Origin of the sequence: Tardiphaga sp. (assembly GCF_041424195.1) — a bacterium.
GTDB lineage: Bacteria > Pseudomonadota > Alphaproteobacteria > Rhizobiales > Xanthobacteraceae > Tardiphaga.
This window is the reverse complement of sequence record NZ_JBGMOE010000026.1, coordinates 1-113849: the sequence shown is the minus strand read 5'-3', so window position 1 is coordinate 113849 and position 113849 is coordinate 1. Positions and strand designations below refer to the sequence as shown.

111 protein-coding genes and 2 pseudogenes (1 of these 113 running past the window's edge) are annotated in these 113849 nt (G+C 60.9%); 72 read left to right on the top strand and 41 right to left on the bottom strand.

Translation table 11 applies throughout. From position 1 onward, the window contains the following. From ACEK02_RS03435 to murJ, 10 genes are all read right to left on the bottom strand, one after another. Window positions 1-935, bottom strand: partial view of a PhoH family protein gene (locus tag ACEK02_RS03435; RefSeq protein WP_371420395.1) — the 5' portion only. It extends 121 nt beyond the left edge of the window; 935 of the gene's 1056 nt are visible here — the first part of the coding sequence; the start codon lies at window positions 933-935; its stop codon lies beyond the left edge, outside the window. 4 nt (window positions 936-939) lie between these two features. Then, a complete protein-coding gene (gene miaB / locus ACEK02_RS03430) occupies window positions 940-2373 on the bottom strand; it encodes a tRNA (N6-isopentenyl adenosine(37)-C2)-methylthiotransferase MiaB (RefSeq protein ID WP_371420394.1) in 1434 nt (477 codons plus the stop codon). A 121-nt stretch (window positions 2374-2494) separates the two neighbouring features. Then, window positions 2495-3184 carry an HAD family hydrolase gene (locus ACEK02_RS03425; protein ID WP_371420393.1) on the bottom strand — a complete coding sequence of 230 codons (690 nt, stop codon included), beginning with the start codon at window positions 3182-3184 and terminating at the stop codon, window positions 2495-2497. 132 nt (window positions 3185-3316) lie between these two features. Continuing rightward, complete coding sequence (locus tag ACEK02_RS03420; RefSeq protein WP_371420392.1) at window positions 3317-3766, bottom strand: Fur family transcriptional regulator; 450 nt, start codon at window positions 3764-3766, stop codon at window positions 3317-3319. Between the two features lie 42 nt (window positions 3767-3808). After that, complete coding sequence (rimI, locus tag ACEK02_RS03415) at window positions 3809-4294, bottom strand: ribosomal protein S18-alanine N-acetyltransferase (RefSeq protein WP_371420420.1); 486 nt, start codon at window positions 4292-4294, stop codon at window positions 3809-3811. Next, complete coding sequence (gene tsaB / locus ACEK02_RS03410; protein ID WP_371420391.1) at window positions 4294-4989, bottom strand: tRNA (adenosine(37)-N6)-threonylcarbamoyltransferase complex dimerization subunit type 1 TsaB; 696 nt, start codon at window positions 4987-4989, stop codon at window positions 4294-4296. The genes rimI and tsaB overlap by 1 nt, the downstream gene beginning before the upstream one ends. 226 nt (window positions 4990-5215) lie before the next feature. After that, the gene (locus tag ACEK02_RS03405; protein WP_371420390.1) at window positions 5216-5785 is read right to left on the bottom strand and encodes a NifU family protein; all 570 of its coding nucleotides are present in this window, start codon (window positions 5783-5785) and stop codon (window positions 5216-5218) included. Between the two features lie 254 nt (window positions 5786-6039). Continuing rightward, on the bottom strand, window positions 6040-6534 hold the full coding sequence (locus tag ACEK02_RS03400; RefSeq protein WP_371420389.1) for a universal stress protein: 495 nt from the start codon (window positions 6532-6534) through the stop codon (window positions 6040-6042). A gap of 157 nt (window positions 6535-6691) precedes the next feature. After that, window positions 6692-7744: a tryptophan--tRNA ligase gene (trpS, locus tag ACEK02_RS03395; protein ID WP_371420388.1), complete on the bottom strand. Its 1053-nt coding sequence runs from the start codon at window positions 7742-7744 to the stop codon at window positions 6692-6694. Window positions 7745-7831: 87 nt separating this feature from the next. Next, window positions 7832-9385, bottom strand: a complete 1554-nt coding sequence (gene murJ, locus ACEK02_RS03390) for a murein biosynthesis integral membrane protein MurJ (RefSeq protein ID WP_371420387.1) — start codon at window positions 9383-9385, stop codon at window positions 7832-7834. A 160-nt stretch (window positions 9386-9545) separates the two neighbouring features. On the opposite strand from murJ, the gene ACEK02_RS03385 reads away from it, so the two are divergent. Continuing rightward, entirely contained in the window at window positions 9546-10547 is a 1002-nt protein-coding gene (locus tag ACEK02_RS03385) for an adenosine kinase (RefSeq protein WP_371420386.1), read from the top strand. A gap of 42 nt (window positions 10548-10589) precedes the next feature. On the opposite strand, the gene ACEK02_RS03380 is transcribed toward ACEK02_RS03385, so the two are convergent. Then, entirely contained in the window at window positions 10590-11774 is a 1185-nt protein-coding gene (locus ACEK02_RS03380; protein WP_371420385.1) for a serine hydrolase domain-containing protein, read from the bottom strand. A 260-nt stretch (window positions 11775-12034) separates the two neighbouring features. Between ACEK02_RS03380 and ACEK02_RS03375 the strand changes: the two genes are divergently transcribed. Together ACEK02_RS03375 and ACEK02_RS03370 are read left to right on the top strand one after the other, a co-directional pair. Beyond that, on the top strand, window positions 12035-12364 hold the full coding sequence (locus ACEK02_RS03375) for a hypothetical protein (RefSeq protein ID WP_371420384.1): 330 nt from the start codon (window positions 12035-12037) through the stop codon (window positions 12362-12364). 154 nt (window positions 12365-12518) lie between these two features. Continuing rightward, window positions 12519-14009 carry an NAD-dependent succinate-semialdehyde dehydrogenase gene (locus ACEK02_RS03370; protein ID WP_371420383.1) on the top strand — a complete coding sequence of 497 codons (1491 nt, stop codon included), beginning with the start codon at window positions 12519-12521 and terminating at the stop codon, window positions 14007-14009. A gap of 212 nt (window positions 14010-14221) precedes the next feature. Here ACEK02_RS03370 and ACEK02_RS03365 read toward each other — a convergent pair whose 3' ends face one another. Then, window positions 14222-14431, bottom strand: coding sequence for a hypothetical protein (locus tag ACEK02_RS03365; RefSeq protein WP_371420382.1), 210 nt, complete (start codon window positions 14429-14431; stop codon window positions 14222-14224). 143 nt (window positions 14432-14574) lie between these two features. Here ACEK02_RS03365 and ACEK02_RS03360 point away from each other — a divergent pair, with 143 nt between their 5' ends. The 4 genes from ACEK02_RS03360 to ACEK02_RS03345 all read left to right on the top strand — a co-directional run bounded on the left by ACEK02_RS03360 (window position 14575) and on the right by ACEK02_RS03345 (window position 20334). Continuing rightward, window positions 14575-15066 carry a hypothetical protein gene (locus tag ACEK02_RS03360; protein WP_371420381.1) on the top strand — a complete coding sequence of 164 codons (492 nt, stop codon included), beginning with the start codon at window positions 14575-14577 and terminating at the stop codon, window positions 15064-15066. A 158-nt stretch (window positions 15067-15224) separates the two neighbouring features. Beyond that, a complete protein-coding gene (locus tag ACEK02_RS03355; RefSeq protein WP_371420380.1) occupies window positions 15225-15545 on the top strand; it encodes a hypothetical protein in 321 nt (106 codons plus the stop codon). Between the two features lie 481 nt (window positions 15546-16026). After that, window positions 16027-17157 carry an efflux RND transporter periplasmic adaptor subunit gene (locus ACEK02_RS03350; protein ID WP_371420379.1) on the top strand — a complete coding sequence of 377 codons (1131 nt, stop codon included), beginning with the start codon at window positions 16027-16029 and terminating at the stop codon, window positions 17155-17157. Window positions 17158-17166: 9 nt separating this feature from the next. After that, window positions 17167-20334: an efflux RND transporter permease subunit gene (locus ACEK02_RS03345; protein ID WP_371420378.1), complete on the top strand. Its 3168-nt coding sequence runs from the start codon at window positions 17167-17169 to the stop codon at window positions 20332-20334. A 37-nt stretch (window positions 20335-20371) separates the two neighbouring features. On the opposite strand, the gene ACEK02_RS03340 is transcribed toward ACEK02_RS03345, so the two are convergent. The 5 genes from ACEK02_RS03340 to ACEK02_RS03320 all read right to left on the bottom strand — a co-directional run bounded on the left by ACEK02_RS03340 (window position 20372) and on the right by ACEK02_RS03320 (window position 26845). After that, entirely contained in the window at window positions 20372-22564 is a 2193-nt protein-coding gene (locus tag ACEK02_RS03340) for an SLC26A/SulP transporter family protein (protein ID WP_371420377.1), read from the bottom strand. Window positions 22565-22738: 174 nt separating this feature from the next. Then, a complete protein-coding gene (locus ACEK02_RS03335; protein WP_371420376.1) occupies window positions 22739-23656 on the bottom strand; it encodes a phosphoribosylaminoimidazolesuccinocarboxamide synthase in 918 nt (305 codons plus the stop codon). Window positions 23657-23722: 66 nt separating this feature from the next. Further along, window positions 23723-24640 carry a pirin family protein gene (locus ACEK02_RS03330; RefSeq protein WP_371420375.1) on the bottom strand — a complete coding sequence of 306 codons (918 nt, stop codon included), beginning with the start codon at window positions 24638-24640 and terminating at the stop codon, window positions 23723-23725. Window positions 24641-24745: 105 nt separating this feature from the next. After that, on the bottom strand, window positions 24746-25294 hold the full coding sequence (locus ACEK02_RS03325; protein WP_371420419.1) for a DUF1080 domain-containing protein: 549 nt from the start codon (window positions 25292-25294) through the stop codon (window positions 24746-24748). 186 nt (window positions 25295-25480) lie between these two features. Further along, the gene (locus tag ACEK02_RS03320; protein WP_371420374.1) at window positions 25481-26845 is read right to left on the bottom strand and encodes an MmgE/PrpD family protein; all 1365 of its coding nucleotides are present in this window, start codon (window positions 26843-26845) and stop codon (window positions 25481-25483) included. Between the two features lie 129 nt (window positions 26846-26974). Here ACEK02_RS03320 and ACEK02_RS03315 point away from each other — a divergent pair, with 129 nt between their 5' ends. Then, the gene (locus ACEK02_RS03315; RefSeq protein WP_371420373.1) at window positions 26975-28120 is read left to right on the top strand and encodes an FUSC family protein; all 1146 of its coding nucleotides are present in this window, start codon (window positions 26975-26977) and stop codon (window positions 28118-28120) included. On the opposite strand, the gene ACEK02_RS03310 is transcribed toward ACEK02_RS03315, so the two are convergent. Beyond that, on the bottom strand, window positions 28104-28601 hold the full coding sequence (locus ACEK02_RS03310) for a hypothetical protein (protein ID WP_371420372.1): 498 nt from the start codon (window positions 28599-28601) through the stop codon (window positions 28104-28106). The two genes, ACEK02_RS03315 and ACEK02_RS03310, sit on opposite strands and share 17 nt — an antisense overlap. A gap of 51 nt (window positions 28602-28652) precedes the next feature. Next, window positions 28653-29126, bottom strand: a complete 474-nt coding sequence (locus ACEK02_RS03305) for a DUF2867 domain-containing protein (RefSeq protein WP_371420371.1) — start codon at window positions 29124-29126, stop codon at window positions 28653-28655. A gap of 143 nt (window positions 29127-29269) precedes the next feature. Here ACEK02_RS03305 and ACEK02_RS03300 point away from each other — a divergent pair, with 143 nt between their 5' ends. The 5 genes and pseudogenes from ACEK02_RS03300 (at window position 29270) to ccoS (ending at window position 33712) form a co-directional block, all read left to right on the top strand. Beyond that, entirely contained in the window at window positions 29270-30229 is a 960-nt protein-coding gene (locus tag ACEK02_RS03300; protein WP_371420370.1) for a tripartite tricarboxylate transporter substrate-binding protein, read from the top strand. A gap of 90 nt (window positions 30230-30319) precedes the next feature. Continuing rightward, the gene (locus ACEK02_RS03295; protein ID WP_371420369.1) at window positions 30320-30694 is read left to right on the top strand and encodes a nuclear transport factor 2 family protein; all 375 of its coding nucleotides are present in this window, start codon (window positions 30320-30322) and stop codon (window positions 30692-30694) included. 168 nt (window positions 30695-30862) lie between these two features. After that, window positions 30863-31213, top strand: a complete 351-nt coding sequence (locus tag ACEK02_RS03290; protein ID WP_371420368.1) for a hypothetical protein — start codon at window positions 30863-30865, stop codon at window positions 31211-31213. A 71-nt stretch (window positions 31214-31284) separates the two neighbouring features. Continuing rightward, the gene (locus tag ACEK02_RS03285) at window positions 31285-33549 is read left to right on the top strand and encodes a cation-translocating P-type ATPase (protein ID WP_371420367.1); all 2265 of its coding nucleotides are present in this window, start codon (window positions 31285-31287) and stop codon (window positions 33547-33549) included. Then, a pseudogene (gene ccoS, locus ACEK02_RS03280) lies at window positions 33546-33712 on the top strand (cbb3-type cytochrome oxidase assembly protein CcoS). Before ACEK02_RS03285 ends, ccoS begins: the two are co-directional and overlap by 4 nt. A 60-nt stretch (window positions 33713-33772) precedes the next feature. On the opposite strand, the gene ACEK02_RS03275 reads toward ccoS, so the two are convergent. Beyond that, on the bottom strand, window positions 33773-35107 hold the full coding sequence (locus ACEK02_RS03275) for an MFS transporter (protein WP_371420366.1): 1335 nt from the start codon (window positions 35105-35107) through the stop codon (window positions 33773-33775). A gap of 178 nt (window positions 35108-35285) precedes the next feature. On the opposite strand from ACEK02_RS03275, the gene cyoA reads away from it, so the two are divergent. The 7 genes from cyoA to ACEK02_RS03240 are packed head-to-tail and all read left to right on the top strand — an operon-like array spanning window position 35286 to window position 42299. Next, window positions 35286-36449: a ubiquinol oxidase subunit II gene (cyoA, locus tag ACEK02_RS03270; RefSeq protein ID WP_371420418.1), complete on the top strand. Its 1164-nt coding sequence runs from the start codon at window positions 35286-35288 to the stop codon at window positions 36447-36449. A 14-nt stretch (window positions 36450-36463) separates the two neighbouring features. After that, the gene (cyoB, locus tag ACEK02_RS03265) at window positions 36464-38488 is read left to right on the top strand and encodes a cytochrome o ubiquinol oxidase subunit I (protein ID WP_371420365.1); all 2025 of its coding nucleotides are present in this window, start codon (window positions 36464-36466) and stop codon (window positions 38486-38488) included. Then, window positions 38485-39117 (top strand): cytochrome o ubiquinol oxidase subunit III, encoded by a 633-nt coding sequence (cyoC, locus tag ACEK02_RS03260; protein ID WP_371420364.1) that lies wholly within the window; start codon window positions 38485-38487, stop codon window positions 39115-39117. The genes cyoB and cyoC overlap by 4 nt, the downstream gene beginning before the upstream one ends. Then, the gene (gene cyoD, locus ACEK02_RS03255; RefSeq protein ID WP_371420363.1) at window positions 39114-39503 is read left to right on the top strand and encodes a cytochrome o ubiquinol oxidase subunit IV; all 390 of its coding nucleotides are present in this window, start codon (window positions 39114-39116) and stop codon (window positions 39501-39503) included. Before cyoC ends, cyoD begins: the two co-directional genes overlap by 4 nt. Next, complete coding sequence (locus ACEK02_RS03250; RefSeq protein WP_371420362.1) at window positions 39503-40324, top strand: SURF1 family protein; 822 nt, start codon at window positions 39503-39505, stop codon at window positions 40322-40324. The genes cyoD and ACEK02_RS03250 overlap by 1 nt, the downstream gene beginning before the upstream one ends. Before the next feature lie 57 nt (window positions 40325-40381). Further along, entirely contained in the window at window positions 40382-41776 is a 1395-nt protein-coding gene (locus ACEK02_RS03245; protein ID WP_371420361.1) for an ATP-binding protein, read from the top strand. Next, window positions 41766-42299 carry a response regulator transcription factor gene (locus ACEK02_RS03240; protein WP_184512409.1) on the top strand — a complete coding sequence of 178 codons (534 nt, stop codon included), beginning with the start codon at window positions 41766-41768 and terminating at the stop codon, window positions 42297-42299. Before ACEK02_RS03245 ends, ACEK02_RS03240 begins: the two co-directional genes overlap by 11 nt. Before the next feature lie 21 nt (window positions 42300-42320). Here ACEK02_RS03240 and ACEK02_RS03235 read toward each other — a convergent pair whose 3' ends face one another. From ACEK02_RS03235 to ACEK02_RS03220, 4 genes are read right to left on the bottom strand one after another with little or no spacing between them, the layout of a single operon-like run. Continuing rightward, entirely contained in the window at window positions 42321-43760 is a 1440-nt protein-coding gene (locus tag ACEK02_RS03235) for an amidohydrolase family protein (RefSeq protein WP_371420360.1), read from the bottom strand. A gap of 12 nt (window positions 43761-43772) precedes the next feature. After that, window positions 43773-44798, bottom strand: a complete 1026-nt coding sequence (locus ACEK02_RS03230; protein WP_371420359.1) for an ABC transporter substrate-binding protein — start codon at window positions 44796-44798, stop codon at window positions 43773-43775. Between the two features lie 27 nt (window positions 44799-44825). After that, the gene (locus ACEK02_RS03225; RefSeq protein WP_371420358.1) at window positions 44826-45599 is read right to left on the bottom strand and encodes an ABC transporter permease; all 774 of its coding nucleotides are present in this window, start codon (window positions 45597-45599) and stop codon (window positions 44826-44828) included. Beyond that, window positions 45600-46445 (bottom strand): ABC transporter ATP-binding protein, encoded by an 846-nt coding sequence (locus ACEK02_RS03220; RefSeq protein ID WP_371420357.1) that lies wholly within the window; start codon window positions 46443-46445, stop codon window positions 45600-45602. A gap of 173 nt (window positions 46446-46618) precedes the next feature. On the opposite strand from ACEK02_RS03220, the gene ACEK02_RS03215 reads away from it, so the two are divergent. Next, window positions 46619-47320 (top strand): GntR family transcriptional regulator, encoded by a 702-nt coding sequence (locus ACEK02_RS03215; protein WP_371420356.1) that lies wholly within the window; start codon window positions 46619-46621, stop codon window positions 47318-47320. Window positions 47321-47334: 14 nt separating this feature from the next. On the opposite strand, the gene ACEK02_RS03210 is transcribed toward ACEK02_RS03215, so the two are convergent. Then, complete coding sequence (locus tag ACEK02_RS03210) at window positions 47335-48729, bottom strand: PLP-dependent aminotransferase family protein (RefSeq protein WP_371420355.1); 1395 nt, start codon at window positions 48727-48729, stop codon at window positions 47335-47337. A 276-nt stretch (window positions 48730-49005) separates the two neighbouring features. Between ACEK02_RS03210 and ACEK02_RS03205 the strand changes: the two genes are divergently transcribed. The 4 genes from ACEK02_RS03205 to ACEK02_RS03190 all read left to right on the top strand — a co-directional run bounded on the left by ACEK02_RS03205 (window position 49006) and on the right by ACEK02_RS03190 (window position 53763). Further along, window positions 49006-50316, top strand: a complete 1311-nt coding sequence (locus tag ACEK02_RS03205; protein ID WP_371420354.1) for a hydroxymethylglutaryl-CoA reductase, degradative — start codon at window positions 49006-49008, stop codon at window positions 50314-50316. Between the two features lie 162 nt (window positions 50317-50478). Then, the gene (locus tag ACEK02_RS03200; RefSeq protein WP_371420353.1) at window positions 50479-51717 is read left to right on the top strand and encodes a CaiB/BaiF CoA transferase family protein; all 1239 of its coding nucleotides are present in this window, start codon (window positions 50479-50481) and stop codon (window positions 51715-51717) included. Continuing rightward, window positions 51717-52472, top strand: coding sequence for an enoyl-CoA hydratase/isomerase family protein (locus tag ACEK02_RS03195; protein ID WP_371420352.1), 756 nt, complete (start codon window positions 51717-51719; stop codon window positions 52470-52472). Before ACEK02_RS03200 ends, ACEK02_RS03195 begins: the two co-directional genes overlap by 1 nt. A 58-nt stretch (window positions 52473-52530) precedes the next feature. Next, window positions 52531-53763, top strand: a complete 1233-nt coding sequence (locus ACEK02_RS03190) for an ABC transporter substrate-binding protein (protein WP_371420351.1) — start codon at window positions 52531-52533, stop codon at window positions 53761-53763. A 66-nt stretch (window positions 53764-53829) separates the two neighbouring features. Here ACEK02_RS03190 and gyrB read toward each other — a convergent pair whose 3' ends face one another. From gyrB to rpsT, 6 genes are all read right to left on the bottom strand, one after another. Continuing rightward, a complete protein-coding gene (gyrB, locus tag ACEK02_RS03185) occupies window positions 53830-56271 on the bottom strand; it encodes a DNA topoisomerase (ATP-hydrolyzing) subunit B (protein ID WP_371420350.1) in 2442 nt (813 codons plus the stop codon). A gap of 227 nt (window positions 56272-56498) precedes the next feature. Further along, window positions 56499-57650: an FUSC family protein gene (locus tag ACEK02_RS03180; protein WP_371420349.1), complete on the bottom strand. Its 1152-nt coding sequence runs from the start codon at window positions 57648-57650 to the stop codon at window positions 56499-56501. 103 nt (window positions 57651-57753) lie between these two features. Further along, a complete protein-coding gene (gene recF, locus ACEK02_RS03175; RefSeq protein WP_371420348.1) occupies window positions 57754-58890 on the bottom strand; it encodes a DNA replication/repair protein RecF in 1137 nt (378 codons plus the stop codon). Between the two features lie 199 nt (window positions 58891-59089). Then, the gene (dnaN, locus tag ACEK02_RS03170) at window positions 59090-60208 is read right to left on the bottom strand and encodes a DNA polymerase III subunit beta (protein ID WP_371420347.1); all 1119 of its coding nucleotides are present in this window, start codon (window positions 60206-60208) and stop codon (window positions 59090-59092) included. A gap of 242 nt (window positions 60209-60450) precedes the next feature. After that, the gene (dnaA, locus tag ACEK02_RS03165) at window positions 60451-61884 is read right to left on the bottom strand and encodes a chromosomal replication initiator protein DnaA (RefSeq protein WP_371420346.1); all 1434 of its coding nucleotides are present in this window, start codon (window positions 61882-61884) and stop codon (window positions 60451-60453) included. Between the two features lie 1238 nt (window positions 61885-63122). Next, window positions 63123-63389, bottom strand: a complete 267-nt coding sequence (rpsT, locus tag ACEK02_RS03160; protein WP_068729934.1) for a 30S ribosomal protein S20 — start codon at window positions 63387-63389, stop codon at window positions 63123-63125. 355 nt (window positions 63390-63744) lie between these two features. On the opposite strand from rpsT, the gene ACEK02_RS03155 reads away from it, so the two are divergent. The 4 genes from ACEK02_RS03155 (at window position 63745) to ACEK02_RS03140 (ending at window position 66932) form a co-directional block, all read left to right on the top strand. Then, complete coding sequence (locus tag ACEK02_RS03155) at window positions 63745-64059, top strand: hypothetical protein (RefSeq protein ID WP_371420345.1); 315 nt, start codon at window positions 63745-63747, stop codon at window positions 64057-64059. 183 nt (window positions 64060-64242) lie between these two features. Then, window positions 64243-64914, top strand: coding sequence for a peptide-methionine (S)-S-oxide reductase MsrA (gene msrA / locus ACEK02_RS03150; protein WP_371420344.1), 672 nt, complete (start codon window positions 64243-64245; stop codon window positions 64912-64914). A gap of 137 nt (window positions 64915-65051) precedes the next feature. Then, complete coding sequence (locus tag ACEK02_RS03145; protein ID WP_371420343.1) at window positions 65052-65708, top strand: polysaccharide biosynthesis/export family protein; 657 nt, start codon at window positions 65052-65054, stop codon at window positions 65706-65708. Window positions 65709-65930: 222 nt separating this feature from the next. Further along, window positions 65931-66932 carry a Bug family tripartite tricarboxylate transporter substrate binding protein gene (locus tag ACEK02_RS03140; protein WP_371420342.1) on the top strand — a complete coding sequence of 334 codons (1002 nt, stop codon included), beginning with the start codon at window positions 65931-65933 and terminating at the stop codon, window positions 66930-66932. Window positions 66933-67064: 132 nt separating this feature from the next. Here ACEK02_RS03140 and ACEK02_RS03135 read toward each other — a convergent pair whose 3' ends face one another. Then, window positions 67065-67739 carry a dienelactone hydrolase family protein gene (locus ACEK02_RS03135; protein WP_371420341.1) on the bottom strand — a complete coding sequence of 225 codons (675 nt, stop codon included), beginning with the start codon at window positions 67737-67739 and terminating at the stop codon, window positions 67065-67067. A gap of 74 nt (window positions 67740-67813) precedes the next feature. Beyond that, the gene (locus tag ACEK02_RS03130; protein WP_371420340.1) at window positions 67814-68155 is read right to left on the bottom strand and encodes a hypothetical protein; all 342 of its coding nucleotides are present in this window, start codon (window positions 68153-68155) and stop codon (window positions 67814-67816) included. A gap of 215 nt (window positions 68156-68370) precedes the next feature. On the opposite strand from ACEK02_RS03130, the gene ACEK02_RS03125 reads away from it, so the two are divergent. Continuing rightward, window positions 68371-69465 (top strand): HD-GYP domain-containing protein, encoded by a 1095-nt coding sequence (locus ACEK02_RS03125; protein ID WP_371420339.1) that lies wholly within the window; start codon window positions 68371-68373, stop codon window positions 69463-69465. A 12-nt stretch (window positions 69466-69477) separates the two neighbouring features. Here ACEK02_RS03125 and ACEK02_RS03120 read toward each other — a convergent pair whose 3' ends face one another. Both ACEK02_RS03120 and ACEK02_RS03115 read right to left on the bottom strand, forming a co-directional pair. After that, window positions 69478-71073, bottom strand: a complete 1596-nt coding sequence (locus tag ACEK02_RS03120) for an AMP-binding protein (RefSeq protein WP_371420338.1) — start codon at window positions 71071-71073, stop codon at window positions 69478-69480. A gap of 122 nt (window positions 71074-71195) precedes the next feature. Then, a pseudogene (locus ACEK02_RS03115) lies at window positions 71196-71398 on the bottom strand (VOC family protein). Window positions 71399-71553: 155 nt separating this feature from the next. On the opposite strand from ACEK02_RS03115, the gene ACEK02_RS03110 reads away from it, so the two are divergent. Both ACEK02_RS03110 and ACEK02_RS03105 read left to right on the top strand, forming a co-directional pair. Beyond that, window positions 71554-72543 (top strand): Bug family tripartite tricarboxylate transporter substrate binding protein, encoded by a 990-nt coding sequence (locus tag ACEK02_RS03110; RefSeq protein WP_371420337.1) that lies wholly within the window; start codon window positions 71554-71556, stop codon window positions 72541-72543. A gap of 150 nt (window positions 72544-72693) precedes the next feature. Next, window positions 72694-72954: a DUF3551 domain-containing protein gene (locus ACEK02_RS03105; RefSeq protein ID WP_371420336.1), complete on the top strand. Its 261-nt coding sequence runs from the start codon at window positions 72694-72696 to the stop codon at window positions 72952-72954. A 19-nt stretch (window positions 72955-72973) separates the two neighbouring features. On the opposite strand, the gene ACEK02_RS03100 is transcribed toward ACEK02_RS03105, so the two are convergent. After that, a complete protein-coding gene (locus ACEK02_RS03100; RefSeq protein WP_371420335.1) occupies window positions 72974-73654 on the bottom strand; it encodes a spermidine synthase in 681 nt (226 codons plus the stop codon). A gap of 446 nt (window positions 73655-74100) precedes the next feature. Between ACEK02_RS03100 and ACEK02_RS03095 the strand changes: the two genes are divergently transcribed. Continuing rightward, complete coding sequence (locus ACEK02_RS03095; protein WP_371420417.1) at window positions 74101-74352, top strand: GCG_CRPN prefix-to-repeats domain-containing protein; 252 nt, start codon at window positions 74101-74103, stop codon at window positions 74350-74352. Window positions 74353-74513: 161 nt separating this feature from the next. Beyond that, entirely contained in the window at window positions 74514-76040 is a 1527-nt protein-coding gene (gene hutH / locus ACEK02_RS03090; protein WP_371420334.1) for a histidine ammonia-lyase, read from the top strand. A gap of 15 nt (window positions 76041-76055) precedes the next feature. Here hutH and fliI read toward each other — a convergent pair whose 3' ends face one another. From fliI to ACEK02_RS03075, 3 genes are read right to left on the bottom strand one after another with little or no spacing between them, the layout of a single operon-like run. After that, complete coding sequence (gene fliI, locus ACEK02_RS03085; protein ID WP_371420333.1) at window positions 76056-77387, bottom strand: flagellar protein export ATPase FliI; 1332 nt, start codon at window positions 77385-77387, stop codon at window positions 76056-76058. A 28-nt stretch (window positions 77388-77415) separates the two neighbouring features. Beyond that, window positions 77416-78186 (bottom strand): flagellar basal-body rod protein FlgF, encoded by a 771-nt coding sequence (gene flgF / locus ACEK02_RS03080; RefSeq protein ID WP_371420332.1) that lies wholly within the window; start codon window positions 78184-78186, stop codon window positions 77416-77418. 1 nt (window position 78187) lies between these two features. Then, window positions 78188-78970, bottom strand: a complete 783-nt coding sequence (locus tag ACEK02_RS03075) for a DUF1217 domain-containing protein (protein ID WP_371420331.1) — start codon at window positions 78968-78970, stop codon at window positions 78188-78190. 154 nt (window positions 78971-79124) lie between these two features. Between ACEK02_RS03075 and motA the strand changes: the two genes are divergently transcribed. The 36 genes from motA to ACEK02_RS02895 all read left to right on the top strand — a co-directional run bounded on the left by motA (window position 79125) and on the right by ACEK02_RS02895 (window position 108450). Beyond that, complete coding sequence (motA, locus tag ACEK02_RS03070; protein ID WP_371420416.1) at window positions 79125-80030, top strand: flagellar motor stator protein MotA; 906 nt, start codon at window positions 79125-79127, stop codon at window positions 80028-80030. Next, a complete protein-coding gene (locus ACEK02_RS03065; RefSeq protein ID WP_371420330.1) occupies window positions 80030-80965 on the top strand; it encodes a FliM/FliN family flagellar motor switch protein in 936 nt (311 codons plus the stop codon). Before motA ends, ACEK02_RS03065 begins: the two co-directional genes overlap by 1 nt. Then, window positions 80946-81230: a hypothetical protein gene (locus ACEK02_RS03060; protein ID WP_371420329.1), complete on the top strand. Its 285-nt coding sequence runs from the start codon at window positions 80946-80948 to the stop codon at window positions 81228-81230. The genes ACEK02_RS03065 and ACEK02_RS03060 overlap by 20 nt, the downstream gene beginning before the upstream one ends. 33 nt (window positions 81231-81263) lie before the next feature. After that, window positions 81264-81656 (top strand): flagellar motor switch protein FliN, encoded by a 393-nt coding sequence (gene fliN, locus ACEK02_RS03055; RefSeq protein WP_371420328.1) that lies wholly within the window; start codon window positions 81264-81266, stop codon window positions 81654-81656. Window positions 81657-81683: 27 nt separating this feature from the next. Then, complete coding sequence (locus ACEK02_RS03050) at window positions 81684-82721, top strand: flagellar motor switch protein FliG (RefSeq protein WP_371420327.1); 1038 nt, start codon at window positions 81684-81686, stop codon at window positions 82719-82721. Window positions 82722-82733: 12 nt separating this feature from the next. Further along, window positions 82734-83810, top strand: a complete 1077-nt coding sequence (gene flhB, locus ACEK02_RS03045; RefSeq protein ID WP_371420326.1) for a flagellar biosynthesis protein FlhB — start codon at window positions 82734-82736, stop codon at window positions 83808-83810. 91 nt (window positions 83811-83901) lie between these two features. Next, a complete protein-coding gene (gene flgB / locus ACEK02_RS03040; protein ID WP_371420325.1) occupies window positions 83902-84279 on the top strand; it encodes a flagellar basal body rod protein FlgB in 378 nt (125 codons plus the stop codon). 11 nt (window positions 84280-84290) lie between these two features. Continuing rightward, window positions 84291-84707, top strand: coding sequence for a flagellar basal body rod protein FlgC (gene flgC, locus ACEK02_RS03035; RefSeq protein WP_371420324.1), 417 nt, complete (start codon window positions 84291-84293; stop codon window positions 84705-84707). A 2-nt stretch (window positions 84708-84709) separates the two neighbouring features. Beyond that, window positions 84710-85030 (top strand): flagellar hook-basal body complex protein FliE, encoded by a 321-nt coding sequence (locus ACEK02_RS03030; RefSeq protein ID WP_371420323.1) that lies wholly within the window; start codon window positions 84710-84712, stop codon window positions 85028-85030. 9 nt (window positions 85031-85039) lie between these two features. Beyond that, complete coding sequence (flgG, locus tag ACEK02_RS03025) at window positions 85040-85828, top strand: flagellar basal-body rod protein FlgG (RefSeq protein ID WP_371420322.1); 789 nt, start codon at window positions 85040-85042, stop codon at window positions 85826-85828. A gap of 25 nt (window positions 85829-85853) precedes the next feature. After that, window positions 85854-86330 carry a flagellar basal body P-ring formation chaperone FlgA gene (gene flgA / locus ACEK02_RS03020; protein WP_371420321.1) on the top strand — a complete coding sequence of 159 codons (477 nt, stop codon included), beginning with the start codon at window positions 85854-85856 and terminating at the stop codon, window positions 86328-86330. After that, window positions 86330-87430, top strand: coding sequence for a flagellar basal body P-ring protein FlgI (gene flgI / locus ACEK02_RS03015; protein WP_371420415.1), 1101 nt, complete (start codon window positions 86330-86332; stop codon window positions 87428-87430). The genes flgA and flgI overlap by 1 nt, the downstream gene beginning before the upstream one ends. A gap of 65 nt (window positions 87431-87495) precedes the next feature. Then, the gene (locus ACEK02_RS03010; RefSeq protein ID WP_371420320.1) at window positions 87496-88152 is read left to right on the top strand and encodes a MotE family protein; all 657 of its coding nucleotides are present in this window, start codon (window positions 87496-87498) and stop codon (window positions 88150-88152) included. After that, the gene (gene flgH / locus ACEK02_RS03005; RefSeq protein WP_371420319.1) at window positions 88149-88853 is read left to right on the top strand and encodes a flagellar basal body L-ring protein FlgH; all 705 of its coding nucleotides are present in this window, start codon (window positions 88149-88151) and stop codon (window positions 88851-88853) included. Before ACEK02_RS03010 ends, flgH begins: the two co-directional genes overlap by 4 nt. 12 nt (window positions 88854-88865) lie before the next feature. Then, window positions 88866-89351, top strand: a complete 486-nt coding sequence (locus ACEK02_RS03000; RefSeq protein WP_371420318.1) for a flagellar basal body-associated FliL family protein — start codon at window positions 88866-88868, stop codon at window positions 89349-89351. After that, window positions 89348-90082, top strand: coding sequence for a flagellar type III secretion system pore protein FliP (fliP, locus tag ACEK02_RS02995; RefSeq protein ID WP_371420317.1), 735 nt, complete (start codon window positions 89348-89350; stop codon window positions 90080-90082). The genes ACEK02_RS03000 and fliP overlap by 4 nt, the downstream gene beginning before the upstream one ends. Before the next feature lie 221 nt (window positions 90083-90303). Beyond that, on the top strand, window positions 90304-91557 hold the full coding sequence (locus tag ACEK02_RS02990; RefSeq protein ID WP_371420316.1) for a flagellin: 1254 nt from the start codon (window positions 90304-90306) through the stop codon (window positions 91555-91557). 128 nt (window positions 91558-91685) lie between these two features. Next, on the top strand, window positions 91686-93329 hold the full coding sequence (fliF, locus tag ACEK02_RS02985; protein ID WP_371420315.1) for a flagellar basal-body MS-ring/collar protein FliF: 1644 nt from the start codon (window positions 91686-91688) through the stop codon (window positions 93327-93329). Further along, window positions 93326-94021, top strand: a complete 696-nt coding sequence (locus tag ACEK02_RS02980; protein ID WP_371420314.1) for a hypothetical protein — start codon at window positions 93326-93328, stop codon at window positions 94019-94021. The genes fliF and ACEK02_RS02980 overlap by 4 nt, the downstream gene beginning before the upstream one ends. A gap of 1 nt (window position 94022) precedes the next feature. Continuing rightward, window positions 94023-95360: a MotB family protein gene (locus tag ACEK02_RS02975; RefSeq protein ID WP_371420313.1), complete on the top strand. Its 1338-nt coding sequence runs from the start codon at window positions 94023-94025 to the stop codon at window positions 95358-95360. Beyond that, window positions 95357-96544 carry a chemotaxis protein gene (locus ACEK02_RS02970; protein WP_371420312.1) on the top strand — a complete coding sequence of 396 codons (1188 nt, stop codon included), beginning with the start codon at window positions 95357-95359 and terminating at the stop codon, window positions 96542-96544. Before ACEK02_RS02975 ends, ACEK02_RS02970 begins: the two co-directional genes overlap by 4 nt. Continuing rightward, window positions 96541-97764, top strand: a complete 1224-nt coding sequence (locus ACEK02_RS02965; protein ID WP_371420311.1) for a flagellar hook-length control protein FliK — start codon at window positions 96541-96543, stop codon at window positions 97762-97764. The genes ACEK02_RS02970 and ACEK02_RS02965 overlap by 4 nt, the downstream gene beginning before the upstream one ends. A 43-nt stretch (window positions 97765-97807) precedes the next feature. Continuing rightward, complete coding sequence (locus tag ACEK02_RS02960; protein WP_371420310.1) at window positions 97808-98293, top strand: transglycosylase SLT domain-containing protein; 486 nt, start codon at window positions 97808-97810, stop codon at window positions 98291-98293. Between the two features lie 74 nt (window positions 98294-98367). Then, window positions 98368-99612: a flagellar hook protein FlgE gene (locus tag ACEK02_RS02955; RefSeq protein WP_371420309.1), complete on the top strand. Its 1245-nt coding sequence runs from the start codon at window positions 98368-98370 to the stop codon at window positions 99610-99612. Window positions 99613-99644: 32 nt separating this feature from the next. Beyond that, complete coding sequence (gene flgK / locus ACEK02_RS02950) at window positions 99645-101114, top strand: flagellar hook-associated protein FlgK (protein WP_371420308.1); 1470 nt, start codon at window positions 99645-99647, stop codon at window positions 101112-101114. 5 nt (window positions 101115-101119) lie between these two features. Next, entirely contained in the window at window positions 101120-102163 is a 1044-nt protein-coding gene (locus tag ACEK02_RS02945) for a flagellar hook-associated family protein (protein WP_371420307.1), read from the top strand. A gap of 40 nt (window positions 102164-102203) precedes the next feature. Beyond that, window positions 102204-102551: a flagellar biosynthesis regulator FlaF gene (gene flaF, locus ACEK02_RS02940; RefSeq protein WP_371420306.1), complete on the top strand. Its 348-nt coding sequence runs from the start codon at window positions 102204-102206 to the stop codon at window positions 102549-102551. Between the two features lie 8 nt (window positions 102552-102559). After that, on the top strand, window positions 102560-102967 hold the full coding sequence (flbT, locus tag ACEK02_RS02935) for a flagellar biosynthesis repressor FlbT (protein WP_371420414.1): 408 nt from the start codon (window positions 102560-102562) through the stop codon (window positions 102965-102967). A gap of 16 nt (window positions 102968-102983) precedes the next feature. Then, window positions 102984-103397, top strand: a complete 414-nt coding sequence (gene flgD, locus ACEK02_RS02930; protein WP_371420305.1) for a flagellar hook assembly protein FlgD — start codon at window positions 102984-102986, stop codon at window positions 103395-103397. Window positions 103398-103400: 3 nt separating this feature from the next. Next, complete coding sequence (fliQ, locus tag ACEK02_RS02925) at window positions 103401-103667, top strand: flagellar biosynthesis protein FliQ (protein WP_068729862.1); 267 nt, start codon at window positions 103401-103403, stop codon at window positions 103665-103667. Between the two features lie 75 nt (window positions 103668-103742). Beyond that, on the top strand, window positions 103743-105830 hold the full coding sequence (gene flhA, locus ACEK02_RS02920; protein ID WP_371420304.1) for a flagellar biosynthesis protein FlhA: 2088 nt from the start codon (window positions 103743-103745) through the stop codon (window positions 105828-105830). Next, window positions 105827-106573 carry a flagellar biosynthesis protein FliR gene (fliR, locus tag ACEK02_RS02915; protein ID WP_371420303.1) on the top strand — a complete coding sequence of 249 codons (747 nt, stop codon included), beginning with the start codon at window positions 105827-105829 and terminating at the stop codon, window positions 106571-106573. Before flhA ends, fliR begins: the two co-directional genes overlap by 4 nt. 6 nt (window positions 106574-106579) lie before the next feature. Beyond that, window positions 106580-106975 carry a hypothetical protein gene (locus ACEK02_RS02910; protein ID WP_371420302.1) on the top strand — a complete coding sequence of 132 codons (396 nt, stop codon included), beginning with the start codon at window positions 106580-106582 and terminating at the stop codon, window positions 106973-106975. Between the two features lie 36 nt (window positions 106976-107011). Continuing rightward, the gene (locus ACEK02_RS02905) at window positions 107012-107476 is read left to right on the top strand and encodes a rod-binding protein (RefSeq protein ID WP_371420301.1); all 465 of its coding nucleotides are present in this window, start codon (window positions 107012-107014) and stop codon (window positions 107474-107476) included. A 33-nt stretch (window positions 107477-107509) separates the two neighbouring features. Next, entirely contained in the window at window positions 107510-108001 is a 492-nt protein-coding gene (locus ACEK02_RS02900) for a hypothetical protein (protein ID WP_371420300.1), read from the top strand. After that, window positions 107998-108450 carry a hypothetical protein gene (locus tag ACEK02_RS02895; RefSeq protein ID WP_371420299.1) on the top strand — a complete coding sequence of 151 codons (453 nt, stop codon included), beginning with the start codon at window positions 107998-108000 and terminating at the stop codon, window positions 108448-108450. The genes ACEK02_RS02900 and ACEK02_RS02895 overlap by 4 nt, the downstream gene beginning before the upstream one ends. A 169-nt stretch (window positions 108451-108619) precedes the next feature. Here the strand turns inward: ACEK02_RS02895 and ACEK02_RS02890 are convergent, their stop codons facing one another. Further along, complete coding sequence (locus ACEK02_RS02890; protein ID WP_371420298.1) at window positions 108620-109333, bottom strand: response regulator transcription factor; 714 nt, start codon at window positions 109331-109333, stop codon at window positions 108620-108622. 888 nt (window positions 109334-110221) lie between these two features. Then, window positions 110222-111106, bottom strand: a complete 885-nt coding sequence (locus tag ACEK02_RS02885; protein ID WP_371420297.1) for a hypothetical protein — start codon at window positions 111104-111106, stop codon at window positions 110222-110224. A gap of 534 nt (window positions 111107-111640) precedes the next feature. Between ACEK02_RS02885 and ACEK02_RS02880 the strand changes: the two genes are divergently transcribed. Then, window positions 111641-111994, top strand: coding sequence for a hypothetical protein (locus tag ACEK02_RS02880; protein ID WP_371420296.1), 354 nt, complete (start codon window positions 111641-111643; stop codon window positions 111992-111994). Window positions 111995-112439: 445 nt separating this feature from the next. Continuing rightward, window positions 112440-113345 carry a glycosyltransferase family 1 protein gene (locus ACEK02_RS02875; RefSeq protein WP_371420295.1) on the top strand — a complete coding sequence of 302 codons (906 nt, stop codon included), beginning with the start codon at window positions 112440-112442 and terminating at the stop codon, window positions 113343-113345. The last annotated feature ends 504 nt before the right edge of the window (window positions 113346-113849 follow it).

Below are 113849 nucleotides of genomic sequence, written 5' to 3'. Positions count from 1 at the left end.
CCGTCGAGCAGACGCGCGGCTTCGGCAAGACCCGAGGTCTGGCCGTTGGGCAAATCGACCTGCGAGGGATCGCCGGTGATGATCATGCGGCTGTTTTCGCCGAGGCGCGTCAGAAACATCTTCATCTGCATCGATGTGGTGTTCTGCGCTTCGTCGAGGATGATCGCGGCATTGGTCAGCGTGCGGCCGCGCATGAAGGCGAGCGGTGCGATTTCGATTTCGCCGGTCTGCAACGCGCGCTCGACAATGCGCCCGTCCATCAGGTCATACAGCGCGTCGTAGATCGGGCGCAGATAGGGATCCACCTTCTCGCGCATGTCGCCGGGTAGAAAGCCGAGACGTTCGCCGGCTTCCACTGCGGGGCGCGACAGGATGATGCGATCGACTTCCTTGCGTTCGAACAGCATCGCGGCCTGCGCGACCGCGAGCCAGGTCTTGCCGGTGCCGGCGGGCCCGATGCCGAAAACCAACTCGTTGCTTCTCAGCGCGCGAATATAGGCGTCCTGCGTCGCGGTGCGGGCACGCACCGGACGCTTGCGCAGATTGATGGTGTCGAAATTCGAGGCGGCTGTCTTCGAGCCCTTGGGGTCGAACGGGAACAGCGTGCCCTGTGCCAGCGTAGCGCGGATCGTGCCCTCGACATCGCCGGGGGCAAGATCCTGGCCCTGCACGGCCTGCGCATAGAGTGTTTCGAGCACACGCCGGGCTGCATCGCAGGCGTCGCGGGTACCGGTGAGGGTGATGTGGTTGCCACGGGAGTCGACGACGACATTCAGTCGGCGTTCGATGATCGCGAGGTTCTGCCCGTAGGGGCCGACCAGCGAGGAGGCCGCCCGGTTGTCATCAAAGTCGATGACGACCTGCGTCTCGGCCTGCGGTGGAGTATCGAGTTTACGAACAGCGAGCGTAGACGAATCCGATGCGCTTTTGGCCAAGAATTCAAGCTCCTGTGACGGTGTGAGAACGGACTGGCTGCAACACTGGTGGTACTGGAGAATGAGCAACTGGAGGTGATGCGAGCGGATCGCTCGCAAGCGAGCCGAGCAGGCTGTAGCGCTCGAGGCTTTCAATCGTGACCGGAAGCACCTGGCCGATGATGTCGTCAGAGGCCATCACATGGGCCGGCTGCAGGTAAGCGGTGCGGCCGACGATCTGGCCGGGATTGCGCGCCTTGCGTTCGAACAGCACATCCACAGTGCGTCCAATCGTGGCCGCGTTGAAGGCCGATTGCTGGCTGTCGATCAGGTTCTGAAGCCTCACCAATCGCTCGTCCATGTCAGCCTGTGACACCGTCTCCTGCAAATCCGCGGCCGGCGTTCCCGGACGCGGCGAATACTTGAACGAATATGCGCCAGCGTATCCGATTTGTGTGACGAGCGCGAGCGTGGCCGCAAAATCTTCCTCGGTCTCGCCCGGGAAGCCCACGATGAAATCGGAAGTAAAAGCAATGTCTTGCCGCGCGTCGCGAAAACGGTCGATGACGCGGCGATAATCTTCGGCTGTATGTTTCCGGTTCATGGCCGCCAGAATGCGGTCCGAGCCCGACTGCACGGGGAGATGCACGAAGGGCATCAGCTCCGGCAAATCGCGATGCGCTGCTATCAGCGTATCCTCGACGTCGCGGGGATGGCTGGTCGAATAGCGCAGCCGGTCGATGCCGGAAATCTCGGCGAGGCGATAGAGCAGCGTGCCCAGCGCCCACGGGCGGCCGTCGGGACCCTCGCCATGATAGCCGTTGACGTTCTGGCCGATCAGCGTGATCTCGCGCACGCCGTTGTCGGCAAGCCGCTGCACGTCGTCGATGATTTTCGCCACCGGGCGCGAGACCTCGGAGCCGCGGGTGTAGGGCACCACGCAGAAGGTGCAGAACTTGTCGCAGCCTTCCTGCACGGTGACGAAGGAGGAAATGCCACGGGCGCGAATCGCTGCCGGCTTCGGCGGCGGCAGGAAGCTGAACTTGTCCTCGACGGGAAATTCAGTGTCCAGCGCACGGCCGCCGGCTTTCGCTTGTTTCAGCAGCGCGGGCAGGTTGTGATAGCTCTGCGGCCCGACCACGACATCAACCACCGGCGCGCGGCGAATGATCTCGTTCCCCTCGGCCTGCGCAACGCAGCCGGCGACGACCACGTTCATCGTGCGTCCGGCCTGCGCGGCATCGGCCTTGGCGACGCGCAGCTTGCCGAGCTCCGAATAGACCTTCTCGGAGGCCTTCTCGCGGATGTGGCAAGTGTTGAGAATCACCAGATCCGCGTCGTCGGCGCTGGCCGTCTCGACGAAGCCTTCCGGCGCCAGCGTGTCCACCATGCGCTGGGCATCGTAGACGTTCATCTGGCAGCCGTAGGATTTGATATGCAGCTTACGCGGCGCGGTCATGGAACCTACAAGGTTTGGGAACCTGAATGGGCTGGAAAATGCGCTTGCTGCGCAGCGCTCAATTATAGACTAACGCCCGGAAAATCCAGCGTTTCTGCAAAATATAAGTGCTTGCAATGGCTTAGGTCAGGCTGACTGGTTCGCCAGCCCGTGCGCCCAAGGTCACCAGGCCCGGGAGCTGCCGCATATCGTCGAAGACGAGATGGGCGCCAGCGGCCGTCAGGGCTGCTGCGGTGGCCGGGCTGCAGTGGCCGCCGCCGTGATAGCCGAACACGGTCATGCCGGCGGCGATGCCCGCCGTAACGCCGGGAATGCTGTCCTCGATCACCACGCAGCGCTCCGGCACGACATTCATCTGCGCGGCAGCAAACAGGAAGAGATCGGGCTGCGGCTTGCCGCGCTCGACCTGCAGGGCTGAAAACAGATGCGGATCGAAACGGTCGAGCAGCCCGGTGGTTGTGAGGCTGCTGCGAATGCGCGTCGGCGTGCCCGAGGATGCCACGCAAATCGGGTGTGACAATATCGCGAGCGTCTCGGCGATATGCGGAATCGGCTGCAGCTTCGCGCCAAACACTTCGTCGATCGTGGCTTTCAGCGTCGTGGTATAGTCATCGGGCAGAACGCGGCCGAGCTCGGTCTCGACTTCCCGGCGGGCTTCGCGTGCGGACCGGCCGAGGAAACGCTCATGCACCTGAGCGGCGGTGATGGGATAACCGAATTGCGTCAGCACATCCGCGTGGACGACGCAGGCGAGGGACTCGCTGTCGACGAGCACACCGTCACAATCAAAGATGACGAGATCGAAACTCATAGTTTACCGAAAACTCTTCCGTCATTGCGAGGAGCACTTGCGACAAAGCAATCCGGACTTTCCTTGCTGAAACAAAGAACTGGATTGTCGCGTCGCTCCCCGCAATGCCGGGGAGGGAGCGGCGGCAGGCGTTCAGGACTTGTTGTCCTCATCGAGCGGCACGCAGTACAGCTCCAGCCGGTGGTCGACCAGCTTGTAACCGAGCTTCGCTGCGACTTCAGCCTGCAATTTCTCGATTTCTTCAGACGTGAATTCGATGACGGTGCCGTCACGCAAGTTGATCAGATGGTCGTGATGGCTGTCGCGCATCGTCTCGTAACGCGCGCGACCTTCGCGAAAATCGTGACGCTCGATGATGCCGGCGTCTTCGAACAGTTTCACTGTGCGATATACCGTCGAGATCGAGATCTTGTCATCCACCGCAACGCAGCGGCGATACAGTTCTTCGACATCGGGATGATCGTCGGCTTCCGCCAGAACGCGCGCAATCACGCGGCGCTGTTCCGTCATGCGCATGCCGGTCGCGGCGCAGCGCGCCTCGATACCAGCAGACTTCATCGCAGATGATTTCAGTGCAGTCATGATCCGGGTCCCATCGTGGCTTCTTTTGCCACTCCGCAGGCGTCAGGACAAGTCGCGCCGCATCACCAGCGCATTCAATTCCACTCCATCCGCTTCCTTGTAGTAGCGTTCCCGGCGCCCCGCGACTGCGAAGCCGGTTCTGTCATAGAGTCGCCGCGCCGGTTGATTGTTTTCCTCAACTTCGAGGAAAACCGTACGGACGCCGCGACCGGCCAGATGGCCGAGATGGGTGAGGAACAGATCGCGTGACAGGCCGCGGCCGCGATAAGCGGGCGATACGGCGATGGACAGAATCTCGGCCTCGTCGGCTGCGATTCGCGAGACGGCGAAACCGATGAAGTGGCCGCGCAGTTTCAGCCGATGCACGAGGGTGTTTTGTTCGCGCAGCATCTGTTCGAACTCCCCGGCACCCCAGCCGCGATGGAAGGACGCGGCATGCAACTGCGCGAGTTGTCGCGCGTCGCGCAACGTCGCGGGCTCGACCACAGCATCACCGCGTCCGAACAGGCGCGACCACCAGGTCGGCATCATGATGCGGCTAGTGCGGCCTGCTGCATCAGGCTGCTTTGCGGCTTGGCGTCGGGCGCGCGCAGATAATAGGGACGCGCCAGTGCGGTCTCCGGATTCACAGCCGCACCGAGCCATGCCACCCATGAGATTTCGGGAGCAGGTTGCATATCGACGCGCAGCGGCGCCGGCGCATCGGACGGCCAGCGCGCCGCCAGGATCTCTGCGGCATTGCCGACCAGATGCGGTGCGCCGAACTGCGCGGCCTCAAGGGCCTCCTCGATGGGAATGACGCCCGGCCGCACCAGCGAGGTGCCGTTACCACTGACGACCTGGAAATAGACATGGTCATGCCGGGCGTCGATGGCGGCAATGACCGGTGCGTCCATGTTCTCACTGACGACAGGCGCTGCATAGGCCGTCAGCGTGGTGATGCCGACCACCGGCTTGCTCGCAGCCAGGCCAATACCGCGCGCCGCCGACAGGCCGACGCGCAGGCCGGTGAAGCTGCCAGGGCCAGTGGTGACGGCAATGCGGTCGAGGTCGGCGAAGGCGATGCCAGAGCCCGCCATGACGCGCCCGAGCAACGGCATCAGCGCCTCGGCATGACCGCGCTTCATCGGAATGGACTCATGCGCGATGAGCTTGCTGGTGCGGGTATCGAGGATGCCTGCGGCGCAGGCGTCGAGGGCGGTATCAATGGCAAGGATCAGCATAAAGGAGACGTTACCACGGCTTGCGAGGCGGAGACCAGCGGCGCGACCGCTGAGTGTAGTTCATTCGTAGTTATAAAACGCATCATACCGACCAACGCGCGAGGCGCGGCTCCGCGAGGTGTGCGGGCAGCTACGTCTTGACTGCAGTAAAAACGTAGATGGCCGGGACAAGCCCGGCCATGACGAGTTCTAACGATTGATTGCGCTCGTTCCTGTGGGACAACCCTTACATCGGACGGACTTCGACCACTTCCGGCACGAAGTGCTTCAGCAGGTTCTGGATGCCGTGCTGCAGGGTTGCCGTCGATGACGGGCAGCCCGCGCACGAACCCTTCATGTTGAGATAGACGATGCCGTCCTTGAAGCCGCGGAAGGTGATGTCGCCGCCGTCATTGGCCACGGCTGGGCGCACGCGGGTCTCGATTAGGTCCTTGATGGTATCGACGGTCTCGGCATCGGCCTCATTGAAGAATTCGGCTTTGTCGTCGGAGATCACGTCGCCCTTCACGCTGCCGTCGGCCATTAATGGCGCACCGGACATGTAGTGCTCCATGATGGCGCCGAGGATTGCCGGCTTGAGGTGCTGCCAGTCGCTGTCGTCCTTGGTCACGGTGACGAAATCGGAGCCGTAGAACACGCTGGTGACGCCCTTCACGGCGAACAGCTTTTCGGCCAGCGGCGAGCGCGTGGCGGCCTCCGGAGAGGTAAATTCCATGGTGCCGCTGTCCAGCACGTCGCGGCCGGGAATGAACTTCAGGGTGGCGGGATTGGGGGTAGCTTCGGTCTGGATGAACATCGGTCTCTCCTGCGTCGCCGGTTCAAGGCCGGCGCGTGGGTGTTCCCTAGCAGATGGCGACGGAAAACGCACGGTCAAGGGATGGAATAGGGCTGAAGTCTCATTCCTGGCTCAGACCTCATCCAGCCTGAACGCAGTTGCGTTCAGGCGAGAGGAGCGGCCTCCTGGTCGCGTCTCGAAGGATGTGCCCCGCAATCGTGGTTCGAGACGGCGCCAAGCGGCGCCTCCTCACCATCAGATTCGACATTGTGGCCCTAGGACAACGCGTCGATATCCAGGTCGGTCATGGCGCCGGATACGATCGTCACCGGCACCGGGAACGAGCCGACCAGCTTGGCCATCATGGTGACGATCGGACCGGGGCCCTCCGCACCGGCGGATGCGGCCAGCACCAGCATGGCGATGTCGACGTCCTTGTCGATCACGTCGAGAATCTGCTCGGTGGGGTCGCCTTCGCGGATCACCCGCTCCGGCGTGATCGCGGCGATGCCGTTGGCACGGCCCGCCGCGCGGTCCAGTGCGGCATTGGCGCCTTCTTCGGCTTCCGCTTTCATGACGTCGGCTACGCCCAGCCATTGCTGGTTACGGTCTTCGGTGTCGATGATGCGCAGCATCACCACGCCGCCACCGACACGGACGGCCCAGCGGCTCGCATAGTACACAGCGCGGTCCCACTCCTCGCTGTCATCGACGACAACAAGGCATTTCGGCTTGTGGCCGCTCTCGTAGCTTCGTCGTTGGGTGCTCATGCATGTCCCGATGCTGTGGCGCGTCTGAGGCGCCAGAATGTGAGCGGCTTGGCAATCGCGGCATGCTGCCACGGCGCAACCGCGTTCGACAAGCCGCGACGCAAGGAGCACTTGCGTCGCGTCGATTGTGGCAGAGACAAGGAATATGAAAGCGAAATTACCGCTTGTGGATGAAGCCGATGATGTCCTTCACGGACTTGATGGTTTCGGCGGCAATAACGCCGGCGCGTTCACCGCCATCGGCCAGAACCTGATCGACATAGGTCAGATCGGATGTCGTCAGCCGCTTCATCTCGCCGGCGATAGGTGACAGTTTTTCGACAGCGAGATCGACGAGGCTCGATTTGAAGCCCGAAAACTGCGCGCCGCCGAATTCTGTGAGAATGTCAGCCTTCGACCGGTTGGACAGTGCAGCGTAGATGCCGACGAGATTGTCGGCTTCCGGACGCGGCTCCAGGCCCTTCTCTTCCGATGGCAACGGTTCCGGATCGGTCTTCGCCTTGCGGATCTTCTGCGCGATGGTGTCCGCATCGTCGGTGAGGTTGATGCGCGAATTATCCGACGCGTCCGACTTCGACATCTTCTTGGTACCGTCGCGCAGGCTCATCACCCGCGTCGCCGGGCCGGTGATGACAGGCTCCGGCATCGGGAAGTAGGGGCCCTCGTGGCCCTGTGCGGCAATGGACTCGGAGAAATCGTTGTTGAACTTCTGCGAGATGTCGCGGCACAGTTCGAGATGCTGCTTCTGGTCCTCGCCGACCGGCACATGCGTGGCGCGATACAGCAGGATGTCCGCGGCCATCAGCACCGGATAGTCGTAGAGACCCACGGACGCGTTTTCGCGGTCCTTGCCGGCCTTCTCCTTGAACTGGGTCATGCGATTCAACCAGCCGAGGCGGGCGACGCAGTTGAAGATCCAGGCCAGTTCGGCGTGGCCGGAGACCTGGCTCTGGTTGAAGATGATTTGCTTCTTCGGATCGATGCCCGAGGCGATAAAGGCCGCAGTCACTTCGCGGGTGTTGCGACGCAGTTCATCCGGGCCGCCCCAGACGGAGATCGGTACGGTGACGGCATGCATATCAACCACGCAGTAGATGCAGTTATGCGTCTCCTGCAGTTTGACGAAATTCACGATCGCGCCGAGATAGTTGCCGAGGTGCAGATTGCCCGTCGGCTGGACGCCCGAAAAGACCCGTTGGGTAAAAGCCATAACCAAGTTCCTGTGCGCCCGTGGTGGAATGCGGGCAAGGGGCGTGACTTGCCATAGGCGCCGGGCGGCGTCCATTGCCAATCTGCCCTAGCCGGCCGCCGGCGATCGCTTGAGGGCGCTGCGGATCTCGGCCCAGCGTACGGTGCCGGTCAGGGTGAGCAGCGCTCCGTAGATGGCAAGTCCGCAAGCGATCAGCAGGGCGAGTAGCGCCAGCCGGGCGAGGCCATGCGCTTGCGCGATCCAGGGCAAGGCGAGCTGCGCGGCCAGCCACAGCAGCCCGCCCATGGCCAGCGACGACACGACAATGATCGGCAGCCGGCGTCTTGCATCATGGTCGAGTGAGAAGCCGAACGCTGCTGCGCTTCGGGCCGTCAGGAAGATTGCACTGCTCCATGCCGCCAGAGCGATCGCGGCGGCGATGCCGCTCGCACCGAATGACGTATTCAGAACCAGCGCGGAGATGATCGCGACGACCAGACCGATGAGCGTCGCCAGCAGCGGTGTCATCGTGTCCTCGCGGGCGAAAAAGGCGGGCGACAAGGCTTTCACAAGCACATGAGCGGGCAAGCCCAACGCAAGCCATATCAATGCACTCGCCGTGGAGATCGTATCGGTCGAACTGAACGCGCCATGTTGAAACAGAAACTGCACGATGAGATGGCTCAGCACCATCAGTCCAAGTGTTGCAGGTAGTGCAAGGCCGACTGCGAGTTCAAGCCCGCGCGATTCCGCCTGCGCGATCGCCGCGTGATCGTCTGATCGCACGGCACGCGTCAATGCGGGTATCAGCACCATGCCCATGGCCGTGCCGACGATGCCGAGCGGAAGCTCGATCAGGCGGTTCGCGAAATACAGCCACGACACCGCGGCCGGCGTTGTCGATGCTATGATGGCGCCGGTGACGACGAGAAGCTGTGGCGCGGAACTCGCGAGCATGCCAGGCAGCGCCTTTCGGAAAAAGCCGCGCATCTCACCGTCGAGCGACAATCGCAAGGGCGTCGCAAGATTGCCGCTGGACTGCCGCAAGATCAGCATCAGCAACTGCAGCAGCCCGGCGATGCCAACGGCGGCCGATATGGCCATAGCGGCAGTGTCTGGCTCCTGCCGCCACACCAGCAGTAGTGCCATCACGGCGATCAGAGCAATGTTGAACAGCAGCGGTGAAAACGCGGTCAATGCGAAGCGCTGTTGCGCATTTAGAAGTCCCATCATGACAGTGACGGGGCCAGCGAAGGCCAGATAGGGCAGCATCAAGCGCGCATTGTTGACGGCGAGCTGCAGCGTCGGCTGACCGACGAAACCGGGAGCCAGCAATGCGATCACGGCCGGCATCGCAAAGCCGATCAGGATCGTTGCGACGATCAGGGCTGCGCTGATGGTGCCGAGCACGCGTCCCGCAAAGGCCGCGGCTGCGATGGCGCCCTGCGTTGTCTGGATACGCAGCCAGGCCGGGACCAGGGCGGCATTCAGTGCGCCTTCGGTGAGCAGGCGCCGGATCACATTGACCAGCTGAAACGCGACCAGAAAAGCATCCGCGATCGGACCCGCGCCGAGCAGCGCGGCCACCATAGCGTCGCGGGCAAAACCCAGCAGCCGCGACGCCAAAGTGCCCGTGGAAATGGTCAGGATGGAACGGATCATAGAACCATCGTAAGGGGCTGTCCTTGCTGGCGCGGGGCAGAACGTGATAGTCGCTGCAGCCATCACACCGGCCTTCACCGACGGCTTAATCTGGGCGACAGCGAGACGAGTTGAAACGGATTTTCATCGTCATCGCAATTGCCGCAACGGGATATTCTTAATGACCTCAGCAAAATATGACGTGCTCGGAATCGGCAATGCGATCTTCGACGTGCTGGTGCAGGCCGATGACAAGTTTCTCGCCGCGCATGAGATGACCAAGGGCGGCATGGCGCTGATCGACGAAGCCCGCGCCGCGGCGATCTACAAGGCGATGGGCCCTGCCACTGAAATGTCCGGCGGTTCGGCCGCCAATACCATCGTTGGCCTCGCCAGTCTCGGCGCCCGCACGGCCTATGTCGGCAAGGTCAAGGATGATCAGATCGGCGCGCTCTATACCCACGACATCCGTGCCGCCGGCGTCGCATTCGACACCAAGGCGGCCACCGGCGGTCCGGCCACCGGCTGTTCCTACATCCTGGTGACGCCCGATGGTGAGCGCACCATGAACACCTATCTCGGTGCTGCGCAGGATCTGACGCCAGATGATATCGACGCCGCTGCGGTTGCAGCGTCTTCGATCGTCTATCTCGAAGGCTATCTGTGGGATCCCGCCAGCGCCAAGGAAGCGTTCGTGAAGGCCTCGAAGATCGCGCATGACGCCAAGCGCCAGGTCGCGCTGACGCTATCGGATGCATTCTGCGTCGGCCGTTATCGTGCCGAGTTTCTCGACCTGATGCGGTCCGGCACTGTCGATCTGATCTTCGCGAACGAGGCCGAATTGACCTCGCTCTACGAGACCGCGGATTTCGATGCGGCGCTCAAGCAGCTCGGCAAGGACGTCAAGCTCGGCATTGTGACGCGCAGCGAGAAAGGGTGTGTGGTGACATCCGGCGATGGCGTCGTTGCGGTGCCGGCCCACAAGATTGAGAAGCTCGTCGATACCACAGGCGCTGGCGATCTGTTCGCGGCGGGCTTCCTGTTCGGTCTGGTGCGCAATGCCGGCTATGAGAATGCCGGCAAGCTCGGCGCCATGGCCGCCGCCGAAGTCATCCAGCATATCGGCGCGCGTCCGCAGGTGTCGCTGAAGGACCTGGCTGGCAAGAACGGGTTGCCGGTTTAAGGGTGTTATTCCCTCCCCTCGCGGGGAGGGAAAGGCGCCGTCTCACGCCGCCTTCTTCGCGCCCAGCTCCGCATAAATCGCGCGCTCAAAGTCTGAAAACACCTTCAAACAAGTCGGATCCGCGAATGGCAGCACCTGCATCATGATGACGCCGGTGATGTCGCGTGCCGGATCGATCCAGTAATAGGTGTTGGCGAGGCCGGCCCAGGCAAGGCTGCCGGCGCTGCGGCCTTCAGCGGTTTGCGCCGTGTTGATCATGAAGCTAAGGCCGTATTTCTTGTCGATGCCCGGCAGGAAGTCGACATTGTTACTGGCGGTCGGCACCGCCGCGGCCATCGGCGTCATGCTGAGCTCGCCAATATGATTCTGGCTCATCAGCGTGATGGTCTCCGGCTCTAATACCCGATTGCCGTTGCCGGTCCCGCTGTTCAGGATCATTTGCGTAAACTTGATATAGTCGGGTGCGGTGCCGTAGAGTCCGCCGCCGCCGGCGAAGAATTCCGGATCTTGCCTGATCTCGAAAGGGATCGGAGTCAGTGCGCCGTCGGTGCTGCGGCTGTGCATGGCGACGAGGCGCTTGCGCTGGTCGTCGCCGATCACGAAGGCGGTGTCGGTCATTCCGAGCGGCGCCAGCAGATGGTTCCGGAAATAGGCGTCGAGGCGTTCGCCGCTGACGGTCTCGACGACCTTGCCCACGAAGTCGATATTGGTGCCGTATTCCCAGCGCGTGCCGGGATCGCGCATGATTGGTACTTTCATGGCGGCGTTCAGCCCGGTGCGGAACGGCGGAATGCCGGTCTTTTCCAGATAGTTCACCATGTCGCCGTTCCACATGTCGTAGCAGAACCCGGCCGTATGGGTCAGCAGATGCCGCAAGGTGATCGGTTGGCGCGGCGGACGCAGCTTTGGGGTGCCGCCGACGTCAAAGCCATCCAGCACCTGTGTTTCCGCAAGATCCGGCAGTACTGTCGTAAGCGGCGCATCCAGCGTCAATTTGTCCCGCTCCACCAGCTGCATCGCTGCGGCAGCGGTAATCGCCTTGGTCATGGAGGCGATCCAGAACACGCTGTCCGGGGTCATGGTGGTATCCTTGGATACGTCGCGCTTGCCGAACGCACCCCGATAGATGATCTCACCCCGCGTCGCAGCCATCGCAACCGCACCGGGAATCGCGCCGGTCTCGCTGGCCTTCTTCAGAATCTGGTCGATCTCGACTTGGGCAGACATCCGTTTCCCTCCAGTTTTTTCTTATCATACCGCGTTTCAACTTGAGCGCGAGGCCGCCGATCTCGCGGATGTGATTACACTTGCGCTGGTTTTAACCCCTCGGCGGAACTATTTCCGGTTTAGCCAGCAAACTTCATAGCGGCCCGGAACGAAATTGGCGCAGCTGTGTTCAAAAAATGACGTGAACGTCAAAGCGCTTTCCGACACTAACCCTAAGACCATGAGTAACAGGTGCAGCGTGTCAGCTGCGGAGACCGACGATGATCGCGAACTGGACCGACTGGAAACATTATCCCCGCGCTTCCCGTGGCGAGAGCATCGAGGCGCCGATCGGTCCAGGAATTTTCGAGGTCCGGGTTGCCCAGACCGGCGCCCTGTTCGCTTTCGATGCAGCTGAAAATCTGGCGCAGGCGCTGGCCAAGATCTCGGCCCCGCCGAAATCTTTCATCTCCTGGTTTGGTCGCCGTGACGTGGCGATGCTGCCGGAGCTGGAATACCGCACCTTCTCGACGACGACCCGCGCCAATGCCCGGATCGCTTTCGAGCGGATGATCGACCGGCGCGAGACCTATATGCGCGGCGCGGCCTGATCCGGCTTGCGGCGTTCTGCGACTGTTGAATTCGGGCGTTAAATGCCCGAGCGAGCGATAGCTGCCATTCGCTGCCGAGGGGCGCTTTCGGGTCTATACTCCTCTACAAGTCCGCGGCTATACGTTCGCGACACTTTCCGCAGGAGAACCGCCCATGTCACCGACCGCCGCCGCACGCCAGTCATCTGCCCCTTCGCTGCGCGACCGCCTCAAGGACCCCTCACTGCTGCGCGACAAGTGCTACATCGATGGCGCCTGGGTCGGCACCGGAGAGACCTCGGTTACCAATCCGGTCAATGAAATTGAAATCGCCAAGGTGCCCAATATGGGTGCCAAGGAAACGACGCAGGCCGTCGAGGCCGCCGAAAAGGCGTTTCCGGTCTGGGCCAAGTTCACCGCCAAGCAGCGCTCCAACATCCTGCGCAAGTGGTTCGAGCTGATCATTGCCAATCGTGAAGACCTGGCGCTGATCCTCACCACCGAGCAGGGCAAGCCGCTGGCCGAAGCGCTGGGCGAGGTCGATATCGGTGCCGCCTATATCGAGTTCTTCGCCGAGGAAGCCCGCCGCGTCTATGGCGAGACCATCCCGACCCAGCGCGCCGATGCGCGCCTGCTGGCCATCAAGCAGCCGATCGGTGTTTGCGGCGCCATCACGCCGTGGAATTTCCCGAACTCCATGATCACCCGCAAGGTGTCGCCCGCGCTGGCCGCCGGTTGCACCGTGGTGATCAAGCCCGCCAACGAGACGCCGCTGTCGGCGCTGGCGCTGGCTGAACTGGCCGAGCGCGCAGGCGTGCCGAAGGGCGTGCTGAACATCATCACCGGCGATGCATCGGCCATCGGCCTCGTGTTGTGCGAGCATCCTGCCGTGCGCTTCGTCGGCTTCACCGGCTCCACCAATGTCGGCAAGATCCTCTACAGGCAGGCTTCGGTCGGCGTGAAGAAGCTAGGCCTCGAGCTCGGCGGTAACGCACCTTTCGTGGTGTTCGACGACGCCGATATCGATGCCGCCGTCGAGGGCGCGATCGTGTCGAAGTATCGCAATATGGGCCAGACCTGTGTCTGCGCCAATCGCCTCTATGCGCAGGACGCGATCTACGATCAGTTCGTCGAAAAGCTGGCGAAGAAGGTTGCGGCCATGAAGGTCGGTGACGGCACCGAGCAGGGCATTACCCAGGGTCCGCTGATTAACGAAAAGGCGATCGAGAAGGTTGAGCGTCACATCGCGGATGCCGTGAAGGGCGGCGCCAAGATCGTCACCGGCGGCAAGCGCCACGCACTCGGCGGCACGTTCTTCGAACCGACGGTGCTCGCCAACGTGAACCCGAATGCGCTGGTGTCGCAGGAAGAAACCTTCGGCCCGCTGGCGCCGGTGTTCCGCTTCAAGGATGAAGCCGACGTCATCGCCATGTGCAACGCGTCGCCGTTCGGTTTGGCATCCTACTTCTATTCGCGCGATCTCGGTCGCGTCTGGCGTGTCGCAGAGGCGCTGGAGTCAGGCATGGTCGGCGTCAACACCGGTCTGATCACCACCGAAGTGGCCCCGTTCGGCGGCGTGAAGGAGTCAGGTCTCGGCCGCGAAGGTTCGCATCACGGCATGGAAGAATACGTCGAGATCAAATACATCATGATGTCGGGGATCTGAGGCGTCGCGCCTTTCCGAATTTTGAATCAGTCACTCGTCATGCCCGGCCCGCGCGAAGCAAGCTTCGTGCGATGTGCCGGGCATTCGCGTTTTGGCAGGCATGGCCAATGGCTCTGCCATAGCCAGCACAAATCAATGTCTGTCTCTCGGTTATTCGCCGGCGAGTCCGACGGGCCTTCTGAATTAGTTGACCCAGCCGAACCCGCCCTCGGTCAGTAGCAGCGACGGACGCGCACGCCATTGACCCAGACGGTGCGGCACGCCGCCGCCGGGCGGCGTACCACAACGGCGCCGCGGTAGCCGGCGCAGCCGGCACGGTAAACGCCACGTGCGCAGACGACGGCGTTGGCGTCGGTGGCTTCAAACGTCATCGTCGTGCCGAATGCGAAAACGGCTGCAACCATCATCAAGAAAGAACGCATGGTGATCTCCCGTTTTGGTTGGTTGGAAAAGGACGCGCGAAAAGGGTCGTGGGCTTCAGTGGCGGCGTGAGCGGAATACGAACAGGAGTTTTGAAAGCTGCTTCAATTGCAAAGAGTAGTTCGCAGGAATACGCAAAAATCTCGTGAACGATCAGGAATCCTGTAACGGCGCCTTGTATCCTGATGCGGCAAAACGTCTATTAAGTATCGCAGATACTTGCCGACTTGAAACTTGCAGCGGGCCTGTTTCGCCCGATGCTGCCTCAGCAGGAGAAAGCATGTCGGATTTCAGAACCAGGTGGTTTAACTTTCACAATCGACTTATCGAGCCTGCCTCAAAGGAAATATTCAGTCACGTCGAAAAGATGGTGATCGGCACCTTGATTATATCGGCCGGGGCACATGTATCGAGCGATGAGCCCTCTATCGTTCTGTTCGGATACCTGCGCCACAGTCTCGTCGGTGGTGGTGTCGAACTGTTCGGAATCGCTCTGTTGCTGCTGAATTTCATCGATGGCCTCTACAAGCTTGCAAAGCTGGAGTGGCACGTCGCGTTTCAGATCGCGATGTCACTCTGTTACATCGTCCTGTCTGCCCGGTTGATACAGCTGATCCTTGCCTTTCGTGGGGAGTGATGGACGCAATCGGCGAATCGTTATCGTGCAGCCTCGATCATCGTTGAGCGAATGGCGCGAGGACGCCGGTACAAGCCGGTGAAAGCGATGCGCTGTTGCTGGCCAGGCACCGCACGATGCGGCCCCCACCGGGCGGAATGCCGCCGCAGAGCGATCTGATGTCGCCACCGCATGCTGATCTCATCACCAACAATTCTTCGCGTGGTCGCATCGGCCGCAGCACGATGGCTGCGGGAGCGGTTGCGGGTGCAACGGTCGCGGTTGCCGCAGCCGGAGCCGCAGTCGTGCCTTTCGCAGCGGGCGTCGCTGCTGCCTTCGGTGCGGCCGTTGCCGTTGCCGGCTTGGCAACCGGTGGCGTGGATTCGGTCTTGGGCGTTGTTGCGGGTGCCGGCTCAGCGGCCTTTGGTGCAGCCGCCGGCGCTTCGACGGCCCGAACCGCGCCCGCGCATGCCGACGAAAGGCTCGACATGTTCTTCTGAAGGCACTGCAACGAGGCTTCTCCACCAGGAGGAATGTTCGAGCAATGCGCGATGTAATCCGAGCGACACTGCGTCTTGATCGCGTCACGCTGCGCCTGGCTCGGCGCCTGCGCAAAGGCAGGGCTCGCGATTGCAAATAGAATGACAGTGGCCATCGACGTGCGATATCGCGCGGCGGAACCGAACATGAAATTCATCGCTGAAATCCTCGTTGCTACCGCCCGGTCATTCAGGGCAATTGCGTAAAATCTTCAAGAAACGTGAGTTCTGAAAGGCATTCGCAAAACAACTTCGGTCCGGCATCATTTTACGGTTTCGTTTCCACTACAAGTGTATTGTTGCTATTAATGCGTGTGGCTGTCACTTTCTTGGCCAAGGGGTTTTCAGAGAGTCATTTGATTGAGGCAGGATAATGCGGTTTGTGCGCGCCTGTTCATCTGGACGAAAAGCTCGCATTGAGCAGCTGCAGCAGGTCACGGCCATGCGCGCTGCGGGTATCGTGCTGACGAGCCTTTTTTTAAGTGCCTGCGAGCAAAACACTTTTGTGCCGCCGCCGCCGCCGAAAGTTGAGGTAGCGGTCCCTGTGCAGCGCGGTATCACGCGCTTTTTCGAAGCGACGGGCAATACAGCACCGGTCAAGAACGTTGATCTCGTGGCGCGCGTTCAGGGCGTTCTGCAGTCAATCAACTATCAGGATGGCTCCTTCGTCAAGCAAGGCACAACGCTGTTCACGATCGAACCTGAGACATACCTCTTGAAGCTGGAGCAGGCGCAGGCTGCGGAAGCGGGGGCGCAGGCCACTGCAAAGCAGGCCGAAGCTGACTTCAAGCGCCAGTCAGATCTCGTTGCCCGGCAAGCCGTCTCGCAAGCCACACTCGACCAGTCGACATCGGCGCGCGAAAACGCCCAAGCCAATCTGCAGCAGGCGCAAGTCAACACCAAGATCGCGGCCGTCAACTACGGCTATACGAATGTCGTTGCGCCGTTTGACGGTATCGTCAGCGCACATCTGGTGTCGGTCGGCGAACTGGTCGGTGTCGCGTCGCCGACGCAGCTTGCGACGATCGTGCAACTCGACCCGATTTATGTGAATTTCAACGTCAATGAACAGGATGTGTTGCATATCCGGGACGAAGCCCGACGGCGCGGGCTGACGGTGAGCGATATCAGGCAGTTGCCCGTCGAGGTCGGACTGCAGACCGAGACCGGCTTTCCGCACAAGGGCAAGATCGACTACATCTCGCCGACCATCAACCAGTCGACGGGTACGCTACCGGTGCGTGGTGTGCTGCCAAATCCGGATCGCATCCTGTTGCCGGGTTCTTATGTCCGCGTTCGCGTGCCTATCGACCAGCAAGGTGACGCCCTGCTGGTGCCCGATGTATCGCTCGGGAGCGATCAGGCTGGGCGCTATGTGCTGGTCGTGAATGGCGACAATGTCATTGAGCAGCGCAAGGTCGTCGTCGGCCCGCTGGAAGCCGACCTTCGCGTGATCGAAAGCGGTCTGAAGCCGGATGATCGCGTCGTCATCGCAGGCCTGCTGCGTGCCATTCCGGGGCAGAAGGTCGATCCGCAGGTGAGAAAGATCGAAGCGCCGACGCCGACCAAGTAGGGACAGGCCATGATTTCGAAGTTCTTCATCGAGCGGCCGGTCTTGTCCAATGTCATCGCGTTGCTGATGATCCTGATCGGCGGCGTCTCGCTCTATGGCCTCGCTGTGGCACAATATCCCGACGTGGTGCCGCCGACCGTCCAGGTCACGACGCGCTATCCCGGCGCCAGCGCCAAGACCATTGTCGACACGGTGGCATTGCCGATCGAGCAACAAGTCAATGGCGTCGAGGATATGCTCTATATGCAGTCCTACAGCGCTGCCGACGGCACCTATTCACTCACGGTCACGTTCAAGATCGGCACCGATCTGAATTTTGCGCAGGTGCTTGTGCAGAACCGCGTATCGAGCGCGCTGTCGTCGCTGCCGACCGCCGTGCAGAATCAGGGCGTGACCGTTCAGAAGAAGTCGACGGCAATCTTGTTGTTCGTCACACTGACGTCGCCGAAGTCGACCTATGACAGCCTGTTTCTGAGCAATTACGCCACGATCAACATCCGGGACGAATTGTCGCGTCTGCCCGGCGTCGGCAATGTGACGGTGTTCGGCGCCGGCCAGTATTCGATGCGAATATGGCTCGATCCGAACCAGCTGCAAGCGCGCGGGCTGATGCCGCAGGACGTCATCCAGTCCATCCAGCAGCAGAGCCAACAGGTTGCTGCGGGCCAGATCGGCATGCCGCCGACGCCCGCGGGGCAGGCGTTTCAGTACACGCTGAACATCAACGGGCGGCTGGACGATCCCGCCGAGTTCGAGGACATCATCGTCAAGACCGGCGATAGTGGCGACGTCACGCGGGTCCGTGACGTTGGGCGCGTCGAATTGGGCGCGCAGACCTACAGCCAGATATTCTCGCTCAACCAGAAGCCGGCTGTCGGCATCGGCGTATTCCAGTCGCCGGGCGCCAACGCGCTCGAGGTCGAAAAGGCCGTCGAGAAGAAGATGGTCGCGCTGGCTGCGCAGTTTCCCGACGACATCAAATACGACACCCCCTTCGACACCACGAAATTCGTCCAGGCATCGATCGACGAGGTCTACAAGACGCTTCTCGAGGCTGGTCTTCTGGTTCTGGTGGTCATCCTGATCTTCCTGCAGGACTGGCGTGCGATGCTGGTGCCGGCAACGACAGTTCCGGTGACGATCATCGGCGCCTTTGCGGCGATGGCCGCGCTGGGCTTTACGATCAATCTGTCGACCCTGTTCGCCATCGTGCTGGCGATCGGCATCGTGGTGGACGACGCCATCGTGGTTGTCGAAGGTGCCGCCTACAATATCGAGCAGGGCATGTCCGGCCACGACGCTGCGATCAGTGCGATGGACAAGCTGTTTGCCCCGATCATCGGCATCACGCTGGTGCTGATCTCGGTGTTCCTGCCGGCGGCATTCCTGCCTGGATTGACCGGGCGCATGTATGCGCAATTCGCGTTGGTGATTGCCGCGACGGCTCTGCTCAGCGCCATCAATGCGGCCACGCTGAAGCCGACGCAATGCGCATTGTGGTTGCGCCGCCCGGTGCCGCCGGAGAAGCGCAATTTCTTCTATCGTGGGTTCAACAAGGTCTACGACCGGGTTGAGCGGGGCTATGCTGCCCTGATCACTCGCATGGTCGCACACAGCAATCTTTCGGTTTTCATCGCATTGATTCTGATCGGTATCGGCGGCTATGGGCTGTCCCGGATTCCCACCGGCTTCATCCCGATCGAGGATCAAGGCTATCTGCTGGTAGCCGTCCAGTTGCCCGATGGTGCCGCGCTGGACCGGACGCAGCATGTGCTCGATCGGGTCAGCGAATTGGCCGCGAAGACGCCGGCGGTGGAACAGGTGCTTACCATTTCAGGCATCTCCGCGCTCGACAACAGCTCAAGCCTGGCCAATGCCGGTGTTGCCTATCTGATCCTCAAGGAATGGAGCGAGCGCGGACCGGGTCAGGACCTTCGTTCGCTGTTCGTCGGACTGAACGAGCGTCTCTCGGTGATCGAGGAAGCCCGCATTCTGGTGGTTCCTCCGCCGCCGATTCAGGGCATCGGCAATGCTGCGGGCTTCGCCATGCAGGTGGAATTGCGCGACGGTAACGCCGACTACGCCAAGCTGCAGGCGATCACCGGCGCGATCGTTGCCAATGCAGAGACACAGAGTGCTTTACAGCGCGTCAGTTCGCCGTTCCGCTCGATGGTGCCGCAGTTTGATATCGAGATCGACCGTATCAAGACTCAGACCCTGCATGTGACGACGGATCAGGTGTTTTCGACCCTGTCGTCCTATCTCGGCTCGTCCTTCGTCAACCAGTTCAACAAGTTCGGCCGCACCTTTCAGGTCTATACACAGGCAGATGCCAAGTTCCGGCTGACCGCCCGGGACATCGAGAACCTGATGGTCCGCAACCAGCAGGGCAGCATGATCCCGCTTGGCACCGTGGCGAAGATTACGCCCGCCGTGGGGCCGTCGCTGATCAGTCTTTACAATCTCTATCCGACGGCGGCGGTGATCGGCCTGCCGGCACAGGGCTACAGTTCAGGGCAGTCGATGGCATTGATGGAGCAGATCGCGGCCAAGACTTTGCCGCCGGGAACGGGCTTCGAGTGGACGGCGATGTCGTATCAGGAAAAGGTCGTCGGCAATCAATTGTATTATGTGTTCGGCCTTGCGCTGCTGCTCGTCTATCTTGTGCTCGCAGGGCAATATGAAAGCTGGTATGCGCCGATTTCGGTGATCCTGGCCGTGCCGCTGTCGCTACTTGGCCCGATGACGGTGCTCACCGCGCTACGAATCGAGAATAATCTCTACACGCAGATCGGCATTATCCTTTTGATCGCGCTGTCGGCGAAGAACGCGATCCTGATCGTCGAGGTGGCGATCGAGCTGCATGTGCACGATCGCAAGCCGCTGCTCGAGTCTGCAGTCGCAGCCGCGCGTGCGCGCTTTCGGCCGATCCTGATGACGTCCTTCGCCTTCATTCTCGGCGTGCTGCCGCTGGTGCTGGCGACCGGCGCCGGCGCCAGCGCCCGCAAGTCGATCGGCATCACCGTGTTCTCGGGCATGCTCGCTTCGACCTGCCTTGCCGTCTTGTTCGTTCCCACCTTTTTTGTCGTCATCCAGAGGTGGGAGAACTGGCGCGCCAGCCGCAAGGCAACGATACCTGAAAATTCGACCGTCGGTGCCGGCGGCTCCAACTCGTAGCCGGCCGTCCGTTTCGCATGCGTCGTGTGGACTCTTCTTACCTTCGCAACACCGCGATCATCCGGCTCGCAAAAGCCAGCCGCTCCGCCATGACCGACACGAAGTATGTCAGCAGCTTCTGGCTCAATGCCGGATGGTTTTGCTTGATGTCCTCGAAGGCGTCGGCGCGCAGTAGATACAGCACGCTCGCGATTTCTGCCTGGATCGTGGCGCTGCGCGGTGCATAGGCGACAAGGCCCATTTCGCCCACTGTCGTGTAACGCCCGAGGCTGCGCACCCGCGTCAGCCTGCCATCGCCCGCCGGCACCATGATGCCAAGTCGGCCGTCCAGAATGAAGTGCATGGAATCGGCAGCGTCGCCAGCCTGAACGACGATTTCGCCGGCGCTGACCTCGACGCGTTGGCAGCGGCGCATCAGTTCTTCGGAATCGTCCGCGGTGCGCAGGATCTTGGTGAACCAGTCGCGCAAGTTGGCTTCTTCTTCGGCGAGTCCGCGATGCCTGACGATCACCTCGTTCTCGCACCACTCCAGCGCGTGATCGAGTTCGCCCATGACCTTGACGGCGTCGTCGATGAACAGGCTGGCGCGCAAATTGCGATTGGCCGAGGGATGAAGATTGGCGAGCACCAGCGTGGTGCCGTGGCCTTCAGCGATGCGCTTGATCTGGGCGAAGCTGTGGGCGGCCGACGAGTCGATGCCCGTCACCAGCTTGAAGTCGAACACCAGATAACGGCATTCGGGATGCCGGCGCAGCAGCGCCTTGACATGCAGATACAGTCGGTTGGCCGAGCCGAAGAACAGATAGCTCTGCAGATTGAGGCCCTGAATTTCGCGGCCATGGGTCGCCAGCGTGCGCTGGTCTTCCAGCGAGCGGTCGAGCGAACTGCGATATTCCGAGCCGTCGAAACCGTATTTGATCGAGGAGACCCGTGACACGCTGAGCGCAAAGGTGGCGCAGCCGATGACGATGCCGATCAGCACGCCGGCCACGAAACCCCAGGTGAGAATAATGACGATGATCGCCAGCAGCGACAGGTAGTCGAGCAGCGAGAGCCGCTTGCGGGAGTCGACGATCCAGCGATGAAGTTGCTCTAGGCCGAGATACAGCAGCAGGCCGCCGAGCACGAAGCGCGGCATATAGGCAAGTAATGAGGGATCGACGACGAGCATCAGCGCGGCTACCGCGGCGACGGTCAGGCCGGACAAACGACCGGTAGCGCCACTGCTGCGGTTCAGGACTGAACGGCTGATCGAGATGCAGCCAGCATAGCCGCCAAGTGCGCCGGCCAGGATATTGGCGGCTCCGGTGACATTGAGTTCGCGCTCGATATCGGCTTCCTGATGCGCGGCGACTTCGAGGCCCGTTGTATTGAACAGCGTGCTCACTGCCGTCACGAAGATCACAGCGATGAAATTGCCCACAAGTCCGGGCAGCGCCTGCCACGGGTAGCCATCGCTGAAGAATCCCCAGGGCAAGGTCAGGCTGGCTTTCGGGGGCGATGCGAAGGTCCAGCCGATGGCCTGTGCTTCGATCACGGATATGCCGGCGATCCGGAACGCGAGATGCGCCGCTACGACGCTCCCGATGAGGATCGTGGGCAGTGCCAGCGGCTTGCGGGAGCGATGCCAGATAATGTAGATCGTCAGTGCCACGGCAGCCGCAGCCAGCAGCTCGTAGAGCGTCATCGGATTGGAGAGTCTGATGAGGTTCGCCCATTGCAGCTTGTGGCCGGTAATCACCTGAATGGCGCCGGCGACGATCAGGCAGGCGGTAGCTCCGAGAAACCCGCCGATCACCGGATAGGGCACATAGCGGATAGCCCGCCCCATGCGCGTGATACCGAAACCGCACAGCACGATGCCCGTGACAATCGTGGCCGAGGACAATGTGATGAGCACTGGACCCAGCAAAGTGGGCGATGCATCGGCCGTGGCGATGTGTTCGACCAGGGCTGCCGACAGGATCGCGGTGACGGCTGCGGTGGAGCTCTCCGGGCCGGCCACGGCGAAGGGAAATGAGCTGCCGAGGGCGACGACGGCGGCGATGACACTCGCTGAGATGAAGGTTGCTGCGATTCCGTAGGGCATCAGCGCCGCCAGCGGCCCCGTAAAGATCAGCACCGAATAGGACAGGCCGAAGCTGATGGTCAGAACGCTGGCGATCAGGCCGCCGGTGATGTCGTTGCGCCAGACGCGCAACGCGTCCGGGCTGACGAGGGAGTCAGCCATGGGCGGCTACCTTCAAGGTGGAGGGGATGGTGGAGGCGGGCAAGAAGTATGTCACACGCGAACCTGTCGGAGCGCTGCGCGACAGGCGCAACCGCCGCCGTCTCTGGTAGACGACGGAGAGATGGACGGACAAGAATATTTTTATGACAGTCCACGTGAAGGACCGTCGGCGGCTTAGCTGACCACAAGCTCCGCGCCGGTCAGGCGACGATAGGCTTCCAGATAGCGTTTGCTGGTGGCGTCGATGACCTCAGGGGGGAGTGTCGGCGGAGGCGCCTCACCGTTCCAGCGGCCGGCGCGTCGCTCGATGTCGAGATAGTCGCGCAGTGGCTGCTTGTCGAAGCTCGGCTGTGGCTGGCCCGGTTTATAAACATCGGCGGCCCAGAAACGGGAGCTGTCGGGGGTCATCACCTCGTCGATCAGGATGATGCGTCCATCGGCTTCCCTGCCGAATTCGAACTTGGTGTCGCCGATGATGATACCGGCTTCGCGGGCGATCTCTTCGCCCTGGGTATAGATCGCGCGGGTCATGCTCTCGAGGGTGAAGGCATCCTCCTCGCCGATGATCTCGCGCATCCGGGCAATGGTGATGTTCTCGTCATGGCCGGTCTCGGCCTTGGTGGCCGGGCTGAACACCGGCTCGGGGAATTTCTGGCTCTCAAGCAGTCCGGCATCGAGCTTCTCGCCGGCCAGCGTGCCTGACGCAGCATATTCCTTCCAGGCCGAGCCCGAGATATAGCCGCGGATCACGCATTCGATCGGGAAGACCGTGGTGCGGCGGCACAGCATGGCGCGACCGGCCAGCGCGGCGCGGTGACCTGCGAGCGCCGGCACTTGCTTGATGATGTCGTCAGCATCGGCCGAGATCATGTGATGCGGGACCACGCCGCCGAGCTGGTTGAACCACCAGGCGCTGATCTGGGTGAGCACCGCACCCTTCATCGGGATGGTTTCATTCATGACCACGTCGAAGGCGCTGATGCGATCGGTGGTCAGCAGCAGCACGCGGTCGTCGCCGACGGAATAGATATCGCGCACCTTGCCGCGACCGATCTTGGGCAGGGGCAGGTCGCTGGTGGCCATCGTGGTCATGTCAGGGGGTCTTTCGAAAGCAGAACCGTCCGGCGTCAGGCCGGCGGCGTCGTGATGAAGGGGGGCCTATTCCGGCAGCGGGATGAATTCGTGCTCGTTGGGCACATGGGCGAAGCGGCCGGTCTTCCAGTCTTCTTTCGCCTGCTCGATGCGTTCCTTGCTGGAGGACACGAAATTCCACCACAGGTGCCGCGGCCCTTCCAGTGCGTCGCCGCCGAGGAACATCATGCGGGTATTGCTGATGGCCTTGATGGTGATGGCATCGCCGGGCCGGAAGATCAGCAGTTGCGGCGCCTCATGGCGGTCGCTGGCGATCTCGATTTCTCCATCGACGATATAAACCGCGCGTTCCTCGTGATCGGGATCGAGCGGCACGCTGGTGCCGGCCTCGACCGCAACTTCGGCATAGAACCACGGCGACACCATCGACACCGGCGACGCTTTACCAAATGCCTTGCCGGCGATCACGCGCGCGGTGAAGCCGGTGTCTGTGATGGTCGGCAGGCTCTCGGCAGCATAATGCTGGAACGACGGCGCGATTTCCTCGGAGTCCTTGGGCAGCGCGATCCAGCTTTGCAGGCCTAGCATCTTCTGGCCGTCGCGGCGCTGGACGTCGGGTGTACGCTCGGAATGCGCGATGCCCTTTCCGGCGGTCATCAAGTTCATGGCGCCCGGCTGGATCTCGCGGACATTGCCCTCGCTGTCGCGATGCATGATGGCGCCGTCGAACAGATAGGTGACGGTGGCTAGGCCGATATGTGGATGCGGCCGCACATCCATGCCCTTGCCGGAAATGAACTGCATCGGGCCGAAATGATCGAAGAAGATGAACGGGCCAACCATCTGCCGCTTGCCGTGGGGCAGCGCGCGGCGGACCAGGAAGCCGTCGCCGAGATCGCGGGTGCGCGGCACGATGACCAGCTCCAGCGCGTCGCAGGTCTTGGGATCACCGAGAATCGGATCTTCTGATGGTTGCCAGCTCATGAGGGGCTCCGTGGGGTTGAAGCCATCATAGCAGCATTTGGCGGGGCGGGTAAAAGGGGCTCAGCCCGGATGGATCGCTCCATCCGGGCTGAGGAATGGCTGTGCTTACAGCGGCTTGATCTGGACCTTGCGGAATTTCACCACGCCGGAGCCGTATTGTAGGGCGATCGGGCCGGCGGCGTGCTTGGTATCTTCCACGTCGACGGTCTTTTCGCCGTTCAGGACGACCGTGAGCTTCGGACCTTTCGCCGTGATCTCATAGGTGTTCCACTTGTCCGCCGCCTTGGGCATCGGATTGACCTTGGCCACATCGACAATGGCACCGGTGCCATAGGACGGGTCGGGTCGCTTGTCGAAGATGTTGACCTCGTAGCAGGTCTTGCCGTCGATCACCTTCGGGTTATCGCAGCGGATGAAGATGCCGCTATTGGCTTCGGCATCGGTCCAGAACTCGGCCCTGATCTGGAAATCCTTGTAGGGCGTCTTGCTGACGAGATAAGCGAGATCCTTGCCGGAGAGCAGCTTGTCGGCGGCGAGCGCGCCGTCCTTCATCGCCCAATTGGCGTCGCCGACCTTGTCCCAGTCGCCCATCCTGGTGCTATCGACCAGCGTGACCCAGCCACTTTCCGACTGGCTCGATGCCGATCTGACCATGTTGGATGCAGAAAGGCCGATCGCGACGCAAGCCGTGATCGCGGTGATGCGATTCATAAAGGTCTCCTCCCGTTTGCTTTTTGTTGCCGCGACGATAGCAACGGGAGGAAGAGCGTGTAAACGGCTGCGCGTCGTTATTTATAGTTGCAGTGCGGTGTAACTGCAGCGACGTTGATCGTGAGGTCGTCAGCGCCCCAGCGCGGTCGCGGTCGCAACGTGGTCGAAATTCTCGAGCGAGAGAATGGCGTCGGCAAATTTCTCGGCGCGATTGTTCAGAACCGGACGTGCGAGCTGCAGGAATTTCTGCTGCATGGCGGCAGCATCGGGAAACGATGTCGGCTCACCCGACGGATCGGCATAGATGCGCTCGTGCACGCCGTCCTCGGTGTGGATGCTGACACGTGCGCCGAACGGATGGCGCTTGCCTTCAAGGCGCGCGTCCTGAACCACGTCGAAACGGTCGGCCAGCGTATTGATCGCGCTGTCGCCGAGACGCTTGTAGTCGTCCCAGCCGAAGCTGCCCTGATCGAGCGCCAGCGCGCCGGTGAAGAACATCGAGAACTGGCCGCCGACGATGGAGCTCGGATGGCGCTTGGTGGCGGCGTCGCCGGTCAGCGTGATGCCGTTGCGATGCAGGCCGATCTCGACGCGCTTGACCTGTTCGGGCGTCAGATTGTGTTCGCGGCGCATTGCGAGCAGAGCGTCGATGGCGGCGTGGGTGTAGCGGCAGCTCGGATAGGGCTTGATACCGATCTTCATGGTCTCATAGACCGAGCCGAGATCGGCCACGGCCTTTTCGGGATGCGCATCGTCGCTGTAGCCAACCAGCAAGCCGTGCTTGCCTTCGACTGATTCGGTCGCACCGACGAAGTCGTTGCGCGCCAGCGTTGCGGCGATCACGCCGTTCATGGCTGCAGCCCCGACCTGGTAGCGTTTGTTCCAGGCGCCGTTGACAAGGAATTGCAGCGAACCCGCCGCCTGGCTGCCCGACACGCCGAAAGCCGAAATCAGCTGATCCTTCGAGAGTCCGAACAGTTTGCCGGCTGCAGCGGCGGCGCCATAGGTGCCGGCGGTGGCGGTGGGATGGAAGCCCTTGGCATAATGGGAGGTCGGGTCGAGGGCGTTGCCGAGCCGGCAGCAGACCTCATAGCCGGCGACGATCGCGGTCAGCACATCCTTGCCGGAGGCGCCGACCATTTCCCCGACGGCAAAGGCGGCGGGCACCACGGGCGCGCTCGGATGCAGCGAGGAATCTGCATGGGTATCGTCGAAATCGAGCGAGTGGCCGAGCGCGCCGTTGAGCAGGGCGGCTACGGCCGGTGTCCAGGTCTTGCTGTCGCCGAACACGGTGGCTTCGCCCTTGCCGTCCAGCGACAGGGCTTCCAGCATCTTCAGCAAGGATGGGGTGGATTCGGCCTCGCTGCGGGCACGGATGGTGCTGCCGAGATAATCGAGGGTGAGGACCTTGGCTCGTTCCAGCACGTCCTGCGGAATGTCGTCGAATTTCAGGTCAGCGACATAGGCGGCAAGCGTTGCAGTCTCGTTAGCCATTGTGTTTCCTCACTCTTGTTGAAATAGCCTTAGGCGGACCAAATGGGCGTTTCAAGCCGGCATGGCGACGCGTGGATCAGCCATGCTGAAACCAGTTCGTCAAAATCCGTTTCAGGGATCAATCTGGACATGTCCGCATCGAAGCGAATTCTCGGCTTCCTGAAACGGGTGGTTGCCTTCTTTCGGGCGCGCAAGGTCGAACTCGGCCTCGGCGTCCGGGTGACGGCCGCCGCGCTTGCCGCGCTGATCGTGGCCCTGACCGTCGGGCTCAAACTGCCGCTCTGGGCGGTGCTGACCGCGATCATCGTGACGCAAATGAGCGTCGGACGGTCGTTGAAGGCGACGCGCGATTATCTGGTCGGGACCATCGGCGGCGCCATTTATGGCGGCGCAGTGGCGATTCTGATCCCGCATTCCAATGAAGGTGCGCTGTTGGCGGTCCTGGTGCTGGCGGTGGCCCCGCTGGCCTTCATCGCGGCCATCAATCCGAGCCTGAACGTCGCGACCGTGACGGCGATCATCGTGCTGCTGCTGCCGATGATGAACCACAACACGCCGCTGGAATCCGCCATCGATCGTGTGCTCGAAGTGACAGTTGGTGCCGTCACAGGTCTGCTGGTGTCGTTCCTTGTGCTGCCGTCGCGGGCGCATAGTCAGGTCCGCGCCAGCTCGGCCGAGGCGCTCGATCTGATCGCCACAGCGCTCACCGAACTGCTCGCGTCGCTGACGCGCGGTCGCGACAACGAGGCGCTGCACCGATTGCAGGATGGCATCGGTCATGCGCTCACCAATCTGAATGCGATCGGTGCAGAAGCAGAGCGCGAGCGCGCTGCGCATCTGTCGAGCGGTCCCGATACCGGCCCGTTGCTGCGTACGACGCTGCGGCTACGGCATGATCTGGTGATGATTGGGCGCTCGACGGTGGTGCCTTTGCCATCTGCGCTACAGATTCGTCTCGCCGGGCCGCTGTCTCGCGTGAGCGATGCTATGGCGACATTTCTGCATTCGACCGCCGTGGCGTTGCGCAGCGGCACCGGATCGCCGGCGATCTGGCCGGTGCAGACCGCATTGCAGGCCTATGCCGGGGAAGTTGCCGCGCTTCGGCAGGAAGGACTGACGCGCGGATTGCCCGGCGATGTCGCCGAACGCTTTTTCGCGATCGGTTTCTCGCTGGAGCAGATGCGGCAGAATTTGAAGGATCTCGAACGTTGCGTCGCCGAATGGGCCGAGACGGACCCGGAACCGGTGAGCAAGGAGCTTACTGACGGGACTTGAGCGTAGCCAAAGCGTGGAGGTGCAGCTTTTCGGGATCGCGCTCGCCGCGCGACGCTTCGTCGAGGATGCTGCTGGAGAGCAATTGAACCGCATCCGACGAAATCCGCAGCGGCAGCTCGTCAAGACAGCGATCCAGTGCGGTGGACATGGCCGCGACGATCTCCGGGCCGAACGATTGGGTTCGCTGATCGTTCGCCAGGGGCGCAAGACCGGGAGATGATACTTCGCGGATACGAACCGACAGTCGCGCGGCTTCGGCAATCACGCGCAGGTAAATCAGGCCTGCTTCGCCGAGCGTTTTCTCATCGATCTGTCCGGATCGCGCCACGGCAACAATCCGGGCTGCAAGGCGGCGGCGATTCTCTGGCGTGTCTGCGGCCGCGCCTTCATGTGCCACAAAGGGCTGCCATGCGGCGTCAAACGCGCGCGCCAGCGTGACTTTCAGCTCGTCGTTCGGCGGATCAATCCCGGTAAATGGCATATGGGCTAACGGGCTGCGATGACCCAGGTTCCCCACGGCGCCACGGCGAAATCAACGCGCGACCTGTTGCAGCATGGAACGGACAACCATCCGGTGAAACGGCTTGATGACCGTCAGGTAGATACGTCCGAACCAGTTGTGCATCAGCACCACTGTCGTAGCGGTGACGCGCTGACCGGCGCCATCTGGCGCGACATCGACCACGACGCGAAAATCGAGATGATTGTCGTTGAAGCCGGCGACCAGACGCTGCGGCGTCTCGGTGAGCACCGGAAAAAGGCCGATCTTGTCGATATCGGCGCGACGCGCGGAGTGCGCCGTCTTCAGCCCAAAGGGCGCAACGATCAGATCCCGCAGCCGCGTGAGGGCGACCACCCAAGGTGCAGAGTGGCTGAGCATACGGGTGGCGGCGTCGCGGGCGGTCAGGTCCGTCGTCTCGGTGGAAATGCTAAAGGCATCGGCGAATTGGGCGCCGGTCAGCAGGCTCTTGGTGTCGATCGTTGGGTGAACCATGGAGATGGTCATCAGGACCTCCGTAGACGTCAAGGAGTGGCGCAACACGCCGTCGGCTACGCCGCTTTGCAGCATAACATGTCTTTGCCTCCGGCGCCGGATACTCCCTAAGATCACGGAAAAATCAGGGATGACCTGGTCAGGGAGGATTTGGGATGGCTTGGTTCAGGCTTGCTCCGCTCTGTCTGGTGCTGATCGCGCCGCTGTATGCGTCCGCGCAGGACTATCCCACCCGTTCCATCACGCTGATTGTGCCATTCGCTGCGGGCGGCAGTTCCGACGTCAATGCACGGCTGATTGCCGAACAGATGAGCCGGCATCTCGGTCAGCCCATCGTGATCGAAAATATCGGCGGCGCGGGTGGGGCCGTAGCGCTGGCCCGCGTCGCGCAGGCTCCACCGGATGGCTACACCATCGTGCAGGGCAATAGCGGCACCAACACAGCAGTCTATCTGTTCACGCCCGATGTGAAATTTGCGCCGTCGGATTTCACAGGAATCGGCATGTTCAACAAGAGTTCCGCCATGGTCGCCATCCGGCGCAATTTTCCAGCCGACAATCTCGCGCAATTCATCGCTCATGCGAAACAGAATCCCGGCCGCCTCAACATCGGGCACTCTGGCGTAGGCTCGCAGAACTATCTGTTCTGCAAGGCTTTCGTTCAGGCTGCGGGCATCGATGTCACGCTGGTCGGCTATCGCGGCGGCGGGCCGGCATTGAATGATCTGATCGGCGGACAGATTGACGGCATCTGCGATTCCTCGGCGTCAGTAACGCCGGCCATTCAGAGTGGTCTCATCCGGGCCATCGCGCTGGCGTCCCGCACGCGGTTGCCGCATTTGCCTGATGTTCCGACCGCCCGCGAGGCCGGGTTGCCGCAGTTTGAAATATCCGGCTGGTACGCGTTGTTTGCGCCGAAGGGCACACCTGCGCCGATCATCGGGAAGCTCAATGCCGCGATGCGCGCTGCCGTTGCCAATCCCGATTATCAGAAACGGCTCGATGATCTCGGCTCCATGCCCGCCAGCGATGCCGAAATGGCACCGGCCTATCTCGCGGCCTTCGTGCCGCAGGAGATCGAGCGCTTCCGAAAGATGCTCGGCGACGGCAAGTGATCTAAAGCCGGACCACCCATGCAGCAGTATAGCATGCCGTCATCGCTTTCATGTTATAAGGGTCAATCTGATTGTGGGTGGGGGAATAAGTTGGCTTACGATCGTTCGACCGTCGAGGCGGTGATTCAGCATTATTTCGACGGTCTCTATGAGGCCGATGCCGACAAGCTTGGCGCGATCTTTCATCCGACCGCTGACCTGCGCTGGGTCGAGAATGGTGCGCTGAAAGTGCTGGCTATGCCGGACTGGATGGCGATGGTTCGCACGCGGACCTCGGGCAAGGTCGATGGCAAGACCCGCGATGATCTCATCGTCACCATCGATCGATCCGACGACAAAACAGCCTTCATCAAGGTGCGCTGTCAGCTGCCGCCGCGTTACTTCACCGATTACCTGATCGCGATGAAGCTGGCCGATGGCTGGCAGATCGTCTCGAAATCCTATCGATACGACGTGAAGGACTAACAGGCGCATGCATCTGCCTGCACCTGTAGAAGAGGCATGCCGGATCCGGCTGCGCGACATTGGCTATAAATGCCAGAAATGGCGATTGATCCCGGTCGGAATTCGTTCGCGGGCTTGACCTATGTCAATGGGAGCGGCGGCGGAGTGAGCTCGTCGTGATGGTGTGGGATGCTCTGTGCCGATCGGGCGCTGCGCGTTCCGCCTGACGAGCCGCCGCGAGACGAGCAGGGGATTCCCGGCTGGCACCGCTCGATCGCAAGATTGGTGGTCGGTCCTGGGTGCGCCGTTCCGATGCTGCTCAACGAGCGTGTCGATGCGTTGACTGCCATGGGCACCCGTATGGGGATGGTCCGGGCCAATCTGCCGGTCATGCTGACCTGGGCGGGAATCGCGCTGGCTTTGTTCTTGATCAATGTCATGACCGGGCTGCTCGGTATGATCGTCGTGTTTCCCGTGCCCGGTCACGGGACGTGGCGCGCCAATATGGCGATGAAGCGGGGTGTCGAGGTGCCCGGCTAGAGCATGATCCGGAAAAGTGGAAACCGGTTTTCCGAAAAGGATCATGCGCAACATGAGAAACGAGGTCGCCGATGAGTTGCTGTGGCTCAGGAGCAGAATTGGCCGTGCTGGCGACGCCGGATCCCCGCGAGGTGGTGCTGGCCAGCCGGACCATTGCCGGCGGTTTGAGGCAAACCGACCTCTCGGTCCCGGATGTTCATTGCGGGGCCTGTATTCGCACGGTCGAACAAGCGCTGGGTGCGCTCAATGGCGTGACCTGGGCGCGGGTCAATCTCTCCACTAAGCGCGTCACCATCAAATGGCACGTCGATGCCGCGCCGCCGCCTTTCATCGAGACGCTGCGCAATGTCGGTTATGAGGCGCATCTGTTCGAAGTCGATGGCGATGCCAAGGACACGACGCTGTCGGAATTGATCCGGGCGCTGGCGGTGGCGGGCTTTGCGGCCGGCAATATCATGCTGTTGTCGGTGTCGGTATGGTCAGGCGCAGAGCCCGCGACGCGCGATCTGTTCCACGGCATTTCCGCGCTGATTGCGCTGCCGACGTTGATCTATTCGGGCCGGGTGTTCTTTCGTTCGGCGTGGCAGGCGCTACGCCACGGTCGCACCAATATGGATGTGCCGATCTCGCTCGGTGTGCTGCTGGCCTTCGGCATGAGCCTGTATGAGACCGCAACGCATGGGCCGCACGCTTATTTCGATGCGTCGGTGACGCTGCTGTTCTTCCTGCTGATCGGCCGTACCCTCGATCACATGATGCGCGAGCGTGCGCGTGTCGCGGTGAAGGGACTGGCACGTCTGGCGGCACGCGGTGCGTTGGTACTGCAGAATGACGGTTCGCAGACCTATCTGCCGGTGGGCGAAATCACTGTGGGTATGACCATCATGCTCGCTGCCGGCGAACGGGTGCCGGTCGACTCAACGGTGACCAAGGGTCTGTCAGAACTCGATGTCTCGCTGGTCACCGGCGAAAGCGTGCCGCAGCCGGCGCTCCCGGGTTCGGTGCTGCGCGCAGGCACGCTGAATCTCACGGGGCCTCTGATCATCACGGCGACAGCCTCCGCCAGCGATTCGTTCCTCGCGGAAATGCTGCGGATGATGGAAGCCGCAGAGCAGGGCCGCTCGGTCTATCGTCGCATCGCCGATCGTGCGGCCGGGTTTTATGCGCCGGTGGTACATCTCACCGCCGCCATCACGCTGGTAGGTTGGCTCATCGCGTCGGGCGACGTGCATCGCGCAATCACCATTGCAGTGGCGGTGCTGATTATCACCTGTCCCTGCGCGCTCGGTCTTGCCGTGCCGATGGTCCAGGTGGTTGCGGCGCGACGGCTGTTCGAGAGCGGCATCATGATCAAGGATGGCGGTGCGCTGGAGCGCCTTGCCGAGGTCGATACGGTGGTGTTCGACAAGACGGGAACGTTGACGCTCGGCAATCCCCGCGTCGTCAATGCAGAAGCGATCGATCCGGCGACGCTTGCACTGGCCGGTGCGGTCGCCGCGCATTCGCGACATCCCTATTCGCGTGCGCTCGCAACTGCCGTTGCGGCGGCGCAGGCTCCGATTGCACTCGATGATGTCTCCGAACATCCGGGCTGCGGCATGGAAGCGCGTCTCGGTGGCAGCGTGCTTCGCCTCGGGCGGCCGGAATGGGCCCTCGCCGATATCAGCGGGATGGATCTCGATGGCTCCTCCGTGGTGCTGTCGCGCGACGGGCGATGCCTGGCGGATTTCCGCTTCGAGGATCGTTTGCGCGCGGGTGCGACTGAGACGGTCTTCGCATTGAAACGCGATGGTCTTGCTGTGGAGGTCGTGTCGGGCGATCGAGAGATGCCGGTGCGCACACTCGCGATCGGCATGGGCGTGCCGTATTTCGCCGGCGTGTTGCCGGGCGGCAAGGCGGCGCATGTGGCAGAGCTGGCATCCGCCGGCAAGAAAGTGCTGATGGTCGGCGACGGACTCAATGACACGCCGGCGCTGATGGCCGCGCATGCGTCGATGGCGCCGGCCTCGGCTGCCGATGTCGGGCGCAACGCTGCCGATCTCGTCTTCCTGCGCGAGGATCTGTCGGCGGTGTCGCAGGCAATCGCAGTGTCTCGCGAGGCCGGGCATCTGGTGCGCCAGAATCTCGCGCTGGCGGTCGGCTACAATTTCATCGCGGTGCCGATCGCGATCATGGGCCATGTCACACCGCTGGTCGCAGCCATCGTGATGTCCGGCTCGTCCATCGTGGTGGTCGCCAATGCGCTGCGGCTCCGTGGCCGCAGCAGGTCCGACAAGTCTCAGGGGGTCAACGTATCAACGCTGCGGATGTCGGTCAGAATGGAGCCGGCGGAATGACGGATTATTTCTCTTTGATCCCGATTGCCATCGGGCTCGGCTTGGCCTCGTGGCATTCCTGTGGTCGCTGAAGTCAGGCCGGTATGACGATCTGCAAGGCGCTGCCGAACGCATCCTAAGCGAAGCGGATGCAGGTTCGCGTCAGGGAATCAATTCAAAATAAACAGAAAGAGCCTCGGTTCTGATCAGAACCGAGGCTCTTTCTGTTTAGCGTCAATGTTGTTTACGGCTCGATTGCCGAAGCGTCGCGGCTGGCGAACTGCCGGTTGATCGAGATCGCAAGCAGGGTCATGACTGCGCCCGACAGCAGATAGACGCCCGACGAGGACAGGCCGAAGCGGCTCGACATCACCAGCGCCACGAATGGCGCGAAGCCGGCGCCGAACAGCCAGGCAAGGTCTGTGGTGAGCGCCGAACCGGTGTAGCGGAAGCGCTTCGAGAAGCTCGATGCGACCGAGCCTGACGACTGACCGAGCGACAGGCCGAGCAGGATGAAGCCGGTCACCATGAAGGCCAGTTCGCCGACGATGCCGCCGTCCAGCATCTGCGGGGCGAAGCCGCTGAACACGGCGATGGCAATCGCCGAACCGGTCAGCAACGTGCGGCGGCCGACCTTGTCGGCGACATAGCCCGATACGATCATGGCGATGATACCGAACACGGCGCCGATACATTCGACGAGCAGGAAGCGGCTGGGTGCTTCGCGGGTGAACAGGAATACCCAGGAGAGCGGGAACACTGTGACCATGTGGAACAGTGCGAAGCTCGCCAGCGGGGCGAAAGCGCCGATCACCACGGTGCGGCCCTGCGAGGCGATCGTCTCGGTGATCGAGGACGGTTCGAGCTCGCGGGCTTCGAACAGCTCGGTGTAGCCGGGCGTTACCACCATGCGCAGACGGGCGAATAGGGCGACGACGTTGATGGCGAAAGCGACGAAGAACGGATAGCGCCAGCCCCAGTCGAGGAAGTCCTCAGCGGACAGGGTGTCGACGAAGAAGGCGAACAGCGCGCTGGCCACCAGCAAACCGATCGGCGCGCCGAGCTGCGGGATCATGGCGTACCAGCCTTTCTTGCCCTCCGGCGCATTCAGCGCCAGCAGCGAAGCAAGGCCGTCCCATGTGCCGCCCCAGGAAATGCCCTGGCCGATACGTGCGGCCGCCAGCAGCCAGGCCGACGCGACGCCGATCGATTCGTAACCGGGCAGGAAGGCGATGGCGACGGTGGCGACGCCGAGCAGGAATAGCGCGATCGTCAGCTTGGCGCCCTTGCCCTGGCTGCGGTCGATGGCCGTGAAGATCATCGTGCCGATCGGACGGGCGATGAAGGCCAGCGAAAAGATCGCAAAGGAATAAAGGGTGCCGGTCAGCGGGTCGAGATAGGGGAAGACGAGCTTCGGAAACACCAGCACCGAGGCGATCGCATAGACGAAGAAGTCGAAGAACTCGGAGGTTCGGCCGATGATCACGCCGATGGCGATCTCGCCCGGGTTGACCTTGCCGTGGCCATCCGCGTGCAGAAGGCGTGCGTCCCGTTCCATCGTCGATGACGTCTGCGCCATTTTTTCTATCCGTCGGTGGTGTGTTGAAGGTCATGCAATCGACGCCCAAGGGGCGACGCGAGGTTGACGATTTGTCGCGAACGGCGTCTTCGGACCATTGGACAAATTGTCCAATGTTGCCCTGCAGCAAATGCGCTTAACCGTGCGTGCAAACGGACATTATCGAATGGGTAACACCTTGAGCCGCCTACGGATACTCCTTTTGCTGCCCTTGGTTGCCTTGCTGGGCGGATGCAATTTCGTCGTCATGAATCCTGCGGGTGACATCGCAGTGCAGCAACGCGATCTCGTGGTCATTTCCACCGTGCTGATGCTGCTGATCATCGTGCCGGTGATGGCGCTCATTGTGTTCTTCGCCTGGAAGTACCGACAGTCGAATGCCGCTGCCAAATACGAACCGGACTGGGATCACTCGACCCATCTCGAGCTGGTCATCTGGTCGATGCCCCTCCTTATCATCATCTGTCTCGGCGCCGTGACCTGGTCCAGCACGCATCTGCTCGACCCCTATCGCCGGCTTGACCGGATTGCGCCCGGCAACGCGGCAAGCCTGAACGAGCCACTGCAGGTCGAAGTCGTCGCGCTCGACTGGAAGTGGCTGTTCTTCTACCCGGAATACGGCATTGCTACGGTCAATGAACTGGCTGCCCCGGTCGATCGCCCGGTGCGCTTCAAGATCACTGCCTCGTCGGTGATGAACTCCTTCTATATCCCCGCGCTCGCCGGTCAAATTTATGCGATGCCCGGAATGGAAACGAAGCTGCACGGGGTCATCAACAAGGCCGGCATCTATGACGGCTTCTCGGCGAACTACAGTGGCGCAGGCTTCTCCGGCATGCGCTTCAAGTTCCATGGCGTCGATCAGGCTGGCTTCGATGCCTGGATCGCCAAGGCCAAGGCAAGCAGCGAGACGCTGAGCCGCGAGGCCTATCTGGAGCTCGAAAAACCCAGCGAGAACGTGCCGGTTCGTCTCTACAAGGAAGTCGCGCCTGACCTCTATAAAGCGATCCTCAACATGTGCGCCCAGCCCGGCAAAATGTGCATGAGCGAGATGATGGCGATCGACGCGAAGGGCGGGCTCGGCCTCGCCAGCGCCCGCAACATCCTGCCGCTGAAGTACAATATCTCGATGCTCGACGGATCCAGTTCGACGAAGAACTACGTCGCCAGCGTCTGCACCCTCGCCGAGGCTGCACGCGAAGCGTCTGATCGCCTTTCGACGACCCCGCTCGACCCGACACCGGTCACCGGTGCTGGTCTCTCGCGCCCGGGTACCGCCCCCGCGCCGTTCAATTTCACGCCTGCGCCGTCGCTTGCCGAGCGGCGCGCTTCCAACACCTGATCGGGTTGATCTGAATGTCTGATACAGCCGCACTGGCAAATACCGGGCTCGCGAAGTTCATCTTCGGCCGCCTGACATTGGAGTCGCTGCCGCTCCATGAACCGATTCTGGTCGCCACCTTCGCCATGGTCGCGCTCGGCGGCATCGTGCTGCTTGGCGCGCTGACCTATTTCAAGCTCTGGGGTTATCTCTGGAAGGAGTGGTTCACCAGCGTGGACCACAAGAAGATCGGCATCATGTATATGGTGCTGGGCATCGTCATGCTGCTGCGCGGTTTCGCTGACGCGATCATGATGCGCGCCCAGCAGGCCATGGCTTTCAATGGTTCGGACGGCTTCCTCCCTGCTCATCACTACGATCAGGTATTCACGGCCCATGGCGTGATCATGATCTTCTTCGTGGCGATGCCGTTAGTCACCGGCCTGATGAACTATATCGTGCCGCTGCAGATCGGTGCGCGCGACGTGTCGTTCCCGTTCCTCAACAATTTCAGCTTCTGGATGACGACCGGTGGCGCCATCCTCGTCATGATGTCGCTGTTCGTCGGTGAATTCGCCAAGACCGGCTGGCTGGCTTATCCGCCGCTATCGAATATCGGCTACAGTCCTGATGTCGGCGTCGACTATTATATCTGGGCGCTGCAGGTGGCCGGCGTCGGCACGACGCTATCGGGCATCAACCTGATCGCGACCATCGTGAAGATGCGCGCGCCGGGCATGACCATGATGAAGATGCCGATCTTCACCTGGACTTCGCTCTGCACCAACGTCCTGATCGTCGCGTCCTTCCCGATCCTAACGGCCGTGCTCGCGCTGCTGTCGCTGGATCGTTACGTCGGCACCAACTTCTTCACGAACGATCTCGGCGGCAACCCGATGATGTATGTGAACCTGATCTGGATTTGGGGCCACCCGGAGGTTTACATCCTGATTCTGCCGCTGTTCGGCGTGTTCTCGGAAGTGACCTCGACATTTTCGGGCAAGAAGCTGTTCGGCTACACCTCGATGGTCTACGCCACGCTGGTCATCACCATCCTATCCTATCTCGTCTGGTTGCATCACTTCTTCACCATGGGCTCGGGCGCCAGCGTGAATTCCTTCTTCGGCATCACGACGATGATCATCTCGATCCCGACGGGGGCCAAGATATTCAACTGGCTGTTCACGATGTATCGCGGCCGCATCCGGTTCGAATTGCCGATGATGTGGACGATCGCCTTCATGCTGACCTTCGTGATCGGCGGCATGACCGGCGTGCTGCTCGCGGTGCCGCCGGCTGACTTCGTGCTGCATAACAGCCTGTTCCTGATCGCCCACTTCCATAACGTCATTATCGGCGGCGTGGTGTTCGGTATCTTCGCGGCGATCAACTTCTGGTTCCCGAAGGCGTTCGGCTTCAGGCTCGATCCGTTCTGGGGCAAAGTGTCGTTCTGGGGCTGGGTTGTCGGCTTCTACTTCGCCTTCATGCCGCTTTATGTGCTCGGCCTGATGGGCGTCACCCGTCGCCTGCGTACCTTCGACGATCCGTCTCTGCAGATCTGGTTCATCATCGCGGCTTTCGGCGCCGTCTTGATCGCCATCGGCATTGGCGCCTTTCTGGTCCAGATCGCGGTTAGCATCTGGAATCGCGAGAAACTGCGCGATACCACCGGCGATCCGTGGAACGCCCGTACGCTGGAATGGGCAACGTCGTCGCCGCCGCCGGACTATAACTTCGCCTTCACCCCGGTCATTCACGACAACGACTCGTGGTGGGACATGAAGCGCCGCGGCTATGTCCGTCCACTGGAAGGTTTCAAGCCGATCCACATGCCGAAGAACACCGGTACTGGCGTGATCCTCTCGGTGCTCGCTACAGCAATGGGCTTCGCTCTGATTTGGTACATGTGGTGGCTCGCGGCTCTGAGCTTCGTCGCTCTCGTCGCCGTCGCGATCTTCCATACCTTCAACTACAACCGTGACTTCCATATCCCGGTGGAGGACGTCATCCGTACCGAGGGTGACCGTACGAAACTTCTCGCAGCGCAGGCCGCGTCATGAATATTACGACCCAGACGATAAACGGCACTGAAGTTCCGGTCTTCTACGTCGTCGACGAGCACGATCATCCGGCCGGCTCCAGCACCATGCTGGGGTTCTGGCTCTACCTGATGAGCGACTGCCTTATCTTCGCGATGCTGTTCGCAACCTTCGGCGTACTCGGCGGCAGCTATGCCGCAGGACCGGGACCGAAGGATCTGTTCGACCTCAAGCTCGTCGCGCTCAACACCGCGATGCTGCTGTTCTCGTCGATCACCTATGGCTTCGCAATGCTGGAGATGATGAAGGGCAGAGTGAAGTCGACCCAGATGTGGCTCGGCATCACCGGCCTGTTCGGCCTGGCCTTCCTGTGCATCGAACTCTACGAGTTCCACCACATGATCCATGAAGGTGCAGGACCCTGGCGCAGCGCCTTCCTGTCGTCCTTCTTCACGCTGGTCGGTACCCACGGTCTGCACGTCACCTTCGGCATCATCTGGCTGGTTACGCTGATGGTGCAGGTCGCCCGGTTCGGTCTGATCGAGGCGAATCAGCGCCGTCTGATGTGCCTGAGCATGTTCTGGCACTTCCTCGATGTCGTCTGGATCGGCGTCTTCACCTTTGTTTATCTGCTGGGAGTGCTGCGATGAGCGCCGATGCACATGCCGCGCACGGACATGGTCACGATGACCACGGTCATGATGACGGCCGCGACCACGGTTCGATGAAGTCCTATCTGATCGGCTTCTTCCTGTCGGTCGTCCTCACCGCCATTCCGTTCTGGCTGGTGATGACCAATGCGATTGAGAACAAGAACTGGACTATCGCGATCGTCGTTGCGTTCGCTGTGGTGCAGATCGTGGTTCACATGGTCTACTTCCTGCACATGAACACGACGTCGGATGCCGGCTGGACCATGATGGCGCTGATCTTCACGATCATCGTCGTGGTTATTGCGCTGAGCGGCTCGCTCTGGGTGATGTATCACCTCAACGTCAACATGATGCCGGTTCACGACATGAGGAATATGCCCTGATGGCCATGGCGCGCGCCAACGACGGGGTCGTCGTGGGCCGCCCGGCCAGACAGGACTCCTCTGAATCGAAAATCGAATCCGGGCGGTCGCCACGTCGCGCGACGACGCTCGCGGTGCTGGGTCTGCTGGCGCTGCTCGGCATTGCGGGATTGACCGCGCTGGGCATCTGGCAGGTCGAACGCCGCGCCTGGAAACTGGATCTGATCGCACGCGTCGATCAGCGCAGCCACGCCGCGCCCGAAGCTGCACCCGGGCCCGCGGCGTGGCTTGCGATCAATCGCAGTGACGATGAATATCGTCGCATCAGCGTCACCGGCCGGTTCGTGCCGGGTGCCGATACTCTGGTTCAGGCCGTCTCGGATCTCGGCGCCGGCTTCTGGGTGCTGACCCCATTGCGCGCCGAGGCCGGCTACACCGTTTTGGTGAACCGGGGCTTTGTCAGCCCGGATGAGCGTAAGGCTGGCGCATTCGGGGCGCCCGCGACGCCGGTGTCGGTGACGGGCCTCCTGCGCATCACCGAGCCGAAGGGCGGGTTCCTGCGCAGCAACGATCCGGTCGCCCAGCGCTGGTATTCCCGCGACGTCGAGGCCATTGCGGCCAGCCAGAAGCTCGGTGTCGTCGCGCCTTATTTCATCGATGCCAATGCCGCGCTGGACGCGCCGGGTCAGCCTCATGGCGGGCTGACCGTGATCGCGTTCCCGAATAATCACGTAGTCTATGCCATCACCTGGTTCGGCCTGGCTTTGATGCTGGCCGGTGGCGCCTTGTTCGTCGCCCGTGACGAGTGGCGGATTCGGAAAAAATCACTACCTCGCGTATGACGTCATGGACGACGCGCCGGTTCGATTGAGACCGGCCGATCAGGCCGACGGGGCGAGATGCCGGGTTTGGGAGCAGAGAGCAACGTGGAGACACCAGACGTCAGTGGCGTCAGTGCGGTGACCGCGTCGCCTAGCGCGGGAGCTGCCACACGTGTCGCGCTCGCGGCTTCACCGCTCGACGAGACCACCAATATCAAGAACATCAATCTGCTGATCCAGTTGCGCTGGATCGCAGTGGTCGGGCAGGTCCTGACCATCGGCTTCGTGCATCTGGTGATGGGGATCGCACTACCGTTGATGGCCATGGTCATGGTGCTGTGTGGCTCGGTATTCCTGAATGTCATCAGCCAGGAATGGCTGCGCCAGCAGACCGACGCGCGTGACCGCGAACTGCTGCTGCTCTTGCTGCTCGACGTGGCGGCGCTGACCGGGCAGCTCTATCTGAGCGGTGGGGCGACAAATCCATTCGTGTCGCTCTATCTTCTGCAAGTGACGCTCGGGGCGATGCTGCTGAATGGCCGCTCGACCTGGGTCGTGGTTGTCGTTGCCTGTCTATGTTTCGCCGGGCTGATTGTGTTTCATCGCCCGCTGGAGCTGCCGGACGCGCTGCGCGACGACCTGTTCCAGTTGCACATTATCGGCATGCTGATCTGCTTCGTGCTGGACGCGGCGCTGATCGTCGTTTTCATGGCGCGCATCGCGCAAAACTTGCGCGAACGGGACGAGGGTCTCGCAGCGCTGCGCCAGCAAGCCGCGGAGGAAGATCATATCGTGCGCATGGGCCTGCTCGCCTCGGGCGCCGCGCATGAACTCGGCACACCGCTGGCATCACTGTCTGTTATCCTCAGCGACTGGCGCCGAATGCCGGCGCTTGCGGGTAATTCCGAGCTGATGGAAGAGATCAGCGAGATGCAGGCCGATGTGCAGCGCTGCAAATCGATCGTCACCGGCATTCTGATGTCGGCCGGCGACATGCGCGGCGAGGCTCCGGTCGTGACCACAGTCAATGGCTTCTTCGGCGAGTTGGTCGAGGACTGGCGCGGCGCCCGCTCGATCAACACGCTGGTCTATGAGAACCGGTTTGGCGAGGATATGCCGATTGTGTCGGACTCGGCATTGAAGCAGATGATCTTCAACGTGCTCGACAATGCGAATGAAGTATCTCCACTCTGGGTCCGGCTGGCCATCGAGCGCGATGGCCAATTTCTGGTACTGAAGGTCAGCGACATGGGGCCGGGTTTCCCCAAAGAGATGCTGGCGAATCTTGGAAGACCCTACAATTCAAGCAAAGGCCAGTCCGGGCGCGGGCTCGGTCTGTTTCTGGTGGTCAATGCCGTCCGCAAACTGGGCGGCACCGTGGTGGCAGAGAATCGGCCCGTGGGCGGCGCCCTGGTGACGTTGTCGCTGCCGTTGTCCGCCCTCGCGATTGGAGCGCGCAAACATGTCGGATGAACGTCTGCTGATCATTGTCGAGGATGACGAAGGTTTCGCGCGCACCTTGAAGCGTTCGTTTGAGCGTCGCGGTTACACTGTGCTGCATTCCGAGGGCTTCGAGACCTTGACCGAGGTGCTCGGCGACAAGGTGCCGGGCTATGCGGTGGTCGATCTCAAGCTTGCGGGCGCCTCGGGCCTGGCCTGTGTTGAAGCGCTGCACGCGCTGAGCCCTGAGATGCTGATCGTGGTGCTCACCGGCTATGCCAGCATCGCCACGGCGGTGGAGGCGATCAAGCTTGGCGCGTGTCATTACCTTGCGAAGCCCTCGAACACCGACGATATCGAGGAAGCATTCCAGAAAGCGACAGGCGACGTTCAGGTGGCGCTCACGGAACGTCCGACTTCGATCAAGACGCTGGAATGGGAGCGCATCCATCAGACGCTGGTGGAAAGCGATTTCAACATTTCGGAGACCGCGCGCCGTCTCGGCATGCATCGCCGCACGCTGGCCCGAAAGCTGGAAAAACGTCAGGTGAACTAAGGCTGCTTGAGGTTGGATGAGCTAGCAGCACCCCTGCTGCCGGAACCAGTGCGCCACGGCGCTTTCGAACGGCGCCCAGGTGCGTTCGAACGCCTTGAACTGCGGCACGCTCTTCCGGTAGAGCCCGCGCAACTCTATCTCCATGGCCTCCAGGTCTACACCGGTCGGTTTTCCATCGCGGCTGATGGTGCGGCCGTTGACGATCACATCGCGGATGCAGCTGCTGTTGCCGCGGGCAAACAGCATGTCGATCGGGTCGACAGGCATGATGGCATCGCGGTCGAGCTGGCCGATATCGAGTGTCACGAAATCCGCGGCTTCTCCGGCTGCGAGTATGCCCGTCCCCGGTGCGCCGATCGACTTGCGGCCGTTGCGGATGGCGACCACGAGAAACTCTGCCCGGCTCCACGTGCGGTCGAAGCCGAGGCCGTCATGCGCCATCTGCACCAGGCGCATTTCGCGGATCGCATCATCGTCCTCGTCGAGAGCGATGCCGTCGATGCCCACGGCGATCGGACAGCCGCGGCGATGTGCATCAGCAATCGGCGCAAGACCGGAATGCAGATGCAAATTGGAGCTGAAATTCGTTACGATGGTCGCGCCGGATTCGGCGATCATGTCGAGTTCGCCCGGGCGGGCATGAATGCAATGGGCCAGCGTCAGTCGGCTCGATAGCAGGCCGATCTCTTTCAGAAAGCGCACAACGCCGCCGGGAAAAGCGCGGTCGGCCCATTGCCGCTGATAAATGGTTTCGAGCAGGTGCATGTGGACGCGCCGGCCGGTGATCGCGGAGCGCTCTGCGATGGTTTCGAGCAAAGCGGGCGAGCACCACTGGACGCCGGCGGGGCCGAACTGCACGTCGACCATCGGTCCGGCGATGGCGGCATGAATGGCCTCCACGCGGTCGAGATATTCTGACGGTGTCGGGCTCGGCCGAATGAACATGTCCTGGATCGTGCTGCGGTCATCTTCAGGCAATGCGGCAAGCACGTCGGCGCTGTCGCCATAGACGATCGGGTTCTGGTCGCGCACGGCCAGCGCGAAGGCCAGCCGGATGCCGACATCGCTCGCGGCCTTTGCAATGGCGATCGACTCATCGAGGATCGGCATCTTCCCGCTCGGGCGGGTGTAATGAATCATAGCGCCGCCGCAGCCTGCACGCGCCGAGCGGGCGAGCGAGACAGCGGCGACGAGATAGGGATCGGGCGGCGTACCGAAGGCCGAACGAACGATCCAGGATTCCAGCGGCATGTTCGATGCGCCGAAGGATGTCATGGACGGCCGGGCATGGTCGTGGGCATTGATCAGCGCGGGAATGGTCAGATGGTTCGTCTGCGGCGAAAGGCTTGCGCCGGTCGAGACGCTCGTGATCAGGCCATCCGTATAATGGAGGCTGGCCCGAGGAACGAGGCCCCGATCTGTGCCGGTGAAGATATTCGTCGCAGACGCAACCTCGGTCATGCCGCGTGTCACTCAGTTCGCGGTATAGACCAGTTCGCGATCCCCACGCGCCGGCAGGAATTCGCGGGAAAATACTTCCTTCGGAGTCGGGGTGCGCTTCAGGTCGTAACCTTCGACGACCATGCCGATGGCGCGGGCCATGCGGTCATCCTTGATGTCGCCGACGCCGATTTCCTTCATCTCGGGCGAGACCATCAGCTTGTCGAAGGAATATTGCAGGCGGCGCTTCTCGACGGGAACATCCACCAGATTATCGAAGGCGACGACCGACGCCATACCTGCGTTCTGATCCTTTGCTACGGCGATGTTGGCCTTGTTGATCGCGCGGACCAGGCCGGCAACGGCCTTTGGATTCGACGCCAACAGCTTCTGCGACACCATCACGCCATTTGAATACAGGTCGAGGCCGAATTCACCGAAGGAGAACCACTTGTAATCCTTTTCGGGATCCTGGCGATTCAGGACGAGGTTGAAATAGCTGGTGATGTTGAACACGAGGGCAGCGTCGATATCGCCCTTGATCAGCATCGGCTCCTGAAGATTGGGCGCCATGTTGGTAACCTTGATCTTGTCGGCCGCGAGGCCGTTCTTCTGGATGAAGACCGGCAGCAGGCGGGTCGTCGGCGTGCCTTGCGCGCCGCCCAGCGTGCGTCCTTCGAAATCCTTTATCGTCTTGATGCCGCTGGTGTTCTTGGTGACGATCGAGAAAGGCGGCTGGTTCCACATCATATAGACCATCACTGGCGCGTCCTGCGGGCGTGTCGATGCGTTCTGGATGATGGCATTGACGTCGCCGAAGCCGGCATCCCAGGCGCCGGACATGATGCGGGTCACCGTCGCGCCCGAGCCTTCGCCTTGATCAATCACGACGTTCAGGCCCTCTTCCTTGAAGTAGCCTTTGTCCTTCGCGTAGAAGAACGCCGCGTCACTGCCCTGGGTTTTCCAGCCCAATGTGAACTTGATGGTCGTCTCCTGAGCAAAGGCAGAGCCTGTGAGCAGGACGCTGCCGATTGCGAGGGCGGTCAATCTTTTCAACATGACGTTCTCCTGGTTGATGTGGGTTGATTAGGTCGCAACGAGATCGTTCTTGCGCGTGGCCCAGCCGGTCACGCGCGCCTCGATCAGAGAGAAAATGACGTAAAGCGCCACGCCGAGGATCGCGAGAATGAACAGGCAGGCAAAGACCAGCGGGACATTGAAGTTCGATGATGCGCTCATCATCACATTGCCGATGCCGCGGTTGGACGCGACGGTTTCCGCCAGTACCGCGCCGACAAACGCGTAGCTGACCGCAACTTTCAGCGAAGCGAAGAAGAACGGCATGGTGCGCGGCAGGCCGACATTCCAGAGAATGTCCATCTTGCTGGCGCCGAGGGCCTTCAGCACGTCTTCCAGCTCGGGCTCTGTGGTGGCGAGGCCGGTCGCGATATTGACGACGATGGGGAAGAAGCAGATCGACAGCGCGGTGAGGATCGCAGGTACGGAGCCGGAGCCGAACCACAACACGAAGATCGGCACGACGGCGACTTTCGGGATCGACGAGAAGCCGACGAGCAGCGGATAGGCGGTGTCATAGGCAACTTTCGAGACGCCAATGACCGCGCCCAGCACCACGCCGAGGCCGACACCAAGGGCAAAACCGGCCATGGTCGTGCTTAGGGTCTGGGTGATATGCGGCCACAGCACCGGGAAGCGCGCGATCAGTGTCGCGAGAACATCGGTTGGGCGCGGCAAGATCAAATCGGACATGCCCGAGACGACGCAGAACAGTTGCCACGCCGCGAAGAAGGCGACGATTAGTCCGAATGACCAGAGTTTTTGACGCAGGCCGAGATTCATTTATGCCTCCTGCGTGGCGGACGCATTGCTCCGCGCATTGACGATCAGATCGCGCAGACGCTGGTTCAGCGCGACGAAGTCCGGCTCGAAAGTCATCGGAATGGTGCGTGGGCGGGCGAAGTCCACACGGCTGTCGTCGAGGATACGGCCCGGCCGGGCGCTCATCACGCAGATGCGGCTGGCCAGGAAGCCGGCTTCGCGGAGATCGTGCGTGACGAGCAGCACCGTAGGTTTGTGCTGCAGCCAGAGGCTCTGCAGGATCGACCAGAGTTCCTCCTTGGTGAACTGGTCGAGCGCGCCGAAGGGCTCGTCGAGCAGCAACATGCGCGGTTCATGGATCAGTGCGCGGCACAGATTGGCTCGCTGCAGCATGCCGCCGGAGAGTTGCCAGGGATACCTGTTGCCGAAATCCTTGAGGCCGACCTGCGCCAGCAGCGCATGGGCCTTGTCGCGAAATTCGCCTTTGCGCTTCTGTCGATACTCGGACCGGAACGGCTCCACGATCTTGAGCGGCAACATGATGTTCCGCTCGATGGTCAGCCAGGGCAGCATGGTCGGATTCTGGAACGCCATGCCGATCCGTAGCGCCTTGGCAGCGACCTCGCGGCCGCCGACGATCACGACGCCGGTGGTGGGGTGAAGCAGATTGCTGACGAGCTTGAGGATCGTCGACTTGCCGCAGCCGGAGGGGCCGACAAGGGCGAGGAATTCGCCGTCGGGAATGCTAAGGTTGGTCTCGGCGAGTGCCGGCGTGGCGGTCGGGCCGCGGCCGAAGGTCACCGAGGTGGCCGACAATTCGATCGCGGTCGGCCTGCGCTGGGCTCCGGTGGCCCTCGTGTCTTGCATACTTGTCATAGCTACAAGTGCATGCAATTGGAGTGCCACTTGAGTCCGGGGCGAAACGTTGTCATTTTACGTTCGCTCTCCATTCCCTGAGGAATTATTGGGCAACCATTCTTCTCGACTGCATGCACTTCGGGCACGGCCCCGAACGCTCAAATCGCGACAGGTCTGACTGAATGCCAGAAGCGCCGAACTCAAAAGACAAGGTTGGGGTCATCTGCCGCGCGCTGCGGCGGGCGATCATCGAGCAGGCTCTGGAGCCCGGCGCCAAGCTTCCCGAGGACTCCCTGGGTGAGCGCTTCGGCGTCAGTCGGACCATTGCGCGCTATGCACTCGGGCAACTGGCGTCCGAGGGGCTTGTGGAGCTTCGCCGTAATCGCATTGCAGTGGTTGTGACTCCGAGCTGGCAGGATGCCCGGGACATTTTCGACATCCGGATGGATCTCGAACGGCTGATCGTCCGCAAGATCGCCGGCAAGCTCAGCAGCAGCCAGATCGCGCGCCTCAAAGCGCATGTCGAGGCGGAGCGCGAGGCGCATGATGGGCCGAACGCCGTGTCCATCCGCCTAGCGACGGAATTTCACATCATGTTGGCGTCGATGACCAACAGCCCGGTGCTGGTCCGCTATGTGAGCGAGATCGCCTATCGCTGCTGTCTGACGCTGTCGCTGTTCAGTCGGCCGCATTCGTCGGAATGCGGCATCAGCGAGCATATTGCGATCATCGAAGCGCTGCAGGACGGCGACGCCAACAAGGCGATGTCGCTGATGCATTCGCATCTCGACTCGGTCGCCAACCGCGCCCTGGTGGAGCCGACCCCGGCGCGCGGTCGGGATCTGCTGGATGTGCTGGCGCCCTATGCCGAAGAAGCGACCTGAAGGCGTCGCTGCGTCTATTGCAGTCGGCGGAGCAGAAATTCGTAGAACCTCGGATTGTCCGCCCGCGACACATTGATCCTGATCGCCCGCGCCAGCGGACTATTCTTGTCGAGGCAGAACAGGCTTCCCGGCGCGATGAAGATGCTGTCTTTCGCGCCTTCGCGCGCCAGCGCCATGTCGTTGATTCCGTCCGGCAGCAGCAGATACAGGTAATAGCCCGTGCGTGCGTCGGCATAGATCTGATGGCCGCTGCGAACGAGATTGGCGCGCACCTGGCCTATGGCGGCGTCACTCCGCTGTCCCAGCCGCTTCAGGTGCCGGTCATAGTGGCCGTCGGCGAGCAGCCGGTGCAACAGCCGCTCCACATGGCCGGAACTGTTGACGGTGGTGAGCATCTTCAGTTCGGCCAGCGTCGCGATGCGGTCGCTGCGGGCGGCGATGAAGCCCGATCGCAGGCTCGCCGACAGCGTCTTTGAGAAGGTCCCGATCGAGATCACATTGTTCAGCTGATCGAGCGTCGCCAGCCGGCCGTTCGCCGCCATCGGCAGATCGGCAAACGGGTCGTCCTCGACGATCACGAGATTAGATCGCATCGCCGTCTGAAGCACCGCATGCGCTACGGGCAGCGTGATCGATCCTCCGGTCGGATTGTGGCCGAGCGACTGCGTGAAGAACAGCTTCGGCCGCTCCGACCGGATCTTTGCGGCGAGGTCATCCACATCCGGTCCATCTGCCAGGCGGCGAACGCCGACGATGCGAATCTGGGCCAGCGTGAGCTTTGCGAACAAAGGATAGTAGCCGGGCTCGTCCACCAGCACCGTATCGCCAGGCGACAGCATCGCGCGGATGATCAGGTCGAGCGCGTGATTGGCTCCGAATGTGAGCAGAAGCCCGTCTTCCCTCACCGCAATTTGCTGGGCTTGCTGCCGCAACGCGATCTGTTGTCGGAGCGGCAGGAATCCGAGCGCAGAGCCATAGGCGTCAGCCGCGGCCGGCAGGATCCGTCCGGTCCCGCTCAGATGGCGCTTGATCTCCGATTGTTCCGTCCACGAAGCCGGCGGCCGTCCGTCGCCGACGCGAATCTCGAAATTCTGCGAGAGCTGGGCGCTCAGCAGAGATGCAATGTCGACGGCTTCGCTGACGTGTTTCGGTCGCCCGCCATCATCGCCGCGATAGATGACAACGAAACCGGAGCCTGCCTTGGCCGCAACGAATTTGCCAAGCACCAGCCGGTCATAGGCGTCGACCACGGTGTTCTTCGACACGCCAAATTCCACGGCGGCCTTTCTGATTGAAGGCAGGCGGTTGCCTTCCGACAACGCGCCGGAGAGGATTTGCGCACGCAACCGACTGGCTAAAGTCTGGGCCAGCGTTGCTCTGTGGTCGGACGGTTCACGAGAAGCGGTCAAGCAATGTCTCCGGGTGCAGTGCTGGACGATCCATCAGAACCGTACCTTTTTCCAAGAGCGACAAGATTGAATTCAATAGTCCAGTCTCATGTCTCCGCGCAGACGGATCTTGGGTCGCGCGCCATTTGCAGGGAAAAATGCTGCATCCGTGACCAGAGAAGTCATTTCGTCATGGGTACAGTCTAGGACAATATTTCAAAACTGTCTCTTTCGGAGATCATCCACGGGTGCCTAACGTGCGGCCAACAAAAGACCCTGTGTGTGGGAGGCGCCGCAATGGCCGGTTCGAAGTCGGGCGAACAACCCGGAAAGATCAATTCGCGTTTGGAGAATCTGCGCAATCTCGCGCCTGCCGAAAGGCTGGGCCGTGTGATCGACGCGACCTCGCTCGGTGACACCGAGCGCGCGGCCTTCGGCCCCGGTACGCTGCCGCTCGAACTTGCCAACGGCATGATCGAGAATGTCATCGGCACGTTCGAACTGCCGGTCGGTATCGCTACCAATTTCACCGTGAACGGCCGTGACTACCTGATTCCGATGGCGGTCGAGGAGCCGTCAGTGGTGGCTGCGGCGTCCTATATGGCTCGCATCGTTCGCAAATGCGGTGGCTTCCAGACCTCGAGCTCCGCGCCGATCATGCGTGCGCAGGTGCAGGTGCTGGGCGTGACCGACGTGCACGGTGCCCGTGCGCGCGTGCTGCGCGCGCGCGATGCCATCCTTGAAGCGGCCAATGCCAAAGACAAAGTGCTGATCTCGCTCGGCGGCGGCTGCCGCGACGTCGAGGTGCATGTGTTCGAAGACACGCCGGTGGGGCCGATGATGGCCGTGCATCTCATCGTCGACGTACGCGATGCCATGGGCGCCAACACCGTCAACACGATGGCGGAGACGGTCGCGCCACTGATCGAGAAGATTACCGGCGGCACCGTGCGTCTGCGCATCCTGTCGAACTATGCCGATCTGCGCATCGCCCGCGCCACGGTGTCAGTGACGCCGGAGGCGCTGAAGACCGAGGAATATGCTGGCGAGCGCATTGCCCGTGGTATCGTCGAGGCCTGCGCATTTGCGATCGTCGATCCCTACCGCGCTGCGACCCACAACAAGGGCATCATGAACGGTATCGATCCCATCGTGGTCGCCACCGGCAATGACTGGCGCGCCATCGAAGCCGGCGCTCATGTCTGGGCCTCGCGCTCCGGCCGCTACACCTCGCTGACCAATTGGGAAATCGATGGCAGGGGCAATCTCGTCGGCACCATTGAGATGCCGATGGCGCTTGGCCTCGTCGGCGGCGCCACCAAGACCCATCCCGCCGCGCGAGCGGCCCTGAAGATACTTGGCGTGCAGAGTGCGCAGGAACTGGCGGAAGTCGCTGTTGCCGTCGGCCTGGCCCAGAACATGGGAGCACTTCGCGCGCTCGCGACGGAAGGCATCCAGAAGGGCCATATGGCACTTCACGCCAGAAATATCGCGATCGTTGCCGGCGCTGCTGGCGACGAGATCGAGAAGGTCGCCGCCGCCCTCGCAGCCGATCACGATGTGCGTGTCGATCGCGCCAAGGAAGTTCTTGAGAAGCTGCGTTCGTAAAAAGCGAAGTTTTTCCAACGCCAGTTTTTGCGACGCAAATTCGTGCAAGCGCTGCCGGCACAGTCGGCGAATATGAAATGTATCCTCGATGCTCATGCTCTTGTACGAAAACCATGCGCGCCGATGTTGTTGGCGTCCATTCGCATGGACTGGGAGGATGATGTGAACACGGAAGAAAAGATGGGTGGGTTGAAGGAACGTAATGGTCCTCTCAAGGGCGTGACGGTGCTCGACATCACGCGGGTCGTCGCAGGTCCATTCTGCTCGATGTTGTTCGCAGACCTGGGTGCCACCGTGATCAAGGTGGAGCATCCCTGCGAGCCGGATTACGCGCGAACATTTCCGCCTTTCGTTGGTGAAAGCGATGAGCAGCTCAGCGCCTTCTTCACGCAATTCAACCGCAACAAGCGGGGCATCACGCTCAATCTCAAATCCCACGACGGCAAGGCCCTGCTGAAGAAGCTGGTGCAGAAGGCCGACATCCTTGTCGAGAATTTCCGGCCCGGCACGATGGACAAGCTTGGCCTCAGCTACGAGGTACTGCGCGAGCTCAATCCGAAGCTGGTCTACACCGCCATCAGCGGTTTCGGCCGCACAGGCCCCAATTCCTCCAAGCCGGCCTATGACAATACGGGGCAGGCGGCCGGCGGGCTGTGGTCCATGAACGGTTATGCCGACATGCCGCCGGTCCGCGTCGGCACGATCATAGGCGATCTCGCTGCGTCCCTCTATGCGGCCATCGGAACGCTCGCAGCATTGCGAGAGGCAGAAAAGACCGGTGCCGGTCAGGTGGTCGACGTGTCTCAGCAAGACTCCGTGCTGACACTGACCGAGAATGCGGTGGTCCGCTACACCGCGCAGAAAGAAGTCGCTTCGCCACTGGGCAACGATCACCCGTTCGTTCGACCTTATGGCCAGTTTCCCTGCAAGGACGGCTACGTCTTCTTCGGTGGCTACACCGACAAGTTCTGGGCGATCACCTGCACGCTGTTCGGCGAACCGGAGCAGGCCAGGGATCCTGCCATCGATACGATGGAGAAACGGTTCGATCACACTGTGGCGGAAACCAGGGTGAAGCCGCTGCTGGAGCGCTGGTTCAGCAATTACACCAAGGCCGAGCTCGAAGAGATGGCGGGCGACAAGATCCCGCTCAGCGCCATCAAGAACATCGCCGAAGTGGTGGAAGACCCGCACATCGCTGCGCGAAACATGATCGTCAATGTGCCGGTCGCCGGCCAGCTGATTGGTATGTTCGGCCTTCCGATCAAACTGTCCGGTGCAGATCAGACGTCGTTCGAGAAGGCGCCGATGCCCGGCGAACATAATGCGGATGTGCTTGCCCGCCTGGCTGGCGTAACGCCGGACGAGCTGGCGCGTCTCAAGGCGTCGGGAGCGATCTGATGTCGATCGATGTCACCAGAGACGGCCATGTCGCCACTGTCCGCATCAACCGGCCGCACAAGATGAATGCGCTGACGCTCGCGATGTATGACGATCTTGGCCGCGCCTTTCACGCGATCAAGGATGACGACGCCGTGCGCGTCGTTGTGCTGGCCGGCACGGGCGACCGTGCTTTCTGCGTCGGTGCGGATCTGATGGAGTCGATCCCGGCGCTGGCCGCCGATACCATCGACATTTCCGCCTGGGATCCCGCACATATCAAGTTTCCGGGCTTCTACAAGCCGGTCATCAGCGCCATCCGCGGCATGTGCATGGGCGGTGGTTTCGAGATCATGCTGGCGACCGACATTCGCATCGCCGCGCGCGATGCCATCTTCCAGTTGCCTGAGCCGAAACATGGTTTCGTGCCGGCCGGCGGCACGCTGGTGCGTCTGGTCCGGCAGATCGGCTACGCCCATGCCATGGAGATCATGCTGACGGCGGAACGCTTTTCCGCCAATGACCTCTTTACCAGGGGCGTCGTCAATCGCGTCGTCGATGCGGAACAGGTCGAGTCGGTCGCGTTCGAATTCGCCGAAAAGATCGCCGCGCTGAGCCCGATTGCGATCCAGACCATCAAGGAAGCCGCGCTGACGCTGCAGGACCTCCCGCTCGCGGACGCCTTTCACAAGGAGGCCGCCCTCGGCCAGCGCACCTTTACGAGTGTAGACGCCAAGCGCGGTCTCGCCGCCTTCGCGAACAGAAGCGGGAAGTAACGACAAGACCACATCGCAACAGGCGTATTGAGCCAATCAATACGCGGAAGGGGGAAACATGAGACAGATCGACTTCGGTGCAGGTTACTTCGCGACCGCGCTTGCGAGCCTATTCTTTTGCACGGCTTCGGCCCATGCACAAACCGCACAGATCTCGGACGGCGTCGTTCGCGTCGGCGTCATTGAGGACATGTCGGGTGTCTATGCCGACATCACCGGCAAAGGCGCCGTGACGGCGGCGCAGATGGCGGCCGAGGATTTTGGTGGCAAGGTTCTCGGCATGCCGATCGAAGTCGTGTTCGCGGATCACCAGAACAAACCTGACATTGCCGCCAACGCTGCGCGCAAATGGTTCGATACCGACAAGGTCGATGCCATTCTCGACGTTGCGTCGTCGTCGCCTGCGCTGGCGGTGCTTGAGATCGCCAAAGAGAAAAAGAAGATCATCACCCTCAGCTCGCCCGGATCGACCCGGATCACGAATGAGGTGTGTGGGCCCTATGTGGTTCACTGGGCCTATGACACATTCGCGATCGCGAACAGCACGGGCAAGGCGCTTGTGAGCCAAGGCTTCGACACCTGGTATTTCGTGACGGCCGACTATGCGTTCGGTCAAGGCCTCGAGAAGGACACCGGCGATGTCGTCAAGGCGTCGGGCGGCAAGGTCGCGGGTGCGACCAAGCACCCGGTCGGAACCGCGGACTTCGCTTCCGTCCTGCTGCAGGCGCAGTCGTCCAAGGCCAAGGTTGTGGCTCTCGCCAATGCCGGCGGCGACACCATTAATTCGATCAAGCAGGCGGCGGAGTTCGGTTTGACGGCAGGCGGCCAGAAGCTGTCGGCGCTGGCCGGGTTTATCAACGACGTTCACGGTCTCGGATTGAAGGAGGCCCAGGGGCTGACGATCACGGAGGCGTCGTATTGGGACATGAACGACGAGACGCGGAAGTGGTCGAAGCGCTTCTACGGGAAGGTCAACGCCATGCCGAACATGCTGCAGACCGGCACATACTCATCGGTGCTGCATTATCTGAAAGCCGTTCAGGCCGCCGGCACCGACAGCACCGAAGAGGTGATGAAGAAGATGCGTGAACTGCCGGTGGATGACGTGTTCTACAGGAACGGCAAGATCCGCGAAGATGGTCGTATGGTCCACGATATGTATCTGTTCGAGGTGAAGAAGCCGGCTGAGTCCACGGCGCCGTGGGATTACTACAAGCTGCTTGCCACAATTCCGGCAGATCAAGCCTTCCAGCCATTGGCGCAGTCGCGCTGCCCGTTGGTAAAGAAATAGGGTAGACGTAAAAAGGCCCACCAGAATGGCGGGCCTTTTCAGTTTTATCTCCGGGGTGCGATCCGCTTAGACGTCGACATTCGCGCTGAGCGAATTGTCCTGGATGAATTCGCGGCGCGGTTCGACGACGTCGCCCATCAACTTGGTGAAGATGTCGTCGGCCTCGTCGACCTCCTTGACCCTGACTTGCAGCAGCGAGCGCTCATTGGTGTCCAGCGTGGTTTCCCAGAGCTGGCCGGGATTCATCTCGCCCAGACCTTTGTAGCGCTGCAGGGCAACGCCCTTGCGGCCGGCGTCGGTGACGGCCTCGAACAGGCTGACAGGACCGTGGATCGGGAATTCGATGTCCTTGCGGCGCAGGACGCCGGATTTCGGATAGGCTTCCTGCAGGCTGCCGGCATATTCGTCGAGCTTGCGGGCGTCGGCCGAGCCGAGCAGGGCATCGTCAATGAAGGAGACGTCCTTCACGCCGCGAATCGTGCGTTCGAAGAAGAAGCCCTGGCCTTCGCGGAATTCACCGATCCAGCCGCGCTCGACTTCGTCGGCCAGGGCATCCAGACGCTTGGCGATGTAGTCGGCGGCGGCATTGGCGGTTGCGAGATCGGCTGTGACCCGCGGATTGAGCACTCCGGCGATTGCAGCCTGCTCGACGACTTTGCGATTATAGCGCGAATGCAGATTGTTGAGTGTGCCGCGGATGACGCGGGCATCCTCCACCAGCGCCAGCAGATCACGGCCCGTGCGATCCTCGCCCGAAGCGAGCTTGAAGATGCAGTCGTCGAGACCGGTCTCGATCAGGTAGTCTTCCAGCGCCCGCTCGTCCTTGAGATACTGCTCGGACTTGCCGCGCGTCACTTTGTAGAGCGGCGGTTGCGCGATGTAGAGATAGCCGCCTTCGATCAGCGTCGGCATCTGGCGGAAGAAGAATGTCAGCAGCAGCGTGCGGATATGCGCGCCGTCGACGTCGGCGTCCGTCATCAGGATGATCTTGTGATAACGCAGTTTCGACAGGTCGAAGTCGTCGCGGCCGATGCCAGTGCCGAGCGCCGTGATCAGCGTGCCGATCTGTTCGGAGCCGAGCATCTTGTCGAAGCGCGCGCGTTCGACATTGAGGATCTTGCCGCGCAGCGGCAGTACGGCCTGGAATTCCCGGTTGCGGCCCTGTTTCGCAGAGCCGCCTGCCGAGTCACCCTCGACGATGAACAGTTCGGACTTGGCGGGATCGCGCTCCTGGCAGTCAGCGAGCTTGCCGGGCAGGGAGGCGATGTCCAGGGCCCCCTTGCGGCGGGTCAGTTCGCGCGCCTTGCGCGCGGCTTCGCGGGCGGCGCCGGCCTCGATCACCTTGCTGACGATGATCTTGGCTTCGGTCGGATGTTCCTCGAACCATGAGGCGAGGGCTTCGTTGAGAACGTTCTCGACCACCGGACGCACTTCCGAGGACACCAGCTTGTCCTTGGTCTGCGACGAGAATTTCGGATCGGGCACTTTCACTGACAGCACGGCCGTGAGGCCTTCGCGGCAATCGTCGCCGGTCAGCGCGATCTTTTCCTTCTTGGCGACAACTTCGGCATAGCCGTTGACCTGGCGCGTCAGCGCGCCACGGAAACCGGCCAGATGGGTACCACCGTCGCGCTGCGGGATGTTGTTGGTAAAACACAGCACGTTCTCGTGGTAGCTGTCGTTCCACCACATCGCGACTTCAACTGATATGCCGCCTTGTTCGGCGCGCATCACGATCGGCGTCGGCACCATCGCCTTCTTGTTGCGGTCGAGATATTTGACGAATTCCTCGACGCCGCCCTCATACATCATGTTCTCGGTCTTCTCGACCGGATGACGCAGATCCGACAATCTGATGTTGACGCCGGAATTCAGGAAGGCGAGTTCGCGCAGACGATGTTCGAGCGTCGCGAAATCATATTCGAGCGTCGTGAAGGTTTCCGCCGAGGCATAGAATGTCACCTCGGTGCCGCGCCTGCCATTGGCATCGCCGACCACCGAGAGTGGCGCCACCGCGTCGCCATGGGCGAATTCGATGCGATGCTCTTTGTCGTTGCGCCAGACGCGCAGGATGAGCTTGCTCGACAGCGCGTTGACCACGGATACGCCGACGCCATGCAGACCGCCGGACACCTTGTAGGAGTTCTGGTCGAACTTTCCGCCGGCATGGAGCTGGGTCATGATGACCTCGGCTGCCGATATGCCTTCGCCCTTATGGATGTCGACAGGAATGCCGCGACCATCGTCGCGCACCGTGACCGAACCATCGGCGTTCAGAATAACTTCGACGGCGCTGGCGTGACCTGCAAGCGCTTCGTCGATCGCGTTGTCGACGACCTCGTAGACCATGTGATGCAGGCCCGAACCGTCATCCGTATCGCCGATATACATGCCCGGCCGCTTGCGGACGGCATCGAGTCCCTTCAGAACCCGGATCGATTCCGCGCCATATTCAATGGGAATGGCATGCTCAGTGTCGGCGATGGGTTGCCGGGCTGGTTCAGTCATGTAGGGGCCTTCGAAGGTGTGCCGAATCAGCGCGGAAAACGGCGCCTGAATCACTCTATTTGTGCCATGAAAGGCGCATTGCGCCTAGCGCAAAGTAACGCGTGGCAAGTTATTGAATAAATAGGATTTTTTCGCGCCGTTTCAAGCCTGTTTCAGGCCGTTTTTACGGCCTGATTGAGCGTCTGTTTCGGGCGTCGAAAATGCCCGGCTTGCGTGCATTCCGGAGACTATTTGTCAGCTAGTTCCGCGGCCGGTTTGTCGGCACTCGTCTTGAGACCGCGCGGGGCGATCAGATGCGCAGCCAGCACGACCGGTTCAAGCAACACCATCCCGAACAGAATGCCGAACAGACGGTCATAGCCGGGCTCCAGGGCGGCATTGGCGTAGTTGTCGGGCACCAGCACCACGAGGAAAGCGAGCGTGAACTGCAGGCCCGCATAGCTCATGGAGGGCGGCCCGTTTTCGATGTGACGGCCGATCATGACGCCGAGCGCGAGCCCGATGGTCATCACGACCGGCGAATGGTGGCTCACCAGCAGGATCGCGCTGGCGAGCAGGCCGCCGGCGAGACAGCCTATCAGACGGTTCATCATGCGCGAGGAAACCGGACTGAGCATGCCTTCTGCCAGCGACGCGGCCGGCACCAGCATGACCGCGAAGATGGTGATGCTGGATTGGCTGAGCGACGGGATGCCGAGCCATAGCCAGGCCCAGGGGATCAGCGCCAATGCAATGCCGCCGACCAGAGCGTGACGTGCCACTGTGGCGTGCCATTGCCGCGCCGGCTGGTCGACCGGCTTGGCGCGCAGATTGAGATCGGGATTGGGCAGTGCGCGGCGGATCGTGAAGGTCGAAATCGCGCTGACGATGACGCAAGCGGTGGTGCCGGCCAGCACTTCGAGCACGCGCGTTGAAGCAAAGCGCAGGATCGGCTCCCGCGCATGTTCCATGCCTTCGATCAGTACCATCAGGAAGGTGAGGCCGGTGAACAGCCAGGCATAGGCGCGGCGGCCGACGATGGCGAAATACAGCGTGCCGCCGCCGCCGATCAGCAGACCGAGGCTCAGCAACAGGGGCTGCCGGAGCAGTAAAGGCGCAGCGGCAAGCGCGAGCGCTGCACCTACGAGCGTGCCGATGACGCGAAGGATGCCGCGCGTAAAGCTTTCAGTGACATGCGAGCGCATCACCATGTAGCCGGAGAATGCGGCCCAGCCGACATTTTCGGCGCCGATGGCATGCGACAAGACGATGGCCAGCAGCACCGAACAGATGCATTCGGCCTCATCGATCATGCGCGGGCCAGGCACCGGCAGCGCGCGCATCTCGCCCCACAGGGCGCGTCCGAAGCTGGTCAGGTGGATAGCTAAAAAGGTCAACATCACCAGATGTTTGCAGGTGTTCTAGCAGATCTTCAAGGGGCGATCGGTCATGGCGCGATCCGCGATCATCATCGTGCGATGAAAGCATTATTCATGCCGGGGTTTATCGGCGTGTGACGTGACCATTGGCGACGTCGAAGATTTCGCCCGCGGGACCGATATCGGCGAAGGCCGCGGGATCGGCGCCCGTCATCCAGACCTGTGCGCCCAGTTTCGACAGTTCGCCGAACAGTGATCTGCGCCGGTCGGGGTCGAGATGGGCGACGACTTCGTCGAGCAGCAACAGCGGCGTGATGCCGGTCATCTCGGCGACCAGCGTGGCATGGGCCAGCACCAGGCCGATCAGCAATGCTTTCTGTTCGCCGGTGGAGGCATCGCGCGCCGGCATGTTTTTGGGGGCGTAGATCACCTGCAGGTCTGTGAGATGCGGGCCGTCGAGCGTGCGGCCGGCGGCGGCATCGCGCGGGCGGCCATCGCGCAGGATCTGGCGATAGCGATCTTCGACTGTTGTCGCCGGTTCATTGACCAGCGCATTCTCCATCCATCCGTCGAGCATGATGAGCGCCGACGGAAAGGCCGAGGCTTCGCCGCGCACGCGCAGCATCCCTGCGAGCCGTATCGCTGTCTGACCGCGCGTCGCGGCGACGGCAACCGCGAGTTCGGCGGTCTCGCGCTCGATCGCATCGAGCCAGTGGGCGTCGCTGTTCCGGTCTTCGAGCAAGCGGTTACGCGAACGCAGGCTACGCTCGAGTGCGGAGACGCGACCGGAGTGGTCCTTGTCGATGGCCAGCACGAGGCGGTCGAAGAAGCGTCGGCGTTCCGATGCCGCGCCCATGAAAAGCTGGTCCATGGCGGGCGTCAGCCACACCATGCGCAGGTGATCGCCGAATGCTGCCGCAGAGCCGACAGGCTCGCGGTCGATGCGGCATCGTCGGCTGGTCGATGCGCCTTCCGCGGAGGGTGCATCAATGCCGGTGCCGAGTGTGGCCAGGCCGACCTCGCCCTCGACGGTGGCCGACACGGCCCAGGAACCGTCGCCTTCGTTACTCGCAACGTCTTCGAGTGTCGCGCGGCGCAGACCGCGGCCCGGCGACAGAAACGAGATCGCTTCGATGCAATTTGTCTTGCCGGCACCGTTCGGGCCGACGAGGGCGATCATGTCCGCCGACGTCTCCAGTGATGCCGCGCGATAGCTGCGGAAATTGGTGAGCGACAGACGATGGATGCGGGAGGCGGTCATTCACTGGCGTCCACGACGGCGCGCTCTTCTTCCTTCTCCCCTTGTGGGAAAAGGTGGCGCGGCCGAAGGCCGTGCCGGATGAGGGGTAGTGCGGGGGCTCGGAGCTTGTGGCACCCTCACCCGTCTCGACCGCTTTGGTCGATTCACCCTCTCCCACCTGGCGAAGCTTCGCTTCGCACGGGGAAGAGAGGGAGGAAGACTACACCCGCATCGGCATCAGCACATATAAGGCGCCCTTGGCATCCTTGTCCTGCACCAGCGTCGGCGAGCCGGGATCGGCGAGGCGCAGTACGGCGACTTCGCCTTCGATCTGGGCGGCGATGTCGAGCAGATAGCGCGAGTTGAAGCCGATATCGAGCGCGTCGGACGCGTATTCGACTTCGAGTTCTTCGGTGGCGCTGCCCGAGTCCGGATTGGTCACTGACAGAACCAGCTTGCCAGCCGACAAAGCCAGTTTCACGGCACGGCCGCGTTCGCTGGAGATTGTCGAGACGCGATCGACTGCGTTCTCGAAATCCTTCTTGTCGATGATCAGTTCCTTGTCGTTGTTCTGCGGGATCACACGGCCATAGTCGGGGAAGGTACCGTCGATCAGCTTCGAGGTGAGAACCACATTGCCGAGCGTGAAGCGGATCTTGCCCTGTGACAGTTCGATGGTGATCTCGGCTTCCAGGTCCTCGATCAGGCGCTGCACCTCACCGACCGTCTTGCGTGGCACGATGACGCCCGGCATGCCGTCGGCGCCCTTGGGCAGCTTGAGGTCGATCTGTGCCAGACGGTGACCGTCGGTGGCGACGGCGCGCAAGGTTGCGGCGGTCGCGGTGCCGGCGGCGTGGAGATAAATGCCGTTGAGATAATAGCGGGTTTCTTCGGTGGAGATCGCAAACTGCGTGCGGTCGATCAGGCGCTTGACGTCGGAGGCCGGCAGCGCAAACGCATGGGTCATGTCGCCGGCCGCGAGGTCCGGGAAATCGTTCTCCGGCAGGGTCTGCAGGGTAAAGCGCGAGCGACCGGCGCGAATTGCCATGACCGAGCGATCGCCATCGGCTTCGAGCACGATCTGCGACCCATCCGGCAGTTTGCGGACGATGTCGTAGAACATATGCGCGGGCACAGTGGTGGAACCGGCGGTACCGACTTCGGCGGCCAGGGTTTCAGTCACTTCCAGATCGAGATCGGTGGCCTTCAGCGACAGCCGGGCGTTTTCGGCGCGGATCAGCACGTTGCCGAGGATCGGAATCGTGTTACGGCGCTCGACCACGCGATGCACGTGGCTCAGCGACTTCAGGAGTTGCGCGCGTTCGACGGTGACCTTCATAACAAAACCCGCCCGATTCAATCCGGTATCGTGTGGAGGTGCCTGGCAGCCCGAACGGGCGCCGCGGCGATGACACCCGCAAGCTCGATCAGTGGATTTTGCTCAATCCCGCGGGGGACCGCAAGGTGGCGTGGATGGCCGGGAAGCGCAAGAGAGATGCACTTCCGGCCCCCAATGTTTTGAGGGTTAAGACGCGGATCCTGCCCCGGTGCACGCTTCGGCGCACCGGGATCGGGAGCGCCTTACTCCTGCAGCTGACGCTTCAGCGTTTCGACCTCGTCCTGCAGGGCCACGTCCTTGCCGACCAGTGCCTCGATCTTGCGCACGGCATGCAGAACCGTGGTGTGATCGCGGCCACCGAAGCGGCGGCCGATTTCCGGCAGCGAGCGCAGCGTCAGGGTCTTGGCCAGATACATCGCAACCTGGCGGGGGCGCACGACATTGGCGGTGCGACGCGAGGACAGGAGGTCGGAGCGGCTGACATTGTACTGACGTGCGACGACACGTTGGATGTCCTCGATCTTGATGCGCTTCGGTTCCTGCGGGCGGATCAGGTCGCGCACTTCGCGCTCGGCCATTTCCAGCGTCACCGGCGTGGCATTGAGCTTCGAATGCGCCAGCAGGCGGTTGATCGCGCCTTCGAGGTCGCGGCCGTTATGGGTGATGGTGCGGGCCAGATAATCCAGCACCGGCTCCGGCACTTCGAATGAGGCGTGGTGCGCGCGGGCTGCGGCAACGCGTGACTTCAGGATGCCCAGGCGCAGTTCTTCACCGAGCGAGCTCATCTCGACGACGAGGCCGCCGGCGAGGCGCGAACGTACGCGTTCGTCGAGGCTTTCCAGATCCGATGGCGGACGATCGGCGGCGATCACGACCTGGCGGCCTGCATCGATCAGCGCATTCAGCGTGTGACAGAATTCGGCCTGGGTGGTCTTGCCCTGCAGGAACTGCATGTCATCGATGACCAGCACGTCGATGCCGCGCAGCGCTTCCTTGAAGGCGAGCGCCGTCTGCGTCTTCAGCGCAGCGACAAAGCCGTACATGAACTTCTCGGCGGTGAGATAGAGCACCTTGCGGTCGGGGCCGGAATTGCCGGCCCAGGTCACGGCCTGCAAAAGATGGGTTTTACCCAAGCCAACGCCGGCATGGATATAAAGCGGGTTGAACATCACCGGATCGCCGCGGCGGCCTTCGGCGACCTGACGCGCCGCAGCATGGGCCAGCGTGTTGGCGCGGCCGAGCACGAAGCTCGCAAAGGTCAGGCGCGGATCGAGCGGCGAGCCGCCGAGCGCTTCATGACTTGCGGACACCGGTGCGGTGGCCGTCGCGCGGAGCTCGGGCGCGGGGCGGTTGTTGGACGTCTCGGTGCGGCGCGCTTCGGTCGGCGCTGAGGCTTCCTTGTTCGCGGGCGCAACGTTGCGCATTGCAGAGCGCACAGTGAGGTCGACGCGGTGAACCTGTGGCATCTCGGCCTGCCAGGCGTTCAGCACGCGCTCGGCATAGTGGGCCTGGATCCAGCTCTTCAGGAATCGGGTGGGTACCGAAAGATGGACGCTGTCGTCCTGCACGCTTTCGAGATCCATCCGCGCGAACCAGCTGGAATAGACGTCTTCGCCAACCGTCGACCGCAGCCGACCTTTCACGCGAGACCAGTGATCCTGTTCCATATTAGCCATTGTCAGAGAACTTTTCAGATAGAGTGAGTGTCCGGCAGAACGCCGCCGATTGAATGTCCGCGTATGGAGACGCGGTGCGACCTCGTGTGACGTGTCGTCTTCGGGCACAGCTCCGCCAACGGCCATCCGGCCGAAGTCAGATCAGTGATGTCGAAGAGGACCTCGCCGCGAGGTCAGCGCGTACTGGAGGGTCTGTCGGGAGCGTGGGCGGAGGGCCGGATCGCTGCATGTGCAGCCATATCTGAACGAGACGCAGATCGCAGTAGCTGGAATGCTGTCGTGGTCGATTTGCGCATAAAGCCTCCCCCCCGCTCGCCGCGGTCGCTCGCGGCAAGGTGTCAGTTCACATATGGTTCAAAGTCAGTTCGCAACGCTGAACATTGAAACTCGTTCAGGTCGCATTCCGTGCCGTCGTCTTGCCCGCTCGTCTGCCCGCTTACTTCCGCACCTTCAGCTTTGCCGGTTACGATTGGCCGGTGCGCATTTCTTTTCAAAGCATCCGAACGGATACTCGAGAAATTTCGACACAGAACAACCCTTCCCATATTGCTATGGGCTGCGATCCGATCAAAGCTTGGAAGGTGTCGCTAACCTGAAGACCGTCGCTGATCCTAAGGTCCGCCCTGGTTCTTAAATCGCTCTGATCTCAAGAACCGCGGGCGCCGCGAGTGATTAAGAAATACAGCACGGCCCGTTTCTCGCAACGGAATCATTTTTGAGGTGTCCAGCAAAAGCCTCACTTGCGCAGCCCCGATCACGGCGTGATTTTTTTGGCGATACGTCAAGGTTTTGAATCAACGCGCTGAATCGCAATGTGACAGTGCCGTTGCAAATTCGATCCAGCGAAAAAAGAAATTCATAATTCATTTACGAATGAAGGCACCGAGTCCGCGTTTTCAAACTGGTCCGCTTCGCTATGCCGATAAGTGATTAGAGCCGCGCGTTTTTTTCTGTGCGTTGAGTCAGGGTAACCCTAGACATCGGACTCGCGCTGGCGGCGTAGCGCTGTTGCTTTTTCAGAATCACGCGGGCGCAAGCGATAACGCGGATTGGCCCCCGGTGTGACGCGTTGTGCGTTCCGGCTGCGCCGTTGAAGACACATGACGAGACGCGCATTGTGCAAGTGCGCATCAGTCTTTGTGCTGCATCAGAATTTGTGACGCGATAGCGCGCGCGCATTGCGGCATAAAAAAAGCCCGGCACGAAGCCGGGCTTTTAGAAAGGATGTCGTCGTCAGATTACTGTGCGAGCTTCGCGATCTGATGGACGAGGCGCGAGACCTTGCGGCTTGCGAGATTCTTGTGAACGAGGTTGCGCTGCGCGGCCTTCATCAGTTCGGGCTCGGCGAGCTTCATCGCCTTCAGCGCCGCTTCGCGGTCGCCGCTCTTGATCGCCGCCTCGACGGTGCGGACTGCACCGCGCATCTGGGTGCGGCGGGACTTGTTGACGATGGTGCGGCGGGCAATCTTGCGCGTCGCCTTCTTGGCGGAGGTCGTATTGGCCATATCTCACTATCCTTCAGCAGCGTCCCGTCTCGGGCGCCGGGCTGATTGACGTCTGCCGCTCGACTGCGGCCAACGCTGATCTGTTTCCGGGGTGTTCCTGAAAATGCTATCCCCGGAGCGGCAAAGCTCACGCGTTTCGAAACTCACGGGGCGCGCCGCTCAAAGAACAGCGGCGGCGGGATTGCGCCCACCGCCATTGGCGCTCCTTATAGAGCGCCCGATTTCGACCGTCAACGCTTTCCGGCTATGCCTTTAGACGAAAAACAACCGCAGAACGGCGGTTAAGTTGCTGATGAGGTTGAATTTCTCGGTTTTGCCCGGTATTGCCGGGGGTGAGAGTGATGAGGGGGTTCGAATGATCCGCGGGTTTTTCCGCCTGATAGGGCTGTTACTGCTGGCCGGTGGGTTCGTGTTCCTGGTCTATGATGGCGCGCGTTCGATTGCGGATCAGGCCCTCCGGCTGACCCGACTCGGTGAGTTCTGGAACGACGTCAACCAGGCCAGCCAGCGTTCCTTCCAGGCGATGGTCGATGCCAATGCGCCGTTCCTCAGCGGTTTTCTCAAACTGCTGCTCGATCAGCCGTCCTGGGCCGTCATGGGCGTGCTCGGCATCGTGCTGATGCTGTTGTTCCGGCCGAGCAAGCCGCTGATCGGCTATTCGCGGAATTGACGGCGTACCGGCAGCGTAACAGACCTGCCGTTTCCGTCGTAGATGCCTATATTGCCACCTTGAGATACGCCGTGCGGCAGGAGTGAATCCGGTTCTGCCTCGCCGGCGCTGTTGGCCCAGATCTGCGCGTTCGTCCAGCGAACCGGAGTCCACTTCGTTCGCGAGCGCGCCGGGAGATGATCCATGCTGTTCATGCGCAAGACCACTGCGTTGCCGACCGCGGCCGAGGCGCTGCCCGGTCGCGATACGCCGATCCCCACTGCCAAACATCACTTCGTCAATGGCAGCAACATCCAGCCGCCCTATCCGGAAGGCCTTGAGCGTGCAGTGTTCGGGCTTGGTTGCTTCTGGGGCGCAGAGCGCAAGTTCTGGGAGCTCGGTGACGGCATCTACACGACGGCGGTTGGTTACGCCGGCGGCTTCACGCCGAACCCGACTTATGAAGAGACTTGCTCGGGCCGCACCGGTCACACCGAAGCGGTGCTGGTGGTGTTCGATCCGAAGAAGATTTCTTACGCGCAACTCCTGAAGACGTTCTGGGAGAGCCACGACCCGACCCAAGGCATGCGCCAGGGCAATGACGTCGGCTCGCAGTATCGTTCTGCAATCTACACCTTCAACGACGCGCAGCACGATGCCGTTGCCGCGTCGAAGGCGGCGTATCAGAAGGCGCTGTCGGCGAAGGGCCTCGGCACCATCACCACCGAGATCGCGCCGGCCGGGAAATTCTATTTCGCCGAGGACTATCACCAGCAGTATCTGGCGAAGAATCCCGGCGGTTATTGCGGTCTCGGCGGCACCGGCGTGTCGTGCCCGATCGGGGTCGGCGTCACGGCCGGAGCTGACCACGGCTAAGTGTAGATAAACAACGTCAAAAGCCCGCTTTCGGATGTTCCCGGAGGCGGGCTTTTTGCTGGCTGATGGAAGGTAATGACAACGGAATTTTAACCATAAGAGGCCAAAACCGAAGCTGCCTCTATGAGGGATATCCAGTGTCGCTTGCCCGCGTGTTTCGTCTGCCCATGATTGTCGCGGTTGCCGCGCTGGTTCTATCCGGCTGCATGCGGAGACCGGGTCCTGTTGCAGTGGTCGCGCCGGCTGCCGATCTCGATACGCTCGCTTACGGTCGCCCGGGCTACGGCCCGGCAGCCGTGCCGGTTGCTTACGCTCCCCCCGTCTCGACCTATGATGTGCAGTACAAGCTCGATGCCGGCGACAAGCTGCGCGTGGTGGTTTACGGCCAGGAAGGTCTCACCAATTCCTATGCCATCGATGCCGGTGGCGCGATCACCATGCCGCTGATCGGCCGCGTGCCTGCGCGCGGCATGACGCCCGCTGCGCTCGCTGCGAGCATCACCGGCCGCCTGCGCAACGGCTTCATTCGCGAGCCGTCGGTGGCTGTCGAAATCGAAGCTTACCGTCCGTTCTTCATTCTCGGTGAGGTCGCCGCTCCCGGCCAGTATCCTTACGTACCCAATATGAGTGTCGAGAGCGCGATCGCCATCGCCGGCGGCTTCTCGCCGCGCGCCCAGCGCGACGAAGTCACGCTGACCCACACCACTGTTGAGGGCTCGTACCGCGCAGTGGTGCCACTGGGCACGCCGATCAATCCTGGTGATACGGTGCTGGTCAGCGAGCGCTGGTTCTGATCGCGCGTCGACCGCAAGTATCATCCCAAGCGCGATTTTCTCCGCTTCGTGGAATAGGCGCTTTCCCGCGGTGAAACTGGCTGCGATGTATCGGCGCATTGGCGTCGGGATACGTGTTGCCCTGTATCAGAATCGCCTGCCGCCCTGTAAGCAATGATCAAGCGAGGCCAACTCGTTGAAATGCGCCGCCATGTCGGCACACATGGATCAGGGGGAGAAGAGATGAAGACGGGTCAGTCGATCAACGCGATGCGCGGCGTCACTCTGGCAGCCATCGTGGCGTTGGGAACGGCGCTGTCTTCGCAAGCATTTGCGCAGACCGCGCAATCCTATCCCGATCGGCGCCTCACCTTCGTCGTGCCCTATGCTCCCGGCGGTGCCACCGATGTCGCCGCGCGCCTGCTGGCGCAGAAGCTGCAGGAGTCCTGGAAGCAGACCGTCACCGTCGAGAACAAGCCGGGCGCCGGCGGTGTGATCGGCAACGACTTCGCCGCCAAGGCTCCGGGCGATGGCTACACCGTGCTGGTTGCGATCACGCAGATCATCCAGGCGCCGAGCCTGATGTCGAAACTGCCTTACGACGCGTTCAAGGATCTCGCGCCGGTGACGCAGGTCGCGATCTCGCCGATCGTGCTCGTCGTTCCTGAAGCGCAGCCGATGAAATCCGTGAAGGAACTGGTCGATCTCGCCAAGGCGAACCCCGGAAAATATCCGTACGGCACCTTCGGTAATGCCACCACGTCGCATCTCTATGGCGAGCTCCTGAAGAAGAATGCCGGCATTGATATGACTCATGTGCCGTATCGGGGGGCTGCCCCGTTGCTGAATGATCTGCTCGGCAATCAGGTCACTGCTGCATTCCTTGACTTGACAACCGCCGGACCACAGCTCGAGGCAGGCAAGATCCGCCCGCTCGCGGTGGGCGGCGATAAACGCAAACCCAAGCTGCCAAATGTGCAGACCATGGCTGAACTCGGCTATCCCGGTTTCGAGGCCGAAGGCTGGGTCGGCGTGTTCGTTCCGGCGGCGACGCCGAAGGACATCGTGAACAAATTGTCCGCCGAGCTTGGCCGCATCATCAGTTCACCGGAAGGCATCGCCGGCCTGCAAGCGGTCAATCTCGTTCCCGTCGGTGACAGCCCCGAGTCGTTCGAGAAGAGCCTGCGCCGCGACTTCGATCGTTGGGCGACGGTGGCAAAGACCGCTGGCGTGAAGGGCGAGTAAGTTTCGCTTACTCGCCTGAACGAAGCCGCTGGGTGGGTGGGCAAGGGCGCACTTGCGCCGTGCCCGCCACCCGCGCCCGGTCATGACTGTGGTGGGGACGCTTCGCTTTGCCCACCCTGCAAATTGCGATGCTTATTTCACAAGATGCCTGGCGAGAAAGCCCAGGCTGCGCTCCCTGGCGAGGTCGGCGCTGGCCTTGTTGTAGCTGGCGCGCTGATCGCAGTTGAAGCCGTGTTCGGCGCCGTCATAGACGAAGATTTCGACATCCGGTCGTTTGGCGCGGATGGTCGCGACATCCGACAGCGGAATGCCATGATCCTTTTCACCGAAATGCAGCTGCGTCGGCACGGTCGGTTTGTCGTCGGCAAAGCGCACCACGGCGCCGCCGTAATAGCCGATGGCGGCGCTGAGGCCGGTCAGTTTCGTGGCGGCGGCGAAGGCAACGCTGCCGCCAAGGCAGAAGCCGATGATGCCGACATTGCCTATGTCCTTCACGGAATCGATCGCGGCCTGGGTATCGCGCAGCATCGCGGGCCAATCCGGATTAGCGACGAACTTGCGCGCGATGGCGATTTCCTCGGGCGAATAGCCGGACTGGAAATTGGGATCGGTGCGATCGAAAATTGACGGCGCCACCGCCACATAGCCCTGCACGGCGAAGCGGTCGCAGACCGTGCGGATGTGGTTGTTTACGCCGAAGATTTCCTGGATCACCACCACGGCGCCCTTGGGCCGGCCCTCAGGTTGGGTGCGGTAGGCGCCGAGCTTGAAGCCGTCAGATGCAGTCAGCGTGATGTCTTGTCCCACGAGGTGTTCCATATCGTTGTTGAGGGTGAGGTCTGTTTGGCGCGGTCGGCAGCGCCGGTCTACTCACAAAGCGGCTATTGCCACATCCAGTTCCGGCCCCAGTCACCTTTCCAGCCGGTCAGGCGTCCCTTGCGAAACTGGAGATAAAGGCGGTCGCGGCGGTCGAAGAAGCCGCTGCCCCCGAAGGTGCGGATCGCCAGATAGATCTCATGCCCCGGTCGGCCGCTGATATAGGTCAGTGGCGCGCCTAGTGCGTGGGCGGCATCATCCGCCGCCATGCCGAAGGCCAGCGGCGTGGTGTTCGAAAGGGTTGCCGTAAATGGCAGATCGGGCGTCATCCCGGTAGGCTGCCCGTGCGCTGGAGCGATGACGGCGAGCGCGCTCGCAAGGGCGACGATGAATTCGGGGATCTTCATGGCGCGACTGTTTTCCGGATCGGATACCGGCGCAAGGTGGGATTGCTTAAAGTTTTCACGAAATCCCTAACCCGCGGATAGTGCTATCCGCGGGAATGAAACCCTCCGGGGGCCAATCAGGAAGCATTAACAATACCCCTTAAGCTTCGGGAACCCTGTTCCGAAGTATGTATGTCCCTGCTTGCGGCCCGTTCGCCGCAATAGATCGAGGGCATATGACCGCTTCAGTCAAACAATCGCCGGCGCGCCGCCGACTGCTTCTGGCATCGGACCGCAGCGATAGCAGCAGCGAACTCGTCGATATCCTGCAGAAGGTCGGCGAAGTCGATGTTGTCCAAACGTCAGCCATTCCGGAGACGCCGCCCGGCGAGCTGTCGGGTATCGTGGTCGATATCAATCTGCGTTCGGCAGAGGCCGTGCAGCGCGTGCGCAACAAACTGCGCCATAAATCCTATGAAGCGATACCGCGCCTGTTTGTGCTGGCCGACTCGCTGCATCATGGATCGATGCAGGCTTGGGCGCTTGGCGCCACCGATACGATCGCGCGGCCGTTCGATGCGCGTGGTGTCATGCAGCGCATCCGGGCCGCATTCCCGAACCCGCATGACGAGGACTTCTCGACCCGCGGCAAGGCGCTGAATCGCGGCGTCGAGGCGGCGCATGCGGTAATGGTCAAGATCTTCGAGAAATTGCCCGCCGGTGTGCCGCTCACTTTCAACGACGTGATGCAGGCAGAGAACCAGATTCTGAAGGCCATCAAGCGCACGTCGCTGCGCGAATGGCTGGCCGCGGTCGGCCGTCATCACAATCACAGCTATCGCCACTGCCTGTTCGTGACTGGTTTCGCCGTGGCCTTTGCGCAGCATCTCGGCATGCGCGACGAAGATCAGCGCCGTCTCACGCGTGCGGCTCTTGTCCATGACGTGGGCAAGGCGTTTATACCGGTGTCGATCCTGGACAAGCCGGGCAAGCTCACCGAGGAAGAGACGCTCGAAATCCGCAAGCATCCGCGCCTCGGCTTCGAAGCGCTGGTTGCGCAGGGCAGCTTCCCGCGCGAGATGCTCGACGTCGTGCTGCATCACCACGAATTTCTGGATGGCAGCGGCTACCCCGATGCGCTGGCCGGCGATCAGATCAGTGACATCGTTCGCCTTATGACCATCGTCGACATCCACGCGGCTCTGGTGGAGCGGCGTGCCTATCGCATGGCCTTCACGCATGCCAAGGCGTTCGAGATCATGGAGCAGATGGGCGACAAGATCGACCAGCAACTGCTACAGGTGTTCCGCCCGGTGGCGCTCGGCGCATAAGCGCCGTTCGCCTCAGGCCAGCAGCTTGCGCAGCTCGGCCTTGGCGACCTTTTCCAGCGTCGAGCGCGGCATCTCGTCCACGAAGTGGATTTCGCGCGGCACTTTGAAATCCGCCAGCCCGCTCTTGCAGGCCGCCATGACATTCTCACGTAGTGCTGGTGGTGCCTGCGCCACGCCGCCATGTGGGATGATGAAAACCACAGGCACTTCATCCAGCATCGGATGTTTCTTGCCGACGACGGCAGCTTCGCGCACGCCCGGGACGGTGATGATGACCTGTTCGATCTCCGATGCAGCGACATTCTCGCCGCCAACTTTCAGCATGTCCTTGGCGCGGTCGCCGAACTTGATGTAGCCGCGTTCCAGCAATGTGACGCGATCACCGGTGATGAAGAAGCCGTGGGGGTCGAAACTGTCTGAAGTCGCGGCTTCGTTGTGCAGATACTCTTTAAAGAGCGACAGTCCGGGGATGCCCTTGATGGTCAGGTTGCCGGTCTCGCCCACCGCAGTCGGCGTGCCGTCGTCATTGCTGACCCGAATGCCGTATTCGGTTGCGGCGCGGCCGATGGCCATGGGCGTATTGGGCTGATCGACCTCGCCGATGATGCCGTGGGTGATGGTCTCGGTCATGCCCCACCAGCCGATGATCTTGACGCCGAATTTGGCGAAGGCCGGCGGTTCGCAGAACGACGCGCCCCAGAGGCGGAACGTATGCTGTTTCGGCACCTCGTGTTCGAGCAGCGCCTTCATGCAGAACGGGATGGTCGAGAGCCAGGTCGCGCGATGCTCGGCGGCAACGGACCAGAACCGGCGCGCGGAGAAGCGCGGTTGGAGCACGATGGAAGCGCCGACCCACAGCGTTGCCAGCATCGAATAGGCCAGCGCATTGGTGTGGAACAGCGGCAGATAGGTCATATGCGTGTCGAACCCATGCAGATCCTGATGCGCGGCGTTCACCTTGCCGCCCCACAGAGCATTGGCGTGGGTCCACAGCACCGCCTTCGGCCGCGATGTGGTGCCCGACGTATATTGCACGCTGCAATGCGCCCAGGGATCGACGGGGCGGCGCGGTCGGTCGGCACTATCGGCGAACAGTACCTCGAAACGCTCGGCTTTGCCGGCAGCATGGCCATCGGCCGGCGCGCCGGCATTGTTTGAGGTCACCGCCATCCAGCGTAGCTTGCGGCAATTGGCGGCGACGAGTTCGGCATAGGATGGTTGCGTGATCGCGGCGACGGCGCCGCAGTGATCGGCGAAATATTCGATCTCGGCGGCCGACGAGCGGGTATTGGTGGTGACGGCGATGGCACCGAGCTCGACGCAGGCGAACCAGGTCAGCAGCATCTCTACGCAATTATCGAGATGGATCAGCACATAGTCGCCCTGGACGATGCCGCGTTTGGCAAGGCCTGCGGAAAGTGCGCCGACGCGATCATGAAATTCGCCATAGGTCCATGGGCGCGCGGGCGCGTCGAATGGCGACCAGATAATGAAGGGGTGGTCGCGTCGCGTCTCGGCACGCATGCGCAGCAGCCACGGCACATCCATGCCGTCAAACGGACCGATCGAACCGGGAATCATGGCGGGATTCGTGGTGAGCGTGGGCATGCATCCTCCGCTGAAAGCCGCTGGAGGGACCGCTTGCGCGGGGCGGCCTTCTTATTTTTTGTTTTTGCGGAGAATGTTGTGCCATCGACGCCGGCGCGGCGCAAACCTCCACGCGTAAAGGGTCAGCCTATTTCGTAAGACGAAATTTCAATCAGGCTGCCATCGGGATCCCGGCAATAGACCGAGCGCAAGGTGCCGCGCGCGCTGACCGGGATCGAACACGTTCACCTCCATGCCCAGCGCCGCGTTGATACCAGGTGGCAGAGCGCTGGACGTCAGCGACGTTGAGGACGAGATGATCGAGGGCCGTGACCGTGAGGGCCATGGAATGGTCCATCGCCTTGCCTCGACGTTTCTTTGGGCTGGTGCCGCAGGTGTGTCGCACTGGTCGATAGTTGAATTGTTTGGTAGATACGGCCGTTGTCAATTCAACACACGCTGACCGCGCACAAAGTCGCGGCAGCCGGAGGGAATAAAATTATGGCTTCACGTCGTGCCGCGATCGGTCTGATTGCGCTTGGCTTTTCTGCTTTTGCTGCAACCGCTGTCGTTCCTGTCAGCTCGGCGCTGGCCGTGGACTATCCGACGCGGCCGGTTCGCTTTGTCGTCGGCTATCCTGCCGGCGGTGCAACCGATATTCTGGCCCGCCTGATCGGACAGAAGCTGTCCGAACGAACCGGCCAACAATTCGTCGTCGAGAACAAGCCGGGCGCCGGCAACAATATCGGCACTGAATCCGTCGTGAATGCGGAGCCTGATGGCTACACGATCCTGCTGGTCAATCCGGCGAACTACATCAACGCCACGCTTTATGGGAAGCTGAGCTTCAATTTCGTGCGCGACATCGCGCCTGTCGCCGCCTTCCATCGCACAGCCAATGTGATGACCGTCAACAAGGACATCACTGCGAAGACCGTTGCGGAATTCATCGCCTATGTGAAGGCCAATCCGGGCAAGGTGAACATGGCGTCGTCGGGTAACGGCACCTCGGTGCATCTGTCCGGCGAGATGTTCATGATGCTGTCAGGCGCCAAGATGCAGCATGTGCCCTATCGCGGTGCCGCGCCAGCGATCACTGATATGCTCGGCGGTCAGGTCCAGGTGATCTTCGACAACATGCCGTCAATCATCCAGCATATCCGCTCGGGCAGCCTTCGTGCGCTGGCGGTGACGACCACCGAGAAGTCATCGTTGTTGCCGGACGTGCCGACCGTTGCGGAAACCGTGCCGGGTTATGAGGCCAGCGCTTTGTTCGGCATGGGTGCGCCGAAGAAGACTCCGCCGGAGATCATCGCCAAGCTCAACGCCGACGTAAATGCGGTGCTGGCTGATCCGGCAGTCAAGGCCAAGCTGATCGATCTCGGCGGCGAACCGCTGATCGGGCCGCCGGAAGCCTTCGGCAAGATGATCGTCGCGGAGACCGAGAAGTGGGAGAAAGTGGTCAAGGCCGCAGGCCTCAAGGTCGAATGAGCCCATGCAACGCTATGGTGTCCCTCGTGATTGCGCCAGTATAAGCGCGTGATCACGAGACCGGGATGTACCGGAGCCTGCGGGAACGTTCATCCGCAGGCTCTGTTGCTTTCTGGAGAGTCATAGGACCGCTGTCGCGGAGGAGAGAACATGATGCGTAATCTGATGCTGGCTGCGCTGGCCGTTGGCTGTGTTTCGGGCACGGCTTCGAGCCCTGCAGCCGCCGCTCCGGCCTATCCCTATTGCATCCAGTCGCAGGCCTTCGGGACCGATTGCTCCTATCCGAGCTATGAGGCGTGCCAGGCGACCGCATCGGGCCGCGGGGTCGATTGCATCGTCAATCCGCGCCTGGCCTTCAGCCCGCAGCCTTATGGCGAACCGCGGCGTAGTCGGCGTTCGGTTGCCTATTAAGACCTCATCGCGACGACGGTTATGTTTTTGGCTTCGTCGCCAGCCAGATGACATGACGGGCGCCACCGCGTGTGCCCGTGGCGCGGATTTTGATTTCCTCGGCATTGAAGCCTGCCTTGCCGAGGAGTGCCGTGAATTTGTCATATGGAAATGACGACCAGACGGCCAACACCCCGCCCGGACTGAGCGCGGCCTGGGCCGCGCGCAACCCCTTCAGGTCATAGAGGGCATCGTTCGATTTTCGCGTCAGGCCTTCGGGTCCGTTATCGACGTCGAGCAGGATCGCATCATACTTGCCGCGCGCGCCGGCGATGGCTTTAACGACATCGCCTTCGACAATCTCCACACGCGGATCATTCAGGCTGTCGCCAGACAGCTCGGCCATTGGGCCACGCGCCCAGGCGACAATTGCAGGTACCAGTTCGACCACGGTGATCTTCGCCTTCGGGCCAAGCACCTTTAGCGCCGCGCGCAATGTAAAGCCCATGCCATAACCGCCGATCAAAAGCCGCGGCGCTTTCATGTCCTTGAGGCGAAAGCAGGTGAGCGTCGCCAGCGCTTCCTCGGAGCCGAACAGCCGACTGCTCATCAATTCGTTCTGGCCGAGCTTGATCGTGAACTCGTGCCCGCGCTGCATCAGGCGCAGCGGCACGCCGCCACCGGGTACTTCGGTCGTATCGATCAGTTTCCAGGGAAGCACGGGTATCTTTCATCAAGCGATTGCATGGCGGCCGGTGGTAGCGCGAGAATCGAGCTCCACGCAACCCGGCTCTCGCCTTGCAGCAATTGAATTAGGTGGCGCCGCAGGGCTTTCGATAGCAGCGCGCGATCAGACGCAGAGCTCCGGTCTCCGGGACAAGCACTCCGCCCCCTAGCTCCGTTTGTCGCTTTTAACGGGCGGATAACTAACCGAACGAGTTGTGCAGTCACATCGGGAGAACGGAATTGCAACCGGTACCCCGCGCTTCTAAGCAAAATGAAGACCAGCGCAGCTTCGGGTTGCGCATCACGCGGCAACGCGAGGGTGCTTTCGTCGGGGCCAATCTTCAATTCATCCAGAGGAATAGAATGGCTAAAATTCCGCACATGATGGCGGCATGTTTCGTTGCCATGTTCATTGTCTCGACGCAGGCAAGTGCTGCGCCGATGATGAGCCAGAGCATCGTTGTCGACGTGCACGGGATCCCGGTTGCGGGTGGCTGTGGTCCGAATGGCTGGCGTGGTCCCTATGGTGGCTGCCGCTATACACCTTACTACGGCCCGCTCCCGGGCGGCTATTATCAGGAAGCTCCCGTGATGGGTAACGGCTGCTCTCCCGGTTACTGGCGCGGTCCGTGGGGGCACTGTCGCAACGTGGCTTATCTCGGCAACCAGCCGGGCGGTGGCTGGAAGCCATAAGCCAAGCGTGGCACTGCGTCGCACGTCGCAGCGCACGATCTGACTGTCGATCTGCTGAAAGGCCAGTCGCAGGGGTGGCCGTTTTGTTGCGTGCAGACGTTGAAGCGCAGCGTTGAATGTGGTGCCTTGTGCCCATCAACTGATGGCCTGGAGGCACTTTTATGACAATGCGGTTCACACCGGGTGCGGTGACGCTGGCGGACTGGCGGTCGATCTATCGGGGTGCTGTACCAGTCCTTGATGAGAGCTGTATTCCCCGCATCAATGCCAGCGTTGACGCCGTTGTCCGGATCGTCGCCAAGGGGGAACCCGTCTATGGCATCAATACGGGCTTCGGAAAGCTTGCACATGTCGGCATAGAGGCCGAAAGCATCACGGCTCTCCAGAAAAACATCGTGCTGTCGCATTGCGTGGGCGTCGGTGACCCGGCGCCAGCGTCAGTGGTGCGGCTGATGATGTGCCTCAAGCTTGCGAGTCTGGCGCAGGGTTTCTCTGGCATCCGCATGGAGACCGTCCAGTTGCTCAGCGCCATGATTGCGCATGACATCACGCCCATCGTGCCCGCGCAGGGATCGGTCGGCGCCTCCGGCGATCTGGCCCCGCTCGCGCATATGGCGTCGGTCCTGATCGGTGTCGGCGAGGCGCTGACGAATTTAGGGCGATTGCCGGCAACGGAGGCGCTCGCCAGTGCCGGTCTGCAGCCGATCGAGCTGCAGGCCAAGGAAGGACTGGCGCTGCTGAACGGCACACAGTTCTCGACGGCCTATGCACTTGCGGGATTGTTCGAGGCTGAAATCCTCTTCAAGACCGCCATCGTCAGCGGCGCCCTCTCGACCGATGCCGCGCGTGGCTCGGATACGCCGTTCGATCCACGCATCCATCAACTGCGCAAGCATGAAGGGCAGATCGTATCGGCCCAGGCATTGAAGGAACTTCTTGCCGGCAGCGCGATTCGCGAATCGCACCGTACCGGCGACGTCCGCGTTCAGGATCCTTATTGCCTCCGCTGTCAGCCTCAGGTGATGGGCGCCGCGCTGGACGTTTTGCGGCAGGCGGCCACTACGCTGCTGACCGAGGCGAATGGCGTCTCTGACAATCCTCTGGTCTTTGCCGACGACGATGTCGCGATCTCCGGTGGCAATTTTCATGCTGCACCGGTTGCGTTTGCGGCGGATATGATGGCGCTTGCGATCTGTGAGATCGGATCGATTTCAGAGCGCCGGATCGCCATGCTGGTGGACCCGGCACTCTCCGGTGTGCCGGCGTTCCTGACACCGAAGCCGGGGCTCAATTCCGGCTTCATGATCGCTCAGGTCACTGCCGCAGCGCTGGTGTCGGAGAACAAGCAGCGGGCCTATCCGGCCAGCGTCGATTCGATTCCGACATCGGCCAACCAGGAAGATCATGTCTCGATGGCTGCCCATGCGGCGCGCCGGCTGCTGCCGATGATCGAGAATGCAATGGCCGTCATTGCCATCGAGCTCCTGGCGGGTGCGCAAGGCTGCGATTTTCATGCGCCGCTCAAGTCCAGCGACCGCCTCGAGGGTGTTCGCGAACGTATCCGGGCCGAAGTCGCCCATCTCGACGAGGACCGATATTTTCACGACGATATCCAGAAGTCGCTTCGACTCGTGCGATCCGGCGCAATCGTCGCGGCGGCGAATCTCGAATCGATCCCGGGTGTCTAGAGCGCGGGAGGGTGGTTACCCGATCGCAGTCTTGATCACGCTCAGCAATTCCTGGAACGGCTCGGCGCAGGATGGGTCGGTCGGATGCTGTTGCAGCACGTCGTAGATCTTGGGCACCAGTTGAACGGCCTGGTCCAGCTCGCTGTCACGGCCGGGCTGATAGCCGCCCATCAGGCGAAGGTCGCGGGTGTCCTCGAAACGCGCGATCATGGCACGCAGCTTCCGGACCAGATTGGCTTCCTCCGGCGACCATACGTGCTGGCCGAGGCGCGAGACTGATGAGAGCACATTGACGGCGGGATACCGGCCCTGATCGGCGACGTCGCGATCCAGCATGATGTGCCCATCCAGCGTACCGCGCACCGTATCGGCCACAGGCTCGTTGTGATCGTCACCATCAACCAGTACGGCGAAGACGCCGGTAATGGAGCCCTGGCCTTCGAGGCCCGATCCCGAACGCTCGAGGAGGCGTGGGAGTTCGCTGAACACGCTCGGCGCATAGCCGCGTGCGATCGCCGGCTCGCCGGTGGCGAGTGCGACTTCGCGCAATGCATGGGCGAAGCGCGTCACCGAATCGACGATCAGCAGCACCGATTCGCCGCGATCGCGGAAATATTCGGCGATGGTCATCGCCGTCTTCGGCGCCAGCCGCCGCATCATCGGGCTCTCGTCACTGGTTGAGACCACAGTGATGGCGCGCGATTTGTGATGCACCAGCGATTCTTCGAGAAATTCGCGGACTTCGCGGCCACGCTCGCCGACGAGTGCGGTGACGACAGCGTCGAAGTCGGACCCGCGTGCCAGCATCGAGAGCAGCGTGGTCTTGCCGACGCCGGAGCCGGCAAAGACGCCGATGCGCTGGCCGATGCAAAGCGGTGTGAAGAGGTCCACCACCCGCACGCCGGTGCGAAGTGGTTTGCTGACGCGCGAGCGGCTCATCGCCGGCGGAGGATTTGCATCTGTCTGCATCTCGCGCTCGCCGACCGGCATATCGCCGGCGCCGTCCAGTGGCTCGCCGAGCGCATTGATGACGCGGCCTTTCCAGGACGGATGCGGCGACAGTGTCTTGGGAGGCATTCGGAAAGCGGGAACGCCAAGGCCTGCGGCGAAGTGCGAGTCGAACGGCTTGGCCGTTACACCGTCATTGTCGATTCGCACGACCTCACCGAGATGAACCCGCTTGTCGATCTCCAGTCCGATCAGCTCGCCGAGCTTGACGTATCGCGACAGGCCCGAGACGCGGAAATGCGTCGGCGTGACCTCGGACACCATGCCGCCGACACGTACGGTCGGTACGTCCCTGCGGAGGGTTGCGATGGTCGATTCGAGTTTTTCAAGCGCGTTCATCGAGCTCTCCCGCCGGTCACGTCAGGCATCAGGCCTTTGGATCGCCCAGCGTACGAATGGCATTTTGCATTGTGCCTTCGGAATTATCGATCAATGAGCTGACGCTCTGGAAGGTGCGTTGCGCGGTCATCATCTGCGTCAGTTCTGTCAGAGGATCCACATTCGATCCCTCGACATAGCCCTGCTGAAAGCCGACCGTGACGAAATCGAGCGCAGCGGTTGCCGGCCTGTTGGGGATCACGCCCGATGTTCCAAACCGCTCCAGCTTTGCGTCCGGTGCGATGTCGAACAGGCCAAGCTGACCGACCTGGATCCGGCCCTGCGAAATGGTGCCGTCGCGCACGATGGTGAGCGGGCCTGCATCGGGATCGACGATGATCGGCGTGCCGCCCGAATCCAGCACGGGATAGCCGGTGAGGGTCTGAAGCTGCCCATTGATGTCGATCTGCATGCGGCCGTCGCGCGTATAGACAGTGCCGTTCGGGCCAGCAAATGCCATCCATGTCGTGTGGCCGGGGTCGGGGCCGCCGGGATAGGCGGCCATGCTGTTTCCGGTGACCGCGACGTCCAGCGTATTACCGGTCTGGGTAATGGCGCCTTCCTTGCGCGAGATGAAGTTCTCGCCCGGCGAAGAAAAAGCGACCGCCTGCGCCGCTGCGCGCGACATCGCAGTCTCGAATTTCACTGCGTCAGCACGAAATGCGGCCGTTTTCATATTCGCCATATTGTTCGCGATGGTTTCGAGCCGTTTTTCGAGCGAGACCTGGGCCGAGAGGCTGACATAGAGTGCTGATTGCATTTTATCGTCCGATTTTCAGGTTCTGCAGGCTGGTCAGCACATCCGTGCTGAGGCCCATTTCGAGCGGCTGTGTGATGAGGATGCTTGAAGCCGGCTGCGTGGTGGACGTTCCGTTCTCCATCTCCCACATCACCGAAAAACGCTGCAGGAATTTCTGCAATTTTTCCGGGGTCTGGAAATCCGTGATGTCGATTTTCGCGCCAAGCATATTCGCCTGTTTGTCGACATCCGCCATCGAGGTCATCGATGACACACCAAGCGCGATCTGGGCGACCTTGAGTAGCGCTGGATCTGCCAGAATCTGATAGATGCTGGTGATCTTGGGTGCCTTGCGCTCGAAATAGAGTGCCAGGCGAATGCCTTCATTCTGTGATCCAGCGTCTTCCTCAAGCTGCTGTCGAACGTATTTCTCGACGACTCCGACTTGTGCGGCGGTGGTGCTTGTCGCCTGCTCACCCAGCTTGGCGAAGTCGAATGCGGTGGCGAATTCGCGGTAGCGGGCGTCCGAAAGCTTGTTGGCGAACGTGGCCGAGCTGGCGACACCTTCCGTGAGAACCTTGCGCATGAAGGCCTTGGCATAGGTCATGTCGCTCAGCCCATAGGCCTTCATGGCATAGCTGAACAGGCGATAGTCACCGATGAATTCGTCGATCGTCTTCACATCGCGGATGTGTGACAGGTAGTATTCCGTGTCCTTCGACACGTCCGGCTTCTCCATCGTCTGCTGCAACGATTTGACGATATTCTTGGAGATCAGCTGGTAGCTTGCGATTGTCGAGACCATCGGCAGTGGGTTCCCAGTCTGCGGGCGCATGCGGCGAGATTGGCCTCAAATTCCCCGGACAAGCTTGCGCGGGGCTGGCCGCCGCAGGCCGATGTCAGCCTCGTGCAAGCATCGTTGCCTAAGTGAGTCGCATCCTCAATCTGGAGCGGTGCGCTTGAGTATTCTCTTTGGTGTCATCATCACACTCGCCAGTCTGATCGGCGGCTTCACCGCGATGGGCGGGCATCTCAGCGTGATATGGCAGCCCTGGGAGTTCGTCATCATCATGGGGATGTCGCTGGGTACCTATGTCATCGCGAATCCCTGGAAAACCGTGGTCGACACCGGTCGCGCTACCGTGCAGGCATTGACGGCAGCGGTGCCAAAGCAGCGTCACTACCTTGATCTGTTGGGGCTTTTGCACTCGCTGATGCGTGAAGTGCGGAACAAGGGCCGTAACGAGGTGGAGGCCCATATCGACGATCCTCCGTCGTCTGAAATTTTTACCGCTTTCCCGACAGTGCTCGCCAACGAGCCGCTCACCCACTTCATTTGCGATTACTTCCGTCTGATTATCATGGGGAGCGCTCGGCCGCACGAGATCGAAGCGCTGATGGACGAAGAGATCGAGACCATCATCCGCAGCAAGATGAAGCCATATGGTTCGCTGATGATGGTGGCCGAAGGGCTGCCGGCGCTTGGCATCGTCGCTGCTGTGCTCGGTGTCATCAAGGCGATGGGTGCACTCGATCAATCCCCGAAACTGCTCGGTGGCTTTATCGGTGCCGCGCTGGTCGGCACGTTTGCGGGCATCTTCCTGTCTTACGGGCTCGTCGCGCCGCTCGCCCACAAGATCAAGATGGTGCGTGAGCAGCGCGCCCGGATGTATGTGATCGTCAAGCAGTCGCTGCTGGCCTTTATGAATGGGGCCTTGCCACAGATCGCGATCGAACATGGTCGCAAGATGATCGGCCCTGGCGAGCGCCCGTCGATCGACGTCGTCGAAAGCGAAACTATCTCAGGCGGTGCTGCAAAAGCGGCACCTGCTGAACCCTCGGCGAAAGCGGGAGCACGGGCCTGATGTCAGACGTGAAGTCAGGCCGTGTAGATCAAGGATCGGATCAACTTCTAGGGGCCGCCGGAATTTCCGTCGAACGCATGCCGATGCTGCATGTGATTTTCGACCAGATGACAAATCTTTGCGCCGAAAGCCTGCGATCCATGTCGCCGTCGCAGTCGTATTTCTCGCTGAGCAGCGTGGGCAGCGATCGTCTCTCCGATATCCTCGATCGCTATGAGGGCGAGGCAATTGCCGCTGTGTTCTACGCGCAAGCATGGGACGCGCGCATCCTCATCGGCTTCGATCGCGATTTCGTTTACACCATGATTGAGCTTCTGTTCGGCGCCGATGGTGCCGAGCCGCCGCTGGATATGCCGCGGGTATTCTCGAATGTGGAACTGCATGTCGCGCAGGCGCTGTTCGAGCGCTTCGGCAAAGCGTTGCAAGCGTCATTCGACCGTGCCTCGGACGTGACGTTCAACCTGGAGCGCGTCGAGACGCGCATGGATTACCTCGCGATTGGTCGCCTCAACAATATGGCTGTATGCGCCAAGATCCTGTTGCAAGGTCTCGATCGCGGCGGCGAGATGTTCATCGTCATTCCGCATGCAGCGCTCAATCCGATCCGTCAGGCGCTGTCCCAGATCGTATCCGGTGAGTCGGCGTCCACCGATCCGAACTGGAGCCGTCAGCTGCATAGCGAGATCAAACGGACCGAAGTCGTGCTGAAGGCGGTTCTTGAAGAACGGCAGTTCACGCTTGGCGAAGTCGCCAAGTTTCATGTCGGCCAGGTGCTCAAGCTCAACGCCACGCCGGACACCATGGTTCGTCTCGAATGCAATGATCAACGCCTGTTCTGGTGTCAGCTCGGCCAGATGAACGGTGTCTATTCACTGCAGGTCAAGGAATCGGCCGACCAAAAACGGGAGTTTATCGATGGTATCCTCGCTCGTTGACATCATCCTTTTCGCAGCCCTGCTCTTCACGAGCATCCGCGTCACCAAGATGCATCGCGAGCTCGTGAAGTTGCGCGCGCATCAGGGCGAGTTCACCACTGTGGTCGTCAAGACCAATGAAACGGTGGACGACATGGTGCTGATGGTACGCGAATTCAGCTCGGACGGACGGCAAATGGTCCAGGCGCTCGGTGACAAGATCGACGAGGCGCGCAAGGCCATCGCGGAGATCGATACTCGCACAGCAGCGCAAAATCCGGCTTAGGCCAATATTTGAATTTTCAAGAAGGCAGGGGATATGAAGCAACCATTCGATATCGATCCGGTAAGCGCCGCTACGGCTACCGACGCGCTGAAGACTGACGGCGCGTCGTTCGGCAAACTGGCAGATCTCGCGGGTCGCGCTGCCGAGGAGACAAGTCGGCTGGCGAATCTCGAGCCGATCCTGCGCATCCCGGTTACGGTGCAGGTATTGCTCGGTTCGGCGACTATGCCGGTCGCGGATCTGATGAAGCTCGGCCGTGGCGCAGTGATCCCGCTCGATCACCGTGTGGGCGAGCCCGTCGAAGTGGTCGTCAACGGACGCATCGTCGCGCGCGGCGCGGTCGTGGTCGTGGAAGATGAAAATTCGCGTTTCGGTGTATCGCTGACGGAAATCGTCGGAGGAGCGTCCGGGGATTCGGACGCTTAAAGAGACTTTCCCAAAGAGATACTCCTCATGGCATTCAATGCACCTGCTAAGCGCGCCGGCACCAGCGTCAAACCGCTGGGTGGCACCGAGAAAGCGGCAGCTCTTCTGCTGGCCATGGGGCGCGAGCTCTCGGGCGGCCTGCTCCGGGAGTTCGATCCCGAAGAGATCAAACTGGTCACGCGCGCTGCGGCCGAGCTCAAACCCATCTCGGGACCGGAGCTCGAGACCATCATCGAGGAATTCGCCCAGAATTTCTCGGAAGGTCCGAATATCTTCGGCACTGTCGGTGAGTTGGAGAAGCTGCTGAACGGCGTGCTGCCGCCGGAGCAGATAACTGACATCATCTCCGAAGTTCTGGGCAATAAGACGAAGTCGGTGTGGGAACGCATCTCGCTTGTCTCGGAAAGCCTGCTCGCCAACTATCTCCTCAAGGAACATCCGCAAACTGCGGCATTGATTCTATCGCGCGTAAAGCCGGCTTGTGCTGCCCGCGTGATGAGCCATCTGCCACCGGATATCCGTCACGACTTGATGCGACGCATGCTCAGCCTCAAGCCCGTCGTCGAGGATGCCATGAGCATTATCGAGAAAACGATGCATGAAGACTTCATGATCAACTTCGCCCGCAACCTGGCGTCCGATACCTATCCGCGCATGGCCGACATCATCAACAAGATGGAGCGGACGCAAATGGAAGAGTCGCTGAAGAACCTCACCGAGTCGCGGCCGAAGTCGGCCGAGATTCTGAAGGGCATGCTGTTTACCTTCGACGACATCGTCAATCTCACGGCCAAGGCGCGCATGCTGATCTTCGATCAGGTGCCAACAGACCGTGTGGTGATGGCGCTCAAGGGATCGGATACGACATTCCGCGAGCTCATTCTGTCGTCGCTTGCCTCGCGCACCCGTCGTCTGGTGGACCACGAACTGGCAAACGGTATCCCCGCGAATCAGCGCGAAATCCTGGATGCCCGGCGCGCCATTACCGACCTTGCGCTCGATATGGCCGGACGCGGCGAAATTGAACTCAATCCCGATCAAGAAGATCAGCCGGTATTCACCTGAAGATAGAGCATTGTGTCTGACGAACCCGACAAGGACAGTAAAACCGAAGAGGCGACAGAGAAGAAGGTTCGTGATTCCGTCGAGAAGGGTCAGATCCCGGTCTCGCGCGAAGCGCCGATTTTCGCCTCCATGCTCGCGCTATTGATTATTCAAAGCTTTCTGACCACCGACAATGTCAGAAAACTGACGTTCACTTTAACCCGATTGATCGACGATCCGTCGGGTATCCGCATCCGCAATGGGACGGATGCTATTGGGTTGCTCTCCGCGGTCGGTATGAGTGCGGCGGGACTGGTTATTCCGATTGTTATCGTCCTGATGCTGGCCGGGCTGGCGTCATCTTTCCTGCAGAACGCGCCGCGCATTGTGTTCGATCGCATCCAGCCGGATGCTTCGCGCATTTCGATCGCGAAGGGGTGGGGCAGGATCTTCGGCGCGCAGGGACGTGTGGAATTCGGAAAGTCGGTCTTCAAGTTCGTCGCTATCAGTCTGGTCGTGATGATCGTCTTGCGGGCTGAGGAGGCCGTGGCCGTGAATGCATTGTTTAGCGATCCGGCGGCTGTTCCGGAATTGGTGTTGACGACGGCAATGCGACTTGTCTCCGCCATCAGCATTGCGACCATTGTCCTGGTGTCGCTCGATCTTGTCTGGGCCCGCTTCCATTGGCGGCGCGAGTTGCGCATGACAAAGCAGGAGATCAAGGACGAGTTCAAGCAGGCCGAAGGCGATCCGATCGTCAAATCGCGGCTGCGCTCGCTGGCGCGGGATCGCGCGCGCAAGTCGATGCTGGCGGCCGTGCCTCGTGCCACGCTGGTGATCGCCAATCCGACGCATTACGCGATTGCGTTGAAGTACAAGCAGGGCGAAGACGCTGCGCCGACGGTGCTTGCAAAGGGACAGGATCTGATCGCGCTGAAAATCAGGGAAATTGCCGAGAAGAACGGTGTCCCAGTGGTGGAAGACAAGATGCTGGCGCGCTCAATGTATGATGTCGCGTATATCGACAAGATGATTCCATCGGAGTTCTTCCGCCCTGTCGCAGAAATCATCTATTTCCTGCATTCGCGCAAACAGAAGACGAATGCGTAAGTGCCGTGCATGTCGTGATACGCATCTCCAGCCTCGGACAAGTTTCCATTCGTAAACCATGATGAAGGAATCATGTTTGTCTGGGGGATAAGTGGGACCCGTCTATCTCTTCGATGTTGCCTCATCGCATGAGCGATGGCTGTCGCTGCGGCAATCCGCAATCTCGTCGAATGTCGCCAATGCGAACACGCCGGGCTATCGCGCGCAGGACATTGAGCCATTCAACAAGATCATTGAAGCCAAGGTTGTGCCCGTGACGGTGACCTCACCGGCGCACATTACGACCGGTTCATCGGTGGAGGCCCAGGGCATGCGCAAGGAAAAAAGCTGGGAAACCGTGCACTCCGGAAATTCTGTCAGCCTCGAGCAGGAAATGCTGAAGGCCGGCGATATCAATCGCGACTATTCGTTGAATACGGCGATCGTCAAATCGTTTCATCGCATGTTCATGACAAGCATGAAGACCTGAGGGAGGTGACAATGATCGACCCATTGCAGGCATCCGTTCAGATCGCGAGTTCCGGCCTCGAGGCGCAGTCGACCCGCCTGCGAGTCGTGTCGGAAAACCTTGCTAACGCCAATTCGACCGGACGTACGCCCGGCTCCGACCCCTATCGTCGCAAGACGACGACCTTCACGGCTGAGATGGATCGTGCCGCGGGCGTGCGAATGGTCAAGGTCAAGGATATCGGAACCGATCAGGCGCCGTTCCGCGTGGATTACGAGCCAGGCCATCCGGCTGCCGATTCGACCGGCTATGTGAGGCTGCCCAATGTCAATTCGCTGATCGAAATGGGCGATATGCGGGAAACCAATCGATCCTTCGAGGCTAACCTTCAAGTCATCAAACAGGTGAGATCCATGGTGTCGATGACCATTGATCTCTTGAGGAGCTAACAATGCTTGAAGCGGTATCCTCAGTCATCAGCAGTGCTGGCGAGCTCGCCAAAACCAGCCAGGTCGTCAATTCGGCGACGCCGGCAGCCCAGCCTGGCGCGTCCACCGTCGGGTTCAATAACGTCCTCGAACAAGTCGCAGCCGATGCCATCGGCTCGATGAAGGCCGGCGAAGCCGCGTCGATCCAGTCCATCCACGGCAAGCTCTCGGCACAGAAGGTGGTCGAGGCGGTCATGTCTGCTGAGCGGTCATTGCAGATGGCTGTCGCCGTCCGCGACAAGGTCGTTCAGGCGTATCAAGAAGTCAGCCGAATGGCGATTTGAGGTTCAATCATGAGAGCTCTGGCCATTGCTGCCACCGGTATGGGCGCGCAGCAACTCAATGTCGAAGTGATCGCGAACAATATCGCGAATATCAATACGACTTCGTACAAGCGCTCCCGCGCCGAGTTCACCGATCTGTTCTATCAGATCGACCGTGCGCAGGGCGTGCCCAACCGAAGCGGTGAAGGTGCAGTGCCCGAAGGAGCAAAGCTCGGTCTCGGCGTGCGTTCTGCTGCCGTGAGGAAGCTGCATTTGCAAGGTGCAATGGCGCAGACCGGCAATACCTATGACCTTGCCATCAATGGCCGCGGCTGGTTCCAGATCGCCGGCCCTAACGGTGAGACGCTTTACACCCGCGCCGGTGCATTCAATGTGAATGAAAACCGCCAGCTCGTGACACCGGACGGCTATCTCGTAACGCCAGCGATCATCGTTCCCCAGAATGCTGTGGACGTCACTGTCAACGAGTCGGGCCAAGTCTATGCGAAGGTCGACGGAAACGTTGCGCCTGTTCAGCTCGGCCAGCTGTCGCTCGCGAACTTCTCCAATGAATCCGGTCTGGATCCGCTGGGTGGCAATCTCTATCGCGAGACGGTCTCGTCCGGCGTGCCGGTTGTCGGCTTTGCGGGGGATGTCGGCTACGGCAAGCTGCATCAGCATTATCTCGAGAGTTCGAACGTTGACCCAGTGAAGGAAATTACCGAACTGATCTCGGCGCAGCGCTCCTATGAGATGAATTCGAAGGTCATCCAGGCAGCTGACGAGATGGCTTCGACCATCTCCAAGGGCTTGCGGTAAATCCACAGAACGGGACGTCGGCCTGATGCGCGCAGTCACCATCGTCATCCGCTGGCTCGCGAGCTTCGTGCTCGCGGCCGGCATCGCCGGCGTCGCAAATGCCGCGGAAGATGCCGTCCGCTATCCCGTGCCGGCCACGGCGATCTATCCCGGTGATGTCATCAGGGATGAGATGATCATGGATCGCAACTTCGCGCCCAATATCCAGGGGGCAAGTGCCTTCATCAATGACCGTGCGTCGCTCGTTGGCCGAATCGCACGTCGTACGCTGTTGGCCGGGCACCTGATTCCGATCAACGGGCTCGAAGATCTCAAGGCCGTCACCCGCGGTGCTGTGGTGAAGGTGCTCGTCGAGGATGATGGGCTCATTATCGTCACCTATGCAACGTCCCTGCAGTCGGGCAGTCCTGGCATGCTGGTACAGCTTCGCAATCTAGACACCGGCGTGACCATTCGGGGCATCGTCCAGCAGGACGGATCAGTACGGATTCAGAACGGATGATGCTGCGTATCTTTTGCGGTCTCCTGCTTGCGCTTTCGATCTCGGCCGCGGATGCCGCTGTGCGCGTGAAGGACATCGCCAATCTGAAGGGGGTGCGCGAAAATCAGATCCTGGGCTATGGCCTTGTGATCGGCCTTAAGGGGACCGGTGACACGTTGCGCAACGCGCCGTTCACCGAGCAGTCGTTGCAGTCGATGCTCGACAATATGGGCATCAATATCCGGGGAACCTCGTTGCGCACGCGCAATGTTGCAGCTGTCGTTGTGACGGCTGACCTGCCGCCGTTCGTTGCGGGTGGTTCGCGGATCGACGTCGCGATTTCGTCGCTTGGCGACGCGTCATCCCTGCTTGGCGGAACGCTGGTGATGACGCAATTACGCGGTGCCGATGGCGAAACCTATGCCGTTGCGCAAGGCGCCATCGCTGTAGGTGGCTACAACGTCGAAGGCGCTGCTCAAACGCTCAGCCAGGGTGTGGCCACGGCTGGCCGTATCCCAAATGGTGCGTTGATCGAACGTGAGGTCAAAGGGCGTTTCAGCGAGATGGAATCGCTCATTCTTGAGTTAAAGAACCCGGATTTTGTTACCGCAACGCGCATCATGGATGCGATCAACGCCCATAGTAGCGGCCGTTACCAGAAGGTCGTGGCGTTCGAACGCGACTATCGAACCATCGTGCTGTCACGACCACGTTCGACTGCACCGGTGCGGTTTATCGCCGAAATCGAGGAGCTGCTGGTCGAGCCGGATACACCTGCCCGCGTGGTGGTCGATGAGCGTACGGGAACGGTGGTCATCGGTCGCAATGTGCAGATTTCGACGGTCGCGGTGACCCATGGCAATTTGTCAGTGAGGATTACCGAGGCTCCGATCGTGTCGCAACCATCGCCCTTTGCACGGCGCGGCGAGACTGTGGTGGTGCCGCAGACCTTCATCGAAGCGAATGAGCCGGGCGCCAAAATCGCCATTCTGCGTGGTGCAGACTTGCAGCGCCTGGTGCGTGGGCTCAATCAGATCGGCCTCAAACCGCAGGGAATCATCGCGATCCTGCAGGCGATCAAGGCCGCCGGTGCGCTGCAAGCGGAACTCGTCATCCAGTAAGCCCGGGTCAGCGTCACGCAAGCCAAAGCGTGCAACGCTCGCTCAGCTGAATCACGAGAACACGAATGGCGCGCGTCGTAAGTCGATCAATCAAGTCTCTTCTGCTGGTCGGCATGGTGATGTCGGCGCCGGCACTCGCCGTGCCCGAGCAGAAGCTGTCGAAGCCGCTCAATCTCGGCGAATTTGCAAAGACGCCGCAAGTTGCGCGCCCCCGCCCGGCCGTCAACAAGCAAGATCCAGTTGCGCGTCCGCCTGCCGATTCGGCGCTGGTCACGGGCGCAATCGACAAGAAGGATAGCGCAGCCGCGAGTTCCCAGGAATCCGACGTCGCGCGTTTCTGCAGCAACATCGCAGACCAGGCGCTCGATGCGCGTGTGGCGTGGCAGCAGAAAGAGTTGGAAGCGACAGAATCCAAGCTGAAGCTCCGTATTGCCGAACTTGAGGCCAAGCGTGCCGAATATGAGGAATGGCTGAAGCTGCGCGAGGAGTTCCTCAAAAAGGCGGAAGACAGCGTCGTAGAGATCTACTCGCGCATGAATCCGGAAGCCGCGGCACAGCAGATCGCCAGCATGGCTGACGACACGGCAGCTGCTGTTCTCGCCAAGCTGCGCGTTCGCGTCGCCAGCGCGATTCTCAATGAAATGGAGCCGGCTCGTGGCGCGCATCTCGCCGACACGCTCGCTGGGATGCGTCGCACCGACGACGGGAAAGCCAAGAAATGATCTGGTTAAGAGTGATTCTGATTCCGATCGCATTGTCATGCCTGACCGGCTGCGCCAGCAATCTCGCCGAGGTTGGCCAAGCGCCCTATATGTCACCGATCGGCAATGGCATGCAGGTTGATGCGCGCGCAATTCCGATCGAGAGGCGTGCCTATCGCGGCGCGGGCCCTCAGTCGGTCTGGAGCGACCGCAAGGATCTCTATCGCGATCCGCGAGCGACGCGGGTCGGCGATCTTCTGACCGTGAATATTCTGATGAACGACAAGGCGATCCTCGACAACAAGACCGATCGGTCGCGCGACTCGCAGATCAAGGTAGAGTCCGATTACTCGGCCAATATTGCCAAGTGGATATCGGCAGGAAATTTCGACACCAACGTCAAATCCCAGTCATCGAACAAGGGCGCGGGCAAGATCGACCGCAATGAGGAAGTGCGTTTCTCGGTGGCTGCCGTCGTTGTGGACGTACTCCCGAACGGAAATCTCCTGGTCAGCGGCTCGCAGGAGATGCGCGTTAATTACGAGATGCGCGTCGTCAATGTCGGCGGTATCGTGCGCCCGATCGATATCAGCCGTAACAACACCATCGCCTATGAAAAAATCGCCGAGGCGCGCATTTCGTACGGCGGGCGTGGCCGGTCGATGGAAGTGCAACAGCCGAACTGGGGTCAACAGGTCTATGACCAGGTCGCGCCGTTCTGATGGAAATCGACCATGGCCGATAACACAGCGAATGAAGGCCAGCGCCCCGGGATCATGCAGTGGCTTGGCGCCCTGTTGCTCGTCACTGTGCTCTCGGTGGGAGCAGGAACGCTCGCCAGCCTGCACCTGATGTCGACATTTCAGCGCATCAGCGAAAGCCAGAAGGAGGTTCCCGAGAAGCCGATTTCGTCCGCCTTCAATGCCAATGATCGGCTGCGCAAGATCACACCGGTCGTGACCAATCTGGCGGCACCGCCGAATGCCTGGATTCGCATGGAGGCGTCAATCGTGACCGATAAATTGACCGAGGAAGAGGCGAGTATCGTCGTCGCCCGCATCGGTGAGGATGTCGCAGCCTATCTGCGCACGCTCACACCGACGCAGATCGAGGGCGCCCGCGGTCTGCAGTATCTGCGCGAAGATCTGAACGAACGCGCGATGACGCGTTCGAGCGGAAAGGTACGCGAACTGATCATCGAGACATTGGTGGTGCAATGAAGCGTATTATTCCGATCCTGCTCCTGGTGCTTCTGCCGACGGCTGCGGTGGCGCAGGTGCCGGATCTCTCGAGTCTGCTTCCGCAGGGCGAGGGGAGTGCCAGCGGCCGGATCATCCAGATGGTTGCGCTGCTGACGGTGCTGTCACTGGCGCCGGGCCTGCTCATCATGGTGACGAGCTTCACGCGATTTGTCGTCGCGCTCTCGTTCCTGCGCACCGGTCTCGGTCTGCAGACAACGCCGGCTAATATTGTGATGATCAGCCTCGCGCTGTTCCTCACGTTCTATGTGATGGCACCGACCTTCGATCGGGCGTGGGTGAACGGCCTTCAGCCATTGATGAAGAATGAGATCACTGAGCAGGAAGCCTATTCGCGGGTCACAGATCCGTTCCGGGATTTCATGTTGCAGCACGTACGTGAAAAGGATCTGCAGACCTTCGAGAACCTCGCTGCCGAGAGTATGAAGGTCAAACTCGATGGCCAGCGAGTCGATCTGCGAATCATCATTCCGGCATTCATGGTGTCGGAGCTTCGCCGCGCATTCGAGATCGGCTTTCTTGTGGTCATGCCGTTCCTGGTGATCGACATGATTGTTGCAACACTAACGATGTCGATGGGCATGATGATGATGCCGCCGACAGTATTTGCTCTGCCGTTCAAAGTACTCTTCTTCGTGCTGATCGATGGCTGGAACTTGCTCGCTGTCGGTCTCGTAAAGTCGTTTCTCTAGATCGTTGATCCGTCACGAACTAAATGACGAATCAAATGATCGCTGTTAACTATACTGGTCGCTGCTGCCTTCAGCTTTAGGTAAGGTTTGGTGGCTAGCTTGCAATTCACGACAGGTTGGGTCGATCAGATATCGACATTCCAAAGGCATGATGCCGCCCTGCCGTACCGGTGAAAGTCCGGTATGTCCCCAGCAAATCAATCAAATTAAAGGGACATACGATGTCTAGCTTGATGACCAATTCCTCCGCCATGACCGCGCTGCAGACCCTGCGCACGGTCAGCTCCAACCTCGCGACCACCCAGAATCGCATCTCCACCGGTTATCGCGTGTCGACGGCTTCGGACAATGCCGCTTACTGGTCGATCGCCACCACGATGCGTTCGGACGTTCAGGCTCTGGGCGCCGTGCAGGACGCTCTCGGCCTCGGCGCCGCGACCATCGACACCATGTATACGGGCCTGACCGGTACCGTGGATGTCGTGTCGTCGATCAAGTCGAAGCTGGTTGCTGCCCGTACGCCGGGCGTGGATCGCGCCAAGATCCAGAGCGAAATCACCGAGCTGCAGAAGCAGCTGAAGAACACCGCCGACAGCGCGGTTTTCAACGGTGAAAACTGGATCTCGGGCGATTCGACCTCTGCCAGCTACAATGCGACCAAGAGCGTCGTATCGTCGTTCTCCCGTGCCGGTGGTGCCGTCAAGATCGATACGCTCTCGATCGATCTGGGCGCGATCAAACTCTACGACGCCAATCTGGACACGGCCTATAACGCCCAGACCTTTCCGACGGCGACCACTGCTGCATACGATGCCACCACCGACGTTGGTGGCAACATCACGGTGACGGTTGGTACTGCTCCGGCGATCAACATTGCCGTCGCTGCGAACACCTCCCTCTCGGATATCGCGACGTCGATCAACAAGCTCGGCATCGAGGGCCTGTCGGTTGGCGTTGCGGCGGATGGCACCACGCTGTCGTTCAAGAGCCGCAATGACTCCGATATTGCCATCGACGCGAGCGTTTCTGGTCTCGGTGCTGCTGTCACGCTGACCGCACTCACGACCCCGGTCGACACCAAGAAGGGCGTTCTGGATCAGACCTACGACGCTTATACCGGTACCGCTTGGGAAACGTTCAGCGTTTCGTCGATGGACATCTCGAAGCTCACCGATAACGCTGCCGACCTTGCCAAGCTCGAGACCTACATTGCGGGTGTCGAAAATGCTTTCGCCAAGATCACCGATTCGGCCACCAACCTCGGTGCCATCAAGAACCGCATCGGCCTGCAGCAGAACTTCGTCAAAACCCTGACCGACTCGCTCGATCGCGGTATCGGCCAGCTCGTCGACGCGGATATGAACGCCGAATCGACCCGCCTCCAGGCTCTGCAGGTTCAGCAGCAGCTCGGCATCCAGGCGCTGTCGATCGCGAATTCGGGCAGCCAGAGCATCCTGTCGCTGTTCCGCGGCTAATCGCTCTCGCATCGTGAATAGAAATGGCCGCGACCATCATGGTCGCGGCCATTTTGTTTTCCGGCTCTCCGTAACCCTCGGACAAGCTTCACAATCGATGATCGATTCGGAAGTGGGCAGGGGTTTTTATGGTCAATCGTGAGCACGCGCAGAAGCTCTGGAATAATCTACTTGAGCTGGGCACGAAGCGTCTCATTCTGCTCGCGGTGGTCGGCTTCGCTGTGTTCGGCGGCGTTGGCGGCGGCGCGTACTATATAAGCCGGCCAGAATACAACGTTCTCTATTCCGGTCTCAGCCGCGAGGATGTGACGCGTGTCAGCTCAGTACTGCGCGACGCGAACATCGCTTTCGATCTGAATACGGCGGGAGACACCGTCTATGTTCGCCCCGGACAGACGGCGCAGGCGCGTACGCTGCTGGCCGACAAGGGCCTGCCCAGCACGACCGGCGGTGGTTATGAACTCTTCGACAAGATTGGCTCGCTCGGCCTGACATCGTTCATGCAGGAGATCACGCGCGTGCGTGCACTCGAGGGCGAGATTGCGCGGACGATCCAGGTTCTCAAAGGCGTCAAGGCTGCGCGCGTCCATATCGTGATGCCCGCGCGCGGCTCGTTCCGGCGTGAGCAGTCACCGCCGTCGGCCTCGGTCGTATTACGAACGGACGGTCCGGCGGATGCGCGCACGGCGCGCTCGGTGCGTCATCTCGTGGCCGCGGCCGTGCCGGGAATGACCGCGGACAAGGTCACCGTGCTCGACAGTGACGGTTCGCTGCTTTCGGACGATGACGGCAGCGGCGGTGTCGGAGCAACGCCGACCACAATGGCCAATTTGCAGAAGGTCGTCAGCCGCTCGATCCAGGAGAATGTGAGCCGGGCACTGACGCCCTATCTGGGGCTCGATAACTTCGAGGTCAGCGTTGCGACCCAGCTGTCGACCGACAAGAAACAGACCAACGAGACGGTCTACGATCCGGATTCGCGGGTGCAACGCTCTGTGCGCGCTGTGCGCGAGAAGGAAACGTCGCAAAGCCTCGATCGCCAGCAACCGACCACGGTCCAGCAGAATCTGCCCGATCAGCAGGTCAATGCGACCGGCGCCAAGAACCAGAATGACGAGAAGCAGCGCCGCGAAGACATCACCAATTATGAAGTGTCGTCGAAAACGGTGACGACCACGAGCGACGGTTTCGTGGTGAACAAGATGTTCCTTGCCGTTCTCGTCAATCGGCCGCGTCTCATTGCGAGCCTTGGCGACAAGGTGAGCGATGCTGCGATCGAAGCCAAGGTCGCGGAGATCTCGCAGATTGCTGCGACCGCAGCCGGCATCGATCGTCCGCGCGGCGACCAGATTCAGGTTTCGGCGGTCGAATTCATAGAAGGCGCGCGCGACCTGACACCGGTGCCGTCGATCACCTTCACGGAGGTGATGATGCGCCAAGCGGGCAGTCTCGTAAGTGCCATCACCATCCTGGCCGTGGCCGGCATGCTGATCTGGTTCGGTTTGCGCCCGGCCATCAATACGATCCTGGCGAGCGCGAAGACTGACGAGACGACGCAGTTCCAGGCCGAGACGAATGCGCTGCTCAGTGGCAGCAGCACGATGGCGACCGCGGCTCTGTCAGGAGGAGAGGCACCGCCCAATCTTATCCAGGATGTCTCGAGCAGTATGCAGAATACGCCGCAAAGACGACTGGAACAGATCATCCAGCTCGATGAGAAGCAGGCGGCAGCGATTCTGAAACAATGGATCAGACAAGAGGAAGCGGTATGAGCGCAGAGCAAGTCGCACGTCTGATCGCCGATTTCGATCGACCGGAGCCGCCAAAAACGCGCAGCCGCGTCGTTCCGTTCGACCATCTGCATCACTCCAGCGTGCAGCCGCAACATCAGCCGCTTCTGCAGAAGGCAAAGCAGCAACCGTCGTTTCAGCCGCAGGCGCAGATGCAGCCAAAGCCCCCTGTTGTGCAGGAGGATGATGGCTATGAGCGCGGTCGCGCCGAAGGCTATGCGAGTGCACTCGCCGAGTTCGAACGGCGCATGGAGCAGGAAAAGCAGACACTTGCGGCGCAGGCCGCCGAAGAACGGCAGCAACTGGTCAACGAGACTGCGGCCAAGCTCGCCAGCGATATCGCCGAAATGGGCGACCAGTTGCAGGGAAGAATCGCCGGCGTAGCCGCCCGACTTCTTGAGCCGCTCATCAGCAACGCTGTGCAGAAGCAGGCCGTCACGTCATTCATCGAGCATCTGTCGTCGATTACCACCGATAGCCGCCGCCCGGTCCTGCGCATCACCGGCCCATCGGAGCTGCTCGAACTGATCCGCAGCAAGCTCGGCGTCCGCGCCATTGCATCGGAATTGCGTGCAGGCCCCGAAGCGGAAGCGTCGATCATCGTTGATCAGATCGTGCTTGAGACTCAGCTCAAGGTCTGGACCGAGCGATTGAAGATGGCGGTCCAGAGCTGAGATGGCCGATCCGCTTCCAACTGAACTGGTCATCATTCGCCGCCGCAGTTCTCTCGAAAGCGGCGAGACGAAGAACAGTGTCTGGAAGATCGCCTATGCCGACTTCATGACGGCGATGATGGCGTTCTTCCTGGTGATGTGGTTGATCAATGCCACCAATCAGGAAACGCGTGAGAGCGTTGCCAACTATTTCAATCCGATCAAGCTGACGGATTCGACGCCGGATCGCAAAGGCATCAACGACGCCCGGCGGGTTGACCCCGGTAAGGCCGTGGAAGGCGAGAGTAAGTGGCCGCATCCGGAACCAGGCCAGCCGACGGATGCGCTCGCGCGTCCGCAGCCTCCGCAGCCGCGCTATGGCGAGGCGACGTTGTTTCGCGATCCTTATGCGGTGCTCTCGGAGATCGCCGGCGGTCCCCCGCGACCTGGGCAGACCAGCGCATCGCTGGATCCGAATCGCAAAGAAGGCTTGAAGGGCGGAGAGGCCTATCGAGACCCCTTCGATCCCATCAACTGGCCGATGGCGTCGATCTCGTCGCTCGAGAAGAAGCTATCGGGACGCAAGGACGCCGGCAGCCTTCCATTCGGTGAGGATGTTGCTGCTGCAGCGAGCGAGGGCCAGGAGCCGCGCCCGCTCGATGCCAAGCCTGACGCCACGGGCACCCCGGGGCAGGAGATGTCCGGCTCGAATTCAACTCCCGCGAAATCCGACAAGCAGGAGGCGCCGAAGCCCGCCGGGTTGTTCGCTGACGATGGCGACAAGTCCAATCCGGCGGCGGGTCGTCCGCAACCGGCGCAGGCAGACAAGACAGCAGCGCCAGCTGATAAATCTCAGGCGCAGTCCGACAAGGCGCCCGCCCCGGCAGAAAAAGCCCAACCGATGGATGCCGGCAAACTCCAGGCCGCAATCTCCGCGGCACTGGCCGCCATTGGACCAGCGCGTCCGGTGGCGGAAGTAAGGGAAACCCCGGAAGGGCTCCTGATCAATCTGACGGATGACGTGAATTACGGAATGTTTGCTAACGGCTCGGCCGAGCCCACGCCCGGTCTCGTTCGCGCGCTCGACAAGATTACGCCGATGATCGCGCAGAGCCGCGGCCAGGTCATCGTGCGCGGTCACACTGACAGCCGCGTCTATCGCACGTCGGAATATGACAACTGGCGGCTTTCGACCGCACGTGCGCATATGGCCTATCACATGCTGGTGCGCGGCGGCCTCGACGCCGGGCGGGTCGAACGCATCGAGGGCTATGCGGACCGCCGGCCGAAAATTCAGAATGATCCGCTCGCCGCGCAGAACCGGCGGATCGAGCTTCTGATCCGTGCTCCCGTGCTATGACGAGCGTCAGAATCATTGCAGCAACGCTTCTAGTCGGTCTTGGCAGCGCACATGCGCAGCCGGCCGACGACCAGATGCGCGAGCCGTATCAGATGGTTCGTTCACTGCAGATGCTGCAGGATCAGATCGCACGCGGCGATCTCGATGCCCACAATTCCCAACCCGCCTTGTTGAAGCGCCTGGGTGAGAGCTTTCTGAAAGCCGATGCTGCCGTCTGGAAGGAGCCGCGTAACTCTCGCGCAGCTGTCACCTTCCTCTTGAGTGGCGGGTCTCCGCAGGTGGTCGCGAGCCTTCGCTCCCGCAATGTGCTGAATATCGACGAGTCGATTGTCGACGGCGCCATCGCCTATGTGGAAGGGCGCACGGACGAAGCGAAGTCGAAGCTCGCGAGTATCAAGCCACGCAGTCTGCCCGCGGCGCTCGGTGCCGAGATTGCGCTGGTGCAGTCGGCACTGGTTGCCCAGGACGACCTGAAGGCCGCGATCGCGTTGCTCGACGAAGTGCGGTTGATGATGCCGGGCACGTTGGTCGAGGAAGCGGCGCTGCGTCGGGAGATTTTCATCGTCGGACAGGACGACGACTTCGACAAGTTCGAAGCTCTTGCGATACGTTATTTTCGCCGATATCGGCATTCCATTTATGCAGGTAATTTCCGCCAGCGCTTTGCGCTCTCTGTCGCGCGCTTCAGCTTCGTGCAGCGTCCCGATCGTTTCCCGCGTCTTGTCGCCGTACTCGATCATCTCGATCGGGCGAGCCAGCGCGCGCTCTATCTCCTTATTGCAAGAACGGCATTGGTTCGCGGCAAGACTGAAATGACGGTGCTCGCCGCCGACCGTGTATTTGCATTGTCCGATGACGACAGCGCCGAGCGTGCGCGGGCGCGGCTGTATCGTGCGGCAGCGCGGGTCGCGACATCAGCACACAGTACGGCAATCGCCGAGCTTGAGCAGGTCGACAAGGCAAAACTATCCGAACGTGACGTCGAACTGCAAACCGCCGCGCTTGCCATTGGACTGAATGTTCGAAAGGCGCTCCCGGAGGCAAAAGCCAAGAGCGACGGAAGCAGCGAAGCGAAGACGGCCATGCGGCCGCGCATTGATTTCAGCCGCTCTCTCGCAGCCGTCGATCGGGCGCAAAAGTTGCTCGATGCGTCGCAGGAACAATTAAGGGAGAAAACCCGATGAACAATGCCGATCTCCTGACGGCAGCGCTTCGCCAGACAGCGGCCGGAAAGGTCGGGGCGAAAGGCGGATTGAACGGCAGCGCCCATAGCAAGGACGGCAAGGAAAAAGCCGATCACTTTCGCGAGCAGCTCCGCCTGGTCTCAAAGGAGCCCAAAACGGCTATGCCACATGCCGCCAGGACAGCTGATGACGCGAAGATCGTTGAAGCAAAGCCGGCGCTCGACGCGGCATCCGTTCTTGCGGAATTGACGGGGGACGTGGCGCAAAAGCCGAATGTCAGGGACGATCAAACCGATGATGACGATTCGAAGGCGACAAGGGGCGAGGAGGGAGCGACAAAATCTACGCCCTGGCACAGTCCGGATCCCGCGCTCAGTGCGGCGATGGCCAAATTCGATCACGCTCATTCGCCTCTGGCTGGCGATGACAAAGCTGCGCCTCGCACCTCGGCAACGGACGTGAAGGCAGATGCTGCTGTGCTCGATCCCGCGAAGCTCGTTCACGTCGCAGCGGCCGACGGGCCCGACGCCGACGCAGCCGCCACGCAGCGGTTCACGCTGACGGTCGAGACGACGGATACCAAGGCGCTTCCGGTCGCGAAAGCGGTCGTTCGCGAACAAGAAACGCATTTTGAACCCGTGCAACAGATCACGACGCTACAGAAGATCGTCGATCGGATGGCGACTGATCTGGCGGCCGTCGCATCACCTGAGGGGGCCCGCGCGGCCGACGCGCCGGGGCTCGAAACGAACAAGGCTGCGGATAGCCGGCCGGTGCGCATGATGACGCTCGAACTCGATCCGCCCAATCTCGGCTCCGTCACGGTCAAGATGCGGCTTGCCGGCGATTCCGTGGAGATTCACCTCACCGCGGATCGCTACGAGACCACGCAGATGCTGCGGCAGGAGCGCGGTGCGCTCACCGACGCCATGCAGTCGGCTGGTTACACGTTCGACATCGCGGCGATCGATCATACCCGCGCCCCCGATTCAAATCTGAACAACGGCCAACAGCAACAGCAGGGGCAGTCCGATCAGCGTTCCTCGCTGCCGTCGTCAGGCGGATCGCAGGCGGATGGTGGCTCTTCGGGCCGGTCGTCCGGCGATGCGCAGAGCGGTGCACGGCATAACAGGCATGACCATGAACAATCGCCAAGGCCGGCGGAACGGCAGCAGGATCAGAACAGCAATCGGGTTCGCAGCAGCACTGTTTATATCTAGCGCCGCGACCGAAGTTCAGGCTGAAGGCCCGTGCGAGCGGGAGATGGCACGCGCGGCACACCGTCACAATGTGCCACTCGGCGTGCTGTATGCGGTCGGCCTCAGCGAGACTGGACGCAAGGGCATGCTGAATCCCTATGCACTCAATGTCGATGGCAGGACGGTGTTGGCCGCCGATCTGCGCAATGCCGTTGCGCGCTTTACGGAAGAAAAGGCCAAGGGCGCGAAGCTGGTCGACCTCGGCTGTATGCAGATCAATCATCGCTATCACGGCGGGAAATTTCCCAGTGTGGAAGCAATGTTCGATCCCGCGCGCAATGTCGATTACGCCGCGCGATTCCTGAAAGACCTGCGCGAGCGCGAGGGAAACTGGACGATGGCCGTCGCGCGCTACAATGCCGGGCCGACCAATGTCATCGGCCAGAAGCGCTATATCTGCAGTGTTATCGGCAGCCTTGTCGCAAGCGGGTTCGGCTCGTGGACAAGCAAGGCGCGCGACTTTTGCGCCGAACGCACTGCGTCACGATGACCCTGTGGATAACCGCCAGCCTCACGCAAGCAACTTCACTTCTAATACTTCACACGTGAAACGGAGGATAATCGATGAGTCTGTATGGGGTGATGCGCACAGGCGGCTCCGGCATGAACGCGCAGTCGAACAAGCTGGCAACGGTCGCTGACAATATCGCCAACGTGAACACGACAGGCTACAAGCGCGCCTCGACAGAATTCTCTTCTCTCATTCTTCGCAGCGGCACCGGAAACTACAATTCCGGCAGCGTCGAAACGCAGGTTCGTTACGCCATCTCCGATCCCGGGACGTTGAACTACACGACGTCGGCGACCGACCTGGCTATCCAGGGTAACGGCTTTTTCATTGTCAGCGATTCCGGCGGAACGCCGTACCTTACGCGTGCCGGCTCCTTTGTGCCTGACGGTCAGGGTAATCTCTACAATACCGCTGGCTATTATCTGATGGGCTACAACATCAAGAACGGCGCGGCGCCGGATGTGGTCGCGAACGGTCTTGGAAATCTGGAGGTCGTCAACATCGCCCAGCAGACGCTGCTCGGAAACCCGACCACGACAGCGAAGCTCGATGGCGCCAACCTCGATTCCAATGCGGCGATCACCGCGGGCCCGCCGGCTTATACGTCGAAAACCTCACTGATCACCTACGACAATATTGGCAATCCGGTGAAGCTGGACATGTATATGTTCAAGACGGCCGCGAATACGTGGGATGTGGAGATTTATAACAACGCAGACGCGGCCGCCGGCGGCGGCTTCCCCTATGGTGGTCCGGCATTGTCGACCCAAACCTTCACTTTCGACGTCAGCGCGACCGGCAAAGGCAGGCTCGACGCGGCGAGCCCGACATCGATGGCTTTCACAATCCCGGGCGGTTCGCCATTCACGCTCGATATGTCGAACATGACACAGGTCGCAGCCGACTTTCAGTTCAAGGCAACCACCAATGGCAATGCACCGAGCGCGCTTGATCGCGTGGAAGTGAGTTCCGACGGCACGATGTACTCGATCTTCGACGATGGTACGCGCCTTGCGACCTACAAGATCCCGCTGGCGACGGTGCCGAGTCCCGACAATCTGTCGCCTGAAGTCGGGAATGTCTATTCGATCAGTATTAATTCCGGAAATATCCAGGTCGATTTCGCGGGCAATAGCGGTCTCGGCACGATCAAGCCGGAAGCCCTCGAAGCGTCCAACGTCGATCTCGCCAACGAGCTCACGGCAATGATTGAGTCGCAGCGTAGCTACACCGCGAATTCCAAGGTGTTCCAGACCGGCGCTGATTTGCTCGACGTGCTCGTCAACCTGAAGCGCTAGCGCATAGCGCCGATCACCGACGGGAGTCTCCAATGTCACTTACGGTCGCACTTAGTTCGGCCCGCTCGTCGCTCATGGCGTCGGGCGTGCAGTCTTCCGTCATCTCGCGCAATGTGGCCGGCCTGCACCAGGACGGCTACTCGCGCAAGAATGCCCTGATCGTTTCCCAGCCGGGCAGCGGCGTCTATGTCAGCGGCATTCAACGGGCCGCCAGCGCCGGCTTGTTCAATAATGTGGTCAAGGCCGTCTCGACCTCGGCGCAGCAGGATGCTCTCTACAACGGCCTGCAAAAAATTGCGGCAGTCACGATCGACGATCCCGAGCTCGATCAATCGGCCGCGGCACAGCTCGCCAAGCTGAAAAGCGCCTTGCAGCAGTATGCCTCGGCGCCGAACAATGTCACCTTTGCACAGACTGCTGTGACCGCGGCAAAGGGCGTCGCCACAGCGCTGAACGATGCGACCAATACTGTACAAATGACCCGGGCCGATGCTGATGCCGAGATGGCGACTTCGGTTAACAATATCAATCAGCTGCTAGCCCAGTTCGAGACGGTCAATACGGCGATCATCAAGGGAACGATCTCCGGCTCCGACGTCACCGACTACCTTGATACACGCGACAATATTCTGTCGAAGCTGTCCCAGGAGGTCGGCATCACGTTTGCCACCCGAGCGAACAATGACATGGTTGTCTATACGGATTCCGGGGTCACGTTATTCGAACGTACCGCTCGCTCCGTAACCTTCGATCCGACACATTCCTACACGGCCGGCACAACGGGGAACGCCGTTGTTATCGACGGCGTGCCGGTCACCGGCGCTAATGCGATCATGCCGATCAGCTCGGGCAAGCTCGCTGGCCTGGCAACGCTTCGCGACGACAAGATGGTGACATACCAGAACCAGCTTGACGAAATCGCGCGCGGCGTGATCGAGGTCTTTGTCGAAAAGGATCAGACCGGTGCCGGCGGGCCGGATCAAACCGGCCTCTTCACCTATGCCGGTGGACCCGGGATGCCAACCACAGGCGCGATCAATGTCGGTCTCGCCGGCACGATCAAGGTGACCGATCTGGTCGATCAGGCGTTGGGGGGCAATCCGAGCCTGGTTCGGGACGGCGGCATGAACGGCGCCAGCTACGTCTACAATGCCGGAGGTGAAGCGGGTTTCTTCGCTCGCATTCAGGGTCTCGTTGATGGCATGGCAGCATCCAGAACCTACGATCCGGCTGCTCTCGGCAAACCCAGCGGCAGCCTGGTCGACTTTGCCGGCTCCTCGGTGAGTTGGCTGGAATCGCAGCGTAAGAGCGTGGGCGACGAAGCCACCTATAGCCAGACACTTCTGGAGCGCAGCGCCGACGCGCTGTCGAACGTCAATGGCGTCAATATGGATGACGAAATGTCCTTCATGTTGCAGGTCGAGCGTACCTTCTCAGCATCGTCGAAGCTAATTTCGACGATCGACGACATGCTGAAACAACTTCTGATGGCGGTGGGGTAATCGATATGGCAACAAACTTCATCTCGTCGAACTCGATCTCAACCACCCTGCGCATCTCCGCTTCGAAGAGCCAGGTGGCAATGTCGAAAGCGATCAAGGAAGCGACGACCGGCAGGCTGGCCGATGTCGGGGAGGGCCTTGGGGCACTCGCCGGCCGCGACGTCACTCTGCGGGCAGAGCTCCTCGATATGGGGAAACTCGTCGATACCAATGCGCTCGTGGGCGCCCGCCTCGACGTCGCACAGGAGCGCATCTCCCAGCTGATCGACACTGCGCAATCCTTCCAGAAGGATCTTCTGGCGGCGCGCAATTCGGCAAATGGCGGCGGCATCATTGCTCAGCCCGCGGCATCGAATCTCCAATCACTCCTCACGACGCTCAATGTCGCAATGGACGGGCAGTATCTCTTCGGTGGCATCAATACCGGGCAGGAGCCAATGACGTCATACGAGGCCGGCTCGCCCAGCAAGACGGCGATCGATGCAGCATTCACCGCCACTTTTGGTTTCGCGCCGGGAGCGGTGGGCTCCGAGAGCATCACACCCGCCGCCATGGAGAACTTTCTCAACAATGCGTTTGCGGCCGAGTTCGACGATCCGGCCTGGGGAACAAACTGGTCCTCAGCATCCGATCAGGTCATGCGCAGTCGTATTTCCACGACACAAACCGTTGATTCATCGGTCAGTGCCAATGACAAGGCGTTCCGAAAACTGGCGATGGCTTACACGATGCTCAGTGGGCTCGATCTGCAGAGCCTGAACCAGGGCACTTTTCAGGCGGTCACCGATAAAGCGCTGCTGATGGTCGCTGACTCGATCTCTGACCTGGCCAGCGTCGGTGCGCGTCTGGGTACCGCACAGGAGCAGACGACAAATGCAACCAGCCGTCTCAAGGTCCAGGTCGATATCGTCAACAGGCAGGTCAATGCGATGGAAATTGTGGACCCCGAGGAAGCATCGGTACGGGTCACGAGCCTGAAGAACCAGTTGGAGATGTCGCATGCGCTAACGGCGCAAATTCAGCGGCTCAGCATCCTCAATTACCTCTGATTGGTGGGCTGATCCATGAAGCAACAGATTGTCGATTGAAATGACGCTGGCAGGTTACGACGCGGAAATCGAGGATAGCGGCCGCGAGGCGCGATCCAGGGAACAACAAGCACTCAATCACGGCATTGCACTCCTTCAGAAGATCCAGAGCGGTGTGCTTGCTTCAACCGAAGAAGCAGACGCTCTGCTCTATATTCGCAACCTCTGGACGTTCTTCATAGAAGATCTGTCGAGTCCGCGAAACGGTCTACCGGAGCAGTTGCGAGCGCAGCTGATCTCGATTGGTCTCTGGGTCGTCAAGGAAGCCGAGCGCCTCCGGGAAGAGCAGCTGTCGGACGTGAGCGATCTCGTCGCCATCAATATCGTCATCCGGGATTCGCTGGCATGAAGAAGCCGATGTGCATATCGCTGCGATCAGGCGAGAAAATCTATATTAACGGCGCTGTTCTGCGGGTCGACCGCAAGGTGACGCTGGAGCTGATCAACGACGTGACATTCCTGCTGGAAAGTCAAGTCATGCAGGTCGCCGACGCGACAACACCGCTCCGGCAGCTCTATTTCGTTGTGCAGCTGATGTTGATGAGTCCGGGCGATATCGAACAGGCGCGTGCGGTCTTCGGGCATCAGCGTTGCGCGATTTACGCGGCCGCCGACAACAAGGAATTGCTGCAAGGTCTCGATGCGATCGACGAGCTAGTCGAGGCAAAGCGTTATTATGAGGCGTTACGGAAAATCCGGGTCCTGTTCGAGATCGAACAGGCGATCCTGGGCAGCGCCGACATGCTGCTGCCGGTTGTGGCCTGAACTCAAGGAGAGCGAGATGATCGTCAATGGCGTAGATACCGCGAAATCCGCGACCAACGGGACGTCGGGCACGTCGTCGCAGTCGGCCAACATGATCGACTACAACGGGTTCCTGCAGCTTCTGATCGCGCAGATGCGCAATCAGGATCCCACCAATCCGACCGATTCGACCCAATATATGAGCCAGCTTGCACAGCTGTCGTCAGTCGAGCAGGCGGTTCAGACCAATGCAAAACTCGATACGCTGTTGTCGACCAGCGCGATGTCCCAGGCCGAAGGGCTGATCGGCCGTACTGCGTCATTCACGGACGAATCCGGCACGAGCACGACCGGCAAGATCAAGGAAGTCTATATCATCAAGGGTGGCGCGGTTGCGACGCTCGAGAACGGAGTCAAGGTTTCTCTTGGACCCGGCATCACGATCAGCTGAACCATGAACGAGCGCGACGCCCTCGATATCGCCCAACAGGCGATCTGGACTATCATCGTTGCCGCCGGCCCGGCGGTCGGTGCCGCGATGTTCGTCGGCATTGTCATTGCCCTCCTGCAGGCGCTGACCCAGGTGCAGGAAATGACGCTGACCTTCATCCCCAAGATCGTGGTGATGTTGATTGTGGTCGCTGTCACCGGCTCCTTCATGGGAGCCCACATCTTTGCCTTCACCGAAGTGCTTTACGGCCGGATCGAGCGCGGCTTCTAGCCGCCGTCGCTTGCACCATCTTCACGCAAGGTCGGCGCTGCAAGGTGCGGCTATGATATTCGCGCGAGAACTGCCATGGCCGACGTAACGATTTCAGCCCTGCCGGCCGAACGGCGGGCCGGCACGGACGTCGCCTTCGCATTCGGCATCGTCACCATTCTGGTGATGCTGGTGCTGCCGGTTCCGACGATCCTGATCGACCTCGGCCTGGCCTTCTCCATCGCGTTGTCCGCGCTGATCCTGATGGTGTCGCTGTGGATCCAGCGGCCGCTGGATTTCTCGGCATTTCCCACCGTGCTGCTGATCGCGACCATTCTGCGCCTGGCGCTCAACGTGGCGACCACACGTGTGATCCTGTCGCATGGCGGTGAGGGAGAACATGCCGCCGGCTATGTCGTCGCTGGCTTCGCCAAATTCGTGATGGGCGGCGATTTCGTCATCGGCCTGATCATTTTTGCGATTCTCGTTACCGTGAATTTCGTTGTGATCACCAAGGGTGCAACGCGTATCGCCGAAGTCGGCGCTCGCTTTTCGCTCGACGCCATTCCCGGCAAGCAGATGGCGATCGACGCCGACCTGTCAGCGGGTCTGATCGACGACAAGGAAGCGCAGCGTCGGCGCCACGAGCTGGAGGAGGAGAGTTCGTTCTTCGGCGCCATGGATGGTGCTTCGAAATTCGTGCGCGGCGACGCTATTGCTGGCCTGATCATCACCGCCATCAACATCTTTGGCGGCATCATCATCGGTGTCACTCATCATGGCATGGAGCTGTCACGAGCCGCTGACGTCTTCACCAAGCTCTCGGTCGGCGACGGTCTGGTGTCCCAGATCCCGGCGCTGATCGTGTCGCTCTCCGCGGGCCTGCTCGTTTCCAAGGGCGGTACCCGAGGCTCTGCCGAGCAGATGGTGCTGAAACAGCTCGGCAAGTATCCGCGCGCCCAGTCAGTTGCCGCGATGATGATGTTCGCGCTCGGTCTGCTCCCCGGCCTGCCGTTTCTGCCGTTTGCGCTGTTGGGTAGCGCGATGGCCTTCATGAGCTTCTCGCTGCCACGTCAGCAGGCGGCACGCGCCAAATTGGAACAGGCACGTATCGCGCAGGTTCAGGAAAAAGCGCAGATCGAGAACCAGGATTCCGTCAAGGAATTGCTCAAGACCTCCGATGTCGAGCTCTGCGTCGGCAGTCAGCTTGCGATCCAGATGCTCAATGCCCATGGCGAACTTGCGCATCGTGTTGCCAAGGTTCGGCGGCGTTTCGCCGCCCAATACGGCTTTGTCGTGCCCGAAATCAAGCTGACCGACGATCTGTCAATCGGCCCGAAATCATATCGCATCAAGATCTACGGCACGGTCGTGGCTCATCACGAATTGCGCATCGGGGAAGCCCTGGTGCTGTTTGACGGCGATCGGAAGCCGGATGTGCCCGGCGACGAGACAATCGAACCCGCTTTCGGCATGAAGGCTATGTGGGTTCCCGAGACATTTATCGATGAGGTCAAACAGGACGGCTTCAAGATCGCTGACAATATCTCCGTGCTGCTCACGCATCTCAGCGAGGTCGTCCGCAACAATCTGGCCCAGCTCCTCACCTATAAGGATACCCGCGCGCTGCTGGATCGGCTCGATCCCGAATACAAGCGGCTCATCGAGGATATGGTCCCGTCGCAGATCTCCTATTCCGGCCTGCAGGCGGTGTTCAAGCTGCTGCTCGCAGAGCGCATCTCCATCCGCAATCTGCACCTCATTCTGGAAGCGATTGCCGAGATTGCGCCCCATGTCCGTCGCTCCGAACATGTGGCCGAGCATGTGCGGATGCGCATTGCGCAGCAGATTTGCGGTGATTTTGCAGATAACGGCGTGCTTAAGGTGCTTCGTCTCGGCAATCGCTGGGATCTTGCCTTCCATCAGAGCATTAAGCGCGACGCCAAGGGCGAGATCGTGGAGTTTGATGCCGATCCCCGGCTGGTCGAGCAATTCGCGGATGACGTGTCTGTGGCGGTTCGCAAGGCCGCCGCAAATGGCGATACTGCGGTGCTGGTCGCACCACCTGATGTCCGCCCCTATGTGCGGATGATCACCGAACGCATGTTCCCCGCGCTCCCGGTGCTGTCGCATGTGGAGATTGCGCGCGGCGCCGAGGTGATGTCGCTCGGAGCTGTGTCTTGATCGCGAGCAGCTCGGTCTCCGTCCTGTCGACGTTCCTGATCTTCTGTCGCATCGGGATCTGCATGATGGTGGCACCCGGCTATTCCCGCGTGAATATCCCGATGCAGGTGCGGCTGTTTCTCGCCATCAGCGTCACCTTGATGCTGACACCCTTGCTCGAGGCCACGGTCCGGCCGGCGGTGGAAGCGGCGACTGCGTCGGACCTCATCCGCCTGATCATGTCCGAGCTCATGGTCGGCCTCGTGATCGGGCTCACCGCTCGCGTGTTCTTCGCTGCTCTAGAGACAATGGCTACATTCGTCGCGTCGGGGATCGGTCTGACCCTTCCCGGTGTTGCCGACGATGGCGAGCATGTGCCGGCGCTGGTTCCGCTGATCACACTGACCGCCATCGTTGTTTTCTTTCTGACCGATCAGCATTGGGAACTGTTGCGTGGCCTGGTCGGATCCTACCAGATCTGGCTGCCGGCAACCGGGATCAGCGCTGAGGGTGGACTAACGCAACTTGTCGATCACCTCTCCCAGGCCTTCACGCTGGCGCTCCGGGTCGCCAGTCCCTTCGTCATCTATGCGGTCATTGTCAACTTCGCGGTCGGTCTCGCCAATAAACTGACGCCAAGCATTCCCGTCTACTTTATCTCGATTCCCTTTGTACTCACTGGCGGCCTGCTGCTGCTCTATCTCACGGGCCGCGAAATGGTGCTGCAATTCAGCATCGCCTTTGCGTCCTGGCTGTCCGGGTGACCAGCAATGCAGAAGCGCGACCGCAAGATCCGCCGTATCGCCGCCGTGCAGGCCAGGTTGCACAGGATTGCCCAGTGGCAGCTGATGGAATGCCAGACGCGTGAAAATCAGCTCGAAGAGAAACAGCGCCTCATTCTCGAAGGGTTCAACGATGAGAGCAAGCTTCCGGACCTGGCGGTGCAGACGGCTAGCCAGAGTCTGCGCGCCGCGAGCATCGAACAGGGCGTCGTGGCCAAGACCAAGGAACGGCTTGCGGCGCATGCGCGCGATGAAGGCCGCAAGCTGAAACATGCGCTGAAGATGGTGAAGTCGGCGGTCGGACGCACGGTTCGGGCCGATGAAAAGCGGGTTTTGGAAGATGAAGTCGACAAAGCCGTGCGGCGCTCGATCGAGGGAGGATAGGCCGATGAAAGCTCTCACAACTACGCAGGGCGCGACATGACTGTCGCGGCGGTATCGAACGATCTGATCGCGGACGTCATGAAAGCGGCCGATCCGGCCGCCCAGCGCGTGGCGGCAACCAGGCTGGAGCGCATGGCGCCGGCAGGCAACGCGAATTTCGCGTCAGCGATCGCGGACGAGTTCGCCGCGGGTCAGACGGCGCAGAGCACGACGCCGGCCCCCATCAGCGGCGGGGAGGTCGCAGCAACGCCGATCATCCGGAAAGCGGAAGGAAGCAATCCGGTCTACCGCAAGTTCGAAGCCTTCGTGCTGCAGATGTTCGTGGAAACGATGCTGCCGAAGGATGCCGAGGATGTGTTCGGCAAGGGTACCGCCGGCAATGTCTGGCGCTCGATGCTGGCCGAGCAGATCGGAAATGAAATGGCCAAGGGCAATGGCGTCGGCATCGCCAAGCAACTGGCAAAATCGCGCCCGACATCGGGACCCGCTTCAGAAGGCTAACGGCCGATTTCGGCCATGACAGTAGAGATCGACATGGAACAGATCGAACAGCGGACCTCCGTTATCCCCGTCGAAGCGCAGGCTCTGACCTTGCCTGAAACCGACTTTCCTGAATCGCCCGCGCAGACGGCTCTCGCCTTTGACGAGGGGGACGAGGTGCACGGCCAATGGCTCGGTACCCAAAGCAGCACGCTGACCGCGATCGATAGATTGAAGGCGACCATCGACGAAGAGACGGAGAAGCTCGAAGCCCGCGTCATGGTGGAATTCGACGCCTTCAGCCAGCGCAAGAATCGGGGTTTGCTTGAATTGACCCGCGCGATGCGGCTGATGCAGGACGTCAAGACCGATCCGCGGATCACGCCGCAACTCACACAGTTGCGCGCCAGCCTGGTCCGCAATCAGGCCGCGCTGCAGATCCATCTGGATGCGGTGCGTGAAGTGTCGGCAATTATCGCAAGGTCGATCCAGGAGGTTGAATCGGACGGTACCTACTCGTTGATGATCGCAGGCAAGCGCAAATGATGAAACTGCTCATCACAGGCATTTGGGCTTGTCTCGTCACTGTGGGCACCAGCTTCGGAATCTCCTACTGGAAGGAGACTGCCGCAGCATTGCCTGCCAAGCAGGATCAGCCCGAAGGGCTGGTTTATGAAAAAACCAAGCTGCTCAATGTGCCGATGATCGCTGACGGTAGCGTCCAGGGCTATATCGTCACCCAGATTGTCTTCACCGCTGATGCCCAGGTCCTGCGCCGGCTTCCGGTGCCGCCGGAGCCCTTCGTCGTCGATGAGGCCTTCCGCACGATCTATGGCGACCAGAAGCTCGATTTCAAGAATCTCGGTCGTTACGACCTCACGCAATTCGCACAGACGGTGCGCGCGCAGGTCAACAAGCGTCTGCAGACGGACGCGCTGCAGGAAGTCCTGGTGCAGGATTTCAACTATGTGTCGAAGGATCAGATTCGCCGCTGAGACTACAGCGAGTGGTCATCGATGTGGTACGGTGATACTCGATGATCTGGCGTGGTGGATGTGTGGTACTTCGTGTTACGCGAGAAGTTCTGTGTCTTGCATAGCGGTTCGAGGAGGCGGTGGACGCCAACGCCGTGATCGGCGTCCTCTTTCGCGTAAGGCGCGAGCCTTAGTTGGCCTTTGAAACAGGCGTCTCGTTAGCGGGGCGGGACTTCAGATCGTCCAGCCGGTAGCCCATGTAACGCTTCGATTCGACAGGATCGAAGCCAAGATGATCGCGTAGCTTCTTGCGCAGCTTGCTTACGTGGCTTTCGATTACATTCTCATCGAAGCTAGCATCGAACAGACCATAGATGGCATTGAAGAGCTGCGTCTTCGTCAGCCATTTTCCCTGATGCTCGACCAGGTGTTCAAGAATGCGCAGTTCGCGCCGCGGCAAAATTAACGTCCGGCCGGCGACTTCGGGGTCGCGACCATCGAGAAATACGCGGATCACGCTTGTCTGCGCGGGCTCATGCTGATCGATGGTGCGGCGGCGAATGACGGCCGTTCGTGCTATGATCTCACGGACATGAACGGGAGCATGGACGACGTCATCGACACCGGCTTCGAACAATTCAATGGTCTGCTTGAGATGCTTCAGGCTGTTGAGCGCAATGATAGGCGCCCGTGACCTGTTGCGGATACTGGACGGGATGCTCGTCCGGTCGGGACAATCGCCGAGCAGAAATGCCCGAATGGCAGTCAAATCGTTACCAACGGCACATTCCAGCCAATCGCGAAAGTCTGTGGAAGTGAAGCCAATCGATACAACCCCTTCGCGATCAAACCCGGCCGCATAGCCTTGTGTGACGCCCTCTCGGTCATCGATTACAACAAACATTTTAATCCCCTGCGTGTTCGCCTTGATATCGTTATGGGGTCGAATTAGGCGCACTCGCCCCATTTTGGTCTTGAAGACGCAACACAACAGTTACTGAAGCGGATGGATGGGCTTTCGCGCGATGCGCTGACTTGCAATGGGGGCCCGGTCGCTTTTGCGGGATATCCAGTGCTGTGATGCGGTCAGCTCACGTTCTCTGGCTTGCATTCATCCGTAGTTCCAGAGAGCTCCCTCTCGCGATGTGAACACAACATGACGTCTCATGGTCGTGCACGGCCGGTGGCAGAACCGAGGCTGCGTGAATGTCAAAATCGGGAAGTGGCTGATCGCGTGCCGTGTCGTCGATACTTGGCGCTTTGATCGGTTGAACTTGCCCGAATTGTCACACACACGAATCGGCGTACTGATCATCAAGATGATACCGCAACATCAAGTAATCGAGCTGCACAAATTTGCAAAGAGTCGTGCTTGCAAACCATGCAGTTGAAGCAAACTAACAAGTGGATAATTCATGAGAAGCGACGCGGTCGTCGGATCTTTCTCGCGCCGCACTATCCTGCGGCCTGCCATGGCAAACGTGGTTGCGACGTCGCCATACGGAACCAGTGAAGTACCACACGGTGAAACGCATCGATTATTGTGCGCAGATGTATGAAGAGAGAGTTGGTTCGTCATGAGCTGGGTAGCAACATGCGATGACGCGGGCGGGATGTCTGCTCGGATCGATCAATGCGGGCGCGCACTCTCAGGAGTGCGTCGTCTGGGGCAATCGGATTGCTCGATGCGAATCCAAAGCTGCCGATCTTGTCGGCGTCGTCCTCAATAGTCATCCAGCGTGTCACGAGCGTCCTGCCTGTGCGTGGCCGTTGGCATCAGTCTGTCGAGGGTTCAGCGACCTGAGAGAATGACGCCTCTGCTGGTCAGAACCTGCCAGCGGTTGTTTTCGTTCTTGATTTCCTGGATCCGCCCGAGGGCAGGGACATCCTGCCCCGGCACGACCTCAATCACGCCGGCTTTTCCTTCAAGCACGGCGACCCCGTCATAGGCGCGGCGCAGGTGCCAGCCGGGAATGACTTCACGTGACGTACTTGCCGGCCGTTGCGCCTGGGACTGCACGGTGCCGGTGATATCGGGATTATTCGCAAGCGTTGCGGCGGTCTGTATCGCTTGTGTTTTCTCGTCGGCAATGCGTGCAAATCTTGCAGCCAGAGCCGCCTGTTCGCGTTCGGAGCGATCCTGCGCGCGACTTGCCTGTTCGGCAGCCTGGGTACGCGCAGCTTCAGCAGCAGCGCGGCTGCTAGCCACATCACCGGTCACGTCTGCAACTTGCCGTCGCAGTTGCGCGACGGAATCGCGAAGGCTGCGAATATCCGCGTCAGATACGGTTGAGGAGGTGATCGGCCGCAGCAACAGATAGGCAATCGCGCCGGCAGAAACGAGTGTCGATATGCCTACGACTATCGCCAGAGAGAAAAAGGGAGCTCGCCATGCAGGTGATTGTAATGGCCTCGCGACAATGCGTGCTGGTGGCACGGTGATGCGAGCCTTCGCTTTGACAGGCTCTTCGCGCGTCGATGCCCGGGCGCGCTGCAGGTTTGCCCGCGCCTCGCTGGCCAGCAGCTCGTCGATTGCAGCAGCTGCTGCGACATGAGGTCCCGCTGTGCGATGTGAGTTTGGCAGCTGCTCGCGAAAGAGGCCGCGGTTTTCCACAACGTTTGACCGTGAATCCGGCGTTGTCTTGGACATCGTCATGCTGATCTTTGCATTGGTCATGACTGTCTGCAGTGGCAATCAAATCGTGGGAGCGGCGTAACAGGCGAAGCTTGCGCGAGGCCGTTGCTGCGCGTGTGTGGACTGCCGAGGAGCTGAAGCTCGAGCACATGTTGCAGGAAGAGCGATCGTTTGATCGATATGGTAGTTGGCCGACTGCCGAGGCGGCATGTCACCACCGTCGCACGCAGTGCACAAGCGCGCATGAGCGTCGTGTAGTTATTTGTGTGGTATTCGTGTGGTCTTTGACTTGTCTCGCATCGCTCGCGGCGGCAACGCAAAGGCGACTGACGAAAGTATCGGAAACCACGTCTGCATGATTGAGACAATGCGAGGCAATCAAATCAAAGCTGAGCCAAACGATACTGAATTTGATTCGTAAAAATGTAGATGAGTCGGGCTGTCTCGCTCCAAAGTCTATCAGATCGAATCGGTAAACCTGCGCATTGAGTTAAATGCCGTAAGTCTTGATAATAGATCGATAGGGGCTATTCATCAGTTGATGAAGTGGCGTTTTAAGAAACCGACACTATTGCCATGGCCATGGATATCGATCTCAAAAGCCTGCGCGATTACGTGAAATTGTTGAAAGCCGAGCGGCAGGATTCGCCGATCGGCAAGATCAAATCCGGCGCGACCGAAATTATTAGAAAGAACCTTCGGGAACTGGAGCGGATGCACCGTGAAGACGGCGCGACGTGGACCGAAATTGCTGCGGGTCTTGCTGCGCAGGGCGTTACCCAGGGTGATGGTCAGCCCATCACGGGCCGTCGCCTGACAGCTCTGATGCACAATATCAGGGTGCAGGAAGAGCGAAGTCTTGCCCGGGAGAAGGCGCTCGTTGATGCGCCTGATGAGGAGCCGCCCGAGCCACAAGGCGCTGGCGACTGAGGCATCGTTGCGAATTATCAACTAGATCCGTTCAATTGGCACGTCTTGTCGACGGTGTTCTGTCAAGAATGCAGACGCAAAAAGGTGCCTTGAGGTCGGTTCGTCAAAACGCTTGCAAGCGGAGTATGTTGCGCCTTCTTCGCTCTCGTCAGACGCGGTTTTTTGTTGCATTCATGTCGTGTCGCGCATCAATCGCTGATGGCGGCTACGGCTCTATTGCAACTCCTGTGAACTGGCCTCGTCTGAAGGAATCCCATTGGTGAGCGCGGCGGCTGAAAACCCAAATAGGACGCGACCGAGAATTCTCGAACTGGGCTCCTGGCATTACTGCAAGGACGTCTATCCTGAAGGGACCGATGTGCTTTGGACGGGGGAACGTCCGATCCCTCGCGGGCGAGCGGCCAGAGGCTTCGCCGACTGTACGCCCTGGCGATTCATCAAGGCGATGCGTAAGGCGCGACGCGGGAAATACGACCTGATCATCGTCTATATGCCGCTACGCCCGGCGTGGCATCCGCGCTATTGGTTGCGTGCCTTCTTTCGGCAACCGCTCCGCCCGCTATCCGCGATGACAAGAGTGTTCGGCGTCTCCTGGTTAAGATTCGTGAAGCTTTCCGTGCCGATCGCCGTTCTGGATATGAACGACGCCTTCATCGTCGGCTCGCATAACTTCTTTCTGCTCGACAAGGCCACCGCGGCTTTCAAGCGCGAACTCCCCGTCGATCGGTGGCACATTCTCTGCCACTCGGCCCATCCGGCACTGCCGACGCGGCGCATACGGCGCAACCGGCGCTGGAACGAACGTCTGGCGAAGATCCGCCCCATTTCGCTTCCTGCGGCGAGGATCGATACCGATGGCGAACATCCGGAAAAGACGTCTGATGTTTTTTTCGTCGGCGAAGTCGCGGAAAATTCGTGGGTGCGCCGTGTCGGCCTCTCAGAACTCGAGGCGTTGAGAAGCAAGGGGCTCAAGATCGATATTCCGCATGAGAGGCTACCGCATGATGAATTCCTACGGCGGCTTTCGAGCGCGTGGCTGGCATGGTCACCGTCGGGCTATAGCTGGGAGTGCTATCGGACCGCCGAGGCGGCGCAATGCCTCACCGTGCCGGTTCTCAACTATCCGACGGTCGAACGTCACGCGCCCGTTCGCGAACACGAGCATGTCCTGCTGTACGACGTAACCCCCGGCAGTCTGTCATCCGTAATCGAGCGCGGACTAAGCGACAAGCCGCGTCTGCGCCAGATGGCACTGGATCTGCGCGACCATGTTCGCAAATATCATCTGCAGGAGGCGATGGTCGACTATGTGATCGATGAGACGTTGCGCGCTGCAGACCGAAGGTCTTGACGCGTCAAGACCCTTCGGCCTCGCCATCGGTGTGGGGGCATTCGAGGCAAAAGGAGCGCGCTCAGAGCATCAAAGATCTGTTCGATTTGTATATCGAGGATGCAGAAGCTGGCCGACTTCTGATCCGGCGCAAGAACCCCAGGAGGGCAAATACGATCGTAACGGATCGCAGCCCGCATCGAACGACACATAAAGTAAAGCCTCTCCTTGAGGCGCGCGCGGCTACAAGTGGCGTCCCGAAAATGTCCGCCTCTAACGCGTGCCCGAACGATCGTCCGATCAGCCGGCCGGAGGTCGCTAAGCTGATATGGTGCTCGGGCTGATGCTTCATCCCATGCAGGGATTTCGCGGAATACGCACAACCATCATGACGACGAGTGCTCCCGCTAGCCATTTGCTGGCCAAGCGCACCTTGAGGCTGTCGATTCAGCTAAGCTATTGATCTTAATGGCGCGCCATTCCGAATAAAAATGCGAACTCCTATGTCATTGAAATAGCACTATA

Bases quoted from the DNA above. Each gene is read 5' to 3' on its own strand.
- miaB (WP_371420394.1), bottom strand. From the start codon at position 2,373: ATGACCGCGCCGCGTAAGCTGCATATCAAATCCTACGGCTGCCAGATG.
- ACEK02_RS03425 (WP_371420393.1), bottom strand. From the start codon at position 3,184: ATGAGTTTCGATCTCGTCATCTTTGATTGTGACGGTGTGCTCGTCGAC.
- ACEK02_RS03420 (WP_371420392.1), bottom strand. From the start codon at position 3,766: ATGACTGCACTGAAATCATCTGCGATGAAGTCTGCTGGTATCGAGGCG.
- rimI (WP_371420420.1), bottom strand. From the start codon at position 4,294: ATGCCGACCTGGTGGTCGCGCCTGTTCGGACGCGGTGATGCTGTGGTC.
- tsaB (WP_371420391.1), bottom strand. From the start codon at position 4,989: ATGCTGATCCTTGCCATTGATACCGCCCTCGACGCCTGCGCCGCAGGC.
- ACEK02_RS03405 (WP_371420390.1), bottom strand. From the start codon at position 5,785: ATGTTCATCCAGACCGAAGCTACCCCCAATCCCGCCACCCTGAAGTTC.
- ACEK02_RS03400 (WP_371420389.1), bottom strand. From the start codon at position 6,534: ATGAGCACCCAACGACGAAGCTACGAGAGCGGCCACAAGCCGAAATGC.
- trpS (WP_371420388.1), bottom strand. From the start codon at position 7,744: ATGGCTTTTACCCAACGGGTCTTTTCGGGCGTCCAGCCGACGGGCAAT.
- murJ (WP_371420387.1), bottom strand. From the start codon at position 9,385: ATGATCCGTTCCATCCTGACCATTTCCACGGGCACTTTGGCGTCGCGG.
- ACEK02_RS03385 (WP_371420386.1), top strand. From the start codon at position 9,546: ATGACCTCAGCAAAATATGACGTGCTCGGAATCGGCAATGCGATCTTC.
- ACEK02_RS03380 (WP_371420385.1), bottom strand. From the start codon at position 11,774: ATGTCTGCCCAAGTCGAGATCGACCAGATTCTGAAGAAGGCCAGCGAG.
- ACEK02_RS03375 (WP_371420384.1), top strand. From the start codon at position 12,035: ATGATCGCGAACTGGACCGACTGGAAACATTATCCCCGCGCTTCCCGT.
- ACEK02_RS03370 (WP_371420383.1), top strand. From the start codon at position 12,519: ATGTCACCGACCGCCGCCGCACGCCAGTCATCTGCCCCTTCGCTGCGC.
- ACEK02_RS03365 (WP_371420382.1), bottom strand. From the start codon at position 14,431: ATGCGTTCTTTCTTGATGATGGTTGCAGCCGTTTTCGCATTCGGCACG.
- ACEK02_RS03355 (WP_371420380.1), top strand. From the start codon at position 15,225: ATGTCGCCACCGCATGCTGATCTCATCACCAACAATTCTTCGCGTGGT.
- ACEK02_RS03350 (WP_371420379.1), top strand. From the start codon at position 16,027: ATGCGCGCTGCGGGTATCGTGCTGACGAGCCTTTTTTTAAGTGCCTGC.
- ACEK02_RS03345 (WP_371420378.1), top strand. From the start codon at position 17,167: ATGATTTCGAAGTTCTTCATCGAGCGGCCGGTCTTGTCCAATGTCATC.
- ACEK02_RS03340 (WP_371420377.1), bottom strand. From the start codon at position 22,564: ATGGCTGACTCCCTCGTCAGCCCGGACGCGTTGCGCGTCTGGCGCAAC.
- ACEK02_RS03335 (WP_371420376.1), bottom strand. From the start codon at position 23,656: ATGACCACGATGGCCACCAGCGACCTGCCCCTGCCCAAGATCGGTCGC.
- ACEK02_RS03330 (WP_371420375.1), bottom strand. From the start codon at position 24,640: ATGAGCTGGCAACCATCAGAAGATCCGATTCTCGGTGATCCCAAGACC.
- ACEK02_RS03325 (WP_371420419.1), bottom strand. From the start codon at position 25,294: ATGGTCAGATCGGCATCGAGCCAGTCGGAAAGTGGCTGGGTCACGCTG.
- ACEK02_RS03320 (WP_371420374.1), bottom strand. From the start codon at position 26,845: ATGGCTAACGAGACTGCAACGCTTGCCGCCTATGTCGCTGACCTGAAA.
- ACEK02_RS03315 (WP_371420373.1), top strand. From the start codon at position 26,975: ATGTCCGCATCGAAGCGAATTCTCGGCTTCCTGAAACGGGTGGTTGCC.
- ACEK02_RS03310 (WP_371420372.1), bottom strand. From the start codon at position 28,601: ATGCCATTTACCGGGATTGATCCGCCGAACGACGAGCTGAAAGTCACG.
- ACEK02_RS03305 (WP_371420371.1), bottom strand. From the start codon at position 29,126: ATGACCATCTCCATGGTTCACCCAACGATCGACACCAAGAGCCTGCTG.
- ACEK02_RS03300 (WP_371420370.1), top strand. From the start codon at position 29,270: ATGGCTTGGTTCAGGCTTGCTCCGCTCTGTCTGGTGCTGATCGCGCCG.
- ACEK02_RS03290 (WP_371420368.1), top strand. From the start codon at position 30,863: ATGCTCTGTGCCGATCGGGCGCTGCGCGTTCCGCCTGACGAGCCGCCG.
- ACEK02_RS03285 (WP_371420367.1), top strand. From the start codon at position 31,285: ATGAGTTGCTGTGGCTCAGGAGCAGAATTGGCCGTGCTGGCGACGCCG.
- ACEK02_RS03275 (WP_371420366.1), bottom strand. From the start codon at position 35,107: ATGGCGCAGACGTCATCGACGATGGAACGGGACGCACGCCTTCTGCAC.
- cyoB (WP_371420365.1), top strand. From the start codon at position 36,464: ATGTCTGATACAGCCGCACTGGCAAATACCGGGCTCGCGAAGTTCATC.
- cyoC (WP_371420364.1), top strand. From the start codon at position 38,485: ATGAATATTACGACCCAGACGATAAACGGCACTGAAGTTCCGGTCTTC.
- cyoD (WP_371420363.1), top strand. From the start codon at position 39,114: ATGAGCGCCGATGCACATGCCGCGCACGGACATGGTCACGATGACCAC.
- ACEK02_RS03250 (WP_371420362.1), top strand. From the start codon at position 39,503: ATGGCCATGGCGCGCGCCAACGACGGGGTCGTCGTGGGCCGCCCGGCC.
- ACEK02_RS03245 (WP_371420361.1), top strand. From the start codon at position 40,382: ATGCCGGGTTTGGGAGCAGAGAGCAACGTGGAGACACCAGACGTCAGT.
- ACEK02_RS03240 (WP_184512409.1), top strand. From the start codon at position 41,766: ATGTCGGATGAACGTCTGCTGATCATTGTCGAGGATGACGAAGGTTTC.
- ACEK02_RS03235 (WP_371420360.1), bottom strand. From the start codon at position 43,760: ATGACCGAGGTTGCGTCTGCGACGAATATCTTCACCGGCACAGATCGG.
- ACEK02_RS03230 (WP_371420359.1), bottom strand. From the start codon at position 44,798: ATGTTGAAAAGATTGACCGCCCTCGCAATCGGCAGCGTCCTGCTCACA.
- ACEK02_RS03225 (WP_371420358.1), bottom strand. From the start codon at position 45,599: ATGAATCTCGGCCTGCGTCAAAAACTCTGGTCATTCGGACTAATCGTC.
- ACEK02_RS03220 (WP_371420357.1), bottom strand. From the start codon at position 46,445: ATGCAAGACACGAGGGCCACCGGAGCCCAGCGCAGGCCGACCGCGATC.
- ACEK02_RS03215 (WP_371420356.1), top strand. From the start codon at position 46,619: ATGCCAGAAGCGCCGAACTCAAAAGACAAGGTTGGGGTCATCTGCCGC.
- ACEK02_RS03205 (WP_371420354.1), top strand. From the start codon at position 49,006: ATGGCCGGTTCGAAGTCGGGCGAACAACCCGGAAAGATCAATTCGCGT.
- ACEK02_RS03195 (WP_371420352.1), top strand. From the start codon at position 51,717: ATGTCGATCGATGTCACCAGAGACGGCCATGTCGCCACTGTCCGCATC.
- ACEK02_RS03190 (WP_371420351.1), top strand. From the start codon at position 52,531: ATGAGACAGATCGACTTCGGTGCAGGTTACTTCGCGACCGCGCTTGCG.
- gyrB (WP_371420350.1), bottom strand. From the start codon at position 56,271: ATGACTGAACCAGCCCGGCAACCCATCGCCGACACTGAGCATGCCATT.
- ACEK02_RS03180 (WP_371420349.1), bottom strand. From the start codon at position 57,650: ATGTTGACCTTTTTAGCTATCCACCTGACCAGCTTCGGACGCGCCCTG.
- recF (WP_371420348.1), bottom strand. From the start codon at position 58,890: ATGACCGCCTCCCGCATCCATCGTCTGTCGCTCACCAATTTCCGCAGC.
- dnaN (WP_371420347.1), bottom strand. From the start codon at position 60,208: ATGAAGGTCACCGTCGAACGCGCGCAACTCCTGAAGTCGCTGAGCCAC.
- dnaA (WP_371420346.1), bottom strand. From the start codon at position 61,884: ATGGCTAATATGGAACAGGATCACTGGTCTCGCGTGAAAGGTCGGCTG.
- rpsT (WP_068729934.1), bottom strand. From the start codon at position 63,389: ATGGCCAATACGACCTCCGCCAAGAAGGCGACGCGCAAGATTGCCCGC.
- ACEK02_RS03155 (WP_371420345.1), top strand. From the start codon at position 63,745: ATGATCCGCGGGTTTTTCCGCCTGATAGGGCTGTTACTGCTGGCCGGT.
- msrA (WP_371420344.1), top strand. From the start codon at position 64,243: ATGCTGTTCATGCGCAAGACCACTGCGTTGCCGACCGCGGCCGAGGCG.
- ACEK02_RS03140 (WP_371420342.1), top strand. From the start codon at position 65,931: ATGAAGACGGGTCAGTCGATCAACGCGATGCGCGGCGTCACTCTGGCA.
- ACEK02_RS03130 (WP_371420340.1), bottom strand. From the start codon at position 68,155: ATGAAGATCCCCGAATTCATCGTCGCCCTTGCGAGCGCGCTCGCCGTC.
- ACEK02_RS03125 (WP_371420339.1), top strand. From the start codon at position 68,371: ATGACCGCTTCAGTCAAACAATCGCCGGCGCGCCGCCGACTGCTTCTG.
- ACEK02_RS03120 (WP_371420338.1), bottom strand. From the start codon at position 71,073: ATGCCCACGCTCACCACGAATCCCGCCATGATTCCCGGTTCGATCGGT.
- ACEK02_RS03110 (WP_371420337.1), top strand. From the start codon at position 71,554: ATGGCTTCACGTCGTGCCGCGATCGGTCTGATTGCGCTTGGCTTTTCT.
- ACEK02_RS03105 (WP_371420336.1), top strand. From the start codon at position 72,694: ATGATGCGTAATCTGATGCTGGCTGCGCTGGCCGTTGGCTGTGTTTCG.
- ACEK02_RS03095 (WP_371420417.1), top strand. From the start codon at position 74,101: ATGATGAGCCAGAGCATCGTTGTCGACGTGCACGGGATCCCGGTTGCG.
- hutH (WP_371420334.1), top strand. From the start codon at position 74,514: ATGACAATGCGGTTCACACCGGGTGCGGTGACGCTGGCGGACTGGCGG.
- fliI (WP_371420333.1), bottom strand. From the start codon at position 77,387: ATGAACGCGCTTGAAAAACTCGAATCGACCATCGCAACCCTCCGCAGG.
- flgF (WP_371420332.1), bottom strand. From the start codon at position 78,186: ATGCAATCAGCACTCTATGTCAGCCTCTCGGCCCAGGTCTCGCTCGAA.
- ACEK02_RS03075 (WP_371420331.1), bottom strand. From the start codon at position 78,970: ATGGTCTCGACAATCGCAAGCTACCAGCTGATCTCCAAGAATATCGTC.
- ACEK02_RS03065 (WP_371420330.1), top strand. From the start codon at position 80,030: ATGTCAGACGTGAAGTCAGGCCGTGTAGATCAAGGATCGGATCAACTT.
- ACEK02_RS03060 (WP_371420329.1), top strand. From the start codon at position 80,946: ATGGTATCCTCGCTCGTTGACATCATCCTTTTCGCAGCCCTGCTCTTC.
- fliN (WP_371420328.1), top strand. From the start codon at position 81,264: ATGAAGCAACCATTCGATATCGATCCGGTAAGCGCCGCTACGGCTACC.
- ACEK02_RS03050 (WP_371420327.1), top strand. From the start codon at position 81,684: ATGGCATTCAATGCACCTGCTAAGCGCGCCGGCACCAGCGTCAAACCG.
- flgC (WP_371420324.1), top strand. From the start codon at position 84,291: ATGATCGACCCATTGCAGGCATCCGTTCAGATCGCGAGTTCCGGCCTC.
- ACEK02_RS03030 (WP_371420323.1), top strand. From the start codon at position 84,710: ATGCTTGAAGCGGTATCCTCAGTCATCAGCAGTGCTGGCGAGCTCGCC.
- flgG (WP_371420322.1), top strand. From the start codon at position 85,040: ATGAGAGCTCTGGCCATTGCTGCCACCGGTATGGGCGCGCAGCAACTC.
- flgA (WP_371420321.1), top strand. From the start codon at position 85,854: ATGCGCGCAGTCACCATCGTCATCCGCTGGCTCGCGAGCTTCGTGCTC.
- flgI (WP_371420415.1), top strand. From the start codon at position 86,330: ATGCTGCGTATCTTTTGCGGTCTCCTGCTTGCGCTTTCGATCTCGGCC.
- ACEK02_RS03010 (WP_371420320.1), top strand. From the start codon at position 87,496: ATGGCGCGCGTCGTAAGTCGATCAATCAAGTCTCTTCTGCTGGTCGGC.
- flgH (WP_371420319.1), top strand. From the start codon at position 88,149: ATGATCTGGTTAAGAGTGATTCTGATTCCGATCGCATTGTCATGCCTG.
- ACEK02_RS03000 (WP_371420318.1), top strand. From the start codon at position 88,866: ATGGCCGATAACACAGCGAATGAAGGCCAGCGCCCCGGGATCATGCAG.
- fliP (WP_371420317.1), top strand. From the start codon at position 89,348: ATGAAGCGTATTATTCCGATCCTGCTCCTGGTGCTTCTGCCGACGGCT.
- ACEK02_RS02990 (WP_371420316.1), top strand. From the start codon at position 90,304: ATGTCTAGCTTGATGACCAATTCCTCCGCCATGACCGCGCTGCAGACC.
- fliF (WP_371420315.1), top strand. From the start codon at position 91,686: ATGGTCAATCGTGAGCACGCGCAGAAGCTCTGGAATAATCTACTTGAG.
- ACEK02_RS02980 (WP_371420314.1), top strand. From the start codon at position 93,326: ATGAGCGCAGAGCAAGTCGCACGTCTGATCGCCGATTTCGATCGACCG.
- ACEK02_RS02975 (WP_371420313.1), top strand. From the start codon at position 94,023: ATGGCCGATCCGCTTCCAACTGAACTGGTCATCATTCGCCGCCGCAGT.
- ACEK02_RS02970 (WP_371420312.1), top strand. From the start codon at position 95,357: ATGACGAGCGTCAGAATCATTGCAGCAACGCTTCTAGTCGGTCTTGGC.
- ACEK02_RS02965 (WP_371420311.1), top strand. From the start codon at position 96,541: ATGAACAATGCCGATCTCCTGACGGCAGCGCTTCGCCAGACAGCGGCC.
- ACEK02_RS02960 (WP_371420310.1), top strand. From the start codon at position 97,808: ATGGCACGCGCGGCACACCGTCACAATGTGCCACTCGGCGTGCTGTAT.
- ACEK02_RS02955 (WP_371420309.1), top strand. From the start codon at position 98,368: ATGAGTCTGTATGGGGTGATGCGCACAGGCGGCTCCGGCATGAACGCG.
- flgK (WP_371420308.1), top strand. From the start codon at position 99,645: ATGTCACTTACGGTCGCACTTAGTTCGGCCCGCTCGTCGCTCATGGCG.
- ACEK02_RS02945 (WP_371420307.1), top strand. From the start codon at position 101,120: ATGGCAACAAACTTCATCTCGTCGAACTCGATCTCAACCACCCTGCGC.
- flaF (WP_371420306.1), top strand. From the start codon at position 102,204: ATGACGCTGGCAGGTTACGACGCGGAAATCGAGGATAGCGGCCGCGAG.
- flbT (WP_371420414.1), top strand. From the start codon at position 102,560: ATGTGCATATCGCTGCGATCAGGCGAGAAAATCTATATTAACGGCGCT.
- flgD (WP_371420305.1), top strand. From the start codon at position 102,984: ATGATCGTCAATGGCGTAGATACCGCGAAATCCGCGACCAACGGGACG.
- fliQ (WP_068729862.1), top strand. From the start codon at position 103,401: ATGAACGAGCGCGACGCCCTCGATATCGCCCAACAGGCGATCTGGACT.
- flhA (WP_371420304.1), top strand. From the start codon at position 103,743: ATGGCCGACGTAACGATTTCAGCCCTGCCGGCCGAACGGCGGGCCGGC.
- ACEK02_RS02910 (WP_371420302.1), top strand. From the start codon at position 106,580: ATGCAGAAGCGCGACCGCAAGATCCGCCGTATCGCCGCCGTGCAGGCC.
- ACEK02_RS02905 (WP_371420301.1), top strand. From the start codon at position 107,012: ATGACTGTCGCGGCGGTATCGAACGATCTGATCGCGGACGTCATGAAA.
- ACEK02_RS02900 (WP_371420300.1), top strand. From the start codon at position 107,510: ATGGAACAGATCGAACAGCGGACCTCCGTTATCCCCGTCGAAGCGCAG.
- ACEK02_RS02895 (WP_371420299.1), top strand. From the start codon at position 107,998: ATGATGAAACTGCTCATCACAGGCATTTGGGCTTGTCTCGTCACTGTG.
- ACEK02_RS02890 (WP_371420298.1), bottom strand. From the start codon at position 109,333: ATGTTTGTTGTAATCGATGACCGAGAGGGCGTCACACAAGGCTATGCG.
- ACEK02_RS02885 (WP_371420297.1), bottom strand. From the start codon at position 111,106: ATGACCAATGCAAAGATCAGCATGACGATGTCCAAGACAACGCCGGAT.
- ACEK02_RS02880 (WP_371420296.1), top strand. From the start codon at position 111,641: ATGGCCATGGATATCGATCTCAAAAGCCTGCGCGATTACGTGAAATTG.
- ACEK02_RS02875 (WP_371420295.1), top strand. From the start codon at position 112,440: ATGCGTAAGGCGCGACGCGGGAAATACGACCTGATCATCGTCTATATG.